Annotated in this window: 106 protein-coding genes and 2 pseudogenes (2 of these 108 only partly in view); 51 read left to right on the top strand and 57 right to left on the bottom strand. The window is 66.5% G+C overall.

The window, feature by feature from the left end; all coding sequences use genetic code 11:
- The 3 genes from DTA22_RS17110 to DTA22_RS17100 form a co-directional block, all read right to left on the bottom strand.
- A protein-coding gene (locus DTA22_RS17110) for an MFS transporter (protein WP_112300212.1) crosses the window boundary here: on the bottom strand, positions 1–1,215 show its 5' portion. Its footprint begins 30 nt before the window's first position; 1,215 of the gene's 1,245 nt are visible here — the first part of the coding sequence; its start codon is at positions 1,213–1,215; its stop codon lies beyond the left edge, outside the window.
- An 89-nt stretch (positions 1,216–1,304) separates the two neighbouring features.
- Positions 1,305–2,288 carry an alpha/beta fold hydrolase gene (locus DTA22_RS17105; protein ID WP_112300211.1) on the bottom strand — a complete coding sequence of 328 codons (984 nt, stop codon included), beginning with the start codon at positions 2,286–2,288 and terminating at the stop codon, positions 1,305–1,307.
- Positions 2,275–3,315: an amidohydrolase family protein gene (locus DTA22_RS17100; protein ID WP_255309489.1), complete on the bottom strand. Its 1,041-nt coding sequence runs from the start codon at positions 3,313–3,315 to the stop codon at positions 2,275–2,277. The genes DTA22_RS17105 and DTA22_RS17100 overlap by 14 nt, the downstream gene beginning before the upstream one ends.
- Before the next feature lie 220 nt (positions 3,316–3,535).
- Between DTA22_RS17100 and DTA22_RS17095 the strand changes: the two genes are divergently transcribed.
- Together DTA22_RS17095 and DTA22_RS17090 are read left to right on the top strand one after the other, a co-directional pair.
- Positions 3,536–4,342 (top strand): IclR family transcriptional regulator, encoded by an 807-nt coding sequence (locus tag DTA22_RS17095; RefSeq protein ID WP_245973413.1) that lies wholly within the window; start codon positions 3,536–3,538, stop codon positions 4,340–4,342.
- 119 nt (positions 4,343–4,461) lie between these two features.
- Positions 4,462–5,523 (top strand): DODA-type extradiol aromatic ring-opening family dioxygenase, encoded by a 1,062-nt coding sequence (locus tag DTA22_RS17090; RefSeq protein WP_112300209.1) that lies wholly within the window; start codon positions 4,462–4,464, stop codon positions 5,521–5,523.
- Between the two features lie 73 nt (positions 5,524–5,596).
- Here DTA22_RS17090 and DTA22_RS17085 read toward each other — a convergent pair whose 3' ends face one another.
- The 4 genes from DTA22_RS17085 to DTA22_RS17070 form a co-directional block, all read right to left on the bottom strand.
- Entirely contained in the window at positions 5,597–6,394 is a 798-nt protein-coding gene (locus DTA22_RS17085) for an SDR family NAD(P)-dependent oxidoreductase (protein WP_112300208.1), read from the bottom strand.
- Between the two features lie 28 nt (positions 6,395–6,422).
- Positions 6,423–7,577 carry an acyl-CoA dehydrogenase family protein gene (locus DTA22_RS17080; protein WP_112300207.1) on the bottom strand — a complete coding sequence of 385 codons (1,155 nt, stop codon included), beginning with the start codon at positions 7,575–7,577 and terminating at the stop codon, positions 6,423–6,425.
- 212 nt (positions 7,578–7,789) lie between these two features.
- The gene (locus DTA22_RS17075) at positions 7,790–8,320 is read right to left on the bottom strand and encodes a MarR family winged helix-turn-helix transcriptional regulator (protein ID WP_112300206.1); all 531 of its coding nucleotides are present in this window, start codon (positions 8,318–8,320) and stop codon (positions 7,790–7,792) included.
- Between the two features lie 55 nt (positions 8,321–8,375).
- Entirely contained in the window at positions 8,376–9,356 is a 981-nt protein-coding gene (locus tag DTA22_RS17070; protein WP_112300205.1) for a quinone oxidoreductase family protein, read from the bottom strand.
- Between the two features lie 268 nt (positions 9,357–9,624).
- On the opposite strand from DTA22_RS17070, the gene DTA22_RS17065 reads away from it, so the two are divergent.
- Both DTA22_RS17065 and DTA22_RS37035 read left to right on the top strand, forming a co-directional pair.
- Positions 9,625–10,764, top strand: coding sequence for a LuxR C-terminal-related transcriptional regulator (locus tag DTA22_RS17065; protein WP_037231319.1), 1,140 nt, complete (start codon positions 9,625–9,627; stop codon positions 10,762–10,764).
- A 178-nt stretch (positions 10,765–10,942) separates the two neighbouring features.
- The gene (locus DTA22_RS37035) at positions 10,943–11,962 is read left to right on the top strand and encodes a helix-turn-helix transcriptional regulator (RefSeq protein ID WP_281272528.1); all 1,020 of its coding nucleotides are present in this window, start codon (positions 10,943–10,945) and stop codon (positions 11,960–11,962) included.
- A 1-nt stretch (position 11,963) separates the two neighbouring features.
- Here the strand turns inward: DTA22_RS37035 and DTA22_RS17055 are convergent, their stop codons facing one another.
- From DTA22_RS17055 to DTA22_RS16985, 15 genes are all read right to left on the bottom strand, one after another.
- Positions 11,964–12,284, bottom strand: coding sequence for a 2Fe-2S iron-sulfur cluster-binding protein (locus DTA22_RS17055; RefSeq protein WP_009475486.1), 321 nt, complete (start codon positions 12,282–12,284; stop codon positions 11,964–11,966).
- Between the two features lie 193 nt (positions 12,285–12,477).
- The gene (locus tag DTA22_RS17050) at positions 12,478–14,145 is read right to left on the bottom strand and encodes an AMP-binding protein (RefSeq protein WP_112300203.1); all 1,668 of its coding nucleotides are present in this window, start codon (positions 14,143–14,145) and stop codon (positions 12,478–12,480) included.
- Between the two features lie 202 nt (positions 14,146–14,347).
- Positions 14,348–15,793, bottom strand: a complete 1,446-nt coding sequence (locus tag DTA22_RS17045) for an aldehyde dehydrogenase (protein WP_009475484.1) — start codon at positions 15,791–15,793, stop codon at positions 14,348–14,350.
- Positions 15,794–15,858: 65 nt separating this feature from the next.
- Positions 15,859–16,896, bottom strand: a complete 1,038-nt coding sequence (locus DTA22_RS17040) for an ABC transporter ATP-binding protein (RefSeq protein ID WP_112300202.1) — start codon at positions 16,894–16,896, stop codon at positions 15,859–15,861.
- A 56-nt stretch (positions 16,897–16,952) separates the two neighbouring features.
- On the bottom strand, positions 16,953–17,483 hold the full coding sequence (locus DTA22_RS17035; protein ID WP_009475482.1) for a hypothetical protein: 531 nt from the start codon (positions 17,481–17,483) through the stop codon (positions 16,953–16,955).
- The gene (locus DTA22_RS17030) at positions 17,480–18,061 is read right to left on the bottom strand and encodes a hypothetical protein (protein WP_112300201.1); all 582 of its coding nucleotides are present in this window, start codon (positions 18,059–18,061) and stop codon (positions 17,480–17,482) included. The genes DTA22_RS17035 and DTA22_RS17030 overlap by 4 nt, the downstream gene beginning before the upstream one ends.
- Positions 18,037–19,521, bottom strand: a complete 1,485-nt coding sequence (locus tag DTA22_RS17025) for an MCE family protein (RefSeq protein WP_112300200.1) — start codon at positions 19,519–19,521, stop codon at positions 18,037–18,039. Before DTA22_RS17025 ends, DTA22_RS17030 begins: the two co-directional genes overlap by 25 nt.
- Positions 19,521–20,660 carry an MCE family protein gene (locus DTA22_RS17020; protein WP_112300199.1) on the bottom strand — a complete coding sequence of 380 codons (1,140 nt, stop codon included), beginning with the start codon at positions 20,658–20,660 and terminating at the stop codon, positions 19,521–19,523. Before DTA22_RS17020 ends, DTA22_RS17025 begins: the two co-directional genes overlap by 1 nt.
- Positions 20,657–21,871: an MCE family protein gene (locus DTA22_RS17015; RefSeq protein WP_112300198.1), complete on the bottom strand. Its 1,215-nt coding sequence runs from the start codon at positions 21,869–21,871 to the stop codon at positions 20,657–20,659. Before DTA22_RS17015 ends, DTA22_RS17020 begins: the two co-directional genes overlap by 4 nt.
- Positions 21,871–22,872: an MCE family protein gene (locus DTA22_RS17010; protein WP_037231341.1), complete on the bottom strand. Its 1,002-nt coding sequence runs from the start codon at positions 22,870–22,872 to the stop codon at positions 21,871–21,873. Before DTA22_RS17010 ends, DTA22_RS17015 begins: the two co-directional genes overlap by 1 nt.
- Positions 22,872–23,879 (bottom strand): MCE family protein, encoded by a 1,008-nt coding sequence (locus DTA22_RS17005; RefSeq protein ID WP_112300197.1) that lies wholly within the window; start codon positions 23,877–23,879, stop codon positions 22,872–22,874. Before DTA22_RS17005 ends, DTA22_RS17010 begins: the two co-directional genes overlap by 1 nt.
- Positions 23,879–25,042, bottom strand: a complete 1,164-nt coding sequence (locus DTA22_RS17000; protein WP_112300196.1) for an MCE family protein — start codon at positions 25,040–25,042, stop codon at positions 23,879–23,881. Before DTA22_RS17000 ends, DTA22_RS17005 begins: the two co-directional genes overlap by 1 nt.
- Before the next feature lies 1 nt (position 25,043).
- Positions 25,044–25,820, bottom strand: coding sequence for an MlaE family ABC transporter permease (locus DTA22_RS16995; RefSeq protein WP_037231384.1), 777 nt, complete (start codon positions 25,818–25,820; stop codon positions 25,044–25,046).
- A 141-nt stretch (positions 25,821–25,961) separates the two neighbouring features.
- The gene (locus DTA22_RS16990; protein WP_112300194.1) at positions 25,962–26,756 is read right to left on the bottom strand and encodes an MlaE family ABC transporter permease; all 795 of its coding nucleotides are present in this window, start codon (positions 26,754–26,756) and stop codon (positions 25,962–25,964) included.
- 55 nt (positions 26,757–26,811) lie between these two features.
- The gene (locus DTA22_RS16985) at positions 26,812–27,915 is read right to left on the bottom strand and encodes an NAD(P)-dependent alcohol dehydrogenase (protein ID WP_112300193.1); all 1,104 of its coding nucleotides are present in this window, start codon (positions 27,913–27,915) and stop codon (positions 26,812–26,814) included.
- A 307-nt stretch (positions 27,916–28,222) separates the two neighbouring features.
- Between DTA22_RS16985 and DTA22_RS16980 the strand changes: the two are divergent.
- Positions 28,223–29,580, top strand: a pseudogene (locus DTA22_RS16980) (C40 family peptidase).
- Between the two features lie 75 nt (positions 29,581–29,655).
- On the opposite strand, the gene DTA22_RS16975 reads toward DTA22_RS16980, so the two are convergent.
- From DTA22_RS16975 to DTA22_RS16960, 4 genes are all read right to left on the bottom strand, one after another.
- Positions 29,656–30,084 (bottom strand): DUF2834 domain-containing protein, encoded by a 429-nt coding sequence (locus tag DTA22_RS16975; protein ID WP_043779306.1) that lies wholly within the window; start codon positions 30,082–30,084, stop codon positions 29,656–29,658.
- A 1-nt stretch (position 30,085) separates the two neighbouring features.
- Positions 30,086–30,403, bottom strand: coding sequence for a 2Fe-2S iron-sulfur cluster-binding protein (locus DTA22_RS16970; RefSeq protein ID WP_037231397.1), 318 nt, complete (start codon positions 30,401–30,403; stop codon positions 30,086–30,088).
- A 68-nt stretch (positions 30,404–30,471) separates the two neighbouring features.
- A complete protein-coding gene (locus DTA22_RS16965; protein ID WP_112300192.1) occupies positions 30,472–31,794 on the bottom strand; it encodes a cytochrome P450 in 1,323 nt (440 codons plus the stop codon).
- Between the two features lie 395 nt (positions 31,795–32,189).
- The gene (locus DTA22_RS16960) at positions 32,190–32,651 is read right to left on the bottom strand and encodes a transposase (protein ID WP_112300191.1); all 462 of its coding nucleotides are present in this window, start codon (positions 32,649–32,651) and stop codon (positions 32,190–32,192) included.
- Positions 32,652–32,898: 247 nt separating this feature from the next.
- On the opposite strand from DTA22_RS16960, the gene DTA22_RS36785 reads away from it, so the two are divergent.
- The gene (locus DTA22_RS36785) at positions 32,899–33,033 is read left to right on the top strand and encodes a hypothetical protein (RefSeq protein ID WP_255309480.1); all 135 of its coding nucleotides are present in this window, start codon (positions 32,899–32,901) and stop codon (positions 33,031–33,033) included.
- Between the two features lie 203 nt (positions 33,034–33,236).
- On the opposite strand, the gene DTA22_RS16955 is transcribed toward DTA22_RS36785, so the two are convergent.
- Positions 33,237–33,908, bottom strand: a complete 672-nt coding sequence (locus DTA22_RS16955; protein WP_112300190.1) for a winged helix-turn-helix transcriptional regulator — start codon at positions 33,906–33,908, stop codon at positions 33,237–33,239.
- Between the two features lie 52 nt (positions 33,909–33,960).
- Between DTA22_RS16955 and DTA22_RS16950 the strand changes: the two genes are divergently transcribed.
- Positions 33,961–35,532 (top strand): MFS transporter, encoded by a 1,572-nt coding sequence (locus DTA22_RS16950; RefSeq protein ID WP_112300189.1) that lies wholly within the window; start codon positions 33,961–33,963, stop codon positions 35,530–35,532.
- Between the two features lie 109 nt (positions 35,533–35,641).
- Positions 35,642–36,547, top strand: coding sequence for an alpha/beta fold hydrolase (locus DTA22_RS16945; RefSeq protein ID WP_112300188.1), 906 nt, complete (start codon positions 35,642–35,644; stop codon positions 36,545–36,547).
- A gap of 408 nt (positions 36,548–36,955) precedes the next feature.
- Here the strand turns inward: DTA22_RS16945 and DTA22_RS36780 are convergent, their stop codons facing one another.
- The gene (locus DTA22_RS36780; protein WP_235214661.1) at positions 36,956–37,252 is read right to left on the bottom strand and encodes a lipase family protein; all 297 of its coding nucleotides are present in this window, start codon (positions 37,250–37,252) and stop codon (positions 36,956–36,958) included.
- Between the two features lie 651 nt (positions 37,253–37,903).
- Here DTA22_RS36780 and DTA22_RS16935 point away from each other — a divergent pair.
- A complete protein-coding gene (locus tag DTA22_RS16935; protein WP_174484669.1) occupies positions 37,904–38,092 on the top strand; it encodes a hypothetical protein in 189 nt (62 codons plus the stop codon).
- A 760-nt stretch (positions 38,093–38,852) separates the two neighbouring features.
- On the opposite strand, the gene DTA22_RS36300 is transcribed toward DTA22_RS16935, so the two are convergent.
- Together DTA22_RS36300 and DTA22_RS16930 are read right to left on the bottom strand one after the other, a co-directional pair.
- Positions 38,853–39,155 carry a hypothetical protein gene (locus DTA22_RS36300; protein WP_156046581.1) on the bottom strand — a complete coding sequence of 101 codons (303 nt, stop codon included), beginning with the start codon at positions 39,153–39,155 and terminating at the stop codon, positions 38,853–38,855.
- 157 nt (positions 39,156–39,312) lie between these two features.
- Positions 39,313–40,422, bottom strand: coding sequence for a hypothetical protein (locus DTA22_RS16930; RefSeq protein ID WP_037231406.1), 1,110 nt, complete (start codon positions 40,420–40,422; stop codon positions 39,313–39,315).
- 390 nt (positions 40,423–40,812) lie between these two features.
- Between DTA22_RS16930 and DTA22_RS16925 the strand changes: the two genes are divergently transcribed.
- The 3 genes and pseudogenes from DTA22_RS16925 to DTA22_RS16915 form a co-directional block, all read left to right on the top strand.
- Entirely contained in the window at positions 40,813–41,439 is a 627-nt protein-coding gene (locus tag DTA22_RS16925; RefSeq protein WP_037231408.1) for a hypothetical protein, read from the top strand.
- Positions 41,440–42,084 carry an RES family NAD+ phosphorylase gene (locus DTA22_RS16920; protein ID WP_052033079.1) on the top strand — a complete coding sequence of 215 codons (645 nt, stop codon included), beginning with the start codon at positions 41,440–41,442 and terminating at the stop codon, positions 42,082–42,084.
- 125 nt (positions 42,085–42,209) lie between these two features.
- Positions 42,210–42,403: pseudogene (locus tag DTA22_RS16915) on the top strand (hypothetical protein); the annotation flags it as partial.
- A gap of 559 nt (positions 42,404–42,962) precedes the next feature.
- Here DTA22_RS16915 and DTA22_RS16910 read toward each other — a convergent pair.
- Together DTA22_RS16910 and DTA22_RS16905 are read right to left on the bottom strand one after the other, a co-directional pair.
- On the bottom strand, positions 42,963–44,372 hold the full coding sequence (locus tag DTA22_RS16910) for an FAD-binding oxidoreductase (RefSeq protein ID WP_112300187.1): 1,410 nt from the start codon (positions 44,370–44,372) through the stop codon (positions 42,963–42,965).
- Between the two features lie 9 nt (positions 44,373–44,381).
- Positions 44,382–45,578, bottom strand: coding sequence for a L,D-transpeptidase (locus DTA22_RS16905; protein ID WP_112300186.1), 1,197 nt, complete (start codon positions 45,576–45,578; stop codon positions 44,382–44,384).
- Positions 45,579–45,833: 255 nt separating this feature from the next.
- Between DTA22_RS16905 and DTA22_RS16900 the strand changes: the two genes are divergently transcribed.
- Positions 45,834–46,286, top strand: coding sequence for a MarR family winged helix-turn-helix transcriptional regulator (locus tag DTA22_RS16900; RefSeq protein WP_037226211.1), 453 nt, complete (start codon positions 45,834–45,836; stop codon positions 46,284–46,286).
- Complete coding sequence (locus DTA22_RS16895) at positions 46,283–47,707, top strand: MFS transporter (protein ID WP_112300185.1); 1,425 nt, start codon at positions 46,283–46,285, stop codon at positions 47,705–47,707. The genes DTA22_RS16900 and DTA22_RS16895 overlap by 4 nt, the downstream gene beginning before the upstream one ends.
- Before the next feature lie 8 nt (positions 47,708–47,715).
- Here DTA22_RS16895 and DTA22_RS16890 read toward each other — a convergent pair whose 3' ends face one another.
- Positions 47,716–48,294: a TetR/AcrR family transcriptional regulator gene (locus DTA22_RS16890; protein WP_037226206.1), complete on the bottom strand. Its 579-nt coding sequence runs from the start codon at positions 48,292–48,294 to the stop codon at positions 47,716–47,718.
- 68 nt (positions 48,295–48,362) lie between these two features.
- On the opposite strand from DTA22_RS16890, the gene DTA22_RS16885 reads away from it, so the two are divergent.
- On the top strand, positions 48,363–48,833 hold the full coding sequence (locus DTA22_RS16885) for a group II truncated hemoglobin (RefSeq protein WP_009475460.1): 471 nt from the start codon (positions 48,363–48,365) through the stop codon (positions 48,831–48,833).
- Here the strand turns inward: DTA22_RS16885 and DTA22_RS16880 are convergent.
- Complete coding sequence (locus DTA22_RS16880; protein WP_112300184.1) at positions 48,821–49,948, bottom strand: nitric oxide synthase oxygenase; 1,128 nt, start codon at positions 49,946–49,948, stop codon at positions 48,821–48,823. The two genes, DTA22_RS16885 and DTA22_RS16880, sit on opposite strands and share 13 nt — an antisense overlap.
- A 141-nt stretch (positions 49,949–50,089) precedes the next feature.
- On the opposite strand from DTA22_RS16880, the gene DTA22_RS16875 reads away from it, so the two are divergent.
- The 10 genes from DTA22_RS16875 to DTA22_RS16830 all read left to right on the top strand — a co-directional run bounded on the left by DTA22_RS16875 (position 50,090) and on the right by DTA22_RS16830 (position 61,109).
- Positions 50,090–51,064: an MsnO8 family LLM class oxidoreductase gene (locus DTA22_RS16875; protein ID WP_112300183.1), complete on the top strand. Its 975-nt coding sequence runs from the start codon at positions 50,090–50,092 to the stop codon at positions 51,062–51,064.
- Between the two features lie 111 nt (positions 51,065–51,175).
- Positions 51,176–52,192, top strand: a complete 1,017-nt coding sequence (locus DTA22_RS16870) for a LacI family DNA-binding transcriptional regulator (protein ID WP_112300182.1) — start codon at positions 51,176–51,178, stop codon at positions 52,190–52,192.
- On the top strand, positions 52,193–53,197 hold the full coding sequence (locus DTA22_RS16865; protein ID WP_112300181.1) for a 2-hydroxyacid dehydrogenase: 1,005 nt from the start codon (positions 52,193–52,195) through the stop codon (positions 53,195–53,197).
- Positions 53,194–54,411 (top strand): D-mannonate dehydratase ManD, encoded by a 1,218-nt coding sequence (manD, locus tag DTA22_RS16860; RefSeq protein WP_112300180.1) that lies wholly within the window; start codon positions 53,194–53,196, stop codon positions 54,409–54,411. Before DTA22_RS16865 ends, manD begins: the two co-directional genes overlap by 4 nt.
- A gap of 5 nt (positions 54,412–54,416) precedes the next feature.
- The gene (locus DTA22_RS16855; RefSeq protein ID WP_112300179.1) at positions 54,417–55,946 is read left to right on the top strand and encodes a mannitol dehydrogenase family protein; all 1,530 of its coding nucleotides are present in this window, start codon (positions 54,417–54,419) and stop codon (positions 55,944–55,946) included.
- Between the two features lie 50 nt (positions 55,947–55,996).
- Entirely contained in the window at positions 55,997–57,376 is a 1,380-nt protein-coding gene (locus tag DTA22_RS16850; protein ID WP_112300178.1) for an MFS transporter, read from the top strand.
- On the top strand, positions 57,373–57,987 hold the full coding sequence (locus DTA22_RS16845) for a bifunctional 4-hydroxy-2-oxoglutarate aldolase/2-dehydro-3-deoxy-phosphogluconate aldolase (RefSeq protein WP_037226187.1): 615 nt from the start codon (positions 57,373–57,375) through the stop codon (positions 57,985–57,987). Before DTA22_RS16850 ends, DTA22_RS16845 begins: the two co-directional genes overlap by 4 nt.
- Positions 57,987–58,925: a sugar kinase gene (locus DTA22_RS16840; RefSeq protein ID WP_112300177.1), complete on the top strand. Its 939-nt coding sequence runs from the start codon at positions 57,987–57,989 to the stop codon at positions 58,923–58,925. The genes DTA22_RS16845 and DTA22_RS16840 overlap by 1 nt, the downstream gene beginning before the upstream one ends.
- 35 nt (positions 58,926–58,960) lie before the next feature.
- Entirely contained in the window at positions 58,961–60,031 is a 1,071-nt protein-coding gene (locus tag DTA22_RS16835) for an L-idonate 5-dehydrogenase (RefSeq protein WP_174233810.1), read from the top strand.
- Positions 60,032–60,119: 88 nt separating this feature from the next.
- Positions 60,120–61,109, top strand: coding sequence for an MDR family oxidoreductase (locus DTA22_RS16830; protein WP_112300175.1), 990 nt, complete (start codon positions 60,120–60,122; stop codon positions 61,107–61,109).
- Between the two features lie 32 nt (positions 61,110–61,141).
- Here DTA22_RS16830 and DTA22_RS16825 read toward each other — a convergent pair whose 3' ends face one another.
- From DTA22_RS16825 to DTA22_RS16810, 4 genes are read right to left on the bottom strand one after another with little or no spacing between them, the layout of a single operon-like run.
- Entirely contained in the window at positions 61,142–64,363 is a 3,222-nt protein-coding gene (locus tag DTA22_RS16825) for an acetyl-CoA carboxylase family protein (protein ID WP_112300174.1), read from the bottom strand.
- Complete coding sequence (locus tag DTA22_RS16820; RefSeq protein WP_112300173.1) at positions 64,360–66,069, bottom strand: AMP-binding protein; 1,710 nt, start codon at positions 66,067–66,069, stop codon at positions 64,360–64,362. The genes DTA22_RS16825 and DTA22_RS16820 overlap by 4 nt, the downstream gene beginning before the upstream one ends.
- Before the next feature lie 33 nt (positions 66,070–66,102).
- Complete coding sequence (locus DTA22_RS16815; RefSeq protein ID WP_112300172.1) at positions 66,103–66,729, bottom strand: TetR/AcrR family transcriptional regulator; 627 nt, start codon at positions 66,727–66,729, stop codon at positions 66,103–66,105.
- 26 nt (positions 66,730–66,755) lie between these two features.
- On the bottom strand, positions 66,756–67,994 hold the full coding sequence (locus DTA22_RS16810; protein WP_112300171.1) for a cytochrome P450: 1,239 nt from the start codon (positions 67,992–67,994) through the stop codon (positions 66,756–66,758).
- A gap of 251 nt (positions 67,995–68,245) precedes the next feature.
- Between DTA22_RS16810 and DTA22_RS16805 the strand changes: the two genes are divergently transcribed.
- Complete coding sequence (locus DTA22_RS16805; RefSeq protein WP_112300390.1) at positions 68,246–68,806, top strand: TetR/AcrR family transcriptional regulator; 561 nt, start codon at positions 68,246–68,248, stop codon at positions 68,804–68,806.
- On the opposite strand, the gene DTA22_RS16800 is transcribed toward DTA22_RS16805, so the two are convergent.
- Positions 68,784–69,323, bottom strand: a complete 540-nt coding sequence (locus tag DTA22_RS16800) for a nitroreductase family deazaflavin-dependent oxidoreductase (RefSeq protein ID WP_112300170.1) — start codon at positions 69,321–69,323, stop codon at positions 68,784–68,786. The genes DTA22_RS16805 and DTA22_RS16800 overlap by 23 nt on opposite strands.
- A 183-nt stretch (positions 69,324–69,506) precedes the next feature.
- On the opposite strand from DTA22_RS16800, the gene DTA22_RS16795 reads away from it, so the two are divergent.
- A complete protein-coding gene (locus tag DTA22_RS16795) occupies positions 69,507–69,974 on the top strand; it encodes a DUF6069 family protein (protein WP_112300169.1) in 468 nt (155 codons plus the stop codon).
- Positions 69,975–70,056: 82 nt separating this feature from the next.
- Here DTA22_RS16795 and DTA22_RS16790 read toward each other — a convergent pair whose 3' ends face one another.
- Together DTA22_RS16790 and DTA22_RS16785 are read right to left on the bottom strand one after the other, a co-directional pair.
- Positions 70,057–70,668, bottom strand: a complete 612-nt coding sequence (locus DTA22_RS16790; protein ID WP_112300168.1) for a TetR/AcrR family transcriptional regulator — start codon at positions 70,666–70,668, stop codon at positions 70,057–70,059.
- 131 nt (positions 70,669–70,799) lie between these two features.
- The gene (locus tag DTA22_RS16785) at positions 70,800–71,750 is read right to left on the bottom strand and encodes a hypothetical protein (RefSeq protein ID WP_112300167.1); all 951 of its coding nucleotides are present in this window, start codon (positions 71,748–71,750) and stop codon (positions 70,800–70,802) included.
- A 140-nt stretch (positions 71,751–71,890) separates the two neighbouring features.
- Between DTA22_RS16785 and DTA22_RS16780 the strand changes: the two genes are divergently transcribed.
- From DTA22_RS16780 to DTA22_RS16750, 7 genes are all read left to right on the top strand, one after another.
- Positions 71,891–73,042: an acyl-CoA dehydrogenase family protein gene (locus DTA22_RS16780; protein WP_112300166.1), complete on the top strand. Its 1,152-nt coding sequence runs from the start codon at positions 71,891–71,893 to the stop codon at positions 73,040–73,042.
- Between the two features lie 124 nt (positions 73,043–73,166).
- Positions 73,167–73,961, top strand: a complete 795-nt coding sequence (locus DTA22_RS16775; protein WP_037226164.1) for an enoyl-CoA hydratase-related protein — start codon at positions 73,167–73,169, stop codon at positions 73,959–73,961.
- Between the two features lie 29 nt (positions 73,962–73,990).
- Positions 73,991–74,725: an SDR family NAD(P)-dependent oxidoreductase gene (locus DTA22_RS16770; protein ID WP_037226161.1), complete on the top strand. Its 735-nt coding sequence runs from the start codon at positions 73,991–73,993 to the stop codon at positions 74,723–74,725.
- Positions 74,726–74,749: 24 nt separating this feature from the next.
- Entirely contained in the window at positions 74,750–76,429 is a 1,680-nt protein-coding gene (locus tag DTA22_RS16765; RefSeq protein ID WP_112300165.1) for a class I adenylate-forming enzyme family protein, read from the top strand.
- Between the two features lie 11 nt (positions 76,430–76,440).
- Entirely contained in the window at positions 76,441–77,583 is a 1,143-nt protein-coding gene (locus DTA22_RS16760; RefSeq protein WP_112300164.1) for an acyl-CoA dehydrogenase family protein, read from the top strand.
- Positions 77,584–77,672: 89 nt separating this feature from the next.
- Complete coding sequence (locus tag DTA22_RS16755; RefSeq protein WP_112300163.1) at positions 77,673–78,335, top strand: TetR/AcrR family transcriptional regulator; 663 nt, start codon at positions 77,673–77,675, stop codon at positions 78,333–78,335.
- 19 nt (positions 78,336–78,354) lie between these two features.
- Positions 78,355–78,954: a hypothetical protein gene (locus tag DTA22_RS16750; RefSeq protein ID WP_112300162.1), complete on the top strand. Its 600-nt coding sequence runs from the start codon at positions 78,355–78,357 to the stop codon at positions 78,952–78,954.
- Here the strand turns inward: DTA22_RS16750 and DTA22_RS16745 are convergent.
- A complete protein-coding gene (locus DTA22_RS16745) occupies positions 78,951–79,184 on the bottom strand; it encodes a hypothetical protein (RefSeq protein WP_005250954.1) in 234 nt (77 codons plus the stop codon). The genes DTA22_RS16750 and DTA22_RS16745 overlap by 4 nt on opposite strands.
- A gap of 256 nt (positions 79,185–79,440) precedes the next feature.
- Between DTA22_RS16745 and DTA22_RS16740 the strand changes: the two genes are divergently transcribed.
- Entirely contained in the window at positions 79,441–80,982 is a 1,542-nt protein-coding gene (locus tag DTA22_RS16740; RefSeq protein WP_112300161.1) for a sensor histidine kinase, read from the top strand.
- Positions 80,983–81,059: 77 nt separating this feature from the next.
- A complete protein-coding gene (locus DTA22_RS16735; protein ID WP_037226145.1) occupies positions 81,060–81,494 on the top strand; it encodes a LytR/AlgR family response regulator transcription factor in 435 nt (144 codons plus the stop codon).
- On the opposite strand, the gene DTA22_RS37060 is transcribed toward DTA22_RS16735, so the two are convergent.
- Complete coding sequence (locus tag DTA22_RS37060) at positions 81,472–83,103, bottom strand: protein kinase domain-containing protein (protein ID WP_081792179.1); 1,632 nt, start codon at positions 83,101–83,103, stop codon at positions 81,472–81,474. The two genes, DTA22_RS16735 and DTA22_RS37060, sit on opposite strands and share 23 nt — an antisense overlap.
- Positions 83,104–83,155: 52 nt before the next feature.
- On the opposite strand from DTA22_RS37060, the gene DTA22_RS36765 reads away from it, so the two are divergent.
- Positions 83,156–83,722 (top strand): hypothetical protein, encoded by a 567-nt coding sequence (locus DTA22_RS36765; RefSeq protein WP_245973415.1) that lies wholly within the window; start codon positions 83,156–83,158, stop codon positions 83,720–83,722.
- 360 nt (positions 83,723–84,082) lie between these two features.
- On the opposite strand, the gene DTA22_RS16720 is transcribed toward DTA22_RS36765, so the two are convergent.
- Positions 84,083–84,649, bottom strand: a complete 567-nt coding sequence (locus tag DTA22_RS16720; RefSeq protein WP_037226140.1) for a peptide deformylase — start codon at positions 84,647–84,649, stop codon at positions 84,083–84,085.
- 46 nt (positions 84,650–84,695) lie between these two features.
- On the opposite strand from DTA22_RS16720, the gene DTA22_RS16715 reads away from it, so the two are divergent.
- Positions 84,696–85,238 carry a PadR family transcriptional regulator gene (locus DTA22_RS16715; RefSeq protein ID WP_037226138.1) on the top strand — a complete coding sequence of 181 codons (543 nt, stop codon included), beginning with the start codon at positions 84,696–84,698 and terminating at the stop codon, positions 85,236–85,238.
- A gap of 29 nt (positions 85,239–85,267) precedes the next feature.
- Here DTA22_RS16715 and DTA22_RS16710 read toward each other — a convergent pair whose 3' ends face one another.
- Together DTA22_RS16710 and DTA22_RS16705 are read right to left on the bottom strand one after the other, a co-directional pair.
- Positions 85,268–85,573 (bottom strand): WhiB family transcriptional regulator, encoded by a 306-nt coding sequence (locus DTA22_RS16710; RefSeq protein ID WP_037226136.1) that lies wholly within the window; start codon positions 85,571–85,573, stop codon positions 85,268–85,270.
- A 244-nt stretch (positions 85,574–85,817) separates the two neighbouring features.
- Positions 85,818–86,675 carry an SGNH/GDSL hydrolase family protein gene (locus tag DTA22_RS16705; protein ID WP_037226135.1) on the bottom strand — a complete coding sequence of 286 codons (858 nt, stop codon included), beginning with the start codon at positions 86,673–86,675 and terminating at the stop codon, positions 85,818–85,820.
- 223 nt (positions 86,676–86,898) lie between these two features.
- On the opposite strand from DTA22_RS16705, the gene DTA22_RS16700 reads away from it, so the two are divergent.
- Together DTA22_RS16700 and DTA22_RS16695 are read left to right on the top strand one after the other, a co-directional pair.
- Positions 86,899–88,257, top strand: a complete 1,359-nt coding sequence (locus DTA22_RS16700) for an LLM class flavin-dependent oxidoreductase (protein WP_112300159.1) — start codon at positions 86,899–86,901, stop codon at positions 88,255–88,257.
- A 107-nt stretch (positions 88,258–88,364) separates the two neighbouring features.
- Entirely contained in the window at positions 88,365–89,195 is an 831-nt protein-coding gene (locus tag DTA22_RS16695) for an SDR family oxidoreductase (protein ID WP_235214665.1), read from the top strand.
- 2 nt (positions 89,196–89,197) lie between these two features.
- Here the strand turns inward: DTA22_RS16695 and DTA22_RS16690 are convergent, their stop codons facing one another.
- Both DTA22_RS16690 and DTA22_RS16685 read right to left on the bottom strand, forming a co-directional pair.
- Complete coding sequence (locus DTA22_RS16690; RefSeq protein WP_112300388.1) at positions 89,198–89,953, bottom strand: IclR family transcriptional regulator; 756 nt, start codon at positions 89,951–89,953, stop codon at positions 89,198–89,200.
- The gene (locus tag DTA22_RS16685; protein WP_174233820.1) at positions 89,950–91,404 is read right to left on the bottom strand and encodes an APC family permease; all 1,455 of its coding nucleotides are present in this window, start codon (positions 91,402–91,404) and stop codon (positions 89,950–89,952) included. The genes DTA22_RS16690 and DTA22_RS16685 overlap by 4 nt, the downstream gene beginning before the upstream one ends.
- A gap of 422 nt (positions 91,405–91,826) precedes the next feature.
- Between DTA22_RS16685 and DTA22_RS16680 the strand changes: the two genes are divergently transcribed.
- The 4 genes from DTA22_RS16680 (at position 91,827) to DTA22_RS16665 (ending at position 97,396) form a co-directional block, all read left to right on the top strand.
- Positions 91,827–93,332, top strand: a complete 1,506-nt coding sequence (locus tag DTA22_RS16680; RefSeq protein ID WP_112300387.1) for an aldehyde dehydrogenase family protein — start codon at positions 91,827–91,829, stop codon at positions 93,330–93,332.
- A 169-nt stretch (positions 93,333–93,501) separates the two neighbouring features.
- Positions 93,502–94,992: an APC family permease gene (locus DTA22_RS16675; RefSeq protein WP_037226128.1), complete on the top strand. Its 1,491-nt coding sequence runs from the start codon at positions 93,502–93,504 to the stop codon at positions 94,990–94,992.
- Entirely contained in the window at positions 94,989–96,935 is a 1,947-nt protein-coding gene (locus DTA22_RS16670; protein WP_112300157.1) for a primary-amine oxidase, read from the top strand. The genes DTA22_RS16675 and DTA22_RS16670 overlap by 4 nt, the downstream gene beginning before the upstream one ends.
- A gap of 5 nt (positions 96,936–96,940) precedes the next feature.
- A complete protein-coding gene (locus DTA22_RS16665) occupies positions 96,941–97,396 on the top strand; it encodes a hypothetical protein (RefSeq protein WP_112300156.1) in 456 nt (151 codons plus the stop codon).
- A gap of 9 nt (positions 97,397–97,405) precedes the next feature.
- On the opposite strand, the gene DTA22_RS16660 is transcribed toward DTA22_RS16665, so the two are convergent.
- Positions 97,406–98,296 carry an alpha/beta fold hydrolase gene (locus DTA22_RS16660; protein WP_112300155.1) on the bottom strand — a complete coding sequence of 297 codons (891 nt, stop codon included), beginning with the start codon at positions 98,294–98,296 and terminating at the stop codon, positions 97,406–97,408.
- An 80-nt stretch (positions 98,297–98,376) separates the two neighbouring features.
- Complete coding sequence (locus DTA22_RS16655; RefSeq protein WP_112300154.1) at positions 98,377–99,288, bottom strand: amidohydrolase family protein; 912 nt, start codon at positions 99,286–99,288, stop codon at positions 98,377–98,379.
- Positions 99,289–99,365: 77 nt separating this feature from the next.
- On the opposite strand from DTA22_RS16655, the gene DTA22_RS16650 reads away from it, so the two are divergent.
- A complete protein-coding gene (locus DTA22_RS16650) occupies positions 99,366–100,163 on the top strand; it encodes an alpha/beta fold hydrolase (RefSeq protein ID WP_112300153.1) in 798 nt (265 codons plus the stop codon).
- Positions 100,164–100,261: 98 nt separating this feature from the next.
- Here DTA22_RS16650 and DTA22_RS16645 read toward each other — a convergent pair whose 3' ends face one another.
- A complete protein-coding gene (locus tag DTA22_RS16645) occupies positions 100,262–100,939 on the bottom strand; it encodes a GntR family transcriptional regulator (RefSeq protein WP_037226111.1) in 678 nt (225 codons plus the stop codon).
- Positions 100,940–101,154: 215 nt separating this feature from the next.
- Between DTA22_RS16645 and DTA22_RS16640 the strand changes: the two genes are divergently transcribed.
- Entirely contained in the window at positions 101,155–102,933 is a 1,779-nt protein-coding gene (locus DTA22_RS16640; RefSeq protein ID WP_235214666.1) for a CocE/NonD family hydrolase, read from the top strand.
- A gap of 37 nt (positions 102,934–102,970) precedes the next feature.
- On the opposite strand, the gene DTA22_RS16635 is transcribed toward DTA22_RS16640, so the two are convergent.
- A complete protein-coding gene (locus DTA22_RS16635) occupies positions 102,971–105,325 on the bottom strand; it encodes an arylsulfatase (protein WP_112300151.1) in 2,355 nt (784 codons plus the stop codon).
- 223 nt (positions 105,326–105,548) lie between these two features.
- On the opposite strand from DTA22_RS16635, the gene DTA22_RS16630 reads away from it, so the two are divergent.
- Both DTA22_RS16630 and DTA22_RS16625 read left to right on the top strand, forming a co-directional pair.
- The gene (locus DTA22_RS16630; protein ID WP_112300150.1) at positions 105,549–106,688 is read left to right on the top strand and encodes a serine hydrolase domain-containing protein; all 1,140 of its coding nucleotides are present in this window, start codon (positions 105,549–105,551) and stop codon (positions 106,686–106,688) included.
- Between the two features lie 11 nt (positions 106,689–106,699).
- Positions 106,700–107,116: a tRNA-specific adenosine deaminase gene (locus DTA22_RS16625; RefSeq protein WP_081792173.1), complete on the top strand. Its 417-nt coding sequence runs from the start codon at positions 106,700–106,702 to the stop codon at positions 107,114–107,116.
- Here the strand turns inward: DTA22_RS16625 and DTA22_RS16620 are convergent, their stop codons facing one another.
- From DTA22_RS16620 to DTA22_RS16600, 5 genes are all read right to left on the bottom strand, one after another.
- A complete protein-coding gene (locus tag DTA22_RS16620) occupies positions 107,117–108,025 on the bottom strand; it encodes an ABC transporter substrate-binding protein (protein WP_112300149.1) in 909 nt (302 codons plus the stop codon). It lies immediately after the preceding gene.
- Between the two features lie 11 nt (positions 108,026–108,036).
- Positions 108,037–108,792, bottom strand: coding sequence for an ABC transporter permease (locus DTA22_RS16615; protein ID WP_037226101.1), 756 nt, complete (start codon positions 108,790–108,792; stop codon positions 108,037–108,039).
- Entirely contained in the window at positions 108,789–109,439 is a 651-nt protein-coding gene (locus DTA22_RS16610; RefSeq protein WP_005250988.1) for an ABC transporter permease, read from the bottom strand. The genes DTA22_RS16615 and DTA22_RS16610 overlap by 4 nt, the downstream gene beginning before the upstream one ends.
- On the bottom strand, positions 109,436–110,551 hold the full coding sequence (locus tag DTA22_RS16605) for an ABC transporter ATP-binding protein (RefSeq protein WP_037226100.1): 1,116 nt from the start codon (positions 110,549–110,551) through the stop codon (positions 109,436–109,438). The genes DTA22_RS16610 and DTA22_RS16605 overlap by 4 nt, the downstream gene beginning before the upstream one ends.
- 65 nt (positions 110,552–110,616) lie before the next feature.
- Positions 110,617–112,113, bottom strand: a complete 1,497-nt coding sequence (locus DTA22_RS16600; RefSeq protein ID WP_037226098.1) for an aromatic amino acid ammonia-lyase — start codon at positions 112,111–112,113, stop codon at positions 110,617–110,619.
- Positions 112,114–112,369: 256 nt separating this feature from the next.
- On the opposite strand from DTA22_RS16600, the gene DTA22_RS16595 reads away from it, so the two are divergent.
- The 3 genes in view from DTA22_RS16595 to DTA22_RS16585 are tightly spaced (at most 4 nt apart) and all read left to right on the top strand, a layout consistent with a single transcriptional unit that may run on beyond the window.
- A complete protein-coding gene (locus tag DTA22_RS16595) occupies positions 112,370–113,455 on the top strand; it encodes an S-(hydroxymethyl)mycothiol dehydrogenase (protein ID WP_037226097.1) in 1,086 nt (361 codons plus the stop codon).
- Positions 113,452–114,084, top strand: a complete 633-nt coding sequence (locus DTA22_RS16590; protein ID WP_037226096.1) for an MBL fold metallo-hydrolase — start codon at positions 113,452–113,454, stop codon at positions 114,082–114,084. Before DTA22_RS16595 ends, DTA22_RS16590 begins: the two co-directional genes overlap by 4 nt.
- Positions 114,085–114,088: 4 nt before the next feature.
- A protein-coding gene (locus DTA22_RS16585; protein WP_112300148.1) for an FdhF/YdeP family oxidoreductase crosses the window boundary here: on the top strand, positions 114,089–115,079 show its 5' portion. It continues 1,316 nt past the right edge of the window; only the first 991 of its 2,307 coding nucleotides appear in the window; its start codon is at positions 114,089–114,091; the stop codon falls past the right edge of the window.

Here is a 115,079-nt window from a genome sequence, read left to right as displayed (position 1 = left end):
CAGTACGGCCGCTCCTCCAGCGTTGGTTACGACAGCCGCCGCGGCCACACACAACAATGTCGCCGCCGTGCCGATCGCGAACGAACTGTGCAGCCAAGCGATCGCGGTCGGCAATCCGAACCCCAGGTAGCCGAGGCAGTAGACCCGCCCGGTCATGGTCCCCAACCTGCCGGGCGGAGCCAATCGCTCACAGTCGCGCAGGCAACCGACCAACGTCAACCCGTAGCCGATCCCCAGCACTGATGCGGCGACCACGGCCAGCCAGAGCGCCTCGGTTGCGGCGGCGCCGGCGGCCGCGAGCGTGCCGGTTACAACGAGTGCCACTCCTGTCGTCCGCGCCGGACCCGTTCGCCGTTCGGCGGTCCCGACCAGCCGCTGCGCGAGGAAGCCCAAACCCAGACTGAGGAGACATAGCAGTCCGGAGAAAGCAGTGGCGAAGCCGTTCAGTTGGGGCGCGACGATGGACGGGAGGACCGCGTAGGCGATACCCAGCGCGCCGAAGATCCACGGAGCCGCGGGGATCACCAGGAGATGAAATGCGCCGGGGAGTGGTGTTCGCGCCGGCGCCCTGCCCGGCGGTACCGCCGGTGTGCGTGCTGTCTTCGGTGTGAATCGCACGACCAGCACCGCACCGGCAGCGCAGAGGATCACGTGCAGGGCATAAGGCGCAGTGGTCGGCGCGGGTGCCCACTGGGCGAGGGCGCCCGCGGCGCCGGCGCCCACGGCGAATCCGCTGGTCAGACTCATCGCCGACGCTCGTGGAGCGCGGCCGGGTGTGTTCGTCAGCGAGTCGAGCGCCAGCCCGCCGACCACCATCCCGATGCCCAGTGCCACGCCGGTCGACATTCGCCCGGCGAACATCAGAACGGGGTTGTGCGACCCAGCCGCGACCAGGATCGAACCCAGTGCGCTCGCGGGCACGGCGAGGACCAGGGGAGCCCGGGGGCCCCACCGCTCGGCGAGTCGATGGGCGAGCAGAAGCGAAGGTATCAAGCCGATCACATACGCGAACAGCAGCGTGTTTACGGCGAGTTCGCTGTACCCGCGCTCCGCCCGGTACATGGTCAGCAACGGCGTGAACTGATTACCTCCCCACGCCACCACGAACATTGCCGCGCAGACTGAAAGCCAGGTCCGGTCACGACGACCGGGTTCCCGCGCCTCCGTCGTGGGGGTTGGTGACTTTCCGGTCGAAGCAGTGTGCGGCACAGACATCGAACACGTCCTAGGTTTCGCGAGGGGGTGAAACGGCCGAAAGGCCGACACCGAATCCTGAGATTCGGAGCCGGCCGTCGGTGGAGAAGTCAGGCAGGGACCAGGGAGCGATCGATCAACGGCAGTTCGGGGCGACGGTCGGAGACGCCGGCGGCATCGGCGAGATCTCCGGAGACCTTGCCGTCCCGGAAGAACTCCAGGAAGACCGGGTTGAACAGATCGGGCCGGTCGGTCTGACCCTGGTGGCCGCACTCGTCGGGGTAGAAGAACTGGACATTGGGCAGGTGGTCTTCCTGGACGTATCCCCACTCGACCGGAGTCAGGATGTCCTGGCGGCCGTACAGGTAGAGCCCCGGAGTGCTCAACCGGTCCAGACGCCCCTTGGTGGCCAGACGGGCGGCGCGATTCTCGTCTGTCCAGTCGGTGATCCGGCGGTATTGCAACAGAGTGGGCCAGAACTTCGCGTGCGCGTCCATCCGGTCCCTCGCCGAGAGGTAACGCATGTCGATCAGATCCTCACTGATCGCCTCGCCGCGGTGGATGATCGCCTCCATCATCGTGCGCATTCCCTCGCGTGTGCCGTCGTAGGCGGTGAGACGGAACTCGCCCGCCGGCGGTGTCAAATGTTCCGGGACCACGTCGCCGACGTCTCCCGCGATCAGGATGAAGCTCTTGACCTTGTCCGGGTGTGCGACGGTGTAGTTGACCGTGTTCATGCAACCCATGGAATTGCCCGCGAGGTGGAACTCGTCGAGGCACAGCGCGGTGGCGAACTGGTCGATGAAGTCGACGAAGGACTCCATGCCGTCCGGCCAGTACTCCTCCCGCGTGTCCGACAGGCCGAAGCCCGGCATGTCGGGGCAGTAGACGCGAAAACCGTTCTCGCCGAGGTAAGGAGCCATGAAGCGCCATCCCGCGAGACCCGACGACCCGGGTAGGCCGCCGTGGAGCAGGATCACGGCGGGGCCGGACGTGCCGGCAGTCATGTAATGCGCGCGAGCGCCGTTCGCCAGTCGGACCCACCGGCTGGCGAGCCCGGGAACGTCGACGAGATTTTCATCAGTGAGTGCCATAGTGATCTTCCTTTATCGGTGAGAAGTGATCGGTGACGAGCGCGCCCGAGGACAGTCCGAGGAATTCGAGTGCGTTGTCGCGCAGGATTCTCGGTACCGTTCCGGGCGGCAGGTACTGTGCCGCAGAGTCCAAGTCCGCCAGTCCACCTTCGGGTTCACCCGGGATGAATGGGTGATCGCTACCGAGCAGCACCCTGTTCGAGCCGAAGCGGTGCACCAATGCCGGCAGGTGGGCCGCATCGAACACCAAGGTGTCTGCATACAGCCGCGATACGAGGTGGTCCAGCTCCTCGGGGAGGTGGGTGGCGGCAATCTGCGCGCCGAGGCGCAGTCGCGGGTACGCCCAGGGGAAGGTGCCGCACCCGTGGACCATCGCGATGCGCAGTCCTCGATGGCGGTCCAGAACCCCGCCGAAGACGAGCGCGGTGGCCGCCAACGCGGTGTCCGACGGCATCCCCAGTCCGAAGTCGTAGGTGAATCCGGAACGGCGCACCGCGCCGCCGCCGCCGTCGACGGGATGGACGAGCACCGCGAGTCCGAGGCTGTCGGCGGCGTCGAAGAAGTACGCCAGCGCCGGGTCGTCCAACTCCGTCCCATTGATTCGCGTGCCGATCTCGACGCCGCGAAGACCCAAAACCTCGGAAAGGTAACGTAGTTCGGCCAGGCAGCCGGGAGGTGACCCGAGGGGGACGGTTCCGATGCCGATGAGTCTGCCGTTACTTTCTGCCACCGCGCCGGCGACGGACTCGTTGATCCACCGGCAGTACGCGGCGAACGGTGCGGCCGGGGCACCGTACGCCAGTGTGACCGGAACGGGAGAGATCGCCTGCACCCCGATACCGGCACGATCCATGTCCTCCAGACGCGCCCGTACGTCCCAGAGTGGGCGCCGGACGACGCGGAAGTTGTCGGACCCGCGAACCAGCCTTCCCTCTGCCGGAGAGTCGACCACCAATCGAGGTGCTCGCGAAAAACCTGCGATGACCTCGGCAGGAGGAGCGCCCGGGGGGAAGTAGTGCGCATGCACATCGATGGTGCCGGGTGGAACCACGAGGTCTCCTTTCGTGCGCAACCTGTTGTTCGAGGGAACGTTAGGTGGTCACCCGAGACGGCGGCGGCCGCTGTTCCGGGGGCTGGAACCGGGCGGTGAAACCCGTACCCTGAATGCCGGCACGTTGTGACCGCCGTTACAGTGGGTTTCCCCGTGGGTCGGCGGAGCGGAGGGTGCGGAGGCCCGGATGGTGCACATGGCAGAAGACAAGCAAGACGTCGGTGGCGCGGAGAGTACGCCTCCCTCCATCCTGGCGAAAGCGTTCTTGGTCATCGGAGCGTTCAACGAGCGTGATCGGGTGCTGACACTGACTCAGATCAGCAGGAAGACGGGTCTGCCCAAGTCGACGGTCCACCGTTTGCTGCAGCGTTTGGGTGAGCTGGATGTGATCGAGGAACACGGTGCGGGGTACAGGCTCGGTATCCGCCTGCTGCAGTTGGTTTCTTCTATGCCGGTGGACGGAATGCGCGAGGTCGCGTTGCCGCACTTGGCCCAGTTGCAGGCGTGGTCGAAGGAATCGGTGCATTTCGGCGTTCTCCGGGGCAACGAGGTCGTCGTGCTGCAGGCGCTCTTCGCCGTGGATCACGCGCGGCCAATCGGGGAGGTGGGCACCCGGATCCCCGCGCACCTGTCCGCGATGGGCCGGGCGATGATGGCGTACCTGCGTGAAGACGAGCTCACCGAACTGCTGTCCGGCCCCCTCGTCGGAATCACGCCGAAGTCCATCACGGACCCGGCCCGGATTCACGAAGAATTGAAGCAGGTGCGGGTATCGGGAGTTGCCGTCCAGAAGGATGGTGTGGTTCTCGGCCTGGGCAACATCGCTGCGCCCGTCCTGATCAAAGGCCGGCCGATGGGTGCTGTCGCCGTTCAATTCGACTCGTCGAAGCAGGTTTCGGAGTCGGTGATCAACGCCGTGAAGCTGACTGCGCACCGCATTTGTAGTGACACCACCCAGATGCTCGCCCAGGGTAGGGGAGATCTGTTTCCGTTCGACGACTGATCACCGCGTTCCGGGCACTGGAACTTGCTGTGCGTGGAGCACGCGCACGTCACACGATGGGGAGCGATACGCCCGGCGCGTGTGACGGTGCCGAGGCGCCACCTCAGAAAGGACGGCCAATGGGAGACTTCCTCGCTCTCGGCATGACGCACTACCCGCTGTTGGCGGGAACCGACGAGCACATGGCAGGTCTGCTTCGATGGACCCTCACCGATCCGGATATCCCGGCGGAGGAGAAGGACCCGGCACATTGGCCGGACCGGATGCGCCGCGAATGGTCGGACGACGGCGGAACGGCCGCCGCAACCGCACATCGCGCGGAACTGGTGTCGAATCTGACTCGGGTGCGTGAAGCCGTCGACGAGTTCGCCCCCGACGTCGTCGTGGTGTGGGGTGACGACCAGTACGAGAACTTCCGCGAGGAGGTGGTGCCCCCGTTCTGCGTGCTCGCCTACGGCGACCTCGAGGTGCCCGCGTTCGAGGTGATGAACGAGAGGGGCAGCCCGAACTACTGGGGCAAGCCTGACGACTTCGAGATCGTGATGCGCGGCGACGTGTCCGGAGCCAGGCAACTCACGGACGGCCTGATCGAGCGCGGATTCGACATGGCGTACTCGTACAAGAAACGCGCCGGCGCGCATTTTCCGCACGCCATCCTCAACACGCAGTTATTCCTCGACTACGAGAACGCCGGTGCGGAGATGGCGTACCCCTTCATCCCGATAACCGTCAATTGCTATGGGCAGCACGCCATCGCGCGAAAGGGCGGATTGGCCAGATTCGCCGATATCGAGTCGGAGGTGCTCGACCCGGCGGGCCCGACACCGGCGCGGTGTTTCCAAGTGGGTCGCGCGGTCGCGCAGCACTTCCGCGACCGCGACCTCAGGGTGGCGTTCGTCGCCTCCTCCAGCTGGTCCCACGCCTTCCTGGCGGACAAGCTGTGGCATATGCGCCCCGACACCGAGGCCGACATGCGCATCTACAAGGCGTTGCTCGAAGACGACTTCGCGCTGATGCGCAACTACACCAGCGCAGAAGTCGTCGACGCCGGCCAGCACGAGATCCTCAACTGGTTCTGCATGCTCGGTGCGGTCGAGGAACTCGGCCTGCGGCGGGAATGGTCGGACCTCGTGGTGACCGACGTCTTCAACTCCAACAAGGCATTTGCGGTCTACGCATAGCCGGGTGCGACGGTCGTGGCCGGTGGTTCGAGAACCACCGGCCACTGTCATGTTCCGTGCAGGGAGTGGAGGGTCACGCCGCCGAAATTCCCCCGTTCACGCTGATCGCCTGTCCGGTCAGGCGGCGCGCCGCCGGCGATGCGAGGAAGACGGCCAGTGCGGCAATATCGTCGGATTCGGGAACGCCGAGATGCGCCTGCTGAGCGGCCTTGGCGAACAGCTTTGCGCTGAATCCGTCGGAGGTGATCCGTTCGGTCGACGCGGTCCCGTTGACGAGTGAGGGCGTCAGGACGTTGGCGCGAATCCCGCTTCGCTTGGCTTCGATGGCGAGGGTGCGAGTGAACATGATGATTGCAGCCTTTGCGGCCCCGATCACCGATTCGCCCGGCGTCGCGGTCTTGCCCGCATCCGAGGCGACGTTGATGATCACGCCACCCTTCCGCGCTGTCATGTGAGGGACGATCTCGCTCGCAAGATACATGCACGGCAACGCAAGTTGGTTGAATGTCCTAGCGATGTCGTCGGTGGGGATGTTCGCGAAGAGTTCCGGCCGAACGTCGGCGGCCGTCGTGGAGACGAGAATGTCCACGCCGTCGAGGATCCGCTCGGCCTCGGACGCGATGTGAGCGGCGCCGTCGACGGTGGTCGCGTCGGCGGACAGGAAGATCACGTCGCATGCCGAGTTGACGGATGAGATGTGCTCCCGAGCAGCCTCTCCGCGTTCAGCTCCGCGTCCGACGATCAGGATGCGCGGTGCCCCGGCCTGCGCCAGTCCCACAGCCGTCGCGAGGCCGATGCCGGCCGTGCCGCCCACGATCAGTCCACTGCTGTCCTTCAGTTCCTTCGGGGGCGAGATTTCGTGCGTACCCATTCGTGTACTCCGTTCGGGGGTGATGTTGTCAGAGGGATACTGTGCCGCGCGCGAAAAGGTCCTTCGCGATGATCCGCTTCTGGATCTCTGCAGTGCCGTCCGCGACGAGGTAGGCGGTGACGTCGCGGTAGCGTTGCTGCAGGGGAGATTCCGTGGAGTAGCCGAGGTTGCCGTGGACTCGCATCGCGAACTCGATCGCGTTCTTGGCCACGACGGGCGGCCACCACTTGCTCATCGACGCCAGCGCAGTGTGCGGCTGGGCCGTTTCCCGGAGCCACAGCGCACGGTAGCAGATCCAGCGCGCACCCTCCAGATATGTTGCGTGTTCGGAGAATTGGAACGCCAGACCCTGATGTTCGGAGAGTGGCTGCCCGAACGTCTCCCGCTGCTTGGCGTATGCGGCGGCTTCCTCCAGGCTTTGCTTTGCCGCCCCGAGGCACATCAGACCGAGGGCGGCACGGCTGAAGTCGAAGTGGTCCATGACCGAGTGGAAGCCCCTGCCGAGTTCACCGACAAGGTGGGATTCGGGAATCAAGACATCCGACAGATGAAAGCTTCCCCAGCCCAGCGGCAGACAGCCCATGCCGGGCATGTGGCTGACGGTGACGCCTTCCGCGTCGAGTGGCACGACGAAGCAACTGACGCCCCGAGCGCGACTCGATCCGGGCTCGCGCGCATAGACGAGGGCCGCGGTGGCATTCATCGCCCAGGAGATCGCTGTCTTCTCACCGCTCAGGCGCCACCCGCCGTCGACCGCCGTTGCGGTGGTGGTCAGTGCACCTGCGTCGGACCCCGACCCGGGTTCGGTCAGGGCGATGGCGATGGTCTGCTCACCGCGGATGAGGGGAGGAAGATAACGCTCCTGAATCTCGTCCCGGCACAGCGCCAGTTGGGAGGCGACGAGGCCGATCTGGACGGGGGCCGACGCCATGTTCACGTCGCCGTAGGCCAGGGTTTCGGTGGCGAGTCCGAGCAGAACGGGATCCTCGGTGCCGGTTCCGCCGTACTGCTCGGGCAGGCCGATGCCCAGCAGACCGAGGTCGCCGATTTTCTTCATGATGTCGAAGGGGAATTCGGTCGACGCCGCGCGGTCGCGATAACCCGGGAGGAGGACACGATCACTGAACGCTGCCAGCGTCTTCCGGAACTCTTCCTGTTCGTCGGTGAATGCAAATGAAACCATCGGAGGCGCTCCTGTGCGTTGCTTGGCTCGGGACGGGGAAGACGAAGCGCGGCGCGCAGTGAGTAGCCGGACGGTCCGTTCCGTGCCCGTAAGAAGTATTCTAGGTTTGAATAGTAGGTCGCCAAAGCATCTGGGGCAAGAGGTGTGCACCAAGTAGTTGCACTCCGCCACGGAAAGCGTGGTCCGAAGCCCAGCCGAAAGAGGGGCTGGGCTCAGTTCCCGGTTTCGACGTCGCCGACGGCGCGACGGACGAGTTGCAGTTGCTCGACCAGGGATTCGAGCGTCTCGGTGTCGACCGACGCCAGGCCGAAACGAACCCCGGCGAGAAGATCATTCGCTTCCTCGACCACGGTCATGCCTGCCGGGGTCAGCGTGGCGAGAACGGTTCGGCGGTCCGTGGTGTGCGCGCGGCGTTCGACGAGGCCGGCCTTCACGAGTTGATCGACCGCCATCGAGACCGTGGTGGGGTGGACCATGAGGTATTTGCTCAACTTGCCGAGCGTCCGAGTTTGTTCGTCGGACAGTTGTAGCGAAGTGAGAATGAGGTATGCGTTGCGCGACAAGCGAAGTGAGCGAAGCTCCCGGTCCATGGCGCGGACGACCCATTGATGGGTGCGCAGCAACGCCATGGTTGTGGCGAACTCCAGTTCGGCCGAATCCCGCGACTCCGCCCATTCGGTGCGCATCCAGTCGACCACATCACCGCGATCGTCGTCGGCGGGAGCCGGCGGTTCACTCGCCACTGGGCGTCCTCTCCTCGTCACCGAACCACGTTGCGGTCGATGATAGACACCGCTCTCAGCCGTGGGACAGAACGACCTTGCCGAATCCGCTTCCCTGCTCGAGATGCTTGTGCGCGGCCGCCGCCTCCGCGAGCGGGAGCACGGCACTGATGGGGACCGGAGGGACGTCCTTCGCGTCGAGCAGCGTCAGAAGTCCGGCGAAATCCTGTGGGCTGCCCATCGTGGTTCCGATCAGTTCGTACTGGCCGAAGTAGAACGGCCGGACGTCGAGGCTGGCGAGATCGCTGCGCGACGCCCCCAGCACGACCAGCCGGCCACCCGGTCGCAGCGCTGCGATGGACTGCTCCCACGTCCCGACGGAGTCGAGGACGAGATCGAACCCCTGCCCCTCCGGGGACAGCGCTCGCGCGGCGTCCGGCCACTCGGGGTCGGTGTAAAGGACGCCGTTGGCGGCGCCGAGCTCCTGGGCCTGCGTGATCTTGGAGGCAGAAGAGGACGTGACGGTGACGTTGGCGCCGATCGCGGAAGCGAGCATTACTGCCATCGTCGCGACGCCACCGCCGGCGCCCAGGACGAGGAGATTCTCACCGGCGCGGAGGCGTCCGCGGGTGAAGAGGGCGCGGTAGGTCGTGAGTCCGACCAGGGGCAGGGCAGCCGACTGTTCCCAATTGAGGCCACGAGGCTTCGGGGCGACGCAGTTTTCCGGGACGCGGACCAGCTCGGCGTAAGTGCCGCGCTGGTGGTCGCCGAGGATCTCCCACTGCGCACCGGGGGCCGCCTCGCGGTCGCCCCACCACAGCGACGGGAGGACGAGGACCTCCTCGCCCGTGTCCGTGCGGATACCCGCGCCGTCGGCGCCGAGGACATGGGGCAGTGGGGACGAGTACTTGCCCCGGCGAACGAGAACGTCGTGCCAATTGAGCGCGGCGGCCTTCAGTCGGACAGTGACCCAGCCCGGGCTCGCAACCGGATCGGGAATCGATTCCAACCTCAAGACGTCCGGCTCCCCGAACTCTCGTAAAACCACGGCGTCCACAGAATTCCTTTCGGTCGTACCTTTTTAATGGTAACATTGTTGCAGCAAAGAGCGCTGCTTGGCCGGGCAGGCGCACGGTGTCTGGTGCCAGCTCTGGAACGCGCACCCTCCCAACGCTATTGGTCACTCCATGCTATGTGCGGCGCGTCTTGCCCTCAGTGCGCGAATCGTGTTTAGTGATGGCAGTCACATATACTGGGTTGTCGGATGAGGAACGTCTGCCTTGCGACGCAATCCGCGTCGTGAGGCAACTGGACTACGGAGCGTGATGAGTCGGACAGCGCAGTCGGTCGCAGTGCGGGACGAGGGCCTCGTTCAGCACGCGCACGAGTATGTAGAACTGGCAGCGAAGATCCTCGGGCCGGGTTTCCGTGCTTGCAGCTTCAATGATGCCTATGTCGCACTCGCCGCTGCCCGACACCAACTCGGGGACGCGCTGACCGAAGGACGCCTGCCCGAGGCTGACATCGAGGAGGCGTGCTTCCTCCTGGTCCGGATCGAAGAACACCAGGAGCGGTGCGCCGAGAGCGCGGCCATCAGCCGTGCCGCCGAGTTGCGTGCCGTCCACGACGCCGCGGCCGGGCTACGGGATCTCGCATCCGATGACATCGTTCAGGCGGCACCATTGGCGATCTGTTCTGCGCTCCCGTTCGCGCGCGCCATGATCTCGGCGATCAGTGGATCACTGTGGCGACCGCAGAGACTCCACGTGCAGCCCGAATTCGACGGGTCACCGATGGATTTCTCGTACTTCGTTGATTCCGCGGAATTTTCGTTGTCGGAGGCGCGGCTGGAGACGGAACTCGTCCGCAGGCGAGTGCCCGCCCTCGTTCCAGCGCCGGCAGACGACGACCGGACGTTCAAAGAGATCGTGGCTGTGTCACGCTGCTCCAGCTATGTTGCCGCGCCCATAGTTTCCAAGGGCAGAGTGATAGGCCTCGTACATGCTGATCGTCCTGGCGTGCGGGACTCGCTCGACCCGGACGACCGCGACCGATTGGACGCGTTCGCAACGTTCTTCGCTCTCGTGTACGAGCAAGCGGTACTGCGGGAACGAATCTGCGCGCAGCGGACGCGACTCGCAGCCTCCTTCGACGCCACCGATTCGATGCTCGAACGCATGCAGAAGACGGAACTGGGCCTGCGTCCCCCGCCGGACGTGCGGTCCTCCGTCCCTCGACGCATCGTCGACGAGACCAGCGCGGTGGAGGTGAACGCGGTCTTGACGTTCCGCGAGCGCGAGATCCTCTCCCATATCGCGACCGGAGCCACCAACAATCAGATTGCGCAGACACTCGTGATTTCCGAGGGAACCGTGAAGTCACACGTCAAGCACATCCTCAAGAAGCTGCGGGTGCCTACGCGGGCCGCGGCGGCGGTGCTCTATTCCCACCAGAACCGACGATGACGGGCACGCCATCGTGAACAATGGCCAATCACCGGCACAGAACTCGGCACGGTCGCGAGCCGAGGCCGAAGGTCTGAAGACGGCCACATCGCTTCTCGGCCGCTTGCGTAAGGAATTCGGTTTCGGGCCAGAGTCCCCGACTGAGACGCGGAAGGCGTCACCGGGCCTCGTGCTCGCCATGCTGGACGAGGCGACCGAAGCAGGACTCCGTGGACTGTCGTCGATCCCAGCGGACAAGAAGGTGTCCTTCGGGCGGCTCCTCGTCGAGATCCGAGAGGTCCGCCTCCGTCTGCACGCAACGCCGTCCTCGTCTGGTGTTGTCGGTGCCGCCGACTTCGCAGGCGCCGTTCGACGTCTTCGCGGTGCCGAAACGGTGGCCGGGTTGTCCAGGAGTGTGTGCTCCGAGGCCGCCGCGATGACCGGCCTCGGCCGGGTGCTGCTGTCCGAGGTTCACGATAACGCGTGGACCATCGTGGAGACGCAGTTCGAGAAGGGCTCTGCGCCGGACGTGACTGCACTGGCGTCGACAGCGATAGCGCCGGGGTCGCCGGAGGAAGAGGCAGTCCAGAAACGCGCTGCAGTCCTCGTACTGCCGAATCCGCAGCTTTCGACGGGGAACTCCACGGCCGTCCCAGGTGTCCCGTTATTTGGTGCCGGCGGGTACGTCCTGGCCCCGATTGCGGTCTCCACGGGGGTAATCGGCCTGATTCACGCGTGTCGCGCCGACGAGCGAAAGCCGAGCGTCGCCGAGCGAGACCTTCTCGATGCTTTCGCGGGTAGCTTCGGGACGCTCTTCGAACGGGCCCTCGTCTCCGAACGGCTCAGCGAGCAGAAACGGTTGATCCTCGAACGCCTGCAAGAGGAAAGTCGTGAGGCGGAGGGACTGTCGAACGCCGAAGTCGCTTTCGGAAAGCCGAGTGGCGCCGGTGCGGCGGCGTGGTCGCCGGTGCCACTGCCTTCCGATTGCCGCGCACCGGGCCTCGAGGAACTCACCAGGCGCGAGCGCGAAGTCTTCCAGCTCTTGGCGGCGGGAAAATCCAACACGGAAATTGCGGATGAACTCGTGATCAGCGTGTTCACCGTGAAATCGCATGTCAAGAAGATCCTGCGGAAGCTGGGGGCGATGAACCGGTCGGAGGCGATCTACCGGTACCTCGAGATGACCGACTCCGACGCCTCGTCCCGCCGCACCACCTGAGTCAGCCGTTGGTGTCCGGTACGACGACTCGGACACCGTCACACTGCCCGTTGACGATCAACTGGCACGACAGGCGTGAATGTGACTGCACCCCTTCGAGGTATTCGAGCAGATCGCGCTCCTCGTCGGTGGCCTCGTCGAACAGGCCCGTGGAGTCTTCATCGAGAATGACGTGACACGTTGCGCACGAGCAACTTCCCCCGCATTCGGCGATGATCCCCGGAAGGTTGTTGCGGACCGAGCCGTCCATGATGCTGTGGCCGGTCGGGACGTCGATCGTCGACTCACTTCCGTCGGGCAGCACGTAGGTGATCTTGCTCATTTCGATTCCTTTCGAGGTCTCTCGTGTGATCCAAGTCTCTCCTGCGCCGCCCGGTGACACGTCACCTCGACGAGAGATCTTCCTACGCCCTTGGGGTGAGATTGCTTCGTCGGGAATCGGGGTAACGAAACGGGGCTGGCGCAACCTCGTTGCGACAGCCCCTGCTCGTGGTATCCGGCAGTGCCGGAAAGTGTTACGCGTTGCCGGTCAGTTCGGCCGCCTGCTTGCGAAGCAAGAACTTCTGAATCTTTCCGGTGGCGGTGGTGGGAAGCTGATCGACGACGACCACCTTCTCTGGAATCTTCTGCATCATGGCCTTCCGCTCGTTTCGGAGGAAATCGGCCAGCTCGTCCAAGGTCGGCGCCGGACCGTTCACCTCGATGAAGGCGCACACCTTTTCTCCGAGGCGGGGATCCGGCATGGACACCGCGGCCGCGCCCGTGATGCGCGGATGTGCCAGCAGGTGTTCTTCCACCTCACGCGCGGAGATATTCATACCGCCGCGGATGATCAGGTCCTTGATCCGTCCGGTGACCCGCAGATAGCCCTCTGCGTCGACGCGCCCCAGATCACCCGAGGCGAGGAAGCCTCGACTGTCGACCGATGCCGCCGTCCGTTCGGAGTCGCGCCAGTAGCCGAGGAAGATCCCCGGACCCCCATAGAACATCTGGCCTTCCTCGCCGGCGGGTACGACGGCACCCTCCTCGTCGCGGATCTCGAGATAGACCCCGTCGAAGGCCCGTCCGTCGGAGGAAAGCACCTTCTCGATGGGGTCGTCCGCGCGTACAGCGGTCACCAGAAGTCCCTCACTGCTGCCGTACACGGGGAGGAGGAGACATGCGGGGAGTGCCTTCTTCCACGCCCTCAGGAGTGCTTCTGGGATCGGTGCGCCTGCACTGACCCACATCCGCATCGAGCTGACATCGTGGTCGGCGCCCGACTCGATGGCCCCGAGCGCCATTTGAAGGAACGGTGTCGCCGCCATGCTGATCGTCGTCTTGAACTGCGCGATGCGGCGTAGGCCCTCGCCCGGTTCCCACACGTCGAGAAGATGAATGCCGCTTCCGAGGATCAGGGGTGCCGCAACACCCACGGCAAGTCCGGTCGCATGCGTGACGGGGGAGGGCATGAACATCACGTCAGCGGGGTTCAGGCCCATCACGTCTCCACCCAATCCGTGGACGGTGAACGAGAGCGTGTTGAAAGTGTGCTGGCAGCCCTTCGGCCGCGACTCGGTTCCCGAGGTGTAGATGATGGCGTGGGCCGCATCGGCGGACGGCGGCGGCCCGAGTTCGTCGTCACCGGGGACGTGGTCGCCGGCGGTGAGTGAATCGAACGCGATCTCATCTGCCCTCGCAGCTCCGCGTACGACGACGACATGCTCGAGTCCGGGAACCTCGGGCCGGACCTCGGCCAGCATGTCGGTGTACCGGAATTTCCGGAATTCTTCTGTGACGAAAGAGATCTTGGCGCCGGAGTGTTCGAGTACGTACCGGACCTCGTCGTGCCGGTACACCGGCATCGTCGGAACGAGTACCGCGCCGATCCTGGCGAGCGCCACGTAGATGACGACGAATTCGTTCCAGTTCGGCAACTGGACCTGGACGCGGTCGCCGCTGTCGACGCCGAGCTTCTTCAGCGATGCCGCGAGGCGGTAGGCCTGCGCCCGCAGCTCGCCTCGGGTGAGTGATCCGTAGCCGTCGGTGACGGCCACGAAGTCCGGGTCGATTATCGCCCAGCGATCCACGTGCTCGGCCAGGCTCTCGTCGCGCCAATAGCCGTTCGATCGGAACGCCTCGAGGGTGCTCGCACTGTAGCGGTCCTCGGGGAGAATGGCTCCCGCGTGTTCCATGACATCCATGCGCGGATCCTTGCTTTCAGGTGCCTCTCCTCGACAGGAGACAGGCCGGAGTGATTGGTCTAACCATAATGTCGACCGGGGTGGGAAAAAAGGTATGAAACGGACGTCTTCTCCTCCTCCGGGATGAGGGAAATACCCCGTCGGGATGAGTGCTCCGTGGAGGGTGCGGGTACGGCGCGTGTGCCGCACCCGCACCCGGGTGTCACAGGTAGATCGACTTCTGCACGAGGTAGGCGGAGAGTGCTTCCGGGCCCAATTCACGGCCGAGGCCGCTGGCTTTGACACCACCGAAGGGTGCCGTGGGATCGGGAAGGTAGCCGTTGATCCCGATCGTTCCCGTCTGGACGCGCCGGGCGACGGCGACCCCGTGGTCGTGATCGGCCGTGAAGACGGTGCCACCGAGCCCGAAGTCGCTGTCGTTCGCGATGCGGACCGCCTCCTCGTCGTCGCGGTACGAGATGATCGAGAGCACCGGGCCGAAGATCTCCTCCTGGGCGATGGTGTAGTTGTTGTCCACGTCAGCGAAGATGGTCGGCTCGACGAACCATCCCTTTTCGAGGCCCTCGGGGCGTCCGCCGCCGACTGTGATGCGGGCGCCGTCGCCCTTGCCCTTCGCGATGTAGGACTCCACGCGGTCGCGTTGCCGGGCGCTCGCCATGGGGCCGATCATCGTGGCGGGGTCGAGGGAACTTCCCACGGTCAGCGACCCGGCCAGAGCGCTGAACGTGTCGACCACTTCCTGGTAACGCGACTGCGGTGCGAGCACGCGGGTGCCGAGGTAGCAGACCTGCCCGTTGTTCAACATGGTCGCGCCGAACAACTGCTCCCCGACGGTGGCGAGATCCAGGTTCGCGTCGTCGAGGATGATGGCCGCCGACTTGCCACCCAGTTCCAGTGTGACCGGCCGGAGCAGGCGACCGCAGGCCTCGGCGATGTTGCGGCCGGCAGCAGACGACCCGGTGAACGCCACCTTGTCGATGCCGGGGTGCGAGACCAGGTACGCGCCCAGTTCGCGGCCGCCGGGAACGATGTTGATCACGCCGGCCGGAAGGTCCGCCTCTTCGATCGCCTCGGCGAGGACGTAGCTGTCGAGCACTGTTTCGGGGGACGGCTTGATGACGATCGTGCACCCGGCAGCGAGGGCCGGCGCATACTTGAATGCGGCGAGCGCCTGCGGGAAGTTCCACGGAACGATAGCGCCGACCACACCGATCGGGGCCTTGGTCACGAGGGTCGACCCGCCCAGCAGGCCCGGACGCGTTTCCTCGAATCCGTCGTTCTCGATCAGGCCCGCGTAATAGCGGAGCAGGATCTGAGGGAAGACCGCTTCCAGCTTCTCCGCGACGGCGACGGGCATGCCGTTCTGCGAGCTCACAGCCTGGACCATCTGGGGTGCGCGCTTGTCGAGCGCATCAGCGAGGCGCTTCAGTGCCGCCGCTCGCCGCGACGGCTCCCACTGCGACCAGCCGGTGGGATCGTCGAAGGCCTGGCGCGCCGCATCGACAGCGGCGTCCATATCGGCCTCGGCGCCGTCGGGGGCGTGACCGACGACCTGCTCGTCGTTGGGTGACACGACCGTGATCACGTCACTGGAAGTGGGCGCGTGCCACTCGCCTCCTATGAAGAATGCGTTGTTGTTCGTCGTCATGACGGGTTCCTCTCGTTGATCTGAGTTGTGTTGCTCTTCTTGCCGAGTCGTTCGCTGACGATGGATTACACGGATTCGAGGGGTTCCTCGTACAGCGGGAATTCCTCGGTGTCGTACGTCCCGAAGCCCTCCTCGAAGCTTTCCTGGATGGCGATCTGGGCGCTGTCGGGCAGGGTGTGCATGATCTCGCGGACGCGTTCCTGGCGGCGGGCGACCGCCTGCCGGAACGGCATTCCGGGCGTCGCCTTCATCTGTGGGACGATGCCCTCGACGTCGTCGACCCCGCCGGCGTGGTGGCCGGCGTCGACCATGGCCTGTTCGGCCGCCATGGTGGCCTCGTCCTTCTCCTCGGACATGCCGATCGGGCCGATCATGGTGCCGCCCAGGAACTGCTTGACCACCGGTTCGTCCGAGGTGAGCAGAACCTCTCGCGGGCCGAACATCACCAGTTTCCGGCGGAAGAGCATACCGATGTTGTCGGGAACCGTGCGGGCGAGATTGATGTTGTGCGAGACGATCAGGATCGTCGCGTCGATCTCGGCATTGATGTCGATCAGTGTCTGGGAGATGTAGGTGGTGCGGACAGGATCGAGACCGGAGTCGGGCTCGTCGACGAGGATGATCTGCGGGTCGAGGACCAGGGCGCGGGCGAGGCCGGCCCGTTTGCGCATACCACCCGAGATCTCCCCGGGCAGTTTGTCCTCCGCCCCGAGCAGACCGACGAGTTCCATCTTCTCCATCACGATCTTGCGCACGTCGGATTCGGACTTCTTCGTGTGCTCCCGCAACGGGAATGCCACGTTGTCGAACAGGTTCATCGACCCGAACAACGCACCGTCCTGGAACAGCACCCCGAACAACTTCCGGATCTCGTACAACTCCTTCGACGAGCACTCGAGAATGTTGGTGCCGTCGATCACGATCGACCCCTGCTCCGGACGGAGCAGACCGATCAGAGATTTCAGGAACACCGACTTACCCGTACCGGACGGCCCGAGCAACGCACTGACCTCACCGGCCGGAAGGGTCAGCGTGACGTCCTGCCAGATCTTCTGCGAGCCGAACGACTTGGTCAGACCTTCGACCGATACCTCGACACCCACGACTACCTCCTACTATTGCGAAAACATCGACTGATCCCCATGTTTCGGGGAACTGGTCAGACGGGGATCATTTCCGTCATGACCCACGTACCCTCCTGTTCGGTCATGCCGACGCGGACGCGGCTTCCGTCCAATTTCGGGGCGGCACTGTCGGTGCTGGTGGTCGACTGGTTGACGAAGAACAGCAGCGTCACTGCGTGTTCCGACGCGGAGACGACGGAGGATTCGACGACGGTCGCCGAGGTCACGACCTGGCGTTGTTTCGCCGACGGGATGATGACCTCCTTGCCGACGCTGTCGAACTGGCCGCGCAGGTCTCCGCCGAGACTGGGAAGGATGTCGGCGAAGTGGGCGTCGATGGTGTTGAAGTCGTAGGAGAGTACGTCGGCGACCAGTTGGGTGGCGCGGTCGCGCGCCTGCCCCTCCGCGGTGTCGATCTGGCGGCGATCGTGTACCTGGAGAGCGATGGCGACGGTCGCCGCGACGAGCCCACCGGCGAGGAGCACGGCGAGGTATCGGGTGGCCCGCCGCCGCGCGAAGGACCAGGATGCGACTGCTTCGGGTATCCGGGCGAGTGTGTTTCTCATGCTACGAACTCCACATCTGAGACGAGCCAGTTGCCGTCCACCGAATCGAGAGAGACCTTCATGCGATAGACGCGGATCTCGCCGTTGGGCGCCTCGGTGTTCTTCACTGTGGACGTCACGGCGGCGAGGACGACGGCATGCTCGTCGTCGGACGTGACCAGGCCGGCTTCCTTGACTTCGCCGGTCGACTCCACCTGGCCCTGGTTCAGCACGTCACCGAAGCTGCCGGACGCACTGGTGAACTGCTCCCGGAACGGCCCGGTGGTGCCGTCGGCGACGCGCTGAATGTCCTCGTCCACACTCTGATGCCTCAGCGTGACCAGATTGACGACCACTTGGCGGGCCGTCTCCAGTATCTGCTCGTCTCGTGACTGTGCTGCTTGCTCCGCTCGCAGGTTCGTCCACGAGACGCCGCCGACGACAAGGGCGGCGAGGGCGACGAGTGCGATTGCCGCCATCGTCGCGATGAACCCTCGGGTACTTTGACGCACCTCGGAGTCGGCTGTCGCGGCCGTGGCATCTTTTCCGGTGTGATCGAGGTCCGGTTCGACCTCTACCGGAGCAGTAGGGCCTGCCATGTCAATTCCTCCTCTAGCTTTGGTGCAGAAACGCTGGCGATCGAATACAGATCGCCGTTCGGTGCCCGGAAGTTCCCGGTGATCGGGTCATACGGGACGCTGGTGGTGCCGTCGGGAACAATCGCCTGCGGGGGCGTCCACGAAGCCGGTGCGACGGTCAGGGGTTCGGGAACTTCGGGAGCCGGCCGGTTCGCGATCGGTCCCGTGTCCGGTGCTCCGGTGTCGGTCGACGGGGGAGAATACGGTTGTCCGGGCCGTGCCAGAATTTCCGGCCAGGTGGACGGCAGGCCGCCGGGGCAGTTCGCGATCTCGGCGGTGCGCACCGCGGGATTCGTGGCGCACGGGATATTCCGTGCGCCACGTGCGACCCGCGGATCTGCCTGCGGGAGCTTGCAGTAGGAATTTTCCGGCGCCGGAGCCGAGCTGACGTCGCTGGGGTCGCGGCGCTGGGTTTCCTGGTAACCCTCGGTGCAGGGGAGCGGGTTCGCGGAGTTGCCGAGTTTGACGTCCAGGGCGCCCTGACCGTACACCCGGTCGTCAGTTTGGACTCCGCGGTGCATGTAGTTGATCGACGCGGACACCGCCGGATAGATCACCAGGATCTGCTGTATCCCGGGGATGTTGACCCGTGCCACCTCACCCACGGTCTGGAGATTCGCCAGCAGCAGCGGAACGGTGGGGCGGACGTCGTCGAGGGTGCCGCTGACCGTGTCGAAGAACTGGGAACCGTTGTCGAGGACACCGTGAACCTGCGCGTCGCTCATCACCAACTGCTCGGAGAACGAGGACAGATCACGGGAGAAGCTCGCGATGTCGGCGCGGGAGTCGGCACCGGCCTCGAGGACGGGTTCGGCGTCATCGAGCAGTGTTCTGGTGGAACCGATCTTGGCCTGCGCGAGTTCGATCAGCGGGCGCGAGGAGTCGATGAGCCGCGACAGGGCCGGTCCCGCCCCGTTGAAGGCGGTGTAGGCCTCGTCGACCGTGACCCGGAGATCATCCTTGGGCAGCTCCGACAGGAGCACGTTCACCTTGTCGACGACCTCGGAGGCGGGCACCGGGATCTCGGTGTTCTGCTCGGTGATCACGTCGCCGTCCTCGAGGAAGGGGCCCTCCGAGGACGCAGGAACGATGTCCAGATACTGCTCGCCGATGGCCGAGACGCTGCGGACGAATGCCTGGCTGTTCGCCGGAACAGCGAAGTCCGAATCGAGCTGCAGTTCCGCGGACGCCCGATCAGGGCGGACGTCGATCGACTTCACGACGCCGACGTCGACGCCGCGATACGTCACCAGGGAGTTCACATAGAGTCCTCCGGCGCGGTCGAACTCCGCCGTGATCGTGTACATGCCGATCCCGGTGACCCTCTTCAGCCCGAGATAGTTGACCGCAGCGTTGCCGACCGCGAGAACTGCCACCACGCTGAAGACGATGAGCTGGAAGCGAACGAGTTTCGATCTCATCAGCGCGGTGCTCCGTTCTTCGGTGCGGACGTTGCGGGTCCGCCGGATGTCGTTGCACCGCTGGGTGCCAGCAGCGGATTCACCGCTTGGCGAGCCGGGTTCAGTCCCGCCAGCTCGTCGAGAGGGATGCTGCCGAGAACCTTGCCGCCTACCGTCTCGGCGCTGACGTCGAGCGTGAGGAAGAGATTCATGTAGTCACCCTTGATGGCGCGCTGAGTGGTGGTCACCGGGAACGGGACCGTCGCCGCGATCTTGAGTGCTTCCGGAAGGTGATCGCCGGCCGCGGCGAGCTGCGAGAGCACCGGCTGCAGCGACCGCAGATTCGCGTCGAGATCCTCGCGGCTGCTCTCGAGCACCTTCGTGGCGACCTCGCCGAACCGTCCCACGTCGTTCAGCATGGTCGTGAGTTGCTTCTGCTGCTCGTCCAGGATCTGCATCGCCGGCTGGATCGAGGTGATGCCTCGGTCGATCGTCTGATTCTGGCTGGCGAGTTCCGCGCCCAGGCGGTCGAGCCCGTCGATCGCGCGGACGATGTCGTCGCGCTGCTGGTCGACTCCGCCGACGAACTCTTCGAGGTTGCCGAAGAGGCTGCGCAACGATTCCTCGCGGCCACCCAGAACACGATTGAGTTCGGAGGTCACGGTGCGGATCTGTTGCAAACCACTGCCGTTGAGTACGAGGGCCAGCGCAGAGAGCACCTCCTCGGTGGACGGGTACTGACTGGTGCGGTCGAGGGGGATCACGTCGCCGTCGGCGAGTGCGCCGACCGCGTCGACACCGGGCGGCACCGTCAGCTCGAGGTACTGGGAGCCGAGCACGCTGGTTTGCGCGAGCTTGGCGCTGACGTTCGCCGGGATCTCGGCCTCGGGATCGATTTCGAGTGTCAGTTTGGCGCCCCAGTTGTCACCCGTGATGTGGCTGATGTTCCCCACGATGACGTTGTTGGCCTTCACCGGCGAGTTTCCCACCAGATTTTGGATGTCCGCCAGTTCGACCGTCACCTCGTGTGCGTCACCTCCGACCACGTTGCCGGGCAGTCCGATCGAATTGATTCCGTCGAATCGGCACCCGGCCGCCGCGGCCACGACGCCGACGAGCATGGTCGCGGTGAGCGCCGACCTCCGAATTGAGTTCGTCATCGTGGTCCCTCCGGAAGAATGAGGTTCTGGAGACTCGTGGTGATGGAGGAAACGGGATCACTCGGGCCGGGGGATCCCGGAACGCCCGCCGGCGGAGTCGGATTGGCGACCGGTGCCGACGTTGCCTGTTGCACGGCCGCATTGGCCAGGGGTGCGGCGAAAGCTCGTGCAGCAGTCGCGCATTCATTCGCAGGTGCGTCGACCGTGGTCAAGAGCGCGCAGATGAGCGAGCGCGGGTCCGGCATCTCGGGCACGGCGAGGGCACCCGTGAGTGAGTTGGCGTCGGGATCGTAGATGTTGTAGAAGTCCGACAGCGCCGTCGGTCCGGCGTGCAGGATCGACATCAGGGTGTCCTGCCGGTCGACGAGCAACCGGGTGATGGTTTCGAGCTGCCCGGTATTCTCGACCAGTGCCCCACGGTTGTCTTCGACGAACTTCGTGACTTCCTGGAACGTGGTCAGCATGCTGCTGAGCAGTGCGTCGAGTTCGGTCCGGTTCGCGTTGAGCAGTCCCGACACGTTGGCCAGTTCACCGCTGAACGCCCGGATCTGCTGGTCGCTCGCGGCGAGGGCGGTGGTGAACTTCTGCAGGTTCTCGACGGTGCCGAACAGATCCTCGCCGCTCGCGTTCAGTGTGGTGGCGGCGTCCGAGAGGTGGGTGAGGGAATCGTGCAGCGCGCTGCCCGTTCCGTCCAGCGTGTGGGCGGTGCTGCTCACGAAGCGATTGAGGGAACCGTCCGGGTGCTCCGGGGTGCGGCCCGCATCCTCGCTGAGCTTGACCACCTGCTTCTTGATCTCGTCGAACTCGACCGGCACGGCGGTCCGGTCGAGGGGGATCTCGTCACCGTCCGACAGGGTCGGTCCACCCGAGTACGCCGGTGCGAGCTGAATGTAGCGGCCGGTCACCAGGGTCGGGGCGACGACCGCAGCCTTCGCGTCGGCGGGGACGTCGTACTCGTTGTCGTAGTCGAACTCCACCCGGACGCGTTCGCCGTCCGGTTCGATCGTCGTGATGCGGCCGACCTCGACGCCGAGAATCATCACCCGGTCTCCGACGTACATGCCGGTGGTGTTCCGGAAGTAGGCCGTGACGTGGTTGACGGAGTGGTTTTCGATCCAGGCGGCCGTCAGCAACCCGACGAGGGCCACGGCGATCATCACGGCGAACAGCCTTGCCGGCAGTTCCCGTGCCATTTCGCGTACCGATGCCATCAGCGCGGCCCCCCGAAACTTCCCGGAAGCTGCCCGGACAGATTGGCCGGGACGATGTTGTGCAGCAGCACCCCGAAGAACGGTCCGCTGCCCACCGCCTCACCGACCTGCCTCGCGAACCGTTCGAGGCCGGTGAGCGATGCGTTGATGTTGTCGTAATTGCTGTTCAATGTGGCCACCAGAGTCTTCATCTGATCGAGAGTGGGTCCGAGTGTTGCCGCGTTGTCGCGGGACAGCCCGGTGAGCGCGTCGGCCACCTGACGGGACTGCACGAGGACGCGATGGATGGTGTCCGCCCGGTTGTTCAGCGCGGCGAAGAGCGACTGGCCTTGGCCGAACAGCGCGGAAACCTGGCCGTCCCGATCCGCGAGGATCTTGGACACGTCGGCCGCACCCGCGAGCAACCGACGCAGTTCCTCGTCCCGGCTCGATACCGTCGCGGACAGGCGGGACAGGCCGTCGAGAGAGGACCGCAGGTCCGGCGGAAGCTCGTCTTCGACCGAAGAGACCTGCTCGAGTGCGCCGGACAGGTTGACGGTGTCGGTCTCGGACACCTTGTCGGTGACTTCCTCGAGCGCCCGCGTGATGTCGTATCCCGAGCTGGTCTGTGCCAGGGGGATGGTCGCGTTGTCGGCGAGTTCGCCGTGACGCCCGGGAGTGATCTCCACGTACCGCCGACCGAGAGCAGTTTCAACCTTGATCGCTGCCGTGGTGTCGTCACCGAGCCCGACCGCGCCACTGTCGACGTCGAACTCGACGTCGACCTTTCCGTCGCTGATCGAAAGCTTCTTCACCTCACCGACTTTCACTCCGGCAATTTGTGTCGTGTCACCGACGGCGAGGCCGCTGGCATCAGCGAACTCGGCATGGTAGGTGGTGGCCCCGCTGATACCGGGGATGGACTTGAAATTGAGCGCAAGGAACAGGACCCCGATCAGGACCGCTGTTCCGATCAGGCCCATGCGGAACGCATCCCGCTCGAGGAAGGATTTCTGAGCCATTACTGGCACCTTTCTGCGGGAGCCTTGAACATCGGTGTGACTCCGCCGGGACCGGGCCCGGACGCGTACTTGATCGCGAGACCACAGACGAAGAAGTTCACGAAACTGCCGTAGCCCGCGACGCGGCTGATGAGGCGGTAGTTCTCGGGCAATGTGGAGAGCACCATGTTCAGGGTGTCGGTGTTGGCGTTGAGGTTGCCCGCGAGATCACCCAATGCGACGACGTCCTGCGCGATCGCCGGCCGGTTCTGGTCGAGCACACTCGAGAGACTGTCGGTGACGTGGTCGATGTTCACCAGGGAGTTGGTGATCAGATCACGGTCACCGTCGAGGCCCGCGACCAGCCGCTGAAGCTGATCGATGAGCGTCGAAAACTGGTCACCGCGATCGTTCACGGTCCCGACGACGGTGTTGAAGTTGCTCACCACTTGACCGATCGCCTGATCCCGGTCCGCCAGCGTGTTGCTCAAGGACCCGATCTGACTCACCAGACGCCCGATGCTCGCCTCCTGGCCGTTGAGTACCTCGATCAGGGAGGCGGACAGTTGATTGGTCTGATCCGGGTCGAGCCCCTGCAGGAGGGGCCGGAACCCGTTGACCACCTGGTCGAGGTCGAGTGCCGGGGTGGTCTGCTGGAGTGGAATCGGGCCGTCGAGCGCACCGATGGCACCCGGTCCGTTCGACAACTCCACGTAACGGTCACCGATCAGGTTCTTGTACTTGATCCGTGCCGTGGTCCCCTCCGTCAGAGGGCGCTCGGTGGACAGGGAGAACGACACCACCGCGGTGCCGTCCGCTGCCAACTCCACCCCTTTCACCTTGCCCATCGGCACACCGCCGACCTTGACGTCCTCGCCGTTGCCCAGTCCGGACGCGTTGGCGAAGACGGCCTGATACGTGTTGGTGCTGCCGAAGCGCATGTTGCCCACCACCGTCGCCACACCGAATCCGGTCAACGAGGTGACCAGGACGAAGATCAGCAACTTGATTCCGGGTGCCTTGGTCATCAGCGCCCACCTCCGAACATGAACTGCGCGAACGGATTGCCGATCAGGTCTTCGACACCACGCGCGGGCTGATATGCCTTGCTGCCGTCGTCGAAATCGGTGTGCCCGGGTGCCTGCGCGAGGTCGTAACACCGCGGTGCGCCGTCCGCACCGTTCTTCGGCGCGTTCTCCGGGTACGTGTACGGCGGATCGCCCATCAACAGGGTGCCGAGGATGTTCAGCCCGGCCTGATCACTACCACCGACGGTGCGTTCGAGATACTTGTTGGTCTGGTCCATGCTGGCGAGGAAACACGGATAGATCGGCGCATTCTGCGCGAGCAGTGCCGTAGTCGGTTCCAGCGCATCCAACGACTTCTCCAACGGGTCACCGGAGGCCTCGAAGAAACTTCGTCCGCTGTTGCCGAAGCTGCTGAAACTGAGCAGGAACGCGCTGAACTGGTCCTCCTTCTCGGTCACCGTGTCACCGGTGGTGCTGACATGGTCGACGGTCCGAAGGAGGTCCGGAGCGGCGTCGGCGAGGACGTCGGAGACCTCGGCACCCTTGACCAGATCGCGCTGCAACGTGGGAAGACTGCCGTTGAACTCGGACAGGTACGTGTCGAGCTCGACCATCATGTCACCGAGTTGGTCGCCGCGGCCCTGCAGCGACGTGGACAACGCACTCAACGTCGCGTTGACCTTCTGCGGTTCCACGGTGCGCAGCACCGTCACCAGCGAGTCGAGGAGGTCGTTCACCTCGGTGGCCACGCCGGTGCCCCGGACTACCGAGCCCGCCGACACAGTGGTCGCCGAGGGATGTTCCGGCTGCACGAGTGTGACGAACTTGCGGCCGAACAACGTGGTCGGATCGATCACGGCAGTGATGTTCTCCGGTATCGCCGACGTCCGGCTCTCGTCGATGTCCATGGTGATCTGGGCCTGGTCGTCCACCAGCTGCACCTTCGAGACCCGGCCGACGACGACGTCTCTCATCTTGATATCGGATCCAGGTTCGAGCATGAGACCCGACCGCGCCGAATACAACGTCACCGGGACGGTCGAGGCGAACGATCCGCGATAGACGCCGACGGATACCGCCGTCGCGATCGCGAACAGCGTCACCAGACACACACCCAGGAGCACATACACCAGGCGGCTTCGCTCTTCGATATGGCCACCCATGTCAGCCCGCCACTTTCACGGCGCCGGCGGAGCCACCGTAGACGGCGATTCCGATGAGCAGGTCGATGACCATGATCGCGATCAAGGAGGTGCGCACGGCCCGCCCGACCGCGACGCCGACTCCCGCCGGCCCGCCCTTCGCGTTGTAACCGTGGTAGCAGTGCACACACATCACCACCACCGACATCGCGAGGACCTTCACCATCGACCACGCGACGTCGCTGGGCACGAGGAATACGTTGAAGTAGTGCTGGTACGTTCCGCTCGCCTCGCCGAGGTATTCGGTGACGAGCTGGGTGGCGACGTATCCGACGAACAACGCCACCGCATACAGCGGAATCACCGCGATGATCCCGGCCATCACCCGGGTCGTCACCAGGTAGGGGAGCGACGGAATGGACATGGTCTCCATGGCATCGATCTCCTCGCTCACGCGCATCGCGCCGAGTTGTGCGGTGAAACCCGCACCGACCGTCGCCGTCAGCGCAATACCTGCGATGACCGGAATGGCCTCCCGGGTATTGAAGAACGCCGAGATGAATCCGGACAGCGCGCCGATCCCGATGCGCCCCATCGAGGTAGCACCCTGCTGGCCCACTTCGTATCCGACGGCGGTGGTGAGCAGGGAGATGACGACGAGAGTTCCTCCGATGACCGCGAGGGCGCCGGTGCCCATGCTGACCTCGGCGAGTAGCCGGAGCGTTTCCTTCCGGTACCGCCGGAAAGTGCGTGGAATCGCGGTGACGGCATGGCTGTAGAAGTGGAGCTGTCGCCCCATCTCCTCCATGTGGCCGATCGGTGCATCGACCACGCTGAGCGCGACCGTGGCAACCCTGGGTCTCGCGCCGGTGGCCCGAGTAGCTTTCGACACAGAATTCTCCCGTTGACAGCCGTCTTCGCGGCTTGAGGTGGAGCGCTGTCAGTGCAGCGCGAGAGTCGTGATAACCGAGTTGGCGAGGAAAAGCAGCAGAAAGCTGAACACGACGGTCTGATTCACTGCGTCTCCGACGCCCTTGGGTCCGCCCTTCGCGTTGAGTCCCAAATGGCACGCGACGAGGCCTGCTAGCAGGCCGAACACCACCGCCTTCACCTCGCTGACGAGGAAGTCGGGCAGTTTGGTCAGGATCGAGATCGCCGTGACGTACTGGCCCGGCGACGCACCCTGCATGTAGACGGTCGCGATATATCCGCCCACCAGGCCGACCGCCGAAACGAGGCCGTTCAGGAACATCCCGATCAAAGTCGACGCCAGCACCCTCGGCACAACCAGGCGTTGAATCGGATCGATCCCCAGCACCTTCATCGCGTCGATCTCTTCACGAATCGTCCGTGAACCCAGGTCGGCGCAGATCGCGGTCGAGCCGGCACCTGCCACGACGAGAACCGTGACAACCGGGCCGATTTCCCGAATGATCGCGACGCCGGCGCCGGCGCCACTGAGGTCGACCGCACCGATCTCGGCCAGCAGGATGTTGATCTGATAGACGAACATCATGCAGAAGGGAATCGCCATCAGCAGCGCCGGCATGATCGACACACCGGCGATGAACCACGCCTGCTGAACGAACTCGCGAGCGTGGAAGGGGCGCTTGAACATGCATCGGAACGTCTCCATCGACGTCGCGTAGAACGCGCCGACCGCCGTCGGCGCGACCTGGACGGCCTTCCGGACAGCACTCGCCTTCGGCGGGCGTGCTTTCAGATCTACAGACATCGAACAGCCTTTCTCACTGTTTCCGGAGCATCCGACGGGCAAACAGGGTTGGTCATCACTCGTGGACGAGGACGACCTTCACCGCCTCACCTCGATGTTGCACGGCCACAGCCTCGTTGATCTGGGAGAAAGGCATCGTCGTGATCAACTTGTCGAACGGGAACTTGCCCTGACGGTGGAGATCGAGAAGGTGAGGAATGAACGTGTCGGGGTCGGCATCTCCCTCGACGATCCCGCGAATCGTGTGACCGAACAGCTGCGTCGGCATCATGCCGATCGGGAGTGTGGCGGTCGGGTCGGCGGGGACCCCGATGAGGCCGAGGGAGCCCCGGACACCCAGTGCCTGCAAGATCTGGTCCAGCACGGGAAGTAGGGCGGTCGTATCGATGGCATAGTCGGCGCCGTCGGGAACGATTGCCCGGATCTGCTCGGAGAGTGCACCGTTGGCCGGATCGACCACGTGGGTAGCGCCGAGGGAGAGCGCGAGCTCGCGCCGCGACTCGTGAGGCTCGACGACGATGATCGTGCCGACCTCGCGGACCACGGCAGCGAGCACTGCCGCCAGGCCGACCGAACCGGCTCCGACGACGACCAGTGACGACCCCGGAGCGACGTCGAGCGAGTTCAACACCGCGCCCGCGCCGGTCTGGATTCCACAGCCGAGCGGACCGACGAGTTCGAGAGGGGCGTCGTCCGCGACCTTCACGACATTGCGCTCGTGAGCGATGGCATGTGTCGCGAGGGAGGACTGGCCGAAGAAGTTGCCGCCGAGCGTGGTGTCTCCCGAGGTGAGTGCCGAACTGCCGTCCGGGCGCCCGCCCCCGAAGTTGAATGCCATGAAATTGTGGCAGTAGGCAGGCTCGCCCTTGCCACAGTGGGCGCACTGGCCACAACTGTTGAAGCTGAGGGCGACCCTGTCGCCCTCAGCAACCTTGGTGACCCCCGATCCGACTCCCACGACCGTGCCGCTGCCTTCGTGGCCGACGACGCCCGGGAGGGGGAACGGGAGATGCCCCTCTTTGACGGCCAGGTCGGTGTGGCAGAGACCGACGCCGGCGATCTCGACGAGGACTTCGTGTTCCGTGGGTTCGCTCAGAGACACGGTCTCGATGGCGAAGTCTCCCGAGACTTCGTTGATTACGGCGGCGCTGATCTGCACGATTGCTCCTAGATTCAGGTTGTTTCGGCGTTCACCCGTAGGCGGGCATCACTTCCGTACGGGTGATGTTAGGTAGGTCACAAGGGTGAAAAACAGGGGTGAAGGGCAAGTTCGCTCCAATCTCCCCCTTCACTCCCCCGGTGGGGGGAGGTGGGAAATCGGGGCCACATCGTGGGATGGCCGACCGTCGCTCCGATGAAGTACCCGAACCACCCTCTGGTGCGACGCGGTGACGAAGGCGAGCGCGAGAGACTCGAGTCACATCTCAGGGGTTTTTTGGCCTGGCTCACACTTCAGGAGGAAACGAATGTCTGTTGATCCTTCGGCGATCATCGTCGGGGTAGCCGCGGCAATCGGGGGCATCGTGCATGGAACGGATCTGCCAGAGCCCGCGCAAGGCATTGCGACGCAACAGGTTCAGTCGATCGTAGAGGCCGCACCGGGGTTCGACGCGCAGATCGACCAGGCCATTGCGAATCTGCCCCCAGAAGTTCAGGACCCGGCTCGTCGAGCTGTCGACGCCGCGGCCGTTGCCGTTGCGGACGCGGTAGCACCATATCTACCTCCCGCGCCGGTGCCGGCACCCCCGCAGGATCCGTTGCCTCCCAGAGATCCCCGACCTGAGGGCAACGTGAGTCCACAGTCCTCCGGGCCGGTCGCTACGGAGCCGTATTCCCCGTCATGGTGGCCGTCACCGACGGCGAACGATGCACTTGCGCAGGGAGAGAGTGATGGTGTGCTGTCGCAATGGGTGCCGTCGGTGCTCGATCCCTCCGCAGCGACGTCGTCGGCTATCGGTTCGATCGCCGTGTTCGTTCCGTGGTTCCAGAAGGCGGGCGCCATCTGCGACGGCGTGAAGGCGCCCGTTCTTGCCGCGCTGTACTCCGCGGAGAACGGCTTTCGCTATGGTGTCACTGCTCCGGTGTCGCCGTCCGGCGCTCGCGGTCCGGGCCAGTTCATGCCGGCCACCTGGGCAAGGTACGGCAAGGACGCCGACGGCGACGGGAAGGCCGACATCCTCGACGTCGCAGACTCGGTGATGGCCTCGGGCCACCTTCTCTGCGACATGTACGAGCAGATCGAGCAGTGGAAATCGCAGGGAGAGGTGGTCGGCGACACGCTCGACCTCACGATCGCGGGGTACAACGCGGGCGTCGGCGCCGTTCGACTGCATCGCGGTATGCCCTCGGGTGAAGCAGATTACGAGAATCAGACGAAGCCCTACGTTGCGAAGATCCGCGCTTCCGAGTCGCGATATGCCTCGCTTCTCGGGATCTTCGGAGGCGGGGCGGACGGCATCGGCGGCAAGATCGTCGAAGCCGCCGTCCGGTATCTCGGTCTCCCGTACGTGTGGGGCGGCGGTAACGTGAATGGCCCTTCGGCAGGCGGGTTCGACTGCTCCGGTCTGACGTCCTATGCCGTCCACGCGGCCACGTCCGGGTTTCCCTTCCCCGCACCTCCGAGACGCAGTGGAATGTCGGTGTGGAGGTTCCGCTCGCGGATGCGATGCCGGGAGATCTGCTGTTTGGGAACTGGGGCCCGGCCGGCCCCGGGCATGTCGCGATCTACGTCGGGAACGGGCAGATGGTCCACGCCCCGACGACCGGCGACGTGGTTCGCGTCGCACCGGTCTTCGAGGGGATGAAGGCTCGTCGGGTGGTGTGAACGGCACCTCGGAACGCGAAGTGCGCCAGGACCTCGGTCCTGGCGCACTTCGCGTGTTGTGTACCTGCCGGCCGGCTACATGCTTTGCGCGGCGCTGGATTCGCGGCCGTCCGACGGCGGCACCGGTTGTCCGGGAGCGCGGCTCGCCAGGAACCGCTCACGAACAATGAGATAGAACGGAAAGGCCATCGACACGCCGATGTAGGACAGCAGAACGAAGACCACGCCCCATTTGCGGCCCATCCCGATCCGCACGGTGTCGGTGAGAACCCACACGATGAAGACCGCCCACGCGATCAACATGTCGATGCTCAGGAAGGCCGCCGTGCCGCCCGGTTCGATGCCGTCACCGAAGAACTCGACCGGGTTCAAGATGTTGCCGCCGTCGCCGATCCAGTCGAACGCGAACGGCCACGTCAGGAGTAGCGCCGCGATCCCGGCGACGAGGTAGCAGGCATGCCGGACGTTCATCGCCGTGCTGCGGTGTAGTTGCGTCGTCACCATGTCACCTGCTGTCTGCGACTCGGACGTGGATCTCGGCATCGCAGTCACCGACGACGAGCTGGCAGGACAAGCGGGAATCGTCGTCCGCCGCATCCAGATATGCGATCAGGTCCGTCTCCTCGTCGGTTGGTTCGGCGAAGAAGTGGGTGTACTCCTTCGGGAGATGAACGTGGCAGGTCGCGCACGCGCAACTGCCGGCGCATTCGGCAACGATGCCGGGGAGATTGTTTCGGAGCGACGCATTCATGAGCGTCTCGCCGAGTTGGACGTCGACCTGCTCGGTCGTCCCGTCGGGCAGATGGTAGGTAACTTTCGTCATGATGTGGTGGCGCTTTCTCGCGGGAAGGCGTTGCGCCGAAGCGGTTCTCGCCTCGGCGCACCACCGGGTCAGGCGAACGTCAGGTGGACGGGCAGGCGCCGGAGTCCGCCGACGAAGTTCGTCTGGATCATCTTGGGGTCACCGGTCACCTCGATGCGCCGGAGTGTGGGCAGCAGCTCCTCGAGCATGACCTTCATCTCGAGCTTGGCGAGATGCTGTCCGATGCACATGTGCGGGCCGTAGCCGAAGGCGATCTGCTTGTTCGGGCGTCGATCGATGTCGAAGGTGTCCGGATTGTCGAAGACTTCGGCATCCCGGTTGCCCGACTGGAACAGCAGCATCAGGCGGTCGCCGGCCTTGATGGTGCGTCCGCGGAGTTCGTAGTCGCTGAGAGCGACGCGGGTGAACTGCTTCACCGGCGACACGATCCGCAGTGCCTCGTTCACGAGGTGTGGAACCAGGCTGAGGTCGCCCTGGACACGCTCGAGGATGTCGGGACGTGCAGCCAGCTGTTGCAGGCATCCCGCGAGGGTGCTGGCCGTGGTGTCGTGGCCGGCGGTGGCGATGGCCACGAACCATCCGTAGGCGAAGGTCTTGGGGAAGTACTCCCCGCTCGCGTCCTTCGCGACGGCGATGAGGGTGGCCAGATCGTCGCGCGGTTCGGCGCGCCTGCTCTCGACGAGAACATCGAAATACGCGTAGAAGTCCGCGATTGCCGCCGCCCACTGCTGTGCCGCGGCGTCGGGAGAAAGGGTTTCGATGTCGTCGCGCTTCGCGTCCGGGTCGGCGACTCCGAAGAGGTCCTGCGTCAGCGCCATCATGCGTGGTTCGTCTTCCACGGGAACACCGAAGAGTGACATGATGACGTGCAGCGGGAAGAAAACCGCGAACTCGTGCACGGCATCCAGGTCTTGCTTTCCGGACACGAGGCGCGCGACGGATTCCCGCGCGGTCTCGCGAATGCGGTCTTCCCACTTCTTGAGGTTCGCCGGGCGGAACCAGTCGAACGCAACGTCCTTGATCGTGGTGTGTTCCGGCGGGTCGAGGTAGGGCAGCGCGTCGAGGATGCGGAGACTGCCACCGGTGAGTGTCTTCGTGAACTCGTCACCGGCCTGATTGGTGAGAATCGGGTTGTGCGAGCCCTTGTTCTCGCCACCACCCGCACTGAAGATCTCTGGCTGTCGCTCGATCTCCATCAGGTCGGCGTGCTTGCTGACCAGCCAGAGGGGGTCGTACCCCTCTACCCGTGCCTGCCCGAGGGGCTGGTTCTCGCGGAGCCACCGGTACGCCTCGTAGAGTTTTGCGTCGTCGCTGTGTCCCTCGGGGAGGACGATCTTCCTGCCTATCTCGTCGGGAACTGTTGTGGTGTCGGCGGATTCGACTGTCGTCATGATCAACCTTCTCTCTGGGGTGGGCTGAAGAGAGCCGGACGCATGAGGGTCACCCCCTACGTACTCATGCTCTGTGACTCGAGTCTCATGGATGGTCGCGATGGGTGCGTCACCCGGATGAGGTGTTTTGATCCCGCTTCGGAGGGGTTGAGCGGTGCTGAGTGCGCGCGGGGCGGCCTTGACTGCTTTGGTCGGATAATATCTATACTTAGACCGAATTGAGTGGCAGAATACTGTCCATGGCGCGGACGAGGCGATGGTCGTTCTTCCTGGCAGCGGTCGTAACCGCGATGGGCCTGAGTCTTAGAAAGTGTTCTGAAAGTGTCACGCCGCGCGGGTCGACTGCCAGGGGCGTCGCCCGCGTGCTGGCGCGAGTCGTCGGGTCATCAATCCGATCATTGCCCAGTGATCATCGCCTCCGAGTGCGCCGGGAGGCGTTCGTAGTCGTGGTCAAGTCGACGGCAACGCACGATCCACGCCAGTGTCCGTTCGACTAGCCAACGGTGTGGCAGCACACTGAATCCGACCTTCCCCTTGGGTTTCCGCACGATATCGAGCGTCATCCGGCAATGCTCCGCGACCCACGCGACGAGGCGTCCGGCGTAGCCGCCGTCTGCCCACACCAACACCATCGACGGCATCACTGTCTTCGCCCGGGACAACGCCAGGCGCCCGCCGTCGCGGTCTTGTACGCTCGCCGCGGTCACCAGCACGACCACCAACAGGCCCAGCGAGTCCGTGACCACGTGTCGCTTCCGGCCGTTGACCCGTTTCCCGCCGTCCCATCCGCGGGTGTCCGTGCCGACCGTGTCGGCGCCCTTGACGGCCTGCGCGTCGACCATTCCTGCCGACGCCATCGGATCCCGGCCGCTCCGGGGAGAAGGCGTTGTACCGATCCGCCTCTTCCCGGCGATACGCAGCGCAGGAGGTGATCGTGATGCTGGACATGCCGTACTACTTCCCCCAGCTCATGCCCGTCATCGACGCACTGGTCGCGGCAGTGCGGTGGCGGCAGGCGCTTCCATTCACGGTGTAGTGATCCCGCCGTACGGGTTGGGACGAGCTGGATGGTGTGGACCCTTGGTTGGTGCCCATAGTTCGCTGGTGGAGTTCCTGGCACTGAATCCAGTACCTGCCGCGCCCGAGAGCGCCGAGACGCAGATGGTCGACGAGGATCAGCCCGCCGCCGCCGCCGGCGACGGACGGGCGGTGACGGGCGTGTGGTTGTCGCGATTCTGAAATCGGCGTCGAGTTCAGCAGAATTGGGCATTGACCACCTGCCATGACGGAGTTCGTCAGCGTGAGCATCTATGGCGAGGACGCGGTGATCGCGTCGGTGATCTGCCCGGCCTGCTGAGCGGTCAGGTCGCGGACGAGGCCAAACCGGGTTGTGTTCGTCGCGGCGGTCGTGCCGCTTGACTTCCCGGACCCGCGTCGATCCGTCAGATGCTCTCTCTCGGCCGGGCGGTCAGTGCCGATGAGGTCAGCGCGAAGAAGCGTCGGAGCGCGTCGGCGTCGCCGGTGGCGTGGGCGTGCGGGCCTTCGGTGCGGTCGCCGGAGAGTGTGCGGAACACCTCCTCGGATGAACCCGCCACGATCACCTCGGCCGGCTCGCCGGCGCTCGTGACCGACGCGCGAACTCCCGTCGGGTCGGAGACGAGCAGCAGACTGTCGCCGTCGGCATCGATGCGTACCGTCACCGCGGGAACCCCTGAGTCCTCCTGCGTCGCGGCCGGCTCCGGAAACAACGCCATGATCGCGAATACCAGCCACCGTCCTCTGCTGTGGTCCTCGCCGGTACCCGCCGACATCAGGGGCACGCCCCACCGCGCGAGTTCGACCAGGGGGCGTTGCAGTCCTCGGCCCCATTCGGTCAGGGAATAGACACGCGCGGACACCGGCGCGGGCGCATCGGTCGCCGCGACAACTCCCGCCTCTTCCAGGGCTCGCAGCCGACTCGCCAGCAGGTTCGTGGCGATCCCGGGCAGCGCCTTGTGCAAATCCGAATACCTGCTAGGCCCGACCAGCAGTTCGCGGACCACCAGCATCGTCCACCGATCACCGACCACATCCAGCGCCCGCGAGAGCGAGCAGAATTCCCCGTACGACTTCACACACCCATCTTACACTTGACATTTTCTTCGTCATGCTTGAAATAATAAAGTCGTGAACTCAATCATCCAAGAGCGACGCCAGACGTCGCGCTCGGCGGTCCTGCTCGTATTGTGCGCGGCGACTCTGGCGATCAGCCTCGCCACGACCGCGATCAATGTGGCCCTACCCTCACTCGCACTGGATTTCCAGGCGACCAACCGGGAACTGCAGTGGATCGTCGATGCCTACAACCTGCTCTTCGCCACCTTCGTTTTGGCGTTCGGTAGCCTCAGCGACCGCTACGGACGTAAGGGCGCCCTGCTTCTGGGGCTGACGATCTTCGGCGGCGGAGCTGTCGGAGCGTCGTTCGCCGAGAGTTCGGGACAGTTGATCGCCTGGCAGGCGGTGATGGGGCTCGGCGCAGCATTCGTCTACCCGACGACACTGTCGATCCTGTCCAACGTCTTCACCGAACGCGCAGAGAAGGCCAAGGCCATCGGAATCTGGGGGGCCACAACAGGAGTGGGTGTGGCGTGCGGGCCGATCCTGGGCGGCTGGTTGCTCGAGCACTTCTGGTGGGGGAGCGTCTTCCTCGCGCTCGCCACCGCAGCCGTCATCGCGATCGCGGTGTCGGCGGGAGTGGTGACTACCTCCCGTGACCCCAGCACACCGCCCCTCGACGCCGGTGGCCTGGTCCTGTCGGTGCTCGCAGTCGGAACTCTGGTCTACACCGTCATCGAAGCGCCGGAACACGGCTGGGCCAGCGCCGCGACCCTGGGAGGATTCGCCGTCGCCGCGGCACTGTTGTTCGCTCTCGTTATGTGGGAGCGCAAGCAAATCGACCCGATGATCGACGTCACGCTGTTCACCAACCTGCGTTTCACCGCTGCCAGCGCCGCGGTGACCTTCGCCTACTTCGCGTTGTTCGGCTTCATCTTCCTCATCTCCCAATACTTCCAGCTCGTGCGCGGGTTCGGCCCGTTCGACACAGGATTGAAATTCATTCCGGTCGCGGCGTCGATCGCGGTAGGGTCCGTCCTCGGCACCATCCTGGCGGTGAAACTGGGCAACAAGCTGATCGTCACCGTCGGGCTCGTCCTGTTCGCCTCGGCGTTTCTCTGGATCTCCACGCTGAGTGAATCGACGAGCTACACCGAGATCGCCTTGCAGATGGTCCCACTGGGTCTCGGCCTGGGACTCACTTCGGCCCCGGCGACCGAAGCGATCATGGGGGCCGTGCCGCTGGAGAAAGCGGGTATCGGATCGGGGATGAACGACGCCACCAGGGAGGTCGGCGGAACGCTCGGAGTCGCGATCATCGGCAGCGTCTACGCCTCCCTGTACGCCTCGTCTCTGGCAGCATCCGACGCGGCGCAGGCCCTCCCTGAAGAGGTGAAATCTGTTGCCGGGGAGTCTATCGGCGCCGCGGTATATGCCTCCGAGCAGCTCCGCGGAGGCGGCGACGAGATCACAGCGCAGGCGGTGTCACACGCTGCGAACAGTGCCTTCCTCGACGGCCTGACGGCCGGATCGTATGTCGCCGCGGGAGTGACCGCGCTCGGTGCCATCGTCGCAGTGTTGTTCCTGCCGTCGCGACCGAAGGAAGAGTCGACGGTGCGGCTTGTCGAGGCCTCGCGGCGATGATGGCGTGCAGCGGGCCGATGCTGCGTCGTCGAGACTTACCGCGACGACAGCGCAACCATCACATGCTAGCTTGAGAATATCAAGTAATCCTGGAGTGGGGAGTTCACCAATGGTCGCCGACGATCCCAGACCCAGCATCGCCATCGCGGGCACGACGAGTCATTTCCTGGACTCGTCACCCGACGACGGCCCGCTCGCCGGCCGATTGCGTTATCTCATGGGTGGTTCCGGGTCTCCGGTTCTGCTGTTGCACACGGTTCGTACGCAGGCGGAACACTTCCACCGCCTCATCCCGTTTCTACTTCGGCACCACACGGTCTACGCACTGGATCTGCCGGGGATGGGTCACTCGGACATCGTGCCGGGGGCGTCCTACGACGAACCTGCGATGCGTGCCGGCGTGAGACGGCTGCTCATGCACCTGGACCTGCGCGAGGTGACGGTGGTGGGGGAGTCGATGGGAGCGGTCCTTGCCCTCACCACCGCGGCGGAGTCTGCGGGGCGAGTTCGGCGAGTCGTCGCGATCAATCCCTACGACTACGCGGGCGGGATTCTTCGTTCCGGTGTACTTGCGCGCGGCATCATCTCGGCCATCCTCGCGCCGGTCATCGGCCCTCGGTTCGCGACGGTCGAACCGAAACCCGTCATGCGTGCAATTCTGCGAGGTGGTCTCGTCGACGACTCCGCTCTGACGAACGAATATCTGGACGAGCTCCTCGCGGTGGGGAAGCGGCCCGGTTATGCCTCGGTGGCCCGTGCCGTGTACGGCGCTCTGCCGAGTCTGGTCGCTGCCAGGTCCGTGTATCCACGGGTGACGGTTCCCGTGAATCTGGTCTACGGGGAACACGATTGGTCCAGTGCGTCCGACCGCGACGCGAACAACCGTGCGCTGCCCGGTGCCGAGTTCGTACAGATACCGGATGCCGGGCATTTTCTTTCCCTCGAGAAGCCTGCTGTCATTGCCGCGCTGCTGGATCGGTCAGCAGTTGGGGAGGATCACGAGACGGGTAGGTGAACCGTCCGGGGTCGAATGAAGGCCTCGCTCAGGCCACCTCGAGGACCAAGGCGCACCGCCTCCTTCGCGAGACGATCGATCTACCCCCGAACTCGAGCCAGACGTGGCTGGCGGGAGATCGCTGAGCACGAGGCAAACGAAGGAACGCTCGCCGCGACGGAGGACGCCTACGCCGCACCGAATCGGGCTACGCGATCGGTGTCTGCGCTGAATTGGGAGCCCAGCCCGCTGTGATCACAGTGAGAGCGGCTTTGAGATAGCGGGGCTTCCTGTGTCGAAGGTCCGAGACGATCTCCGGACCACGCCGACACGCGCCGACACACGCCCGGAATTCGTCACCGACTTCGGTTGGCCTCATCCGCCCACTCCGTCATACCGAGCCGGCTTCTGTTGACGATCGGCAAGTGGTCAATGGTTGAACCTGTCGATGAGCCATCCGACCGCGGTCGGATTGTCGAGGAGCAGCCCGGCCGAATGCCCTGCAACCCCGGCTTGCGGGAGCAGTGGGGGCGTGTCGAGTTTTGCGACGGTCACGTCGGCACCCGCTGCACGCCAGGCGTTCGCCATTTCGTAGGTGTCCGCGGCAGGGGTGACGTCGTCGCTGACGTTCTGGGCGACGAGTACGGGTGCGGCAGGAGCGCTTCGGCCCAGGTCGAAGCTGTCGAGGACAGCCTTGATCGCGGGATCGGCCTCGAGTTCGTCCACGATCGGGCGACCGCTGACCGACAGCGAGCTGGTGGACTGAACGCATGGAGCACGGCGGTGTCATTGCATTCGGTCGCGGTGCGGTGCAGGAAATCGATGCCGGCGGGGTTGAGCATCGACGTGACCGTCGTCGTGAATTCCGGGTGACTCGGCGCTGGTCCGGTTCGACCACGAGCGCAAAACAGATCCGCCCCGCCGCCGAGCACGTGAACCTGCTGATGGAGTGCGACCTGGACCCGTGGGGCCCTGGACAGGTGGTCCACCGAGAATCCGCTGATCGGGGACCAGCGGCCAGTGGACCGACTCAGCGCGCACGCGCTGACCGAGGCAGAGGTGGAGCTGATGGTGGCGGCCGAGCAGAGGGGGGATGGAGTGATCCCGGGGCACAGTGCTGCAACGGCCGGCCCGCAGACCAGGCTTATTCTCGCGGGCACCGCACTGCACCGGATCTCGAGTACCGGGTCCGGGCACCCGCCGAACTCGTTCAAAGCCAGCGGCATCCGAGCGCCCGGTCACCCACTGCCCGGGTGGTTTGATCTGATCGACGAACTCCCACGGCGGTTACCTGTACGTCGCATCGTCCCTTGCGGGAGCCGTCACCGGCATCCCGCGCGACATGCACATCCCGCGATCGGGGACCATGCGCCGGAAATGGCTCGCCGACAAGGCACACACCCGGAGGGTGTGGATCGGTACGTCATGGCGGCGTCCCTGCTGGACGGCGACCTCCGATCGCTGAACCTGTCGGGGACCTTGGTGGGCTGTGACCGCGGCGCCTACCCCTGGTCCCGCACCACCTGCCATCAGATCCTCGACGTCAACCCCGGTGCCGACGGGTGAACTATCACTGCCGCTGCAATCCCGCCGAACTCGCCCTGATGCTGCTGAACCGCTGAACCCTCGACTCGACCGCACTCACCATCGCCGAATCCCACGACGTGCTGACCGACCCGGACACCTTCGACGAGGTGGGCGAGGTCCTCGACGAGGTCCACCACCTGAACTATGTGGGTGCGGGCAGCGCCCGACTTCCGTAGCCCGGGCCTGGAACCGGACACGCACGGTTGGATCCGTATCCCGCTCCACGACGCAGTATTCGCAACCCGTAATGGGATCGGATATCAATTGGGAGGCGTTATCAGGTGTTGCCTCCTCTTGGTCTCCTTGTGGCCGTGATAGTGGGCTCAAGCACTTTCCCGCCGTTTCTCTGTTCCGGGGTGCGTTTCGCGTCATGGCAGTCCCGAGATCTCGGTGCAATGCCCGAAGGTTTCAGTCCCGTCGATTTCTCATCGGCGGAACTAATTGCGGTGCAATCACATTCGGATGTCAGCGTCGGAAGAGAATGCCTGGCCGGGTTGGCCACAGCCATGGTGGCCGGGGCCGGTTGCGGGATCGTCTTGTGGCTGTCCGGGTGGCGGGTGGTGCGGGACGAGACGAGCGAGGACGAACGCCGCCGTCGGCGCACCTTCCTGCTCGGCCGGACCGTCGCCGCGGCCCTGGCTGGCGTCACCGTGGGGCTGCTGCGGATGCTGGGGCTGATCTATGCCGCGTTCACAGCCACCGTGAGCATCGCCGTGGAATGGGCTTCGGTGCTGGTGCTCTACGCCGGCAGCGTGGTCCTGACATACGGGTACGCGCTGCTGGGTGTGTGGTGGGTGTTGGCCGGGTCGGGTGATGATCGGCGTGCCGCGACCGCGCGGACGCTAGCGGTGTTGCTGCCGGTCGGTGCGCTGACGGCGACGGCCGCCGGTGTGGGCGCTGCCGGGCTGTTCGGGTATTCCACCGTCCCTGCGACGTTCGTATGCGTCATCGCGGTGGTGGCCGCCGTCCTGACGGCAACGGCGGCGCTGGCTCGGGTGCTGGCCCGGGCCCGGGGGAGGCCGACGGCGCCCGGTGGCCTCACCCCGGCTCGCCCCGAGTCGTGGCGTCCTCGACCGGCGCTGTGTTGTGGCGGATTCGCTGCAGCGGCAGTCCTTCCTGTCGACAGCTTTTTCGTCGCGATCGTCCCGCTCGAGGGCGCGCTCACCATTTACATCCGCACCGGTGTTGTTGGTGTGGTGTCAGGGTTGTGTGAGCTCTGGTGGGATGTGTGTCCACAGGGTGCGGTATCGGTGGGGTGTGCGGGCTTTGCGGGTGGCGCGGATCCAGTCGTGGGTGTTCTGCGGTGGCCGGCGGAATCGCATCGATCGTGGTGGGGTGGTCGTGGGGGTTCTGGTGTGCCAGCACAGGGCGGCGAGCAGCAGGGTCGCGGCTCCGGTAGTGATGGGTACGGTGGGGTTCGGTGACAGCAACGCGGTCGCCGTGACGAGTCCGGTGCCGACCAGCAGTGTCGCGATGGCTGCCAGAACGCAATGGAGTTTGACTCGTGCTGCGCTGCCGGTGCGGAGTTCATCGACGTAGGCGTCCCGCCAGTAGCGGGTGTTGTGGGTGGTTGCGGTGTGCCACTGGACGAGCTGGTCGTACCGTGCGCGGTAGTCCTCGTGTGCGCCGGTGGCCTGCGTCTTCGCTGCGTGCAGTTGGGTGTGCACGGTGGGTGCGGGTGTGATCTTTCTTTGTGCGGCAGTGGTTTTGTATAGGTGCCCGGCAAGTTGTGTGCCGAAGGCCGACGGTGTGGTGAGGTGTTCGGCGATCTGGTGGCGGTTCATCGACACCACGACCGGGTCGAGGGTGGGGACACCGACTCGTACCTTGCCGAGCATCGCCTCGATGTCGGTGACGGCTTTGGAGCGGTTGGAGGAGTTGACGGTGATGTGGCGGAGCTTGTCCGGCCACTTCAGGCTGATGGGGATGCCTTTAGTGAACAGGGACTTGGGGAAGCCGAGGCTCTCGAGCCTGTCTCGATGTGCGTTCTCGGCGACGGTCACGGGCCCTGGGTCTGTGCGTTCGGGGTAGACCTGGTTGGCGCGCAGTTGCAGAGCGCGGGTGTAGGAACTGACGGTCAAAATTCCTGCGATGGTGACTCCGGCGCCGTTGGTGATGTGGTCGCCGAAGCGGCGTCCCACACGGTGTTTGAGGAATGCGCCTACTGCGGCGGCGACATCGTTGCTGAAGTACACGGGTATGCAGTCGACGGCGCGGCCGTGTGGGGCGGCGAGGTCCATCTGCCAGCCGCCACCGGAGAGTCGTCGGACCCAGCGGCACTCCCCGGTGATGACGATCTGCATGTCCACGCTCTGATCGAGGTGGGTCTGGACGTACTTGCTGGTTTCTGCGACGGTCAGACGGCGTCCGCGGCGTCCCGCCCATTGCGCTACTGCTGTATCCGCCCCGATGAACCCTTCCTCCCCGCATGTGCCTTACTTGCCGCCCTGACGTGTGTGGTCGGGGCAGCGCACGACAGCCTGGCACATGGTCCCGACACCGCACGAAGCCCCGCATGTGCGCCGCGGGCGGACGGGCCGAGCTGACCGGTTCTTCAGCGGCAGGTGGCATACCCCCGGCAGGAGGTCATCAGGTGAGTCGCCGGCACCAGCCCGTCACGGGTGCGGTAGCGGCCCCTCTCGTTTCGCGCTATCATGAATTTGTGTGTGATAATAGATGAAAGTAAGGGGTTGGGCGTGATGAACGAGGCCACCGATGCCAGCACCGAAGCCCGCTACCTACGCGGCGATCTCGGCTTCGAGGAGGCGCTACGAGAGGTGACCGGCACCGACGTCGGCCGGAAGTTCTTTGCCCAGATCCTGCACAGCCTCTCCGACCGGAACCCGGCGGCACCGCCGCTGTCCGACCACGACGCAGCCCTGCTCGATCAGGCCGGGTTCGTCGACGACCCGGCCGCGGCGACGACCGCACGGGTGGACCGCGGCATTCGGATGCAGGAACTGGTCCGCCACTCCCTGTCGATCGCGGAGGCCGCGGACCGTCTCGGGGTGACCGCGGCCCGGATCCGGCAACGCCTCGGCGAGGGCACCCTGTGGGCGTTCGCGTCGGGCCGGAACCGGTTGCTCCCGCCCGCTCAGTTCACCGATACCGGTGCGGTGCCGCACCTCGACCAGGTGATGCCGTTGTTGGCGAAAGACCTGCACCCGCTGACCGTGCAGGCGTTGCTGACCCTCCCGCAACCGTCCCTGACCGTGGAGGGCCGGCCAGTGTCGATCGTGGCCTGGTTGACCGGCAGCGCCGGAACCGCCGCCGACATCGAACAGGTCCACGACGTGATCATCGCCGCCGAATGGGAATCGGCATAGATGGGGTCGATGCTGCCCGCACCACCGACCATCGCCGACCTTCGTGATGCCGGCGTGCGCGGCGAGGAAGTGATCGACTGGCAACCGGCCGAGGTGGTGTGGCGGGTGCATCGCACCACCGGCACCCATGTGCTGCCCTGGAACGGACTGCGCACGTTCGGGCCGATCCTGCGGTTCGACCACCACCCGCCCCCGCGCGCCGAGCATCCCGATTACGGCATCTGGTACGGCGCCTCCAGTCCCCGCGGCGGGCTGGCCGAGGCGTTTCAGAGCGCCCGGGTGATCGACCGCCACCGCGGCGATCCGTATCTGACCGGGCTGCGATTCACCCGGCCGCTGAGACTGCTCGATGTGTCCGGCATCGGCGAGGGGACGTGGGCGACACGGGTCGGCGGCAACCACGCCCTCGACTCCGCCGCGCACGGCCGAACCCAGCACTGGGCCCGCAACATTCACCGCGCCCATGACGATCTCGACGGGATCGTCTACCGCGGCCGGTTCGCCGGCAGTGTCTGCATCGCGATCACCGAACGCGCCGCCGACGCGTTCCCCGTGCTGCCGGCGTTGTCGCTGCCGTTGTCGCATCCCGGGTTGTCCGGGCCGATCGACGGCGCGGCCTATCAGCTCGGCTACACCATCACCTGACGCTGCGACACACGCGAGGGCGAATCGGTTGGGATCGCGGCACATGGCGTCCCGGCACCGGGGCCGCGATGCTGACGCTCGTTGCGCGGCGAGTAGGAGCTCCCACCGCCAAAACGCGAGTTCCAAGAGCAGCCGTCTCCCGGTACCGGTCCGGGGAAACGAACGAGTTGCGTGTCGACGCCAGCAGGAAACTCAAACTCGTGAAGGCCCAGGAATCATGAAACGCGCCGGAGTGTTGCGCCCGGACGGAACACCGAAAAGAGCGGTAATCCGGGTCAAGGGTGGTGTCATGGTCCGCAACGGTGCCGACGAGGGCTACGTCGTAGGCCTCGAGAATTTCCATGATGTCCCTGTCAGACTTCTTCATGCGTCCCTCCGGTGGGAGTCGCTCAAGGTGGTCGAAGACCTCGAGCAAAACCCCGGAGGGGCGTCGTTGTCAGGACCGACACACCGCCGGCCCTATGCCCATCGTCAGGGCGATCAGCTGTCCGTCAGCAGGGACGAACGTGTCCGCCTACAGGGAGGTTGGCATGTCCGCTAGCAGTCTGCGTGTCGAAGACGGTCGGATGGCGGTGGTTCCGCGAGGCTGGCGGGGTGATGCCACAACCTCTACCTGATCGTGCTGTCGCCTCGCAGCGGTCGGGACGAGAACACCTCTCTACAGCTATCATGCGGAGGGGGCGAGTTGGTCCCCGTCCCGGTCCAGACGAGTTCGTCCGTCAGGCATGTGCTGCGGGGGATGCGGTGCAGGTGGTTCGTCCCCCCGACGGAAATCGCACCGCCACTTGATCTCCGGTGCACTGGATGCGGTCGATTTTCCTCGCGGCCCGTTTCGCCGGTGTGGCTCCCGTTGACGATTGCGTGTGACACCCGGAATCTCAGAGCGGATAGTGCGTCAGCACTCCCATCGGATCGTGCCTCTGCCGCAGTTCTCGCAGTCGGCGAAGGTTCCCGCCGTAGGCCGCGTCGATCTCGGCGCCGGTCTCGGGAAAGCCCGGCCGGACCTCGACGCTGTAGACGCCGATCGTGTGGGGTGCGAGCGCGTCGAGGGTGCCGCCCGCCCACGACAAGCAGGCGGCACCGTCGTAGGGGTCGGACCAGATGGCGTTGAGCGGAATGTTCCACTCGCCGCTCCGGCCCCAAAACGCGGTGTCGCCGTCACCGACGTCGGCGAGGGCTCCGCCGGTGTGCTGGAAGTCGATACGACATTCGCGCGTCGGCGCCCCGCGGATCTGGGTGGCCAACGCCTCCGCGAGTGGGGAGTCGAGGGTCGGTCCGGTGAAGACCGCCTTGCCGAAGAACGACCCCCGGCGCTCGCCCGGTCCGGGCAGCCGGATCGGTTCCGGTTCTGCGCCGCCCGGTCCGGGTGGTGCGAATTCGGGTAACCCGGTGAGGTAGGTGCCGGACAACTCCGACCGGTACAGGACGCTGCCCGACACGTCGGCGACCGCGGTGGCAGCCGCCCGGGCGCGGTCGATGTCGGATTCGTCCCCGCTCGCACACGCGGTGTACACGAAGAGGACGGGTTCGTCGGGAGACAGTGCGCTGTAGCCGAGTACCGCGCCCATCGTCGTGTCCCGCGGAAGCGTCGGGGCGACACGGAAGTAGGTGGCGAGCGCCTCGAGTCCGAGCACCATGCGGTCGACCCACACCGGACCCACCGGGTGTGTCCGCAGCACCGCCGACGTCACGACGCCGAAGCACGGTGCGCAACCCCGGACCGCCCACCACAGATCCGCCTCGTCGCCGGTGCTGGCATCGGACAGGTGGACGACCTCGCCGGACGGAAGCACGAGTTCGACCTCGGCGAGCTGATCGAGCGTCAATCCCAGACTGCGCGTGAGGTATCCGACGCCGCCGCGGGTGACGAGTCCGAACCCGGCGTGGCCCACGATCCCCACCGGTACCACCCGGCCGGTGGGTGCGAGCGCGTCCAGCATGGTTCCCACGGTGGCACCGCCGGCGACGACCACCCGGTCGTCGTCGGGTCGGGCCGTGTTCAGGTGCGCCGACAGGTCGAGCATGACGGCATCGTCGGCGACGCAGTTGGAACTCAGCCCACCGCCGCGGACGGTGACGGTGCCGCCCGTCCGATGCGCGACCCTCATGACGGTGGAGACCTCCTCCACGGACACCGGTTGGACGACGCAGGACGGCCGGCGTCTCGCGGCATCGGGAAAGAACACTCTGCCCAGTGCGGTGCGGTAGTCGTCGGTGTCCGGCAGATGAACCCGGTGCGGGAGAACCGCCTTCAACTGCGCGACACATTCCGCGGATGGTGAACTCACGAGCGCCTCCTATCCGGTTGCGTTACCTGCCTGCCACTGATCCCACGGGACCTCCCAGTCCCCGTACGTGTCCCACACGGGCAGGAGCGGTCCGCCCGAGTTGGTGATTTCGACGACGTCGCCGATACCGAAATGGTCGAACATCCACTGCGCGTTGGCGGGTGCCAGGTTCACGCAGCCGTGGGAGACGTTGCTGCTGCCCTGGTCGCCCACCGACCACGGCGCCGAGTGGACGAACTCGCCGTCGTTGGAGATCCGCAGATTGAGATCGACCTTTTCGCGGTAGTAGTCGGGGTCGCCGGCGCAGACCCCGTACGTGCAGGAGTCCATGATGATGCTCTGCTGCTTGTCGGAGATCACGTGCGGACCCTCGTGCGAGGGGTGGTCGGGGGTGCCGAGACTCATCGGCATCGCGTTCTCCTGGACGCCGTTGTGGAACACGGTGAGCATCTTGCTCGCCCCGTCCGCCTTGGCCACCCACGAGTCGTGCACGGTGTAGTCGGCGGAGTTGTTCTCGGCGCCGAAGGTCCCGTCGCCCAGATCGACGCCGTACACGTCGGCCTCGATGTGGATCTTGGTGCCGGGCGCCCAGTATCCCGCCGCTCGGTAGTGCGCGTTCTGGTCGTCGGTCCAATACCAGGCGCCGGGCTGCGGCGGTGTCGTCGTCACCTGCAGTCGCTGCTGCACCTCGGCCTTGTTCACGACCGGTGCGGTGAATTGGAAGACCATCGGCTGGCCGACGCCGATCCCGGTGTCCGCGACGACCTCGGGTGCCGGGACGACGTTCGCGTACGCGGTGGTGCCGGGCGTCAACGTCGTGACGGTGAAGGTCTGCTCGACCGGGGCGCCGTCGGGGTTGACCGCGTCCGCGACGACTGTGTACGTGGAGCCGTAGCCCAGCGGTTGGCTGCTCGTCCAGTTCGTGCCGTCGGGTGTGAGGTTTCCGGCGACCGGTGTGTTCTGCTCCGCGGGATTCGTGACGGTCACGGCCGTGAGCCGGCCGCCCGTCGCGGTGACCACGATCGGGGTGGTCGGGTTGATCGGCGCCCCGTCGGCGGCGGGGACGGCAATCGAGGCGGGCGCGGACTGGGAGGTGGTCGGGGGTTCCGAGGTGCCGGTGTCTCCGATGGTGCATGCCGTGGCCAGGAACGTCAGGGCCACCACCGCGACAATGCCGGCTGTCCGTGTGCGAAGAGTCACGACCACCTTCTTTCGGATCTGGATCAGCGCTCGCCGTCCTCATACTGCCAGCGATCGCCTCGGAGGTTCCTGTGAGACACCCGCCCCGCTCGCCCTACCTGCAGGAATTCGAGCGCGTGGCGCCTCCCCTCGGTGCATTAGACAGCAGTGCTGATGAAAATTAGTGTCCGTTTCGTCGATATCAGGACGATTACGTCCATTGAAGACCGGAAATAAAACAGCTAGACTGGCTAATGAACCTGACTGTGAGAGGGAGGCCCCATGGACCGCAAGGTCGATCAGCTCCGCGAGGACGTCGTTCTGTTCAACCGACGTATCCGGACCCAGCGAGCAGGGCACCTGCTCACCCCCTCTCAGCTCCAGGCCCTTGCGCATCTCGACCGGGAAGGTCCGATGAGCGCACGCGCTCTCGCCGATCTCGAGCAGGTGGCGCCGCAGTCCATCGCGCGGACCGTCTCGATACTCGAGGAGTCTGGCATGGTTACCCGGACCGTGGATCCCCAGGACGCGCGAGCGAGCATCGTCGCGATCACCGCGCTGGGGTTGCAGACGCTCGTCGACGACCGGTCGCGGCGTAGCGAGTGGCTGACGGCCGCGCTGGCCGCCGAATGCACCGACGCCGAACGTGACCTCCTCTTCATCGCCGGACGGCTACTCCGCCGGCTCGCCGGAACTCCCGAACCGGCGCCGCAGGAGTCACTGATGAACTCGTGAGCGCGACCGTCGCCGATACCGGCCTCGCCCAGAAGTCCCCGTCCGTCCCGTTCCGGGTGAGCGGTTCCGTCGCCACGGGAAGCATCCTCCAGCCGCTGAACTCGTCGATGATCGCGGTGGCGATCGTCGGCATCGCCGCCCAGTTCGGCTCCTCGTCCGGGATCACGTGGGTGATCTCGGGGCTCTACATCGCCACGGCCGTCACCGCCCCGATGGCAGGTAAGCTCGGCGCGCTGCTCGGAGCCCGGAAGGTCTACCTCGGGGGCCTCGCCCTGGTAGCGCTGGGCTCGATCGCCGGTCTGCTCGCACCCAGCGTCGGCTGGCTCATCTTTTCCCGCATCCTCGTCGGAATCGGAACCGCGACACAGTATCCCAATGCGATGACGATGATTCGCGGGTACGCGGAGCGACATGGCGCGCAACCGCGCACCGCGATCACGACCCTCGCGATCTGCAGCCAGGCGGTCGTGGCACTGGGCCCGACGCTCGGCGGACTGCTCGTCGGGGCGTTCGGCTGGCAGTCGATCATGTGGATCAACCTCCCGATCGTCGCGTTCAGCGCGGTCGCGGTCACGAAATTCGCGAAGGTCGGCTTCGTCGGCGGCATCTCGGTCAGCGGCCGGCAACTGCTGCACGCGCTCGACGTGGCCGGGGTCGTACTGTTCCTCGGGCTCGTCTCGTCGACGATGCTGTTCCTGCTGTCGCTCACCACCGACCCCGTGTGGTGGCTGATCCCCGTGTGGGTGCTGGTGCTGGCCCTGTTCGTCCAATGGGAACGGCGGGCGGACGAACCGTTCATCGACGTTCGGGCCCTGGCCCGGAACCGTGCGCTGAGCGCCACACTCGCCCGCACCCTCCTCACCTACACCGCGTTCTACTGTGTCTTCTTCGGCATCCCGCAATGGTTGCAGTACTCCCGCGGAATGAGCGCCACCGAGGCGGGTCTGACGATGCTGCCCGTCGCCGTCGTCGGTATCGGCTCCACCTTGTTCGCGTCACGGACGTATCGGCGGTACGGGGTGCGCCGAACGCTCACCGTCGGGACATGTGCGCTCCTGGTGGGCGGGCTGCTCCTGGCGTCGGTGGAGAGCAGTACGGCCCCGATCGTCGTGCTTCTCCTGGTGGCCGCGGTGCTGGGAATTCCCAATGGATTCAACAATATCGGCAATCAGAATCTGATCAGCTCGGTCACGTCCGTGGAGGAAGTGGGCACGGCGATCGGGATGTACCGCACCGTGCAGTACATCGGAGCGAACCTGTCCGCCGTCGTGCTGCAGACCACCGCCGGTCATGTGATCGGCGACGACGGACTGCACCGCACGGGCTGGTTCATCGCCGTCGCGGGTGTCCTCCTCCTCATCGGTGTCCTGATGTCACGGAACATGGGGGACCGGCGGTCGACGAACGCGTCGACGGCGTAGCAACCGCGTCAGGCCGGCGGCGTCCCGCCGACGGCCCGCCAGATCAATGTCGCGGTCCGGGCCGGCCAATCGGCGGGTGGGCGATCACCGGCCAACGCCCGGCCGTACCAACTGCCGGTGGCCATCGTGACGGCGACGTCGAGATCGGCGTCGCCGTCGATCAGCTTCAGTTCGGCGGCGCGGTCCAGGATGGCGCGGATTCGGCGCCGGCGCGGCGCCACCACCCGGGCGCGGTACTGCGCGCGGACGTCGGCGTCCGTCGTGTCCTGCAGCATCGTGCCGACCAGCGACAACCGGCCGCTCCGCGACACCCCGCGCTGGAAGTCGGTCAGCTCGCGCACCAGATCCCCGAAGGGATCGGCCGAGGCCCGCCCCGACCGTTCGTCGGACAACTGCGCCACGACGGCGGCGGCGAGCTCCGACTTCGACGCCCACCGCCGGTACAGCGCCTGCCGGGTGGTGCCGGCCTCCGCGGCGATCGCGGCGATCGACATCGCGTCGTATCCGGCCCGGGACAATTGCCTGCCCGCCACTTTCAGCACGCGAGTGTCGATGTCGGTGTCGCGGCTGCGCCCGGTCACAGTCATGCTCGATCCTCGTTTCAATCCAATGCTGGTGTGTATCGTAATGGAGAAGACGGAGATGAGGAGCTCCCATGGGTGATCAGGAAACACCGTCCCTGTACGAATGGGCGGGCGGTGAGCAGTCGTTCCGGCGGCTGATCGACGCCTTCTACGACCGGGTGGAGCGCGACGACCTGCTGTCCCCGATGTTCCCCGGCGGAGTGCACGAGGAGCATCGCCGCAACGTGACGCTGTGGTGGTGCGAGGTGTTCGGCGGTCCACCCGGCTACACCGACCGACTCGGTGGCTACGAACGGATGTTGCGACACCACATCGGTCTGGACATCAGCCGGGAGCAGCGGCACCGCTTCGCCGCGACGATGAGTCTTGCCGCCGACGACGCCGGGCTGCCGTCCGACCCCGAATTCCGCTCGGCCTTCATGGCATACGTCGAGTGGGGCACCAGGCTCGCGTTACAGAACTCGAGCCCTGGCGCCGAGGTGGTCGAGCACGCACCCGTACCGCACTGGGGGTGGGGCGTGGCCCCGCCCTACCGCGGCTGACCGGAGATCGGGCAACCCGAGCTGGCGGCCGGGAGAAAGTTCGGGCGGATGTCCATGTCGGGTGCGTCGTAGAGCCGGTGGAACGTGGGGGTGAGTGCCGCCGACATCGGCGGGTTGATCCACGACCAGTCGGTCGGGCACTTCCGGCCGAGTGACTCTTCGCGTTCGACGTGGCTGACGAACTGCTTGGCAACGGTGTGATGATCGACCATGTGCACGCCGGCCTGCCGGTAACTGTGGATCACGGCGCGGTTCAGTTCGACCAGTGCGCGGTCGCGCCACAGCGTCCGCTCCGATGTCGTGTCCAGGCACAGCCGTTCGGCGATCGCGGGCAGCATGTCGTACCGATCCTCGTCGCTGAGGTTGCGGGCCCCGACCTCCGTGCTCACGTACCACCCGCTGAACGGGGCGAGCGGGTAGGTCAGCCCGCCGACCGAGAAGCTCATGTTCGACACGGCGGGAACGGCATGCCACTTGAGACCGAGATCGGCGAACCAGGCGTAGTCCGGGTGCTCGATCTCGACCTCGAGCACCAGCTCGGATGGAATCTCGTACCAGCGCAGCGTCTCGTCGGGTGTGCTGACCAGCAGCGGCAGCACGTCGAACGGCGTGCCTGCGCCCCGCCACCCCATCTTCGTCACCGCCTCGGTGATTGCGACCTGGGCGGGGTCCCCGGTCACCGTCCCGTCCGCGTGGCGGTAGCCCGCGTACCGGATCAGTTGCGGGCTGACGATCTTGTACTCGCGTCCGTCCGCCAGCGGTAGGGGACCGACCGTGATGACCGAGCGCAGGGCGCCGCCGTTCGTCGCGACCCGCAGGTGCTCCCAGCACGCCTCCGCAATCTCGTCCGCGGTGGTGACGTGCCGGGCATCGATCAGCTTCAGCGTGCGCCAGTGCTTGCGACCGACGCACCGGGCGTGGTTGCGCCAGGCCAGCTGCGAGCCGACTTCCAGTTCCTCCACGGTGTGCTCGTAGCGGCCCGTCTCCGCCAGCGACTCCAGTGCGTCCGCGAGGCGGGCCGTGGGCAGGTGGGCCAGCTCGGGCTCGCTGAAGAACTCTGCGCACTCCCGCATCTGCGCTGCGGACCGCGACGTGACGTCCAGCGAGTACGACATAGTCCCTGTGCTGCTCACCATTGACCTCCCGGCGATCGTGGATCCTGCGGCGGTCAGTATGTCAGCGAAGCGGGCACACTCGTCCACCGAGTGCGGGCGGGGTGTGGAAATACCGTCGGCCGGCGGACCGTTGCCTCGGGGGTGAAGCTCTCGATTCTGGACCGGTCCCGCACGCGACGGGGTGTGCCCGACTCGGCCGCGCTGACCGGGACGATCGAGCGGGCGGTGCGTGCCGAGCAGCTGGGTTTCCATCGGTTCTGGGTGGCCGAGCATCATGCCGTGCCGGGCATCGCGAGTGGGTCGCCGCCCGTGCTGCTCGCTGCCCTCGGCGCCCGCACCGACCGGATCCGGCTGGGCTCGGGGGGTGTGATGCTGCCGAATCACCAGCCTCTCGTGGTGGCCGAGCAGTTCCTGATGCTCGAGGCGATGTACCCGGGCCGGATCGATCTGGGGGTCGGACGGTCGCTGGGGTTCACGAAGCCGGTGCGCGAGGCGCTGCGCCGTGACCGCGACGCCCCCGACACGTTCGCCGACGACCTCGACGAGGTGCGGAGCTATCTCGAGGGCAAGGGCGCCGTGACGGCCCGTCCCCAGGTGACGAGTCCGCCGCCGATATTCGTTCTCGCCACCCGGCGGGGGCTCGATTTCGCTGCGAAGGCCGGTCTGCCGGTGGTGGTCGGTGGGCCGGTCCTCGGCGGGTCGGGCACCCGCGTCCCGGAACTCGACCGGTACCGCGACAGCTTCGTCCCGTCCGCCGGAAATCGGTCCCCGTACGTGATGATCTCGCTCGAGGTGATGATCGCCGAGGACGAAGACCGGGCGCGTGAGCTGCTGCTTCCGGAGGCGTGGGCGCTGGCGCAGTCGAGTCGGACCGGCGAGTTCCCGCCGCTCGAATCGGTCGCGGACATCCGGGGTCAGGCGTGGACTTCGCGGTTGCGCGAACAGGTCGACGCCTCGATCGCGACGTCGATCCACGGCACCGCCGAGGAGGTCACGGTCGCGCTCGACGCGCTGGCCGCGCGCACCGGCGCGGACGAACTCCTGGCCTCGACGTCGACGTTCGACCGGGCGGCGCTGTTCGAATCCGACCGGCTGTTGTCGCTCCTGGACGTGTGAACGCGCACGACGCCCATGTTGCCGCAAGCCTTGCGCAAGTATTGACAATCTTGCGCAAGACGGTGGATAGTGTGTGTCGGCAGTCACAACGAACAGCGAGGCGGTAGCACCGTGGCACCCACCTTGACCGAGGTCGCACAACGCGCAGGGGTATCCCTGTCCACCGCGTCGCGGGCGTTCAGTGCCCCGGACCGGATCGGACCGGACACGCTCGCGCGGATCATCGCGGTCGCCGACGAGATCGGCTACCGGGCGGCGTCACCGACGCGCACCGACGTGGTGCGCCCCACCGCCACCACCGTCGCGGTCGTGGTGCCCGACATCGGGCACACGGTGTTCGCGAGCTTCGTGAAGGCGGCGCAGGCTCAGGGGTGGCACCGGCGCCAGACGGTGCTCCTCACCGACACCGACGGCAGCGCCGACCGTGAGCGTGAGGTTCTCGGCGAGTTGCAGGGACGCGTCGACTCGCTCGTGGTCTGCGCTCCGCGGCTGCCCGCATCGGACATCGTGCAGCTCGCCGGCGACACCCCCTTGGTGCTCGTCAACCGCTCGTCACCCGAATGCGATTGCATCGTGGCGGACTCCGAGGACGGAATTCGTCAGGCCGTCGACTACCTCGTCGCCCTCGGGCACGAGCACCTCGCCTACGTCCAGGGCTCGCCGCAGTCCTGGTCGAACCAGCGTCGCGTCGCCGCGGTCGAGGAACTCTGCAAGGCCCGGGATGTGCAGCTGAGCCTGCTCGGCTGGCAGCAGGAAACCCTCGCCGGCGGTCATGCCGCAGCCGCGAGCGTGATCGCGACGGGCGCGAGCGCCGTGATCACGCACAACGATCCGATGGCCATCGGAGTGATGAACGGCGTCCGCGCAATGGGCTTCTCGGTGCCGGCGGACCTGAGCGTCGTCGGCATCGACGACTCGCCGCTGGCCGAACTCGCCAGCCCCGCGCTCACGAGCATCAACGTGCCGATGGCACGAGCCGGCGTGCTGAGTCTGGACCTGGTGTTCCAGCGTGCGAACGAGCCGGACTCCGATATCCGAGAAATCCACCTCCCCACTCAACTGGTCGTCCGTGCTTCGGCCGGACCGGCGCACGATCGGGTGTTTCGCCCCGGAAAAGAGAGCCGCTAGATGAAAATCGTTGTTGCCGATCGCAACCTGATTCCGCACCGATCCCGGCTCGAGGCCACGGTTCCGTCCGATTCGCGGCTGTCCTGGCACGACGGCTTCGACGAAGCGGCCCTGGCCGAGGATCTTCGCGACGCCGACGTCTACGTCGGGGGAAAGTTCACATCGTCCCTGGCGTCGTCTGCAGAGCGGCTGCGCCTCGTCCACGTCGCCGGTGCAGGAACGGACAACATCGCCTTCGACGCCCTGGCACCGGATGTGCTGGTGGCGAACACCTTCCACCACGAGAAGTCGATCGCCGAGTACGTCGTGGCGACCGCGGTGATGCTCCGGCGCGGTTTCGTGGCTCAGGACAAGGCGCTCCGGCAAGGGGTCTGGGCGACGTCGGTCTACGACGACCTTCTCACACAGTCGAATTCGCTGCAGGACGCGAAAGTGGGTTTCGTGGGGTTCGGCCACATCGGCCACGCCACGTGGAATCTGTTCCGAGCATTCGGCGCGACAGGAGCGGCCGTGACCGGCCGTGGCAACGTCGACGCGCCGAGTGCGGGATTGGACTGGGCGGCGGACGTTTCCCAGCTCGGGCGTCTCCTCGTCGAATCCGATGTCGTCGTCGTGTCCGCACCGCTCGACGACCGGACGCGGGGCATGATCGGCGCCGACGAACTGCGCGCACTCGGCAGCGACGGTGTGCTGGTCAATGTGGGCCGCGGACCTCTCGTCCAGGAGCAGGCACTGTTCGACGCACTGTCCTCGTCGACCATCGCGGCTGCGGCCATCGACGTCTGGTACGACTATCCCGGACCCGACGGTCGCGGGACGCCCAGCGCTCTGCCGTTCTCCGAACTCCCCAACATCCTGATGACACCGCACTCTTCCGGGGTGTCACGACAGACTTTCGTCGGCCGCGTCGACGACATCGCCGACAACATCACTCGACTCGCTCGCGGCGAGCAACTGCGCAACGTCGTCGCTCCCGCCGTCGGCTCGAAAGGATCACGAGCATGACCGACAAGATCATTTCCGCGGACGTACTGGTCTGCAGCCCCACCCGCAACTTCGTCACCCTGAAGATCACCACGGCCGACGGCGTCGTCGGTTACGGTGACGCCACGCTCAACGGCCGTGAACTGTCCGTCGCGTCGTACCTCCGGGACCATGTCGCTCCCTTGCTGATCGGACGCGACCCGGCGCGGATCGAGGACACCTGGCAATACCTCTACCGCGGCGTGTACTGGCGGCGCGGGCCGGTCACGATGGCCGCGATCGGCGCCGTCGACGTCGCCCTCTGGGACATCAAGGGCAAGACCCTCGGCCAGCCCGTCTACCAGTTGCTCGGCGGTGCCGTCCGCGACCGGGTGCTCTCCTACACCCACGCGACCGGGTGGGACGCGCCCGCGCTGCTCGACTCCGTCGACGCGAAGCGTGAGAAGGGCTTTCAGGCGATTCGAGTGCAGTCCGGGGTTCCCGGCCTGGATTCGGTGTACGGCGTTCACCAGGGCGCCGCCGGATACGAGCCCGCGAGCCGCGGCGCCCTCCCGGTCGAAGAAGTGTGGGACACGGACGCGTATCTCAACCATGCCCCCCGGATCCTCGAGGCCGTTCGCGAACACGTCGGTCCCGAACTCAAATTGCTGCACGACGCCCACCATCGGCTCACCCCGCAGCAGGCCGCGCGGCTGGGGAAGTCGGTCGAGCACGTGGACCTGTTCTGGCTCGAGGACGTCACGCCGGCCGAGAACCAGGATGCGCTGCGTCTGGTGCGCAACCACACCACGACACCCCTGGCGATCGGCGAGGTCTTCAATACGGTCTGGGACTGCCAGCACCTGATCACCGAGCAGTTGATCGACTTCATCCGCGTGGCCATCGTCCACGCAGGCGGAATCAGCCACGTCCGCAAGATCTTCGCGCTCGCCGAGGTGTACCAGGTTCGCGGCGGACCGCACGGCCCGTCGGACGTCTCACCGATCTCCCTGGGCGCGAGCCTGCACCTCGGGCTCGCGACGCCGAACTTCGGAATCCAGGAGTACATGGGTTACGACCCGCTCGTCAGCGAGGTCTTCCCCCACGCGTGGTCGTTCTCGGACGGTCACCTCACCCCCGGCGACGTTCCGGGTATCGGAGTGAACATGAACGAGGAACTCGCGGAAAAGTATCCGTACGAGCAGGCGTATCTCCCGGTTGCCCGGCGCCGCGACGGCTCCATGACGGATTGGTGACGGGCATGTCCGAACCGACACTCTCTCGCCGACACGTTCCTTCTGCGGCATTGATCCATCGGCGGGTGCCGGAAGGCACCGGGATCGTGCACCTGGGACTGGGCAACTTCCACCGCGCGCACCAGGCGGTGTACACCGCGCTCGCGATGGAACGCGAACCCGGACCGTGGGGCATTCTCGGTGTGGCGAGCCGTTCGCGCGCCGTCGCCGATGCGATGAACGCGCAGGACCTCCTGTACAGCGTCGTCGAGATCTCGCCGGAGGGTTCTCGTGTGAGCGTCCCGGGTTCGCACACCGGAACCCTGGTGGCAGAACAGGACCCGGAGTCCGTCGTCCGCGCCATCGCGGACCCGGCGACGAAAATCGTCACGATCACGGTGACCGAACACGGGTACACGGTCTCACCCGAGACCAATTCCCTCGACCTCGACTCCGACGCCGTGCGCCGCGACCTCGCCGAGGTGCGGACGCCCCGCACCACGATCGGGCAGATCGCCCGCGGACTGGCCCTGCGGGCGAGCACACACGCCGCCCCGATCACGATCCTCAGCTGCGACAACCTGCTGTCCAACGGGCGTCAGACCGAGAGGCTCGTACGCGAGTTCGTCGGGACCTTCGCGCCGCCGCTCCGCGACGACATGCTGTCCTGGATGACCTCGTCCGTGACGTTCCCCAACTCGATGGTGGACCGGATCGTGCCGTCCGGTGCGGACCGCTACAACGAGGCGGCACTGGCACACCTCGGCGTGCGGGACACGATCGCCGTCCCCGCCGAGCCGTTCACGATGTGGGTCATGGAGGAGCGGTTCGCCGCCGGCCGTCCCGTCTGGGAGCACGGCGGCGCGCTGTTCACCGACGACGTCGAGCCCTACGAGCTGATGAAGGTCCGACTGCTCAACGGAACGCATTCGCTCATCGCCTACCTCGGCGCTCTCGACGGGCGCGCCACCATCCCCGAGTCCGTGGCGCAACCGTTCGTCGAGGACGCCGCGCGGCGGATCCTGTGCGACGAGTACCTGCCGACGGTCACCGTTCCCGAATCGGTGGACACGGACGACTACATCCGGCAACTGTTCTCGCGGTGGTCCAATACCGCTCTGGGGCACCGTACCTCGCAGGTCGGCTCCGACGGATCGGTCAAGCTGGCGCAGCGCATCCCGATCCCCGCACTCGAACATCTCGGCCGCGGTACCGTCCCGCAGTACCTGTCTCTCACGGTCGCGGCATACCTCTGCTGCATTGCCCCACTGCCCGGGTTCGATCCCGGCCCCCACGCACGATCCATGACCGACCCCGCTCGACCGCGCCTGGCAGGAATGGCCGACAACGCCGCTTCCACTACCGAATTCGTTCGCTCCGTCTTCGTCGACGGTGGTCTGTTTCCCAGCACTCTCGCTTCGCACACCGAGTTCGTCTCGCGGATCGCCGACTTCGTCGACATCATCGTCCGCCACGGGCCGGCAGTCGCCGCCGCCGAAGCATCCGACCCGGACCTCGGGACGATCACGTCGCTGCAGTCCAGAGCGACCATCTGACTCCCTCACCCCTGCCCGGACAATTCCGGGAACCACCAATGGAGGAATCCATGGACACTACACTCGACCCCACGGTGAACCCGCAAACTCCCGGCCGCGCAGGCGGCACACCTCAGGCAGACCCGTCCGCGGTCCGCCGGGCGGCGTGGGCGGGACTCATCGGCACCACGCTCGAACAGTACGACTTCGTCATCTACGGGACCGCCTCGGCGCTGATCTTCAACACACTGTTCTTTCCGAACATCTCGCCCGCGGCGGGCATCCTCGCGAGCTTCAGCGCCTACGCCGTCGGGTTTCTCGCCCGGCCGCTCGGCGGCTTGTTCTTCTCGCGTTACGGAGAACGTCTCGGCCGCAAGTGGGTGCTCGTCGCGACGCTGATGCTGATGGGTGGCGCAACACTGGGTATCGGCCTGCTGCCCACCTACAGTCAGGTCGGGCTGCTCGCACCCGCCCTCCTCGTCGCCTGCCGGTTCTTCCAGGGCTTCGGCGCGGGAGCCGAACAGTCCGGCGGTGCAACCCTTCTGACGGAGACGGCGCAGATAGGCAGGCGAGGTCGGCTCGCAGCTCTGGTGATGACCGGGGCCGCGCTGGGCACTGCTCTCGGCGCAGTCGCGTGGATCGCCGCGCAGCTCCTGCCGGAAGAGCAGCTCATGTCCTGGGGTTGGCGTCTGGTCTTCATCAGCAGTCTGCTCGTCACCGTCGCCGCGTTCGTCATCCGCCGCAAGCTGACCGAGAGCCCGGTGTTCCAGGAACTCAAGGAGCAGCACCAGGTTCCGAAGACACCCGTCAAGGAGATCTTCGCGAACGGCAAGAAGCCGCTGTTCATCGTCATGTTCATGACGATCGGCATCAGCGCGCAGTCGTACACCTACCAGGTGTTCATGGCGTCGTACCTCAAGAACGACGTGCACGTCGACCCCACCTTCATTCCCAAGGTGCTCCTGGTCGGCGCCATCTGCGGCGGCATCGCCGCCTACGGGTTCGGCCGTCTCTCCGACCGGGTGGGCCGCAAGCCGGTGTACATCTCGATCGTGATCGCTCTCATCATCCTGCCCGTCCCGACCTTCCTGGCCCTGAACACCGGCTCACACCTGCTGATCACGATGGCGATGATCGTCGGCTTCATCCTGGCCTGCCAGGGCGCCGTCGGCGTCACCATGAGCTACTTCCCGGAGATCTTCGGCTCCCGCTACCGCTACGCCGGCGTCACTCTCGGCCGTGAATTCGCCTCGATCTTCGGGGGCGGCGTCGCACCGCTGATCTGTGCGGCCCTCGTCACGGCCTTCTCCGGCTCGTGGGTCCCCGTGGCCGTCTACATGATCGTGATGGCCGTGACCGTTCTGATCGCCTCGGCGATGGCACCGGAAACCCGGGACCGCGACCTCACGCTGGCCGCCAATGCCACCGACCGTGAGGTGACGGCGGCATGACCTCCTCCGTCATCGCGGTGCTGCGCGCCGCGCACGCCGACCGGTACGCCCCCGTCGTCAACGTCCTCGCCGAGAACGGCGTGCGCGCCGTCGAGCTGACGATGAGCACGCCGGGCACCCTCGAGTCCCTGAGCAGCATCCGGCGCGACGCACCCGACGGCGTCGAGATCGGGGTCGGGACGGTCACCACCGTCGACCAGGCCCGCGCCGCCCTCGATGTGGGAGCCGACTTCCTCGTGACGCCGACGACCAACCTCGAGGTCATCGCCACGGCCGTCCGTGCCGGAATCCCCATCTATCCGGGCGGATTCACCCCGACCGAACTGTGGAACGGATGGAACGCCGGTGCGACTGCCGTGAAACTGTTCCCGGCATCGGTAGTCGGACCGGAGTACATCGGGCACCTGCGCGGACCCTTCCCCGACATCCAGGTCGTCCCTTCGGGTGGGGTGAGCATCGAGGACGTCCCCGCGTGGGTCGCCGCCGGAGCGGCGGCGGTCAGCCTCGGCGGCCCGCTGATCGGTGACGCACTCCGCGGCGGCGACCTCGGTCAGCTGGCCGAACGATGCCGGCGCCTCGGCGACGTCGTCGCCGAACTGGAGGTCGTGTGATGACGGTGCTGACATTCGGCGAGACGATGGCCCTCACCCGGGCTGTGGACACCGGTGCACTCGCCCACACATCGACGCTCCACCTGGGAATCGGCGGCGCCGAATCGAACTTCGCGATCGCCTTGCGGCGACTCGGCGTCGACGTCACCTGGATCGGTCGCGTCGGCCAGGACAGCCTGGGCGACCTGATCGAACGGGAACTCCGGGCCGAGGGAATCACCGCCGACGTCATCCGCGATCCGGATGCTCCGACCGGACTGATGGTGAAGGAGCGGCGAACCGCCACTGCCACCCGCGTCTGGTACTACCGGACCGGCAGCGCGGGGTCGCGGCTCACGACGTCGGACATCGCGGACGCCCGCCTCGAGTCGGCGTCCCTGCTGCACGTCACCGGTATCACCCCAGCCTTGTCCGACTCTGCCAGGAAGACCACCTTGCATTGCGTCGAACGGGCACGCGCACTGGGTATTCCGGTGTCGTTCGATCTCAACTATCGCCGCGCGCTGTGGTCGCCGGACGAAGCGGGCGCCGTCTTCCGTGAGCTGATCGCGTTGTCGGACATCGTCTTCGCAGGTGAGGACGAGGCCGCGATCGCAGTGGGCGAGGGCACCCCCGCCGAACTCGTCGCCCGTGTCCGCGACCTCGGACCACGCGAGAGCATCCTGAAGCTGGGCGACCAGGGATGCCTGGCGATGGTCGACGGAGAGACGTACTCCCTCCCCGCGGTGCCGGTGAGCGTGGTCGACTCCGTCGGGGCGGGAGACGGTTTCGTCGCCGGCTACCTCGCGGAACGCCTGGCCGGGAAGGCACCCGCCGACCGCCTGAAAACCGCTGTGACGGTGGGGGCATTCGCATGCACCGTGTCCGGCGACTGGGAGGGCATGCCGCGACGGGACGAACTCGGACTCCTCACCACCACGGAACCCGTCACCAGATGACGAGCTCCGACCTCCGACAGAACTGGATTTCACCGATGAACACCAGCTCGACCACCGCCTCCGAAGCCACCGAGGTCCCGACGCACGCGCAAGCAGTCGTCGCCCACGGTGCGCAGGACCTGCGCGTGGAGGAGGTGCCGATCGCCGCGCCGAAGGCCGACGAAGCGGTGATCCGCATCGCCTACGGCGGGATCTGCGGATCCGACCTCCACTACTGGCAGCACGGCGCCGCCGGCGAATCGATCCTTCGCGCACCGATGCGGCTCGGACACGAGGCATCGGGCACCGTCCTGATCGGCGCGACGGACGGAAGCGGTCCCGGCGCAGGCACCCCCGTCACCATCCATCCCGCGACCCCCGGCGGCGACAGCGCGAAGTACCCGGCCGATCGCCCCAATATTTCCCCCGGATGCACATACCTGGGCAGTGCGGCGCATTTCCCGCACGCGGACGGGTTGTTCGTCAGCCACGTCGCCGTCCCGACGCGCATGCTCCGGGTTCTTCCCGACGGCCTCGACCTTCGTCTCGCCTCACTGGCCGAGCCGGCGAGCGTCGCGTGGCACGCGGTCGCGCGAGCAGGGGACGTGAAGGGCAGGTCGGTCCTCGTCATCGGTGCCGGACCCATCGGCGCGCTCGTGGTGGCGGTACTGAAGCGAGCGGGCGCCGGGAAGATCACGGCGGTGGACATGCACGAGTACCCGCTGAGGATCGCGCGCGCCGTGGGTGCGGACGATACCCTCACCGCAACCGATGCCGACGCAGTCGCGGCCGTGGCAGCGGACGTCACCATCGAATGCTCGGGCAACCATCGCGGTCTGGCATCGGCGATACACGGAACGGCCCGCGGCGGCCGGGTCGTGATGGTCGGATTGCTTCCGTCCGGTGATCAGCCGGTACCCGTGTCGATTGCAATCACCCGGGAACTGGACCTGGTCGGCTCGTTCCGGTTCAACGACGAGATCGACGAGGTGGTGGCCGCCCTCGCCGACGGCTCGCTGGTGGTCGATCCGATCGTCACGGCCGAGTACGACGTCGCCGATGCGCTCACCGCCTTCGCGGCGGCCAGGGATGCGTCGTCGTCGAGCAAGGTGCTCCTCAGGTTCTGATCCGGGGAACTTCGCCCCGGCCTCGTCTGCGGGGCACGGCTGTCGCATGATGGTCTCGACGCACCCCCGAGGTCAGGAGAGCAAGCTGATGAAGGAATTCACCGCCTGGATCGCTCGCGAGAACGAGGGCGCCATCGGCCTCTCCCAGGAGACGGTCGGCGAGTCGTTCCTCCCGCAGGGCGAGGTGACGATCCAGGTCGAATACTCCAGCGTGAACTTCAAGGACGCGCTGGCGCTCACGCCGAAGGGTGGAGTGGTCCGCGAGTACCCCATCGTGCCCGGCATCGATGTGGCAGGCACCGTCGTCGAATCGCAGTCCCCGGAGTTCTCCGTCGGCGACACGGTCGTCGCGCACGGCTACGACATCGGCACCGCCCGGCACGGCGGGTACGCGCAGTTCGCCCGCGTTCCGGCCGACTGGGTGGTGAAACTCGACGGCATGTCCACCCGCACCGCCGCCGCGATCGGGACCGCCGGCTTCACGGCCGCGATGAGCGTGGAGGCACTGCTGTCCCGTGGAGTCGCGCCGGGCAACGGTCCGGTGCTCGTGACCGGTGCCAGTGGCGGCGTCGGCACCGTCGCCGTCGACCTGCTGTCGGCGGCGGGCTTCGAGGTGGTCGCGTCGAGCGGAAAGCCGGAGAAGGCGGAACTGCTCACCGAACTGGGCGCGAGCACGGTGATCGGACGACTCCCGGAGCCCGACACGAAACCGCGTCCGCTCGGCAAGGCCCAGTGGGCCGCCGCGGTCGACTGCGTCGGCGGCGCCACCCTCGCACACGTGCTCAGCACCATCGAGTACGGCGGCGCGGTCGCGGCGAGCGGGCTGACCGGCGGACCGAAGTTGGAGACCACGGTCCTGCCGTTCATCCTGCGTGGTGTCAGCCTGCTCGGGATCGATTCGGTGCAGTACCCGATCGACCAGCGGCGCCGGCTGTGGGGCCGTCTCGCGTCCGACCTCGCGCCGTCCCGGCTCGAGTCGATCACCCACGACGTTCCGATCGCGGACGTCGTCTCGGTGATCGACCGGGTGCGAGCCGGCACTTACTCGGGCCGGGCCGTCGTGGCTGTCGCCCCGTGAGTACTTATTAACGTCCGGCGGTTAACAAGTACTCACGGGCGCCGGAGGCGCACGATCCAGGCACGGGAGTCGGCCGGGTCGATCACGTCGTCCAGTTCGAAGATCGTCGCCGCGTTGAGGGCCTTCCCGTGCTGGTAGGCGGCGTCGACGAGGTGCGCGAACGCGGTGTCGCGCTCGGCGGGGTCGTCGATGGCCTTGAGTTCCTTCCGGAAGCCGAGCCGCACCGCGCCTTCCAGTCCCATGGCCCCGATCTCGCCGGTCGGCCACGCGACCGTGAACTCGGACGCGTGGAAGGAGCCGCCCGCCATGGCCATCGCGCCGAGGCCGTACCCCTTGCGCAGGATGATGGTCCCGTACGGCACGGTCATCCGCGCGCCCGCGACGAACAGTTTCCCGAACCGGCGAACCGTGGCCTCCTTCTCCGAGTCGGGTCCGACCATGAATCCCGGTGTGTCACACAGTGAGACGACGGGCAGACCGAACGATTCGCACAGCTCCAGGAAGCGGGCCATCTTGTCCGCCGCGACCGCGTCGATCGCGCCGCCGAGGTGGTGGCTGCTGTTCGCGACGAGACCGTACGGGGCTCCCTCGACCCGGATCAGCGCGGTGACGATGCCGACGCCGTGGTCGCGGCGTAGTTCGAGGACCGAGCCGACATCGGCGATGGATTCCACGGCACTGCGCACGTCGTAGGCGCGCAACCGGTTCTCCGGGACGACGTGGCGTGCCAGCCGTTCGTCGGGGGCCTCCCAGTCGGGGAGCGCGCCCTGGAAGTACGAGAGGTACTTCTTCGCCAATTCGACCGCGTGCGCCTCGTCCCGGGCGAGCAGGTCGATGACGCCGTTGCGCCGCTGCACGTCGACGGGCCCGATGTCCTCCGGCCGGTACACGCCCAGCCCGCCGCCCTCCACCATCGCCGGGCCGCCCATGCCGATGTTCGCGTCGGGGGTGGCGATGAGGACGTCGCAGACTCCGGCCAGGGCGGCGTTGCCCGCGAAGCAGCGACCGGACACGACCGACACCAGCGGGACCTTCCCGTTCAGCGCCGCCAGCGACCGGAAGGTGTTCAGGTCCAGGCCCGCTGCCGGGCCGGCGTCGGTGTCGCCGGGCCGTCCGCCGCCACCCTCGGCGAACAGGACGACCGGAACCTGCTTGCGGCCGGCGAGTTCGATCACCCGGTCCGTTTTCGCGTGGTTGCGCATGCCCTGGGTTCCGGCGAGCACCGTGTAGTCGTACGACAGGACTACCGCCTGGGCGTCGCGCGGGCCGAACACGTCACCGTTGACGGTGGCGAGTCCGGCGACGAGACCGTCGGCGGGGGTGTTCTCGATCAGATCCTGCTCGGAGCGGCGGCTGCGCTGCGCGGCCAGGACCAAGGGTCCGTATTCGACGAAGCTGCCGGGGTCGACCAGATCGTCGATGTTGGCGCGTGCGCTGCGTCTCCCGAGTTTCGTGCGCTTCGCGATTGCGGCGGGCCGGGCGGCGTCGAGGGTCACGTCGTGCCGCTGCCGGATCTCTGCCAGATCCGCGCGCTCACGATCCAGATCGGTTGCGCTGTCGACGACGTCGCCTGCCTCTGATCCGGTGCGGCGGATCACGACCAACGGGTCACCGGCGTTGACGGTCTGCCCGGGCGACACCAGATTCCGCTCGACCACCGCGCCCGTGGGGGCGGCGATCACGTGCTGCATCTTCATGGCCTCGAGCACGACGAGTTGGGCACCCGACTCCACGGTCGCCCCTTCTCCGGTCGACTCCACGACCGTCCCGGCCATGTGGGCGCGCAACACGTCCTCGCCGGCCCGCAACTCGAGTGCCTCCGACGCCACCTCCGCCGGCTGGTGCACGTACGCGGCGTCGACGAGCGTACTCATCCGCTCGGCGAGATGGTCGGTGCCGACGACGCCGTCGGCGAAGCCGGGATCGGCCAGAATCGCCCGGAGGAAGCCGATATTGGTGGGAACGCCCTCGACGACGAACTCGGCGAGCGCCGCGTCCGTCTTGCGCACCGCGGCCGAGAACGACGGGCCCCGCGAATGCACGATCACCTTCGCGAGCAGCGAGTCGTACCGCGGGCTCGGCGACAGCCCGGGCCGGCCGTAGGTGTCCACCCGCACACCCGGTCCCGTGGGCGGCGAGAAGACCGACAGGGTGCCCGCTGCGGGGACGGCCTGACCGTCGGGGCGCATCGTTTCCATGTTCACGCGCGCCTGGACGGCGATCCCGCGCGCGACGGCGGGGACGCCCGACGTGTCGAGCCCCACGGCGCTGATCCCGTCCGGCAGCACAAGGTCCCCGAAATCAGCTCCCCGCGCGATGTCGATCTGCACGGCGACGAGGTCGATACCCGTCACCTCCTCGGTGACCGTGTGTTCCACCTGGATTCGGGGATTGACCTCCAGGAACACGAAGCCTTCCCGGGACACCAGGAATTCGACGGTGGCGAGTCCCCGGTATCCGACACTGGCGCACAGCCGGGCCGCGGCCTCGTGCAGGTCGCTGCGCAGTCCGGGATCGAGCCCCTGCGCGGGGGCGATCTCGACGAGTTTCTGGTGGCGACGCTGCACGCTGCAGTCGCGGTCACCGACGGCCAGGGCCCTCGTCGCGCCCGCCTGCTGCGCCGCCACCACCTGCACCTCGACGTGCCGGGCGCCGTCGAGCAGTGCCTCGGCGAACAGTGCGGGGTTGCCGAATCCGAGTTGCGCCTCGGACGCGCAGAGCCGGTAGGCCTCGTCGATCCGGTCTGCGCTGCGGACGGCACGGATGCCGCGACCGCCGCCGCCCGCGAGCGCCTTGATCATGATGCCGCCCGGGTGTTCCGCGAAGAACGTGCGGACGCCGTCGAGGTCGGTGGGACCGGTGGTCGCGGCGAGCACCGGTACCTTCGCGGCGACCGCGGCCTCGCGTGCGGACGACTTGTCGCCGAAGATGTCGAGCACCTCGGGGCTCGGTCCCACGAAGGTCAGCCCGGCCTCGGCGCACGCACGTGCGAAGTCGGCGTTCTCGCTGAGGAAGCCGTACCCGGGATGCACTGCCGTGGCACCGAACTCCGCGGCCGCGTCGAGGATGGCCCGAGTGTCCAGGTAGGCGGACGGGCCGGAACCGTGGAGTGCGACCGCTTCGGTCGCGGCGCGCACGTGGGGGCTGTCCGCGTCGTCCTCCGCGTAGACGGCGACGGTGCCGACCGACATCTCCTCGGCGGTGCGAATGATGCGCAGCGCGATCTCGCCACGATTGGCGACCAGCAGGGTCACTTGTACTCCTCGGCCAGAGCGAACAGGTCGGCCTTGCGGACCTTCCCGGTCGCCGTCATGGGTAGGGCGTCGAGGACCTCGACGGTGGGGACCTTGTATGTGGCCATGTTCCGGGCCGCCCACTCCCGCAGTTCCTCTGCGGAAACCTGGCGGTCGGGCAGGAGCTGGACGAAGGCGAACGGCACCTGACCCTTGCCCGGATCGGGCTTCGGGACGACCGCGGCCGACTGGATGTCGGGATGCAGCAGGAGCAGTGCCTCCACCTCGGAGGGGAACACGCTCATTCCGTTGGTCTTGATCATTTCCTTGTTGCGCGCCAGATAGTGCAGTGCGCCTTTGCCGTTCAGCTTGCCGACATCGCCGGTCTGGAGCCAGCCGTCGCGGAGCGCGGCGGCGGTGGCATCGGGTTTGCCGTAGTAACCGGTGAGCAGCGACGGACTGCGGACGATGATCTGTCCGGGTTGCCCCACCGGCACGGGCGCACCGGCCTCGTCGACGATCAGCACGTCGGTGCCCGGAACCGGGAGTCCGCAGAACACGGGTTGGCTGAGCAGGTTTTCGTCGCCGGTCTGGAAACCGAGCGTGATGGTGTCGGCGGTGTGCGTCTCCGTCATACCGTAGCTCGCTTCCCGCAGCACGTGACCGGTGGCGTCGCGCCAGCGCCCGCGAATCGCGGGGTCGAGTTTGAGCACGAACGACACGGCCATCGCGTTGTCGAGGGTGGAGAAGTCTCTGTCGCGGAAGCCGGGCAGGTCCATCAGTTCCACAAAGTTGTCGACCGTCCCCACCATCGACGTCACCCCACGACTTTCGACGAGCGTCGCCGCGGCGTCCGGGTCCCAGCGGTTGAGGAGCACGACGGTGCCGCCGTTGATCAGCGGATACAGGATGCCGAAGTCCTCGCCGGCGATCCAGAAGATGGGCAGGAATCCGAGGACCACCGGGGGAGCCTCGCCCACCTGCCTGCCGCCTGCCAGCGTCGCGGTGGCGGCGGTGTAGACCATGTGCGCCTGCGTGTGTTCGCAGCCCTTCGGCATCCCGGTGGTGCCCCCGGTGTAGTTCAGTGCCGCCAGCGCGTCGGGATCCATCGGAATCGGCTTGGCGCGTCGGGTGTTCATGATCTCCGCCCAGTCGGTGACTGCGGAGGCGTGGGGGAACGGTGGTGCCACGCTGGGTTCGTCCGGCAGCATGTCCGACAGCGCCGTGACCGCGACGTGCCGCAGCGCCGTCTGGTCGCGCACGGATTCGACCATGTCCGCGAAAGAATCCTGGGTCAGCAGGATCTCCACACCGGCGTCCACGAGTTCGTATGCGAGTTCGTGCTCCCGGAACAACGGGTTGATCGGGACGTGGACGGCGCCGATCTTCAGGATCCCGAGCATGGCGACATGGAACTGCGGACAGTTGGTGAGATGGACGCCGACGCGGTCGCCGGCGGCCGCGCCCCGCTTCCGGAGCCAGCCGGCGAAGCGGTCGGACAGTTCGTCGAGTTCGGTGTACGTGATGGCACGGCCGTAGAAGTCGATCGCGACGGTCTGCGGTCGCTCCGATGCCCAGTGCCGCAGGTAGTCGATCACGGTGCGGCCCTCGATCGGGTACTCGACCGTCCGCGGTACCTGCGGTGGCCACGCGGCGTCCTGGAGTTCGCGTATCTCGGCGAGGGCCGATTCCAGTGCCGTGGGGTCGCTCGAAGGCGAAGTGGGCATACCGAACTCCCGATTCTGTGCGGATTGTCGTTGCTAGGCGAAGCCGATGAGTCTTTCGGAGATGGCGGTCAGGTCGGCGGTGTACCGGCGTTGTTCACGGGCCGTCGCGTCCACCAGCCGGGCGGCGCCCGCGAGCTGGGCGTCGGCGAGGGTCTGCGCGATGCGGGCGGGCGGCGCGCACGGTGTGACGTCGCACGAGGCGTTGATGCGCTCGATGAACCGGGTGTAGCGGCGGATGAGCCGGGTCTGCACGGTGGTCCAGCTTCGGCCGACCTCGGGGTCGAGCCGGGCGCGGTGCCTGATCAGTTCGAGGACGCGCCCGTTGGTGTATACGGCTTCCACGAACGCTTTCGTGGTGGTGCGCAGCACCTCTCGCAGGTCCTCGCTGGCCGGTCCTTCCACGTGCTGGGCCTCGAGGAACTCCTCGCACACGTCGGCGGCGACGGCGTGGAACACCTCGTCCTTCGACGAGAAGTAGGCGTAGAACGTTGCCCGCGACACTTCGGCCCGGGTGGTGATCACTTCGACGGTCGTCCGGTCGTAGCCGAGTTCGGCGAAGCAGGCGCTCGCGGCGCACAGGAGTTCGCGGCGGCGGGGACCGTCGTTGTCCTTCCGCGCCGACCGCGCCCGCTCCTGAGCCTCACTTGTGGTCACGGTCACAGTATGTGTTGATGTTGACGTCAATGTCAATCAGGGCGTGTCGCCTGCCCGATCCGGAGCGGGAGTGCGCTGTGACGGCGCACGAACAGGCTGGGGACCCAACTGGGCTCGGCGTCGGCGGCGAGGGAGAAATTGTCGGTGCGCGCGAGCAGTGCGGTGGTGGCCGCGAGGGCCTCCATGCGGGCCAGCGCCGATCCGACGCAGAAGTGGACGCCCTTGCCGAACGCGAGATGGGAACGGATGTGCGGCCGGTCGAGCACTATCTCGTCCGGACGCTCGAACACGGCCGGATCCCGGTTGGCCGCGCCCCACAGCAGGAGCAGGTGCTTGCCGGCGGGCAGATCGACGCCCCCGAGCGTGGTGTCCGCGACGACATGACGGTGGTGGCCGCGGAACGGCGACTCGAGACGGAGCGCCTCGTCGAGGAACGCGTCGACGAGTGCGGGTTGCTGCCGGAGCCGGGTCTGCAGTCCGGGGCGGGTGGCGAGGAGGCGGGCCGCGTTGGCGATCAGCCCCGCGGTCGATTCGCCGCCGGCGCCGACCAGCTGGACCAGAACGAGTGTCGCCACGTCCTCGGAGAGTTCGCCGGCACTGCATGCGTGCGCGAGGACCCCCAGGAGGTCGTCGCGGGGGTTCGTCCTCGCCCGCACGAGTTCGGCCCGCAGGTAGGTAGCCAATTCGGCCGCGGAGGCGACGAGGGGACCGAGTCGATCCGCGGCGACGACCCCGCCGAGCATCTCCGTGCTGTCGTAAGCCCACGTGAGTAGCTGCGGTACGTCCGACTCGGGCAGGCCGATGAGTTGCGCGACCATCGCGAGCGGCAGCCGGTCGGCCATCGCGGACGCCCAGTCGATCTGCCCGTCGCGCAGTCCCTCGTTCCACAGAGTGCCGACGAGCGAGTGCACGGTCGGGGTCAGCGCGCGGATGCGGCGGCCGAGCGCGGGCAGGACGAGCTTGCGATGGTGCAGGTGAGTCGGGTCGTCGGCGGTGGCCAGCACGTGCACGGCCTGACCGCCGCCGTCCAGGTCGAACGTCGCGGGCGGTCCCGACGGTTGCTGCACCAGCACGCCGGTGAGGTTCGACGAGAAGACGTCGGTGCGGTTCGCCGCCTCGGTCACGAGATCCCACGTGGACACCAGAAAGAAGTCGGTGCCGGCGATGTGGTGGACGGGGGAGTGCTCGCGGAGTGTCCGATAGAGCTCGTTCGGTTCGTCGAGATGGACGGGATCGAAGATGTCGATTCCGCGGGTCGGCGAGTGGGCCATCGAGCAACTCCTTGTTGACAAGAACCTGTTATGGATCACCACAGTTCGCGTCGGAGGAGGGTGCTGTCAAGGGTGGCCGGAAGACTGAGACATCGCTGTTCAACGGCAATTTTGCCGGTGTTTCAGCGCGAGTGGATCCGGATCCATCGTCGCTGATCACGGACCCAAACAAGAAAACATGTTCTAGAATCTCTCGTGTATTCGTCTCACGCTGAGACAAAATGGCAACGAGGTCTCGAACGGTGGAGCGGGTGGAACACGCGGATTGGTTGACCGGCGGCAGCCGGCGGGTGCTCGCCGTCGAGAGGATTCACGCCGCCGCGGCCGACCTCATCCGCGAACGCGGAATCGACGGGGTGGATGTCGACCAGGTCGCGGCGCGTGCCGGGTGCTCACGCGCCACGCTCTACCGGTATGTCGGGGGCAAGCGGGCACTCGTCGACGCCGTGATGTCACGCGCCGCCGACACCGTGGCCGAACGCATCGAGCAGACGCTGGAACCGTTCGAGACGTCCGAGCGGATCGTCGAGGCAATTCTCGCTGCGGTGGTGGAGATCCGCGCGGAGCCGACGCTGGCGCGGTGGTTCACCGGGGCACGGTCGAGAAGTACGGACGAGTACCTGGCCCGCGCACCCGAACTCGGCCGGGTGGCGATCTCACTGACCCGCATCGCGCCCGACGAGGAGGCTGCGGGATGGATCGTGCGTGTCGTCCTGGCTCTGTTGACCTGGCCGTTGCCCGACGCGACCGCGGAGCGTCGCGCCGTCGAACGCTTCGTGGAGCCCGTCTTCAGGATTCGCGAGTCGTCGTAGCCGATCCGGTGGGCTCCAGTACGAAGAGCCGGAAGTCGCGTCCTCCGGACCGTCGATGCTCCATGAGGTAGCCGGGCCAGTAGTCGACCACCAGCTTCCAGAGGTTCTCGCGTTCGTCGCCGGTGGCCATGTGCACGCGCATCCGGGACTCGTGTGCCCCGGCCTTGACGAGTGCTTCGTCGGCGGCACGCAGGTTCGCCGACCACGCCGGGTGCTCGGGACGTCCCCAGTTGGAACCGGTCACGATGTATCCGTCGCCGTAGGGAATGCAGAGCAGGGCCGTCGTCCGCGGGGTGCCGCTCTTGCGGCCTGGGACCGTCACCTGCAGAGACTGCAGTCCGCCGATGCCGACGAGGCTCACCCGGTTGCCGGTCCAGGCGCGCAGGTGCGACTCCAGCCAGATGATCACCGGTGCCATGCGCATCATCCACTCGCGGGTGCCGAGCCAGCGCGCGAGAATGCGGAGTGGGTTGCGGAGCCGCCGCGATCGGGGTGGCGTCGTGGGGGCTGCGTTCATAGCCGCCATCATCCCTCAGGTTGCCGATCGGGGCCGACCGCGATGAGTTTTCGGTTCCTCTCGGGTCTACCTGTCAGGTCTCACCGAAAAGACCTCGATTTCAGGCCTTGACCCAAACAATGGTTGAGGTTGCAGGATCGGTCAGTAGCAATTCGAAGTCCACTCGACAGGGGAGTAACGAACATGTCCAGCACTGGAACCACCACTTCTGCAACCACGACCTCACGCCTCAACCCTGCGACGCTCGAACTGAGCCGCCCCTGGGCGATCGCCGCGACAGCGATCGGCGCGCTCGTCCCCAACCTGGTGATCTGGTTGCTGGGATTGGCGGCCGGCGGTTCCTTCGAGATGACGGACGCCGGTAAGACCAGCAGTGTGGCGCCCGGCGGTGTCGTCATGCTGACGGTCGTTCCGATACTGCTCGGGATGACACTGGCCGCGCTGATCTCGCTGAAATGGGTAGCCGTCATCCGGCCGGCCGAAGTGATCGGCGCCCTGCTGCCGCTCGCGACGATCGCCCTCACCATTCAGGCCGACTTCGACACCGCCAGCACCATCGCGCTTTCGGTCATGCACGTGGTGATCGCCGTGGCGGTCGTCGCGGGCCTGGAAGCGATGCGGCGACCCCTGCTTCGCGCCGCGAACGTCTAGGGGGTGCTGTTCGCCGGCGCATGAGCCTCGATGGTGAGTGCGATGACGCCGGTCGCGAGGAAGGCGTGCGACGGCACGGTGGTCAGGTGCGGCGCAGCCCGTCGAACGTCAGCTCGACGACGGCGTCCGCCAGGTCGGCGACCGTCCCGCCGGTGCGCGGGCGGTACCACTCGATCAGCGAGTTGACCGTGCCGAACACGAGCCGGCTGGTGAGCGCGGGATCGATGCCGGGCCGCAGGTCTCCCTCTTCCGCCGCCGCGACGACGAGGTCGCTGACGAACGCGTCGAACTCGCGGCGGCGGGCGAGCGCGCGACGCTCCACCGCGGTGTTGCCCCGAACGCGCAGCAGGAGCGTCACGTAGGGAAGCTCGGCGGCGAGTACCTCGACACTGCGGCGGACGAGGTAATCGAGACGGTCGATGTACCGGCCACTCGTCGCCTTCTCCTCGGTGGTGACCGCGAAGAGGGCGTTGAGCGCACGCGACAGTGCCAGTTCGAGCAGCTCCGACTTCCCGGACACGTGGTGATAGATCGACGACTTCGTGATTCCCAGGCGCTGGGCCAGCACCTCCATGCTGGTGCCGTCGTAGCCCTTGTCGTTGAACACCTTCACGGCGACAGCGAGCAGTGAGTCGAGGTCGTAGCCGGGACGTCCGGGCGATCCGGTCTTCCGTGCGGGGCGTGCCGTAGTCATGCGCGCAATCCTTCCAGGTGCAGAACTCCACCGCATCGGTGCGCCGACATACACGGAGCCGACCGAAGGTTCGGTTGAGGCGAGAATACCGCGACGGACGCGTCGGCGGTGAACCACGTATGACGTCCGAATCAGGCGCCGGTGGCCTGGGTCCGGCCCTCCTTGCGGGCCTTCGCCAACCCCCGCCGGGCCAGAAAACCGTTGGCGAGGAGCAGGAGGGTCTTGTTCGGCGGCGCCGCGAACCCGGTCTGGGTATGGGGTGCGTACAGCGCCTCGGTGCCCGTGACCTCGATCCAGCCGGAGTTCTGACGCGACTCGAGTCCGACGAGCTGGGCGCGATAGGCGTGGGCGAGCAGCCCTGCGCGGCGGCCGCCCTGCGGCACTCCTGCGGGCACCGTCAGGCGCACGCCCTCGCTGCTCGCAGAACTCACGTCGACCGGTACGACGGCCGGATATCCGTCCGCCTGACGGTAGGCGAGCAGCCGGTGCGACAGCTTCGCCGCGCGCTCCCCGGTCTTGGCCGCATCCACGCGGGGGCCGATGCCCTTCTTCGGCGGGGTCTGGGGTTCCGCGTCCACCGCGGGTAACGGTGCGCCGAACACCTCGGGCGGGCCGGTCAGGTGCAGGTCGGGCCAGGCGATGACACGTGTCACCGTGACCGTCACCGGTACCCGGTCGGAGTAGTACGCGCTGAGCCACCGGTCCCAGAACACGCCTCGGCGTGGCTCGCCCGCGTAGGGGACCGAGCGTCGGCCGATCTCGTCGAGCAGTTCCGGGTCGGGGGTGGGATCGAACGTCGCGTCTCCCTGCACGAGCACATAGCGCTGATTGGTGGAGTCGCCGATCCCGTGCTCGCGGGCGTGGTAGGCGAGCGCCACCCGGGGTTCATCCTTGATGCGATCGAGCTTGCGGCCGAACCCCAGCGAGGTGGTGAAGCCGACTGTCCCCCGCTCGCGGTCGCGCAGCCCGAGGGGCGCCACCGCCGTCACCACGGCCCCACCTGCGGGCGTGATGTACGCGAACCCGCAGGTCAGATCGCCGCCGATGACGTCATCTACCTCGTCCGACCAGGTGACCGGCATGAGTCGAGCCTACTCAGCCGATGCGGAACCGGGCCAGTGCCCGGGGTTGACGACACCTTGGTGTGAATATAGCTTCACTTCAAGTGAGTAATCACTCACAAATTGTGATCGTGCATTCATCACGGCATCGAGGAGCATCCATGGACCTGACACTGACCGAGGAGCAGAAGGAGTTCCGGCAGCTGGCCCGCGACTTCTTGAACAAGGAGGTCGTCCCGCACCGCGCCGCGTGGGACCGCGCCGAATCGGTGGACACCGCGATCGTCGAGAAACTGGCCGACATCGGCTTCTTCGGCATGACGATTCCGGAGGAGTACGGCGGGCTCGGCGGCGACTACGTCACGTACTGCCTCGGCATGGAGGAACTCGGCCGGGCGGACTCCGCGGTCCGGGGCATCGTGTCGGTGTCGATGGGGCTCGTGGGCAAGGTGATCCTGTCGCACGGCACCGAGGACCAGAAGCACGAATGGCTTCCCCGCATCGCGTCCGGCGAGGCGCTCGCCTGTTTCGGGCTCACCGAGCCCGACAACGGTTCCGACCCCGGCAACCTGAAGACCAAGGCGGTACGCAGCGGCGACGACTACGTCATCAACGGTTCCAAGATCTTCATCACCAACGGCACGTGGGCGAAGTTGTGCCTGGTGTTCGCGCGCACCGGAGGTCCGGGGCCCAAGGGGGTTTCGGCCTTTCTCGTTCCGACGGACACTCCGGGATTCGAATCGCGCGAGATCCACGGGAAGCTCGGATTGCGCGGGCAGGCGACGGCCGAATTGTCCTTCACGGACGTGCGCGTACCGGCGGGTTGCCTGCTCGGATCCGAGGGGCAGGGTTTCTCCATCGCGATGCACTCACTGGACAAGGGGCGCGTCTCGGTGGGTGCGGGTTGCGTCGGAATCATCCAGGGCTGCCTCGAGGCCGCCGTCGACTACTCCCGCGAGCGCACGCAGTTCGACCGTCCGCTCGCCTCGTTCCAACTCGTGCAGGACCTGATCGCCGACATGTCGGTCGACGCCGACGCCGGGAGGTTGCTCACCTGGCGGGCGGCCGACCTGATCGAGCGCGGTGAACCCTTCGGGACGGCCGCGTCGAAGGCGAAGTACTTCTGCAGTGAGGCCGCGGTTCGCGCCGCCAACAATGCAATACAGATCTTCGGTGGCTACGGGTACGTCGACGAATATCCCGTCGCGAAGTACATGCGCGACGCGCGTGTGATGACGCTGTACGAGGGCACGAGCCAGATTCAGAAGCTGCTGATCGGCCGGGCGGAGACCGGGGTCAGCGCCTTCCTCTAGCGCCACCGGGCGCCGAGTGACCCTTGACACAACCTCCAATGTGAATATACGTTCATTCCCATAGAATCACTGTTCATAATTCTTGAACACACCCTCATTGCAGACTCCAGAGAGAGGAATTACCGTGACCGATTACGAAGACATCACCTACGAGGTCGACGGCCCGGCTGCGGTCGTGACGATCAACCGTCCCGCGCGCTACAACGCCTTTCGTGGCAAGACCGTCGAGGAGCTGATCAAGGCCTTCCGCTCGGCGTGGGCCGACGACGCGGTGCAGGCGATCATCCTCACCGGTGCGGGGGAAAAGGCGTTCTGCACCGGCGGCGACGTCAAGCAGCGCGCCGAGACGGGCGACTACGGCCCGACCGAGAGTGGAATGTTCGAGATCGGCAACCTGCACAAGCTGATCCGCGACGTCCCCAAGCCTGTCATTGCCGCCGTGAACGGCATCGCGGTCGGCGGCGGCCACGTCCTCCACGTTCTCTGCGACCTCACCATCGCGTCCGAGACCGCGAAGTTCGGCCAGGCGGGTCCGCGTGTCGGTTCCTTCGACGCGGGCTTCGGGTCCGCGTTCCTGGCCCGAGTGGTCGGCGAGAAGCGCGCCCGGGAGATCTGGTACCTCTGCCGCCAGTACGACGCGGTCACCGCCGAACGCTGGGGACTGGTCAACTGGGTGGTCCCCGCCGACCGTCTGCTCGACGAGGCCAAGGCCGTTGCCGCCGAGATCGCCGAGAAGAGCCCCACCACATTGCGATTCCTGAAGCAGTCGTTCAACGCCGACACCGATCACCAGGCCGGACTGAGCAACCTCGCGATGTCGGCGCTGGACCTGTTCACGCACTCGCCCGAGGGACTCGAGGGGGCGGCGGCGTTCGCGGAGAAGCGCAAGCCCGATTTCAGCAAGTACGTGAACGCCTGAGTCCGACAGCACGGAAAGTGGGAAAAACCATGAGCAACACCATCGCAGTGGTCACCGGCGCAGGCTCCGGCATCGGCCGCGCCATCGCCCTCGCCCTCGCCGAGCAGGGCGACACGGTGGTCGTCGCCGACCTCGACCTGCAGGCCGCGGAGAAGACGGCAGCCGAACGGCCCGACCGGCTCTTCCCGATGACCGTCGACGTCGCCGACCGGGCGCAGGTCGACGCCCTGCGTGACCGGGTAACCGCCGAGGTCGGCGTCGCGAACGTGCTCGTCAACGCGGCGGGATGGGACCGCACCGACCAGTTCCTCAACGCCACTACAGAATTCGCCGAGAAGGTCGTCGCCATCAACTACCTCGGGCCCGTGCACATGTGCAGTGCGTTCCTCCCCGGCATGGTGGAGGCGGGGAACGGCGGGCGCGTCGTCAACCTCGCGAGCGATGCCGGCCGTGTCGGCAGTGCGGGGGAGAGCATCTACGCCGGTGCGAAGGGCGGCGTGATCGCGCTGTCGAAGTCGCTCGCCCGGGAGATGGCCCGGTACCGGATCAACGTCAACTGCGTGTGCCCCGGCCCGACCGACACTCCGCTGTTCCAGGCGCAGGCCGAGAAGCTCAAAGAGGCTCTGGTGAAGGCTATTCCGTTCCGGCGGCTCGCGCGCCCGGAGGAAGTGGCGGCGCCGGTCCTGTTCTTCGCGTCCGAATCCGCATCGTTCATCACGGGCCAGGTGATCAGCGTCAGCGGTGGCCTCACCATGGCCGGCTGACCGGCACCGGACGGAGGACTCATCATGATGTACACACACGATGCCCACGCCTATCGTCAGTACTTCGAGCACGATTTCACCTATCTGAACGGCTTCCGGCGCAACACCCACCGGTATGCCGATCGACTCGCGATGCAGTCCCCGTCGACCGGCGAGAGCTGGACGTACGCCGAACTCGGCGATCGCGTCGACCGGCTCGCCACCGGGCTTGCCCGCGCCGGAGTCGCACCGGGCGATGTCGTCGCCTACCAGTTGTTCAACGGTCCCGAGTTCGCCCAGCTGTACCTCGCCGGGCAGGCCTGCGGTGCGGTCGGCTCGCCGATGAACTTCCGGCTCGCGTCCGGGGAGACGGCGGTCATCCTCGACGCGAACCGCCCCACGGTGTTCGTCTACGACACCGAGATCAGTGACATGGTGCGGGACGCGTTGGCACGTTCCACGTACAAGCCCGCCCTCGTCGTCGCCGTCGGGCCGGGAGAACCGCTGCCGAGCAATGGCTTCGAGGTAATCCGGTTCGACGAACTCGTGGCCGAGTCGGCGTCGCCGCCGGAGGTGACGCGCACGGTGTGGGACGAGACCACCCGGCTGTTCACGTCCGGAACCACCGGCATGCCCAAAGGTGTTCCGCTGAACAGCATGATCGAGATCTTCAGCGCCCACGACGTGATCATGCACTTCCCGCTGACCGCGGAAGACAAGACCCTGAACATGACGCCGTGGTTCCACCGCGGCGGACTGTACTGCGCCGGACCGAATCCCACGTTCTATCTCGGCGCCTCGCTGGTGGCGCAGCGCAGCTTCGACGCCGAGGTCACCCTCGACCACGTCGAGGAATTCGGGCTGACGTTCCTGATCGGTGCCCCGACCAACCTGGCGATGCTCGCTCGCGCACAGGAGGCGAAGCCCCGTGACCTGTCCACCCTCAACGGCATCGTGACGATGGGCGCGCCCCTCGAACGGCAGGCGGCACTGCATTACCAGAAGGTGCTGAATCCCCGCATCTTCAACGGGTACGGCAGCACCGAAGGATTCTGGAATACGTTCCTCCGGCCGACCGATCTGCCGGAGATGGCCGGGACCGCCGGGCGGGCCTGCATCGACGACGACGTCGCCGTGGTCAGGCTGTTCGACGACCGCCTCGCCGACGCGCACGAGACGGTCGCCAAGGACGGAACCGAGATCGGTGAGGTCATCGTCCGCTCACCGAAAGGCGCCAACGCCTATTTCGATGCCCCGGAGCAGGAGAAACGGAAGTTCCGGAACGGCTGGCTCCACATCGGCGACCTGGCCACCTGGGACGACAAGGAGTTCGTGACGATCGTCGGCCGCAAGGACGACATGCTCCTGTCCGGCGGCGAGAACGTGCACCCGGTGCAGATCGAGGAAGCACTGGGCGGGCACCCGTCGGTCACGGATTCGCTGGTGGTCGGGGTTCCCGACGACAAGTGGGGGCAGATCGTCGTCGCGTACGTCGTCACCACCGCACCGGTCCCGTCCGCGGACGATCTGGACGACTTCTGCCGCAGACACCCGATGCTGTCGCAGTTCAAGCGCCCCCGGGCCTACCGTTTCGTGGAGTCACTCCCCGTGTCGGCGACGGGAAAGAAGTTGCACTACAAGGCCACCGACACCGCGCGCCGGGAGTTCGAGAGCGGGGCGTTCGTCGTTCCGAGTGCCCGCGGATCCCGCACCATCAGCTCGTAAAGGACACCGTCATGACCATCGAATTCGAGTCCGAGCACCACCAGTTCCGAGACAGTGTCCGCAGCTTCGTGCGCGAGCGGATCGTCCCGCGGCACGAGCAGTGGGAGAGCGAAAGCTGCCTGGACCCGACACTGTTCACGGACGCGGGTAAGCAGGGGCTGCTCGGCTTCCCGGTTCCCGAAGCCTACGGCGGCCCCGGCGTCGAGGACTTCCGCTACAACGCGATCGTCGTCGACGAGGTCAATCGGGCGGGTGCCGCTGCCGCGGGCATCGCATTCTCTCTGCAGAACGACGTCGTGCTGCCGTACCTCACGGACATGACGACCGAGGAGCAGAAGGCACGCTGGCTTCCCGGAACCGTCACCGGTGAGACGATTCTCGGCATCGCGATGACGGAACCGGGCACCGGGAGCGACCTCACCGGCATCCGCACCACGGCAGTGCGCGACGGCGACCACTACGTGGTGAACGGCAGCAAGACGTTCATCTCCAACGGCCAGAACGGCACGCTCTTCGTCGTCGCCGTGCGTACGTCGGCAGACAAGCACAAGGGATTGTCCCTGCTCGTCGTCGAGTCCGACACACCGGGATTCTCCCGTGGCCGAAACCTGGAGAAGATCGGGCTGCACGCCCAGGACACGAGCGAGCTGACGTTCACCGACATGCGCGTGCCGGTGGCCAACCTCCTCGGCGAGGAGGGGCAGGGTTTCTATCAGCTCGTCCACAATCTGCCACAGGAGCGCCTCTCGTTGTCCGTCGGCGCGGTCTCGGCCGCCGAGGGAGTGCTCGAGCAGACGCTGGAGTACGTGAAGGAACGCAGCGCCTTCGGAAGTCCGATCGCCGGTTTCCAGAACACCCAGTTCGTTCTCGCGGAACTGGCCACGGAACTCGATCTGGCCCGGACCTATCTCGACGACTGCATCCGGCAGCACGTCCGCGGCGAGCTGACCCCGGCCCGTGCGGCCCGGCTCAAGTGGTGGACCACCGAACTGCAGGTTCGCGTCGCCGACCGGTGCCTGCAGTTGCACGGCGGGTACGGATACATGCGTGAATACGCGGTGGCGCGCGCGTTCGTGGACGCTCGGATCCAGACGATCTACGGCGGTACCACCGAGATCATGAAGACCATCGTCGCGAAGGATCTCGGTATCTGACGCGGGCCGGACTGCAGTTCCGGCCCCGCGCGGGATACTGTGAATACTCATTCACCGCAGGTTCTGCCAGCAAGGAGAGGTCATCTGTCATGGCGAAGGACACGTCCGCCCTTCCACTCGAGGAAGCCGTCCGCGCCGTCCGCGTCAGCTCGAGGCGACGTCAGGTGCTCGACGCCGCCGTCACTGTGATGCAGCGGACCGGCTTCCACCAGATGTCCATGCAGGCGCTGGCCGACGAGGCCGAGGTGAGTGTCGGGCTGATCTACAAGTACTTCGGCGGCAAGGAAGACATCCTCCTCGCCACGATCGTCGACATCCTCGACGCATTCCGCGATCAGCTCGAGCCCGCGATGGACGCAGCGGGAAACGACCCCGTCGAGCGGCTCGTGGCCGGGTTCCGGCGCTATGTCGAGATCGTCGACGAGAATCTGGATGCCGTCGTGCTGACGTACCGGGAGAGTCGGACACTCGACCAGGACGGGCGTGAGCGGATCAAGGAACTCGAGGTCGCGACGTCCAAGCCGCTCCACGACGCCCTCGACGCCGCGATCGCCGCGGGCATCGCGAGCGATCTCGACGTCGACCTGACGACCTTCGACATGATGATGCTCGCGCACGGGTGGGCGCTCAAGCACTGGCATTTCGCGACCCGCTACACGGTGGACCAATACATCACGGCGCAAACACGATTCATCCTCCGTACCGTGCTGTCGGACCGGAGCACCGCCGCGTACGGGCACCTGACGGAGTGACCGCGCATACGCTGGCCGGATGACCAGATGGCGGTTCGAGGGGGAGATCACGGGCCTGGGCACCGGCGCGGGCGTGCGCATCGTCGTCGGACATTGGTCGCGATCGCCGCTCGGTGAGTTCACCGATGTCATGGTCGAACTCGCCGACGGTCACCGGGTACTGCTCGCCCCGTCGGCCGCGGTCTGCGACTTCGTGACCGCGACGTACGTCTTCGACGAGACCGTGATCACGCCTGTCCGATGCTCGCGGTCCGGTGGCAGCCGGACCGTCGAGGCCGGCGACCTCGACGTGAGTTTCGAGGTCGGCGCCCGCACCGCACTCGGACGCCTGCTGCACCTGATCCCGCGGGGTGTCGCGAGTGCGCCGTGGTTCTGTGTGGTCAGCGACCCGATCGCCCGTGTCGCCCTCCACGGTGTGCGCACCCGTGGCACCGCGGGCAACGGACGTCGCGAGTACTACGGCGCCGTCGATCAGCGGCGGCTGGTGGGAATGTCCGGCTCCTGGCGGGGCCGGGATCTCGGCCCGTTGCGGCCCGTGGATCCGCCCGTCCGATTCGGGTTCGGCTCGACCCCGCGCGCACCGGCCGCCACATCGATCGTCACCACGATCGACGACTAGTCGAAGAGGGTGGGGGCCTCTCCCGGCTGTTCGCGGTCGGCCGGTTCGACCTCGCCTGCGGGGCTCGTCGCCTTGTGCACCACGGACAGGGCCGTTGTCCGGACCGAGAGTCGATGGCCGTCGGGATGCTGCAGCGACGCCATGCCCTTGCTGAGCTCGACCACCAGCCAGGGACCGGCGTGACCGGACGCCTGCACCAGATCACCTACCTGTATCTGTACGGCTACCACCGCTTCCTCCCAAGGTCTACTGCATCGGCCTGTGCCCAGCGTAGCGACATCGGCGGGTGTCAGCCGGGTGACGGGAGCTCGATCGGATGAGACCGGACCGGCACCTCGATATGATGCTCACGAGGTCTGTCCGAGAACTCCACGACTGATCCGAGCATGCACGATGACGCGACAGTGGTCACGGCGGTCAATCGGAGCGCTGTCCCGGCGCGGCGCAGCGTCCCCGTGGGGTGCTTTCGATGCGGACGCGCACCGGATGCCTGCGCGTCTGATATCGCTCCTGGTGCGTCCGACCACCCCGCCGTTGTGGTTGGGGATCGTGGTCGCTGCCACCGTGATTGCGGTGGAAACCGTTGTGGTGCACCAGCTGAACAAGGTCGCGCCGCAGAACGCATTCGGCGCCGTGTTCCTGCTCGGGGTTCTGGTGGTCTCGGCTCGGTGGGGATTCGCGCTGTCGGTGATGACGACTTTGGTGAGCGCCATCGTCTATGTCTACTTTCACCTCCAGGTGGAGGGGACCCTGCTTCCGGCCAAACCCGGCGACTGGGTGGCCGTCGTGGTCTTCCTGCCCGTCGCGCTGGTCGCAAATCTCATGGCAGGGCAGGCCAGATTGCGCACCGCGGAGGCGGTTCTGCGCCGCCGGGAGGCGGAGGCGAGCCGGGACGAGCTCGCGATCCTCGCCGAACACCAAGCCGCACTGCGCCGGGTGGCAACTTTGGCGGCGCGTGGGGTGAGCCCGTCGGAGGTGTTCACGGCGGTGGCCGAAGAACTGGCGCTCTGGCTGCATGTGGTCAATGCCGCGTTGCTTCGCTACGAAGGGGACGGCACCGGGACGTTGGTCGCCGTCCGATATGAGCCCGGGGTCACTCTGCTGCCCGTCACCGGTGACCGGATTTCGACGGCAGGCGACGACGTCGGAGCGATCGTATTACGCACCGGCCGAGGAGCCAGGATCGACAACCACGCACACGTCGGTGGGACAGTCGCCACGCGCATTCGCGCCGAGGGCTTCGGATCGATCGTGGGAGTCCCGATCGTCGTGGACAAACGGGTGTGGGGCGCGGCGATCGTCGGATCGCGGCAGACCGAGCCGCTGCCCGCGGACACCGAAACCCGTCTCGGTGACTTCGCCGACCTGGTCGCGACCGCGATCGCCAACGCGGCGACCCGCGCCGAATTGATCGCCTCGCGGGCCAGGATCGTCGCAGCCGGCGACGAGGCGCGCCGTCGCCTGGAACGTGACCTGCACGACGGGGCCCAGCAGCGGCTGGTGTCGCTGGGACTGGAGGTGCGGATGGCGGAGGCGTCGGTGCCGGCCGAGTGGGTGGACGTGAAGGAGCAGCTGTCGGCGATCGCCTCGGGGCTCACGGGGGTGTCGGAGGATCTGCGGGAACTCTCGCACGGGATCCATCCGGCAATCCTGTCGAAGGGCGGGCTGGGATCGGCCGTGCGGACGCTGGCTCGCCGTTCGGCAGTCCCCGTGTCCCTCGATGTGGCGCTGGATGGCCGGTTCACCGAATCGGTCGAGGTGGCCACCTACTATGTGGTCGCCGAGGCGCTCACCAATGTCGCCAAACACGCCCACGCCTCGGAGGTGGATGTGTCCCTGGGCGCGGCGGACGGCACTGTGCACCTGATGATCGGGGACGACGGTGTCGGCGGTGCCTCGTCCGGTGCGGGCTCCGGGCTCATCGGATTGCAGGACCGTGTCGAGGCACTCGGCGGCCACATGCAGATCACGAGTCCGCCCGGTCACGGGACCACGCTGGACATCACCATCCCGGTCGACGGCGGGTGACCGACGGGGAACGCGCCGCCCGTGACGCGGTATCTTCCTGCTAGCGGGAATGCGTACCGGGGAGTATGGGGTCAACCATGGAAGCCATGGTGTTGCAATTCGGTCGTCTACGGTGCCTGATCGTCGATGACAACCCAGGTTATTCGGATACTGCTCGGCGTTTGCTCGAGCAGCAGGGCATCACGGTCGTCGGCATGGTGTCCACTAGTGCCGACGCGGTCCTGGCGGCGGGGGATTTGCAACCCGATGTCATCCTGGTCGACGTCGAACTCGGTGAAGAGAGTGGATTCGACCTCGCGGAGCGACTCGACGACGAGGCTTTCCCGTCGGCGGTGATCCTGATTTCCACGCACGCCGAGCAGGACCTGGCCGAGGTGATCTCGGGGAGCCCCGCGGTGGGTTTCGTGTCGAAGTCCGAGCTGTCGTCCGACGCAATCCGGGATCTGCTCCGCGCCGGTGACGGAACCGAGGGGAAACCCGTGGCTCCGGTCAGTGGGCCTCGAGGAAGGTGACGACCGCGAGAACTCGCCGGTGATCGTCTCCGGTCTCCGGGAGGTTCAGCTTGGTGAGGATGCTGCGTACGTGTTTCTCGACGGTGCCCTCGGTGACCCACAGTCGGCGGGCGATGCCGGAGTTGGAACGTCCCTCCGCCATGAGGGCCAGTACCTCCCGCTCCCGCGCGCTGAGCGCGGCGAGCGGGTCGTTGCGCCGCCGGACGGAGACCAACTCCTGAACCAGCGCGGGGTCGACGACGGAGGCCCCCGCGGCGATGCGCTGGAGGGTATCGATGAAGTCCTCCACGTCGGTGATGCGGCTCTTGAGCAGATAGCCGATGCCCCGGCCGCTGGCCAGTAGCTCCATCGCGTGTTCGACGTCGGCGTGCGCCGACAGGACCAGGATGCCGACGGCGGGGAATTCCTCGCGGATCGCCCGGGCCGCGTCGAGGCCTTCGGTGGTGTGGGTCGGGGGCATCCGGATATCGACCATCACCAGGTCGGGGGCTCGCGCGCGGACCAGTTCGAGGAGTGTGGTTGCGTCGCCGGCCTGTTCCAGGACGTCGAAGCCGGAGCGGGTGAGCAGGCTCGCCACACCCTCGCGGAGCAGGACGTCGTCCTCGGCCAGGATCACGCGCAGCCGTGTCGTCACCGGGCTGCTGTCGGAGTTCGCCCGTGCCCGCGCCGACTGCGGGTGTTCGCGGGCGTGGTCGTCGCCGTTGTCGGTGGGCACGGCCATGTCGTCGACGGTCAGGCCGTGGCGGCGCTGAATCCGCCGCAATTCCTCCCCGAACTCGGCGGCGGTCGCGGGCCGATCCTCGACGTTGCCCGCCATCGCATGGTTGATGGCGGAGCGGACGTCGGCGGGAACGTCGGACAACGTCGTATCGGGCGGCGTCGCGTCGGTGGTCTGGGGAACCTGGGTGGCCGTCTGGTCGGTGCGGGGGCGTTCGGTGCCCGTGTGCCCGTTGAGCGCGCACAGGAGCGTGGCGCCGAGGCTGTAGAGATCCGAGGCCGGTGTGGGCGTCTCGCCCTGGAGTACCTCGGGCGCGGTGAACGCGGGGGAACCGGAGATGAGGCCGGTGGCGGTCTCGAAGCCACCCGCGATTCGTGCGATACCGAAGTCGGTCAGCTGAGGCTCCCCGTATTCGGTGAGCAGGATGTTCGCGGGTTTGATGTCCCGGTGGAGGGTGGCCCGCCGGTGCGCCGTCTCGAGCGCCCCGGCAATCTTGACCCCGATGTGCAGCGAATCCTGCCAGCTCAGGGGGCCCGCCTCGCGGATCAGCGCGTTGAGGGAGTCCCGCGGGTGGTACTGCATCACGATGTAGGGCACCCCCGATTCGGTGGTGCCGCTCTGGAAGATGCTGACGATATTGGGATGCCCGGACAGTTTGCCCATGGCGTGCTGTTCGCGGAGGAATCGGTCGAGATTGTCCGAGTCGAGTGCGGCGGCAGTGAGCACCTTGACGGCCACAGTGCGCTCGAGTGAGCGCTGCCGGCAGCGATAGACCGCCCCGAAACCGCCACGTCCGACTTCCTGAGCGTCATCGAACCCGGCCGCGGCCAGCTCGACCGCAATCGCCCCGAGCGGATCAGACCGCGTCGCCGGAGGATGGAATTCGGCCATCGTCGACCCCGAGCTTCCCCGTCCGTGAGAAAAAAGCCCGATCACCGTCGAGGTGATCGACTTCGACAATACGTCATCGGCGCCCGGCTCGACACGCCGTGACGCCGGCATGCACACATCGAACAATCATGGAATTGCAGCTACCTGGAAGAGAGAGATTGCGGCTGGTTGCATCCGCAAGCTCCTGCTGGCAGTGGCGACGCCGGGCCCCGATTCCGCGACGATTTACATCAATGGTCGTTCGATCATCAACCCATCACCTGCTCCGCGCAAATCGGCGCAGCACAGAAAGAAAATGAAGGTGAGAACAATGAACAAGTTCGCAATCCGCGCGGCGGTCGCCGTGGCCGCAATCGCACCGCTTATCGCCCTGAGTGCCGGAACTGCTTCCGCCGCAACGGTACCCGATGGAGTGACTACTCCTGCCGCCCGCGTCGTGCCGGATGCGGGTCCCGTGACGGACCTTCCGGATTCGGGTTTCCCCTGGGGCTGGCCGGGAACGACGGGGCCTTTCGGACCCGGACGGCAGGATGTCGGGCCTTTCCATGGGGAGTTCGGCGGCTTCGGAGGTTTCGGGCACTTCGGCCACTTCGGTGGCTTCGGTGGACATGGTTTCTAGCCGCGGACGTCGGTGCCCTCGTCAACGAGAACAGCGTGTTCGAGAACGAGTTCGGAAACACACCCAACTCGATTCCGGCACTGCGATGAGCGATGCGGTGCTCGGCACTGTATTCGGTTTGGCCGCATGGTCGTTCGAGGGCTTCGAGCGCCAGGAGTCCGCTCGCATCGTCCGCCGTGCCGGGCCTGACCCCGAGTACTTCGACCCGTCGCCGAACACCCCACACCCGAGGAGCGTCAGTCATGCCGTACATCACCACGTCCGATGGAACCGAGATCTACTACACCGAGCAGGGCGCGAAGGACGGCACGCTCGAGGTGTATCCGGGAGCTCCGCACGGGATCTATGACGCCATGCCTCTCACCAACCGAACGGATCACGATCCGCTCCGGGTACCCACGCATTGCCGGGGTCGGTCCACTGACGCCGTTTGATCATCTTGCGGGCGGCGCGGTGATTGCGTCCGACGAGACGGTCCAGATAGAGATGCCCGGCAAGGTGATCGGTTTCGTGCTGCAGGCACCGGGCCAGATAGCCGGTGCCTTCGACGGAGATCGGGTTGTTGGCGATGTCCACGCCGACCACTCGCGCCCATTCGGCTCGGCCCGTCGGGTAACGCTCGCCCGGAACGGAGAGGCACCCTTCGAGGTCGTCGGGGTCGGGCATGGTTTCGGGTAGCGGTGAAGTCTCGAGTGTCGGGTTGATGACGTGCCCTCGATGTCGCCGGGTGTCGTCGATCAGGTCGTACACGAAGATCGCCCTCGGGTCTCCGACTTGGTTGGCCGCCAGGCCGGCGCCGTGAGCTGCGGTGTTGGTTTCGTATAGGTCGTCGACGAAGGCGGCGAGTTCGCTGTCGAACGCGGTGACCGTCACCGCTGGTGTGGTCAGTCTGGTGTCTCCGGCAATGAGTATTGGTCGAATGGCCATGCGAAGGAGAGTACTCAAATGTGAGTACTCGGGTAGAACTGACGGCATGAATCCCACGCGGCTGTTCGTCCTCGGCGCTCTCTCCAAGCGGGGACCGATGCACGGTCACCAACTGCGTCGCGACGCGCGTGTGGATCGGGCCGAACTGTGGTCACAGGTGAAGCCCGGGTCGCTCTACGGTGCGTTGCATCGGCTCGAAGGCGAGGGCCTGATCCGGCCGTTGCGGACAGAGCAGGACGGTGCGCTGCCCGCCAGAACTGTGTACGAGATCACGGCGGAAGGAATCAGGGAACTTCGAGCGCTCCGCGATGAGGCGTTCACCGAGTTCGAACTCAAACCGGACCCCGTCGACCTCGCCCTGGCCGTCAGTGCAGATCTGGACCGAGACGTACTTCGCGGCTACGTCGAAGACCGTATCGCGGTCCTCGCGGCACGCGAGCTGCAGTTCGATCACCAGCTCGATCGCCGATGGCCCGACCAGAGCACCGCCGACGATCTCATCGTCGCCCACGCCAAGATGCGCATCCAGACCGAGATCGCGTGGCACAAGAAAGTCCTCGCCGATATCGACAAGCTGGAGGCACGGTGATCCGGTACCGAGTTGTTCGGCGGAACTGATCAGCGGCGCTCGCCGGAACGGAGTCGGCGGGCGTGCCGTCGGCGGTCGGCTTCGGTCATCCCGCCCCAGATTCCGTACGGTTCGTCCTCTGTCAGGGCGTGGTCGCGACACTGGGCGAGCACAGGGCAGTCCTGGCAGATCTGCTGGGCGTTCGCTTCGCGACGGGCGCGGGCATGACCGCGCTCGCCGTCGGGGGAGAAGAACACCGATGATGCGACCCCGCGGCATGAGGCCAGCTCGCGCCAGTCCTCGGCATCGGGTGCGGCCACGGGGGCCGGTGTTCGTGACGTTTCTGCCAACAGCACTGCGGTCCTTCCGTTCCCGGCTCGTGGACAGATCCACGTGTCGGGAAACAGATATCGATGTACTTCGTGTGAGCGTCGGTATCGGTTACTGGTGGTTTCCAGTAACAAACCGGACGGCCCGTTTCAAAGGTATACCGGACGACCTCACGCCTGCGCCACCGGGTCGGATATCCAGCCGGGGGTCGGCAAGTAGCTCAGTGCTGACCTGGGCTGGAGTGGCGCCAGTCGGTTTCCACGAAGCGGATCATGGACGGGTGGCAACGACGAGCGACGCCATCGCCCTCAGTCCTTCGTGGGTGGGGTGCAGGGGCATCGTGAACGATTGGGGGACGAGGCCTTCGAACCACCGTCGATCGGATCCGGCACACGCATCGTGCCCTACTGCGGCCGCGGCCACGTCGACGAAGTAGGCGCCGTTCGTGCGTGCCGCGTCGGCGAGAACGTTGTTCATTCTCACGAAGAATTGCACGACGAAGGCGGCGTCGGCGTCGCTCGTGGGGATGTACGGCCAGCAACCGCGGTCGCCGAAGATGCCCCCGTGCCCCACCACGAGCACCGTTGCGGCGGGGGACTTCCCGGTGATCGCAGCCAGGGTGGCGGACACCTTCGGGCCGAGCACGGTGAGAGCGTCGTTCATGCGCCGGGCAGTGGTGGCGTCGGAACGACAGTTCGCGTCGAGTCCCGGGACGAGCGTGTAGCAGGGTTCCACCAACGACGACCACGCGATGTCGTTTCCCCCGATGCTGACGGTGACGAGCGTCGTGTCCGGCTGGAGTGCGCCGATCTGCGGTGGCTGCGGCCCGGTGATGGTGAATTGTGGTGTATCCGTGATATTTTCGGTCTTCGCCCCGGCGCACGCCCGGCTGACGTAGGATGCCGCGCCCAGGGTGTCGGCGACGATCTGCGGGTACGCGTCGGAGGTGCGGAAGCACCCGTCTCGAATCGACAGCGGGTCGTGAGGCGACCCGGTGGCCCGCGAATCGCCCAACGCGACGTACCGGATGGCGGAATCGGGCGCGGCGTCGGCCATGGCGACATGCGACCACGGGAGCGCGAGCGCCACTACGCACCCGGCGAGGACCGCCGACAGAGCCGACCTCACGGGAACGCTTCGAGGACGACCGGATCGTGGGGGACCGGCGGGTTTTTCGTCATCACTCATCATATTGCGGTGCACCGGATATCGACCTGACTTCGACGGACTCGGCTCCATGCGAGTCTGCGAATGTCGCGGACTTCGCGTCACGCTGAGTCCAATCGGTGACATCCATCGCCGCGTTGTTGAAGGCTGAACTAAGACTTCCGACCGATCAAGGAGCCACACCATGTCTCGTGAACTGCACCTCGCCGGCTTCCTCATCGCCTCGCACGTCACCCACTCCCACGCCGCGTGGCGGCATCCGGCGTCGGAGACCGACTACCTCGGACCCGACTACTACCGGCGCGTGGCGCAGACACTCGAACGCGGAAAGTTCGACTTCCTGTTCTTCGCCGATCTCCTCGCCACACCCGTTCGGTACGGTAACGACATCCGTGTTCCGCTGAGCAGCGGAACGCAGGCGTCGGCGACCATCGACCCCTCGCTGGTGGCGGCGGGCCTGGCCAATGTGACCGAGAAGATCGGTCTGGCGATCACCAAGTCCACCACCTACTTCCACCCGTACGAGGTGGCGCGGATCTTCGCCACCCTCGACCACCTGTCCCGGGGCCGGGCGGGCTGGAACGTCGTCACCTCGCTCAATCAGGCGGAGGCCCAGAACTTCGGCATCGAGAACCACCTCGGTCACGACGAGCGGTACGACCGCGCCCAGGAATTCCTCGAGGTCGCATTCAAGCTCTGGGGCAGCTGGGATCGCGACGCCCTGGTGCAGGACAAGGCGTCGGGTGTGTTCGCCGATCCCGACAAGGTGCGCACCGTCGACCACGAGGGCGAGTGGTTCAAGACGCGCGGACCGTTGACGGTGCCGCACTCACCGCAGAGCCGTCCCGTGATCATCCAGGCCGGGTCCTCCTCGGTCGGTAAGGACTTCGCCGCCCGCTGGGCCGAGGCGATCTTCGAGATCGACCCGACCAGTGAGGGCCGTAAGGCCTACTACGACGACGTGAAGTCGCGTGCATCGAACTTCGGCCGAAACCCCGACGACATCAAAATCTTCCCGTCCTTCGTGCCGTTCGTGGGTGAGACCGAGTCGATCGCGCGGGAGAAGCAGGCGTTCCACAACGAACTCGCCGACCCCGTCTCCGGCCTGATCACGCTGTCGGTGCACACCGATCACGACTTCTCGCAGTACGACCTCGACGCACCGATCGAGGATGTCGTCGTGCCGGGCACCCAGGGACTGTTCGACGTCGCGCGCCGGCTCAGCGTCGAGGACGACCTCACGTTGCGCGACATCGGCAAGCTCTACGCCCAGGGTGTGCTGCTGCCGCAGTTCGTCGGGACGGCGTCGCAGATCGCCGATCAGATCGAGGAAGGATTCCTCGGCGGGGAGGCGGACGGGTACATCCTGTCCGCGGCCCAGGCACCGGGAACGTTCGACGACTTCGTCGACCTCGTCGTCCCCGAGCTGCAGCGGCGTGGACTCTTCCGCACCGACTACACCGGAAGCACCCTGCGTGACCACCTCGGTCTCGGCGGCGCGAGCCTCACTCCCGCACCGCGCGGAGTGGCCGTCGGCGCCTGACGTCGGCTGGTCGAGCGATACCTCCAGGAGGGAATTCGGGCTACCGACGTAACTCGGATACTGCTAGTCTCCGAAATAGGGGCATCTTCAGCGGTCGGAACTATCCCGTGATCGACCTCGACGACGCTGTCGTCGTCGTGACCGGAGGAGGACGGGGCATCGGGCGCGCCACCGCCGAACTGTTCGCGGCCAGGGGCGCGACCGTGTGCATCGGTGACCTCGATCGTGCGGTCGCCGACGAGGCCGCGGCCGCGATCGGCGCCCGCGCGTACACGGTGGACGTCGCGTCCGCGGAGTCGTGGCGGCGGTTCGTCGACGCGGTGCTGGCGGACTGCGACCGCATCGACGTGCTGGTCAACAACGCCGGCGTCATGCCGCTCGGTGGGTTCCTCGAGGAACCCGACTCGACCAGCCGGATGACGATGAACGTCAACGTGTGGGGTCCGCTGCACGGGATGCGAACGGTGTTGCCCGGCATGATCGAGCGCGGGCGTGGTCACATCGTCAACGTCGCATCCATGGCTGGCAAACTGCCCGTGCCCGGGATGGCCGTCTACAACGCCAGCAAGTTCGGAGCGGTGGGGCTCTCCGCCGCCGTCCGGGCCGAGTTCGCTCCCGCCGGAGTCAGCGTGAGCACCATTCTTCCCAGCGCGGTGCGCACCGGGCTGTCGTCCGGTGTGCCGCTGGACGGCGGGATGCCGACCGTCGACCCCGAGGACGTGGCGGACGCCATCGTCCGAACGCTCGACCATCGTCGCGCCGAAACCGCCGTGCCCCGCTACCTCGCCGGATGGGATCTGATCGACGCCGTGGTCCCCGAGCGTCTCCTCGATCTCGGCCGCCGTCTGATCGACGACCGGCGGGCGCTCACTGCCGTCGACCCCGCCGGGCGGGCCGACTACGACCGCCGGCTCGCCCGCCAGTCGCAGACGCCGTAGCGCTAGGCCATCAGCGGGGCCAGCCGTTCCGCGTGCTCGCGCAGTGACGGGACGTGGCGCAGCATGAGGTGTTCGTGATCGACATGTCCCGACAGTGCGAGACTGCCGACGAGGGCCCCCGTTCCGGACCGGACGGGGACGGCGACGCAAGCCGACGCGTCCCGGAGTTCCGCGAGTTGGGTGGCGAAGCCCTGGCTTCGGATCAGGTCCAGATTCGCGAGCAGTTCGCTCCTCGCGACGATCGTGCGGGCCGTCAGCGCCCGTGGCTCCCACCGGGGAAGCACGGATTCGAGTTCCGACTTCTCCGCGAGAAGGAGCTTGCCGACGGCGCACGCGTAGAGGTGCTGGTTGAGGAACGACTCGTCCTCCGGCGGCGGGTATTCGGGGTCGGCGTCGGCCGTGCGGACGGCGACGTTGGTGTAGAAGAACAGGTGGACCCCGAAGCGCACCGACAGTCGCAGTTCGGCGAGAACCTCACGCGCCGCCGCACATACTGTGGGCACGACGGCGGCGTCGACGAGGATCCCGATCTTCTGGCCCAGCGCGAACCCGGACAGGTCGGGGAGCCGCACCACATAGCCTTCGCCCACGAGGATGTTGAGCAGTCGGTACGTGGTCGCCGACGGCATCGACAGGCGGGTCGCGATGTCTTTCGCTGTGACACCCGAGCCGGCCCGGGCGACCTCCTCGAGCACCCGCAGCGCGCTGGTGACGGCCTTCGGCTGCCGCCCCGACAGGGCTCTGTCGTCGGCACTCACCGGCGGACCTCCCACGGTCGGTAACGGCCGAGCAGGTCTTCGGCCACGGCCTCGTCGTACACACCCATCCGTTCTCCGATTCCGGGGGATCTCCTGGCGCGGATCGCGAAGACCGCGGCGCCGACAATCATCAGGAGCACGTAGACCGCCGTCGCCGCGCCCGCGACATACGTGCGGGAGAACGCCGCCCACCCGACCAGTGCGACCATCGCCGTCGCCGTCAGCACTCCGATGATCAGGGGAAGCCGAGTCAGTTCGCCGATCCGCCGAAGGAACGCCGGCGTCGCGACGCACAGCAGGACGTACGCCAGGACGTAGCCGTGCGCGGACACGGCGAGGAGTCCGATCAGGACGTCGCGGCTCGAACCGCTGACGAACAGATAGACGACGGGCACCGCGACGACGACCGGCATCGCGGCCGTCAGCGCCACGTGCGGGGTGTGGAACCGGTGGTGCGTCCGGCCGAACACACTCGGAACCACCCCTTCGCGGCCCATCGCGAACAGGGTGCGCGACAACGCCGTCGTCGATCCGAGGACACACGCGAACCAGGAGGCGGTGATGCCGAGTTCCATGACGATCGACAACGCCGACGAACCGGCGCCCGACGTGTCGGGCAAGGTGAGGACGATCGGCAGCGAGTCGACTCCCTGCCGCACCGGCTCCGGCAACTGCAGGGCGGCCGCGAACACGTACAGAACCCCCAGGGCGATCGGGGTCCACCGGATCGCGCGCGGGACGGCGACGAACGGGTTGCGGGCTTCCCGCGCCACCGTGCCCGCGCTCTCGAATCCGACGAACGACGTGATCGCGAGCAATACGGCGAACCCGACCGCGGACCCCGATTTCGCGCCGCCCGCGGACGGGGTGGCGCCCTCGCGGACCGATTGCACGAATGCGACCACCAGCGCGGCGGAGGCCGCCACGATGGCGAAGACCTCGATGGCGAGCATGATCCGCGCCGACAATTGCACTCCCCGGACCATGAGCAGAAGAGCGAGCAGTCCGACGATCGCCGCGAGGACCGCGATGAGAGGCGTCCCCGCCGGAAGCCCGACTCGCCCGAGCAGCGCGGCGAGGTAACTCGCGGCACCGAGCGTGCTCGCCATGGCCGCGGCGGCGTAGCCGACGAGCAGCGACCAGCCCCCGCCGAAACCGGGTACCGGGCCGAGGCCCTTCACGATGTAGCTGTAGAGACCACTGACGGCCACCATCCGGGTGGCGAACTGCCCGATGCAGTAGCCGACCGCCGTCATCAGAATCGCCGCCGCGACGAATACCGCGATGGTCGCCCGGCCCGCATCGGGTATGACGAGAGCAGGCAGCGTGACCATCACGGCCGAAGGTGCGACCGCGGAAACGGACTGCCCCAGCACCTGGACGAAACTCAGACGCGCCCGCTCGAGACCGGCGACCGGTGATCTACTTCTGATTCTCGGTGTACCGGACACCACGCACCTGCTCTCCACACTTTCCGGCCGGCCCCGCGCGAGTGATCAACCCGGGGCTGCATGAGTTGCACGCTAGCGCAGGAGACGAGCGCGATGCGCCGATCGGAATTAATTTTCGATCACCTCGAATGAGAATGGCCGGAGAATTCGTTCCCAATTTCGGAGCCTTCGCCTGCGCGCACCGCGGATCAGCTGCACCGACCCGAAAAGCCGGAATGAGAATCGGCGCCGCCGCGGCCGGAGAAGTCGAATGAGAATGCCGCAGTCGCTGATTCCCATCCGGATTTAGTAGTGACCGGCGACACATCCGGGGTTTATCGTGGGTTCAGGCCGCAGCACGACGAGGCGAAAACTACCGCCAAAAGTGTTCTGCAGAAGCCGGATTCATTCACAGATTCATTCACTCCATCGAAGAGGACATGATGACTGCAGTCGTTCACACCCCAGCCGGACTCGACCCCCGGGTCGTCGACTTCGTTTCATCGCCGAAGCGCATGTTCGTCGACGGCCGATGGGTGGACTCGGCGTCGGGCAGGACGTTCGAGACGGTCGATCCCGCCACCGGACAGGTGATCACGACAGTGCCGCACGCCGGCATCGAAGACGTGGACAGGGCGGTAGCGGCGGCCCGGCGGGCCTTCGAGTCCGGGCCGTGGCGCTCGCTCACCCCCGCGGAACGTCAGCGGATCCTCTGGAAGATCGGCGAGGGGATTCTGGCCCGGGCCGACCAGTTCGCGCAGCTCGAGTCGATCGACAACGGCAAGTCCGTGGCCGTCGCGAAGGCTGTCGACGTGACGTGGGCGGCGGAGATCTTCTTCTACTACGCCGGCTGGGCCACCAAGATCGAAGGCCGCACCATTCCCGTGTCGGTGCCGTGGGCGCCCGGAGCCCGCTTCCACGCCTTCACCACCCGTGAACCGGTCGGTGTGTGCGCCCAGATCATCCCGTGGAACTTCCCGCTGGTGATGGCCGCGTTCAAGGTGGCGCCCGCGCTGACCTGCTCGAACACCATGATCCTCAAGCCTGCGGAGCAGACCCCGCTCACCGCGCTGCTCCTCGCCGAGGTGGTTGCCGAGGCCGGCGTCCCCGACGGCGTGTTCAACGTGCTCACCGGCTTCGGTGACATCGGCGCGGCGCTGTCGAGCCACGACGACGTCGACAAGGTCGCGTTCACCGGTTCGACCGAGGTCGGAAAGAAGATCGTCAATGCCGCGTCGGGGAACCTGAAGAAGGTGTCCCTCGAACTCGGTGGCAAGAGCCCGCAGGTGATCTTCTCCGACGCCGACCTCGAGGCGGCGATCCCGGGCGTGGCAGGCGGGTTCCTGTTCAACCACGGCCAGGCCTGCACCGCCGGAACGCGCCTGCTCGTCGAAGACCGGATCTTCAACGAATTCACATCCGGTGTAGCCGATTTCGCGAAGGCGCAGAAGATCGGTCCCGGACTCGACCCCACCAACGACATCGGCCCGCTGATCTCCCAGGAGCAGTTGGGCAAGGTCACCGGATACATCGACGCCGGACTCGCCGACGGTGCCCGCGCCCTCTCCGGGGGGCAGCGGCACGGCGACACCGGCTTCTACGTCGAGCCCACCCTGCTGGTCGACGTGAACCGGAACTTCAGCGTGTACCAGGAGGAGATCTTCGGGCCCGTCGCGGTGGCGGTGCCGTTCAACCGGGAGGAAGGCGTCCGCGCGGCCGCCAACGACACCCCGTACGGCCTCGCCGCCAGCGTATGGACACGGGACGTGTCCCGCGCCCACGAGGTGGCCGCCGAGATCAAGGCGGGCACGGTGTGGGTGAATTGCCACAATGCGTTCGACACGGCGCTTCCGTTCGGCGGCTACAAGCAGTCCGGGTGGGGACGGGAACTCGGTGAAGGCGCCATCGCCGAATACACCCAGAGCAAGTCCGTCAACATCGCACTCTAGATTCCTCGACCGGACCCGAATGAGAATCGTCCTGCGTGCGTTCTCATTTGCTGTCGACGGACTGTGACGCTGCGGCAACTGCGCCGACAACCCGCAGTCGCATGCTCGTTCCAGAGCTCACCGCGGAGCCTCCACGCAGACCCTCTCCTCGTGAAAGTCGAAGGAAGCCATGACAACCAACGCCCCCACGCACTCGAGTGCGGTCAGCGACGTCGGCCCTCGCAGACTGGCAGGCACCCTCGGTCCGGGTGCCATCGTGTTCATGGTCGTCGCAGCGGCGGCCCCGTTGACCGTGATCGCCGGAACCGTGCCCCTGGGCATCGCAGCGGGCAACGGCGCCGCCTATCCCGCGTCGTACATCGTCTGCACGGTGGTGCTGCTGTTCTTCGCCGTCGGATTCACGGCGATGGCCAAGCACCTCCCCGGCGCCGGCGCGTTCTACACCTACATCACGCAGGGCCTGGGCCGGCATGCCGGTCTCGGCTCCGCATTCCTCGCGCTGTTGTCCTACACCGCGGTCCAGGGCGCGGTGTACGGATACATCGGAGCCGCAGTCAACGATTTCGTCACCGCTCACGGTGGCCCCGAACTTCCCTGGTACGTGTGGGCCCTGGCCGTGACGGCCGTGGTCGCGATCCTCGGATACCGGCACATCGACCTGTCCGGCAAGGTGCTCGGCGTACTGCTCGTCTGCGAGGTCGGGATCGTCCTCGTCATCGACGCCGCCGTCATCGTCCGGGGCGGCGGCGACGAGGGATTCTCGACGGCGGCGTTCCACCCCGCCGAGTTCTTCTCCGGAGCACCCGGCATCGCACTGATCTTCGCCATCGCCGGGTACATCGGATTCGAGGCCACCGCCGTCTTCCGTGACGAGGCCCGCGACCCGGGCCGCACCATCCCCCGGGCCACCTACCTGGCGTTGCTGGTCATCGGCGGTTTCTACGCACTGTCGAGCTGGGCGATGGTCAGTGCGTGGGGCGACGAGGGCGCCGTGGCCATCGCGACCGAGAATCCGGAAGGGATGATCACCGAGACCGCCACCCGCTACGTGGGCGCGATCGCCGGCGACCTCGTCCAGATCTTTCTGATCACGAGCCTGTTCGCGGCCCTGCTGTCCTTCCACAACGTGCTGTCCCGGTACATCTTCTCCCTCGGGAACAGCGCTGCCCTGCCCGCGGGATGCGGCCGCTCGCACGCCAAGCACGCGTCGCCGTACATCGCGTCGGTCGTGCAGACGGCGTCCGCTCTCGTCCTGATCGTCGCGTCCGCCGTTGCCGGACTCGACCCGGTGACCGAGGTGTTCGCCTGGTTCGCCGGCGTGTCCTCGGTCGGCATCGTCGCACTGATGACTCTGACCTCCGTGGCCGTCCTCGTCTACTTCGGCAGGACGCGAGTGGACCGGCGGGTGTGGAACACCGTCATCGCACCCCTGCTCGGCCTCGTCGGCCTGGCCGGGCTCCTGATCATGACCGTCGCCAACCTTCCCCTTCTCGTCGGCGGGTCGAGCACTCTCGCCGCCGTCATCGGGGTCCTGCTCGTCGGAACCTTCGCCGGCGGAGCAGCCGTCGCCGTTCTCCGACCCCACGCCGCACGCCACGACACCGCCCTACCGCAGCACGACACGAACGACACCATCATCGACAAGGAGATCGCACGATGAGTACCGCCACCACCGAGACCCCGGCCACCGTCGGTTCCGCCGCCCCGGATCATCCGCTCACTCCATTGTCTGCGGACGAGATCCGTTCGGCGAAGACACTCCTCACCGACGAGGGGCTGATCGGCGAGAACGTGCGCTTCGTCTTCGTTGCGCTCGCCGAGCCGCACAAGTCGACGGTCCTTGCGTTCACCGCGGGCGATCCGATCGAGCGACGCGCCCGGATCCTGCTGCTCGACCGATCCACCGGCATCGGCACCGACCTCGTCGTGTCGGTGACGGAGAACCGTGTGATCAGCGCGACCACCGTCGATTCCGCCACCGACGGCCACGTGCCGATCCTCGACGAGGAGTTCGAGGACATCGAGGCGTTCCTGCTCGGCAGCTCCGACTGGCTCGCAGCGATGGCCGAGCGCGGCATCGAACCGTCGAAGGTCCGGGCGGTTCCCCTGTCGGCGGGCGTGTTCGGTCACGAGGACGAGGTCGGGCACCGCATCGTCCGCGTCCTCGCCTTCCACCAGGAGGACAAGGCGGATCTGCCGTGGGCGCACCCCATCGACGGGGTCGTCGCCTACGTCGATCTCACCGAGCGTCGCGTCGTCAAGGTGGTCGACGAGATCGAGCTTCCCGTCCCCGCCGAGCGCGGCGAATGGAACGCCGAACCGCACGCCACACCCACCCGCACGGACCTCAAGCCGATCGAGATCACTCAGCCCGAGGGTGCCAGCTTCTCCGTCGACGGCAACGAGATCACTTGGGCCGACTGGAAGTTCCGCTTCGGTTTCGATGTGCGCGAAGGTCTGACGCTGCACCAGCTCTCGTTCGACGACGGGGGAGTCGAACGTCCCGTGATCTATCGTGCCTCGATCGCCGAGATGGTGGTTCCCTACGCCGATCCGTCCCCGGTTCGCTACTGGCAGAACTACTTCGACCAGGGTGAGTACCTGTTCGGCCGGTACACCAACTCGCTCGAACTCGGATGCGACTGCCTCGGTGAGATCCAGTACTTCGACGTCACGATCGCCGACGAGTCCGGTGACCCGCGCGTCATGAAGAACGCGATCTGCCTCCACGAGGAGGATTACGGCGTCCTGTGGAAGCACACGGACATGTTCAACGGAATGACCGAGACCCGCCGCTCGCGCCGCCTCGTCATCTCGTTCTTCCTCACCATCGGCAACTACGACTACGGCTTCTACTGGTACCTCTACCTCGACGGCACCATCGAACTCGAGGCGAAGGCCACCGGAATCGTCTTCACGTCCGCCTACCGCGGTGCCGAGGGATTCTCCACCCAGATGGCACCCGGGCTCGGCGCCCCGTTCCACCAGCACCTCTTCTCCGCCAGGCTCGACATGGCCGTCGACGGCAACGTGAACACCGTCGAGGAAGTGGATGCCGTTCCCGTCCCGATGGGTCCGGAGAACCCGTGGGGCAATGCCTTCCGCTGCCAGAAGACCAAGTTGACCACCGAATCAGAGGGGCAACGCACCGCCGACAACCTCAAGGCCCGGGTCTGGCACATCACCAATCCCACCAAGCAGAACCGGCTGGGGCAGGACGTCGGGTACGCGCTGCACCCCGAAGGTCAGCCGGTGCTCCTGGCGGACCCGTCCAGTTCGATCGCCTCCCGCGCCGCGTTCGCGACCAAGCACCTGTGGGTCACGCAATACGACGAGTCCGAGCGTTATCCCGCAGGCGACTTCGTCAACCAGCATCCGGGCCAGGCTGGTCTGCCGACGTTCGTGGCGGGCAACCGGGACATCGAGGGCGAAGACCTGGTGCTGTGGCACACGTTCGGGCTGACGCACTTCCCCCGGCCCGAGGACTGGCCGGTCATGCCGGTCGACTATGCCGGGTTCAAGCTCAAGCCGGTCGGATTCTTCGACCGCAACCCCGCGCTCGACGTGCCGGCGAGCACCGCGAAGCACTGCTGCGAAGGCTAGAAGTCGTGTCCGCCGTCTTTTCTCCGGCCGCCCACCGCACCAGTCATTGGTTGCGGCGGGCGGCCGCGGCCCTCGCGGTGGCCGCGGCAGGGCTTCACGCCGCGTCGCTCGGTGAGCATGCGACGTCGTCGCCGATGCTCGGACTGGTGACCATCGCGATGATCTTCGGATGCCTGTACTGCGCGCGGCACCTGTGGATGCGTGGATCGCACCGGGATTGGGGTCTCGTCGCGCTGATGAACGTCGGCATGATCGCGTTGCACGTCACCGTGATGAGTCCCGGTTCCGGTGGCGGCGGCCACCACGGGCACGCGATGCACGCAGCGGCGTCTGCCCCGATGGGTCATTCGATGTCGGCTCCGATGGCGGCGGCACTCGCGACGGCCGCACTGGAAGCGGTCGTCGCCGTGACGGTGCTGTTCTACAAGACTCGGTTCGGCGACCGAGAAGTCCTGGACTGACGGAGAATGTCAGTGTTGCACTGGCGCAAGATCGTTCGCCACCAGTGCGAGAATGTCGTTCGCGTGACTGACGGCAATGAAATGACCACCGCCGCTGATCGGGTGCCAGACGGCGCCCGGGGTCTTGTCCGCTACTGTCTTGTTGATGATCTCAGGCACCAGGGTGTCGGCGCTGCCCTGCCAGAAGTGTACGGGGCGCGTCACTGTCGTCATGTCGAACGGCCAGGCCTTGTAGAGCATCGTGGCGTCGACGACGAGTCCGTCCGCACCATGTCGAAAGCATTCGCGCCCTGCCCTCAGGAACGCGTCGAGGACCTTCTCGTCGGCCAGCACCTCCCGATCCGCGGTGCACGCCGACTGCGTGATCGCCTTCGCGTAGCGATCCGCGAAGTGGGTGGCACTGATACCGAGCACGTCGTACATCAGTGTGAAACCGGGGTGGAAGTGAAGTGCCAGGCGGCCGCCCAGCGCGTCGACGCTGCTGAGATACTTCGCGGCCCAGTTCGATCCGAACGTTCCGTAATTGCCACCGGCGATGCACACGACATTGACGAGACGCGCGGGGTCCAGATACGCGGCGGCCGCCAGGGCCCACGGTCCACCCTCGGACCAGCCGGTCACCGCGAATCGCTGTGCGCCGAAGGAGTCGGCCAGCAGCAGGAGGTCATCGGTCCAGCCTTCGAAGGTGCGGCCCGGCTGAAGATCGGACCCGCCCATGCCCGGCCTGTCCGCGCACACGAATCTCAGGCCATTGGCCTTCGCATGCGAATCGAACAGCTCGGCCTCCAGGCGGCTCGAGGGTCCTCCGTGGTTGTGCAGGACGAGCGGTCCGCCCGGGTCACCGGCTTCGAGATACGTGATGGTCCGGTCGCCGACCCGGATACTGCCCTCGCGCGTCACGTGGACTCCTCACAGCGTTGGCCGGACGCCGAAAGTGGATTGGCGGCGTCGAAACTGCAGGTACTCCGATCTCCCTCATACTAAGCGTCACCGGCGGGCAGGCGGTACACCCGACGTGCGGTTTCGCCGAAGAAGAGCGATTGTTCTGTCGACGGCACGTCGCCGAGTGCTGCCTGGACGGTGGACACCATGGTTTCGGTATCCCACAGCAGGTGGTCGATCGGATAATGCGAGGCGAACATGCACCGCCCGGCACCGAAGATGCTGATGGCCGTCCGTACCCACCGACTGATCGCTTCCGGGGATGTTCCGAAAATGAGGGCGATTCCCTGCAACTTGAGGACGACATTCGGAAACTGACTCACTGCCGTGAGGCGTTCCTCCCAACGGGTGAAGCCCTCGGCAGTGAGGTCGACCGGCCACCCGGCCGCCTCCAACACGAAGGTGGTGTCGGGAAACGCGGTGATGAGGTCGTGCGTGGCGGGTAGCTGCTCGTCGTAGACGAGCAGATCCCATACCAGCCCGGCATCGGCGACCTGCTCGAATCCACGCAGCCACGCCGGGTCCGACAGGTAGTCGCCGCGCGCACCCAGGCGCTTGATCGGGTCGGCCGCCCAGTACAGCGGCTGACGCACAGCCCGGACAACCGGAAGATCCCGGTATCGCGCGAGAACGCCTGCCAGATCGACCGAATCGAGCTGCACGGCCGCGATGAAGGCGTTCGGAACTCCGAAGCGGTCGGCGCAGTGCTGAACCCAGATAGCCTCCGCGACACCGTCTGCGGCGCCGAACTCGCACGCGACCGAGGCCGTGACGGGCATCCCCTCGACCTGTGCCCGATAGTCGCTCGGCAGGTACCGGTGCGCAGCGTCATAGTAGTTCGGCAGCAGGGCGGTGAGCGCGGGCGGGCGACTGTCGATCCACGGGTACTCGAGTTCGGGCAGGTTGATGAAGTGATGATGAGCATCGACAATGTCCACCTCACGCAGCATATTTCAGTTGTCGACGGGGAATCGGGCAATTGGTCGAGCGCGGCTCGTGTGGTCGCGTGGATCGATAAGGTGTCGACATGGAGCGCCGGATCAACGAAGCCCTGGTCCATTACATCGAGCGCGGCACCGGCGTGCCGCTCGTGGCACTGCACGGCGCCGGCGTGGATCACCGGGAGGTCGAGGCGGCGATCGAAGCCATCGTTCCGGGCACGGGATACCGACGGATCTACCCGGACCTGCCGGGGATGGGCCTCTCGACAACCGACGGCCTGACCTGCAACGACGATGTGGTGTCGCTGCTCGGTGACTTCATCCACAGCTTGGGCGCGGGCCCGGTGATGCTGGTGGGACATTCCTACGGCGCCTACCTGGCCCGTGGGGTGGCCGCACAGCGACCGGACACGGTGCTCGGCCTGGCGTTGTTGTGTCCGGTCACCGAGCGGTCACGACACGTGCCCGACCACGGCGTGGTTCGCCAGGACGCCGATGCCTACGACGAACTCGAACGCGCGCAGTGGGCGGGATTCGACGAGTACTTCGTCGTGCGCACGGCGGCCACCGCTCGCCGCTACCGCGACCATGTCGTGCCGGGTACGACGCTCGTCGACGAGGACGCCCTCGGGCGCATCTTCGCCGGGTGGACGGTCGACGTCGCGTCGAGCGCGTTCTCGGGGCCGACCTTGATCGTGGCGGGCCGCCGCGATTCGGTCGTCGGGTACGCCGACGTGGCCGAATTGCTCGAGCGCTACCCGCACGCCACCCTGGCGGTCGTCGAGGATGTCGGCCATGCGCTCATGCACGAGCGGCCCGAACTGCTCGCCGCGTTGTTCGGCGACTGGTTGGATCGGCTCGATCACTCATCGCGGCAGAACTGACACTCGCGGACGTCGGCTGCGTCGGCGGTGAGCGCGGCGATGACTTCCTCGTCGGGTACCGCTTACGAGAATAGCCGCGAAAGTCGTTGTTGCCGAGGCTAACCCGCGTCCTCTTGGGCGGCGAGCTGCACCCTGATCCGCGACGTCGCATTGATCAACGACTCGTTGTTGACGGCGGCCGCAGCGTCGGCGTCGCCCTTGCGGGCGGCCTCGACGAGACGTTCCTGGTACCTCCACAACGAGTCGTCTTCCGGCGTGTCCAGGGTGCCCTGGGCACCGACGATCTTGTAGGCACGGCAGTGCTGCCACAGGTTACGGATGGAATCGACGAGCACGGGGTTCGCTGCTGCTTCGTAGAGAATGGTCAACAGCGCCTCGTCGTGGTCGAGAAGCGCCACCACCCGCCGTTCGGCGATGGCGGCCAGCATGAGCTCGTACTCGGTCTGCATCCGGTCGACGTCCGCTGAGCTGATCTGCTGGGCGCCCAATCGTGCGGCCTCCACCTCGAGCAGCCGGCGCACATCGTAGACATGCACCAGTTCGGCCAGGGTCAGGCCTTTCACAACCGCGCCCTTGTGGGGGACACGCTCGGCCAGACCGGCTTCCTCCAGACGCCGGATCGCCTCGCGCACCGGCATCACGCTGGTGCCGACCTGCGCGGCAATGTCGCGAATGCGCAGGCGGGAGCCGGCAGGCAGATCACCGTTCATGATCGCCTCGTGCATCGTCTCGTAGACCTGATCGGTCAACAGGGACGTTTCGGCGCGCTTGGTCATGACCACAGCTCAAATATAAACCGCACGAGGGGCGCAGCCGGGTGCCGGACGACCTGCGCGAGTCTGCGAGCCGCGCCCCACACCGGTGCCGCGACACACCGGCAGCCTGAGTTGGTCGTGCGTCCAGAGCGTTTACGCTCGTCGCAGGTGCTCGGGGCGGAGTGACGGACGGCGGGTGGGCTGTGAAACACAGGGCGCGTAGATCAACGCTGGCGGTGGTGACGGCGGCCGCCGCGGTACTGACACCGATCGCGGCGTCGGGGCCGGCGACAGCCGATCCGGCCGGGTTCACCAAGACCACGCTCCACTTCCAGGTTCTCGTCGGGCCGAACCGGGACGAGCCGTGCGACGTGATCGGCGACGTGTACAAGCCCGACTCGGCGTCGGCGTCGAATCGGGTGCCCGCCGTCCTCACCACCAACGGCTTCGGCGGTTCCAAGAACGATCAGGCCGGTATCGCCTCGTTCCTCGCGTCCCGCGGCTACGCGGTGCTCGCGTATTCCGGGCTGGGCTTCGGCGGTTCCGGCTGCAAGATTCACATGGACAACCCCGATTACGACGGGCGCGCGGCCAGTGAACTGGTGAGCTTCCTCGGCGGACGCGACGGGATGGCGTTCGTCGATCCCGCGCACACCGTTCCCGTCCCCGGTCTCGACTACGTGGTGCAGGACGCGACCGCTCACCACGGCGCCGCCGAGGCGCACGACCCGCGGGTCGGCATGGTCGGCGGCTCCTACGGCGGGGCCGTGCAGTTCGCCGCGGTCTCGGTGGACCCCCGGATCGACACGATCATCCCGATGATCACGTGGAACGACCTCAGTTACTCGCTCGCACCCAATGGCACCGACCAGACGACCGGGGTCAGCACGTCGGTTCCCGGAGCGTCGAAGGTGGTGTGGTCGCTCATGTTCGGGGCCATCGGCGTGACCAACCCCCGGGTCGAGGGCTACACGCAGGACCCTGTGCGGGCATTTGGTTGCCCCAATTTCGCCGACCCCGCCTGCGCCGCACTGGCGCAGGCCGCGGTGCAGGGCTACCCGGACCCGGGGTCCGTAGACTTCCTGCGCCAGTCGTCCGTGGTGTCGTACGCGGACCGGGTGAAGATTCCGGTGTTGATCATGCAGGGCCAGCAGGACACCCTGTTCGACCTCAACGAGTCGAAGGCCACGTTCGAGACCCTGCAGGCGCAGGGCAACGACGTGAAGATGATCTGGCACAGCTGGGGGCACTCCGATCTCACTCCCGCCGAGGGCGAGATCAGCATGAAGGATCCGAACCCCGACACCCAGTACGAGACGGGCCGGATGGTCGATTGGTTCGACCACTACCTGAAGGACAGCGCGGTCGACACCGGACCGGTATTCAGCTATTTCCGGAACTGGGTCGACTACACCGGCAACGCCGCGCCCGCGTACGCCGAATCCACGGATGTCTCGGTGGGCCACGACTATTCGCTCTACCTCTCCGGCAACGGTGCGCTGACCGACCGCCTCGACGGCATCGTTCCCGGCGCGCAGACGCTGAACACGCTGCCCGGCGGTCTCCCCACCGACCGGGAAGCGCCGGACACCCGGCCGGAGAACCAGGTCTCGCAGGGTTTGATCCCCGGCACCCAGGCCGAATGGTCGTCCGGCATCCTCGACGCCCCGGTGGACGTGGTCGGAGCCCCGACGCTCGACGTCCGCGTCACGGCCGCACCCGCGGTCGCCGGTGTCGAGGACTCGGTCGTGGTCTTCGCGAAGCTGTACGACGTGGCTCCCGACGGCACCGAAACGCTGATCAACGGGCAGGTCGCTCCGGTGCGCATCGTGGCACCCGGTGAGCCCGTCCAGGTCACGATGCCGGCCATCGTCCACCGCTTCGACGAGGGGCACCGCGTTCGCCTCGTGGTGGCCGGGGGAGACCCGAGCTTCCGCGGAAGTCTGGTGCCGCACCAGGTCACCATCGCCTCGGGTGATCCGGGACAGGCGCTGGTGCTGCCCGTGACCGGCTGAGGTGGAGCGCATCACTGCGCGTCCCGCGCCGCCGGAATCACTCGCGCATGAGCATCAGGGCGGCCTCCCGCTCGAGATCGAGATACGGTTCGCCGCTGACGTCGACCGCGACCCGATTGATCGTGCCACCGGTGAAGCGGTGAGGTGATTCGCCGGGGTAGTCCTCGGTGATCGGCTCGCCCGGGTGTCGACCGACGTACAGCCCCGCACCCGCGATCGCGAACGCCCCCATCTGGGTTTTGATCCGGCCTTCCCCCACCTTTCGATCCGCGTGGAAGAGAGACAGGATTCCCTCGGTAGACGTGGGCTCCTGCCCGTCCTTGTCGAACGAGGCGGACAGGATCAGGTCCGTTCCGGTGGGGATGTCCTCGGAGCCGACGATCATCTGTTCTTCGCTGCCCACGAAGTTGTTGACGTAATGCAGCCGGTTGTCCTTCACGTACAGCGCGTGGCCCCCGAAGCGGGAACCGATCGCGAAGAGGACGCCCTCGGCTCCCGGTGCCGGGATGTCGACGAGCGCACCGATCACGAACGATCGGCCGCGGGTACTGACTGCTTGCCATTCCGACACGGCGGCGACGTCCGGGTAATACACATATCGGTTTCGGGCCGCTGTCAGTTGAGGACGGGGTGTGCCCATGATCTCGACGGCCGATCGATCGTCCAGAGGGAACGCTCCGTTCGCACCCGCTTCTGCGAACCAGATGTTCACCAACTCCCGCAGCTTGCCGGGATGCTCCGCTGCCAGGTTGTGCACTTCGGCGCGGTCCACGTCGGTGTGGTAGAGCTCCCATTCGTCGTCGTTGAAGTGCCCCCAGCCTGCGATGGTCGGATGCGTCGTGACGGCCTTCCATCCTTCGTGCCAAATCGACCGCGAGCCGAGCATCGAGTAGAACTGAGACTTCCGCTCCGACGGCGCGGACTTGTCGTCGATGCTGCTCCGCATACTGACGCCGTCGAACGGGCTCTGGACGTGACCCTTGATGGTCTCGGGAGCATCGACCCCGAGCAGGTCGAGGACCGTCGGTACGAGGTCGATCGCGTGATGGTACTGGTCCCGGATCTCGTTCCGCGCCTTGGTTCCCGCCGGCCACGAGATGATGCAAGGGTCGGCAGTCCCGCCGTTGAACTCGTAGCGCTTCCACATCTTGAACGGGGTGTTGAACGCCATCGCCCAGCCGTTGGGGTAGTGGTTGTATGTCTTGGGCCCGCCGAGATCGTCGAGTTTCGCGAGGTTCTCCGCGAGGTCGTCCGGGATGCCGTTGGCGAACTTCATCTCGTTGACGGAGCCGTTCGGGCCACCCTCCCCGCTCGCGCCGTTGTCGGAGACGACCACGATGACCGTGTTCTCCATCTGATCGTTCTGCTCGAGATAATCGAGCAGACGCCCGATGTGATGGTCGGCATGGGCCAGGAAGCCTGCGTAGACCTCGGCCATCCGCGCAAAGAGGCGTTTTTCGTCGTCGTTCAGCGTGTCCCACGGTCGGGTGAAATCGAGTTCCGGGAACGGTTCGCCTTCGGGTCCCGATCGCGTCTCGGGGGTGCCGATCGGATTGATCGGCGGAAGTTCGGTGTCCGCCGCGACGATGCCCAACTCCTTCTGCCGGGCGAGTGTCTGTTCACGGATCGCGTCGTAGCCCATGTCGAACTTGCCCGCGAACTTCTCGATCCATTCCTTCGGGGCGTGATGCGGGGCATGGCACGCGCCGGGCGCGTAGTAGAGGAAGAACGGTTTGTCCGGCGCGATCACCTTGGCGTCCTTGATGAACTCGAGCGCCTTGTCCGTGATGTCCTCGGTGAGGTGGTAGCCCGCCTCCGGTGTCCGCGGCTGGTCGACGGGGTGGTTGTCGTAGACCAGATCCGGATACCACTGGTTGGTCTCCGCGCCGAGGAAGCCGTACCAGCGTTCGAAGCCTCGCCCGCTCGGCCAGTTCCGGCGGGTGGCGGCCAGGTTCATCTCATCGGTCGGGCACAGGTGCCATTTGCCCACCATGTACGTGTTCCAGCCGCGCTCGGCGAGTATCTCCGAGAGCATGCCGTTCTCCGGTGGGATGGTGCCACTCGCGTTGGGGAATCCGATCGCAGCCTCGGTGATGCAGGCCATGCTGTTGCGCGTGTGGTTGCGTCCCGTCAGCAGGCAGGAACGCGTGGGCGAGCACAGCGCGGTGGTGTGCCACTGGGTGTAGCGAACACCGTTGGCGGCGATCCGGTCGATGTTCGGCGTTTCGATCGGCCCGCCGTAACAGCGCATCGCGGAGAAGCCGACGTCGTCGAGGACGACATAGACGACGTTGGGTGCATCGGCGGGAGCCTGGGGTGGCTCGAACGGGGCCCAATCCGGAACCGAGTCCCGGATGTCGACGTTGACGACACCCCGAAATGGCTTGCCCATGGCATGTCTCCTCACCGGTAGTCCTGGGTTCAGCGTCGGCCGCCGCGCCGTCGCGAACCTCACCCGACACGGGTGAACCCGGTGAGCCCCGGCTGCGGCGGGACCTCGCGAGGATGGACATCGAAGTGATTGACATCACAGGAGGCCCTGGCCCACACTGGAACCCTCAATTGAACCCGATGTCAAGATCAATATTGCGTCGGCTGGTGGAGAGGAACCGCAGGTGACCAAGCTCGGAGGAGTGTGCGACAAGCGCTTCACGGCGTTGCAGGAGGCACTGAAGGACAATCTCGATTCCGGTGAGGAACTCGGCGCGTCGATCGTCGTCACCCTCGACGGAGAGCCGGTGGTCGACATGTGGGGCGGATGGTCCGACACCGATCACGCCACCGAATGGGAGCGCGACACCATCACCAACGTGTGGTCGTGCACCAAGACGGTCACCGCGCTCGCCGCACTGATGCTCGTCGATCGCGGACTGCTGGACGTGTACGCGCCCGTCGCAAAGTACTGGCCGGAATTCGCCGCGGCAGGCAAGGAGCGCGTTGAGGTCCGCCATCTGCTTTCGCACACGTCGGGTGTCTCGGGGTGGGATCAGCCGATCACGGTCGAGGATACGTTCGACCTCGCCGAGTCCACAAAACGACTTGCGGCCCAGGCGCCGTGGTGGGAGCCGGGCACGGCGTCCGGATACCACGCGCTGAACTACGGCCATCTGATCGGTGAGGTCGTCCGCCGAATCGACGGGCGCACACTCGGCCGTTTCGTCGCGGAGGAGATCGCCGGGCCGCTGGGGGCGGACTTCCACATCGGATTGGACCCATCGGAGTTCGGCCGCGTGTCGAACGTGGTCCCGCCGCCGCCGTTGCCGATCGACCTGGCCTCCCTCGACCCGTCCAGCGTCATCGTCAGGACGTTCACCGGCCCCGGACCGGACGCGTCCGCGTCCTGGTCCGACGAGTGGCGCACGGCGGAGAACGGCGCGGCCGGTGGTCAGGGCAACGCCCGGTCGCTCGCCCGGATCCAGTCCGTCGTGGCCTGCGGGGGAGAACTCGACGGTGTCCGCCTGCTGTCGCCGGACACCATCTCCCTGATCTTCGAGGAACAGTCCAACGGTGTGGATCTGGCTCTGGGGCAACCGATTCGATTCGGCATCGGGTACGGTCTGCCGACGCCCGTGTCCGTGCCGTTCGTCCCCGAGGGGCGCATCTGCTTCTGGGGTGGCTGGGGCGGCTCGCAGGTCGTCGTCGACACCGAACGACGAATGACCATGACGTACGTGATGAACAAGATGGGGCCGGGACTACTCGGTTCCGACCGGACCGCCCAATATGCGACGGCGACGTTCGATGCGCTGAGCTGACGCGCCCGTCCGTGGCACCATGCAGAGAGTTACGGGCGGGAGCGACTTCGGAGGCGGGCATGGTGAACGACGAGGATCGCAACCGGGTCGCCGGCGGCGACGCGACCCGCCACCCCGAGTTCGAGCTCGCCCGGTGGGCCGCGGAGAACATGCCGCCCGAGGAACGCGCGAGAGCCACCGTCTTCACGTCGGGCGAACACTGCCCGATGTGTTCCGCCGCGCACGGCTGGGTGGGGCTCGGACGCATCGTCTACGTCAGTTCTGCCGCGCAGACGGCGCAGTGGCTCGCCGAACTGGGTGTCCCGCCGGCACCCGTTCGGCCGATCCCCGTCCAGGACATCGCGCCCGATGTCGAGGTGGAGGGTCCGATTCCCGAACTCGAGGAGGCGATCCACGCACTGCACCGGCAATTTCACGCCGGGGCATGATCAGGACGCCAGGCCCTTGTCCTGCAGCCATTCCCGGGCGATGTCGCCCATGTCCTCGAGGTCGGCCACCCGCTGATTCATCTCGATGAGATCCTCGGTCGTCAATGCGGCCGACACGTCGGCCAGGACGCCGCGGACGTCGTCGCCTGCCTTGTTCTCGTTGATGATCGGGGTGATGTTCTCCGCCAGGAACAGGTGCTTGGTGTCCTCGAGCGCCACGAGGTTCTCCGAACGCATCGCCGGGTCGGTGCTGAACACGTCCGCCACTTCGATCTGACCGCTGAGCAGGGCGTTGAGCGTGAGGGGGCCGCCCGCGTCCAGTGCCAGGAACTCCTTGAACGTCAGGCCGTACTTGTCCCGCAGGCCTGCGACGCCGTTCTCCCGGGTCTTCCACTCGGGCGGGCCGCCGAGGGTCAGCTCGTCGGCGTGGGGCACGAGGTCCTCGATCGTCTCCAGCGAGTACTCGTCCGCGGTCTCCTGCCGCACCGCGAGAACGTCCTTGTCCTCGGCGGGGGACGGTTCCAGTGCGACGAGTCCGGCGGGCAGCTTGGCCTTGATCTCCGCGGTCACCTCGTCCGACGCGGTCGCGGTGGTGGCGCTGTCGAGATATTGGAGCAACGCACCCGAGTATTCGGGCAGCAGGTCGATGGAGCCGTCCCGGATGGCCGGGACATACACCTCCCGGCTTCCGATGTTGAGCTTCTCGGTGACGTCGATGCCGTTCGCGCGCAGCGCCTCCGCGTAGATCGTCGCGATCAGCTGGCTTTCGGGGAAATCCGCGGAGCCGACGACGATGGCGCCGTCACTGCTTCCGCCGTCATCGGACGCCAACGGGTCCTTGCCGATCCCGCATGCCGTCAACGACATCAGGGTGGCGCCGGTCAGCGCGACGATCAATGCCTTCTTCATGATGATGTCCTTCAGATCAGCGAGGGTTCGGGAGCGGATGTAGGTCGGGCCGCGACGGCGGTGTCGTCGGCACCGGATCGCTGCTTCGCGCCGCTCCGGACGCGTCGCGTCAGACCGGGTGAGACGACCCGAACCGTGAGGAATCCGATCGCCAGGTCGAATGCGAGCGCGAGGAGGGACACCAGGACCGCTCCAGCGGCCATCTGCGCGTAGTCGCTCTGCGCCTTGCCGTCGATGAGGAGACGTCCCAGTCCGCCCAGCGAGATGTAGGCGGCGACGGTCGCCGTCGAGACAATCTGCAGCACGGCGCTGCGCACACCCGACAGCATCAGCGGCAGTGCGCACGGCATCTCCACCTCGGTGAGGATGCGCATCGACCGGAACCCCATGCCCCGCGCAGCGTCCACGGCGGCCGGGTCGACCGAGCGAATGCCCGCGTACGTGTTGGTGAGAATCGGCGGGATGGCCAGCAGCACCAGCACGATCAGGCTGGGAATCAGATAGGCCAGCTTGGTCGTGAACGACGGCGCGATGACCAGCACCAGCAGGATCAGCAAACCGATCGTCGGAAGGGCGCGCAGTGAGTTGGCCAGGCCCGCGACGACGACCGCTCCGCGGCCGGTGTGCCCGATGTACAGACCGAGCGGAACCGCGATCAGCGCCGCCGCGAACAGGGCGAGGAACGTGTACATCAGGTGCTGCAGGAGGAGAGCGGGAATGCCCTCGGGCCCGGTCCAATGAGCACCGTCGAGCAGAAAGTCGATCATGATGCGACCACCTTCGGGGTCCACGGCGTGAGTAACCGATTGGCGAGCACGATGAGCAGGTCGAGAACCAGCGCCAGCAGCAGGCACAGCGCGATACCGGTGATGATGGGTGTGTAGAAACGCAACTGGAAGCCCTGGGTGAACAGTGAACCGATCTGCGGGATCCCGAGCAGCGCGGCGAGAGAAACGAGGCTGACGTTCGACACGACAGCGACGCGCAGTCCGGCGCAGATGACGGGAACACCCACCGGCAGCTGCACTTTCAGCAGGGTCTGGTACGGCCGGTAGCCCATTGCCGTGGCGGCGAGCACCGTCTCCTGCGGCACCGAATCCAGGGCGTCGGCGATGACGCGGACGAGCAGGGCGACGGTGTAGATCGTCAGCGCGACGACGATGTTCATCGGATCGAGGATCTTCGTTCCGAGGATCGGCGGGAGCAGGACGAACAGCGCCAGCGACGGGATCGTGTAGAGCAGGCCTGCGGTCCCCACCACGTAGGGGTTGATCCGGCGACTGCGATGCGCCAGCCAGCCGATCGGCAACGCGACGATCACACCGACGACGAGCGGCACGAGCGAGAGCAGGATGTGCCAGCCGACCAGTTCGGCGATGCGGTCGGACTGGCGGCCGAGCCATTCGATGTTCATCGGGCCATCGCCTCCGCGGCCACGAGATCCGCCGACTCGATCGCCGCCACCGCCGCGTGTGCCGTCACGGTCCCCACGAGCACGCCGTCGCCGTCGACGACGACACCGCGCTTGCTGGGCGCGGACAGGGCGGCGTCGAGCAGCGCCCGCATCGTCCCGTGCGCATCGGCGACCGTCCCGCTGAGATTCACGTCGCCCGGGCGGATACGGTCGACGACCTTCGCCGGTTGCACCCAGCCGATCGGCTTGTTCGCCGAGTCGACGACGAGTAACCAGTCGTCCGTGGTCCGAGTGCGGGCGTCGGACGCCGAATCACCGAGACGGGCAACGGGTTCGGCAACCGTCTCCACGCGGCCGCCGAGGTTCGAGAAACCCAGCGAACGGTAGCCGCGGTCGCGTCCGACGAAGTCGGCGACGAACTCGTCGGCGGGTTCGGTCAGCAACTCCAGCGGCGTCGCCGCCTGCGCCAGGATTCCGCCGGTCCGCAACACGACGACCTGGTCGCCGAGTTTGAGGGCCTCGTCGATGTCGTGCGTTACGATGATGATCGTCTTGCCGATGTCCTTCTGCAGCCTCAGGAATTCGTCCTGGAGCTGGCTCCGGACCACCGGGTCGACAGCGCTGAACGGTTCGTCCATCAGCATGAAGGCCGGGTCCGCGGCGAGGGCGCGCGCGACCCCCACTCGCTGCTGCTGGCCACCCGAGAGCTGCCAGGGGTACCGGTCCGCGAAGTTCGCCGCGAGACCGACCGTCTCGAGCAGCTCCATCGCCCGGGTTCGCGCTTCCTTCTTCGTCTTTCCCAGCAATTTCGGCATCGTCGCGACGTTGTCCACGATGGTGCGATGCGGGAACAGTCCGGCGTGCTGGATGACGTATCCGATGCGCCTGCGCAACAGTGCCGGATCCATGTCCGCCGTGGATTCGCCGTCGAGGGAGATGGTTCCGGACGTCGGTTCGATCAGCCTGTTGATCATGCGAAGCGACGTCGTCTTGCCGCACCCCGACGGGCCGACGAGTGCGGTGATCTTCCCGCTCGGGCACTCGAGGTCGAGTTCGTTCACCGCTGTCGTGCCGTCCGGGTACGCCTTGGTGACTTTGTCGAATGTGATCATTCGCGAGCTACTTTCGTGTAATCCGAGTGGTGACACACTCGGAAGTTCGGTGTCGTGGGACTGCTTTACCGAGTTGCGTCTTTCTCCGGATTCGGCATCTGTTCCAGAAACTTCACCGCTGCTTTCAGGTCGTCGCTCAGAGGACGGTCGGTCGTCCGCGGGTCCAGGCACCTGCGCGCCCGGTCCAGGTACGCGCCGAGTTCGGTGCTCGTGTCGGGTTCGTGGTTCTGCTGGCCGAGGGCGCGCACCGCCGAGATCAGTTCGCACGCGAGCACGATGCGAGACTGGGCGAGGATGTCGGTGAGCTGAGTGGCGGCCTGCGATGCGAAGCTCGCGTGGTCCTCGGTTCCGCGGGAGATCACGGTGTGTCCGAGAGACCCCGGTGCCGCGGCCATCCGGATCTCGGCGATGGCCGCGGACGTCGTGTACTCCAGCAGCATGGTGCCGCTGCTGCCCGCCGGACCGTCGGCCAGGAACGGCCGGAGACCGGTGACCACCGGATCCGAGAGATTGGCAAGCCTGCACTGCGACAACAGCGCTGCGCTCGACAGCGCGAGTTTCGCCTCGTCCACCGCGAGGGCGATCGGCATTCCGTGGAAGTTCCCGTTGTGGTACACGGCGTCGTCCTCGACGGAGATGAGGGGGTTCTCGGAGGACGAGTTCATCTCGATCGCGAGCGTCCCCCGCAACCTCTGCAGCGCCTGCCAGGTCGCCCCGAGGATCTGCGGCAGGGCGCGGAATCCGTACGAATCCTGCACGCGGGCAGCCTGTACGTGCTGGCCCGCGAGGAGTTCCCGGACGCGGCCGGCCACCTCCTCCTGACCGAGGTGCCTGCGGGCTGCCTGCACCCGCGCCGCGAACGGCTCGACGGAACTGCGCGTCGCCAGCAGCGACAGCACGCCGACGATCAGTGAGTGCTCCAGCCAGTTCGCCACGCTGTCGGTGGCCGTCGCCGCGAGCGCGACCGTCATCGCGTTCGTCGAGATCAGCGGGAGTGCGTCACCCTGGTGTGCGGTCCACCGGGTGACGAGCCGACCGTCCCGCAGCGGTGCCTCGCCCATCAACCCGAGCGCGATCTCGGAGAACGCGCTGAGATCGCCGGTGCCGATCGCCCCGCGAGCGTGCACGGTGGGCTGTTCGTCCGCCGCGACGGCATCGATCAACGCGGTCACGATGTCGGGGTGCAGACCGGATCCGCCGTTGAGAATTTGGTTGACGCGAATGATCATGGCAGCTCGGACGACGTGATCCGGCAGCGAGGGGCCCGAGCCCGTGGCGTGGCTGCGGAGAAGTCGAAGGTCCTGGTCGACACCGTCGGAGACGGAGGTGTCCCGGTTGCCCCCGACGCCCGTGGTGCGTCCGTAGATGGGCTGCCGTTCGGCGATGCGCACCGCGGTCTCCCACGAACGGCGTGCGTGGTCGAGCGCTGCGGGGTCGGGTTCGACCACGACGGGCTCCCGGGCGAGCGCCGTGAGCTGATCGACGGTGAGCTGGGCACCGTCGAGTACCACCGGAAGGGGCGGGTGCGGTTCCTCGGTCGAGCTGGAATCTCTCCGGGTCATCAGAACTCCGTGATCGATGTGGTGTGCCTCACTCTTCGAGATGTATAGTCCTGTATATACCGGAGCGTGTCAACCGTCAGTTTCCTGTCATGACCTCTGTCGCGATACCGCAGCGAGGGGCTGGCATTCCGGCTAGGTCAACCTCTCACTTCGATCAGTCCCTCCGTGATCTTCGGGAACGTAGGGTCTCGGGAGAGGTGCATATATGGCCATGCATCGATCCCGCTATGACTGATCGACCGAAGGAATGAGTCCAATGCCGCAGCAGGTACGAGGCGTCATCGCCCGCTCCAAGGGTGCCCCCGTCGAGATCGCGACCGTCAACATTCCGGACCCCGGTCCCGGAGAGGTGGTAGTCGACATCGCGGCATGCGGTGTGTGCCACACGGACCTCACCTACCGCGACGGCGGGATCAACGACGAGTTCCCGTTCCTGCTCGGCCACGAGGCTTCCGGCATCGTCGAGAGTGTCGGCGAGGGCGTCACCTCTGTGGCGGTCGGCGACTTCGTCGTCCTGAACTGGCGCGCCGTCTGCGGTCAGTGCCGCGCCTGTAAGCGCGGCCGCCCGCAGTACTGCTTCGACACGCACAACGCTGCGCAGAAGATGACGCTCGAGGACGGCACCGAACTCACGCCCGCGCTGGGGATCGGCGCGTTCGCCGACAAGACGCTCGTCCATGCCGGGCAGTGCACCAAGGTGGATGCCTCCGCGGACCCGGCAGTCGTCGGGCTGCTCGGCTGCGGCGTGATGGCCGGCCTCGGTGCCGCCGTGAACACCGGCAACGTCTCCCGCGGAGACACCGTCGCCGTCATCGGCTGCGGTGGTGTCGGCGACGCCGCGATCATGGGCGCCCGCCTCGCGGGCGCCGTGAAGATCATCGCGATCGACCGGGACGACAAGAAACTCGAATGGGCGAAGGACCTGGGCGCGACGCACACGATCAACGGCGGCCAGGTGGACGCCGTCGAGGCCGTACAGGAACTCACCGGCGGTTTCGGCGCCGACGTCGTGATCGATGCGGTCGGCCGCCCGGAGACGTGGAAGCAGGCGTTCTACGCCCGCGACCTCGCCGGCACCGTCGTGCTGGTCGGTGTCCCGACCCCCGACATGACCCTCGAGATGCCGCTGATCGACTTCTTCTCCCGCGGCGGATCCCTGAAGTCGTCGTGGTACGGCGACTGCCTGCCCGAGCGTGACTTCCCGATGCTCGTCGACCTGTACCAGCAGGGCCGGCTGCCGCTGGAGAAGTTCGTCACCGAACGCATCAAGATCGACGAGGTGGAAGCGGCGTTCCACAGCATGCACGCCGGCGAGGTGCTGCGTTCGGTGGTCGTCCTGTGAGCGGGCAGCTGCGGATCGAGCGGGTCGTCACCGAGGGAACCTTCGCCCTCGACGGCGGAGAGTGGAACGTCGACAACAACATCTGGCTGATCGGTGACGACACCGACGTCGTGATCGTCGACGCCGCCCACGCCGCGCAGCCGATCATCGACGCGGTGGGGGACCGGCACGTGAACGCCGTGATCTGCACGCACGGTCACAACGACCACGTCACCGTCGCCCCCGAACTCGCTGAGCGTCTGCATGCACCGGTGCTGCTCCACCCGGGCGACGACGTGCTGTGGAAGATGAGCCACCCCGACTCGAAGTACTGGAATCTCGAGGACGAGCAGCGGATCGCCATCGCGGGCACCGAGCTCCAGGTGATCCACTCACCGGGCCACTCGCCGGGGTCGGTGTGCCTGTACCTGCCCGAGGCCGGGGCGCTGTTCTCCGGCGACACCCTGTTCTCGGGTGGCCCCGGCGCCACGGGCCGTTCGTACTCGGATTTCCCGACCATCATCGGGTCGATCCGCGACCGGCTGTTCGCTCTTCCCGAGGACACGCTCGTCCACACCGGTCACGGTGACGGAACCACGATCGGCACCGAGGCCCCGCACCTCGCCGAATGGATTGCACGAGGAAACTGACTCCATGACCGACACCACCGACAGGTACACCTTCGACGAGGACGATGTCGTCGTCACGCACGAGAAATCCTATGCGGCAGGTGTTCCTGCGGTGTTGGTGTCGTTGCGTCGTGGGATCGAACAGATGGGCCCGGTGCGCACGGCCCGGACGTTGATGAAGTTGAACCAGCGGGAGGGGTTCGACTGTCCGGGGTGTGCGTGGCCGGAGACTCCGGGGCACCGCAAGCATGCGGAGTTCTGTGAGAACGGGGCGAAGGCGGTGGCGGAGGAGGCGACAACCCGCACGGTCGGCCCGGAGTTCTTCGCCGCGCATTCGGTGTCGGATCTGCTGGGTCGTACCGAGTTCTGGTTGGGGCAGCAGGGCCGGCTGACGCATCCGATGGTGTTGTTGCCGGGATCGTCGCATTACGAGCCGATCGGCTGGGACGCGGCGTTCGCGATGATCGCCGGCGAGTTGCGGGCGTTGGCGTCGCCGCACGAGGCGGTGTTCTACACGTCCGGGCGCACGTCGAACGAGGCGGCGTTCGTATACCAGTTGATGATCCGGGCGTTCGGGACGAACAACCTGCCGGACTGCTCGAACATGTGCCACGAATCGTCCGGCAGTGCGCTGGTGGAGACGATCGGGATCGGGAAGGGGTCGGTGTCGGTTCCCGACCTCGAGAACGCCGACCTGATCCTGATCGCCGGGCAGAACCCGGGCACCAACCACCCGCGGATGCTCTCGACCCTGGAGAAGGCGAAGGGCAACGGGGCGAAGGTGATCGCGATCAACCCGCTGCCGGAGGCCGGGCTGATGCGGTTCAAGGACCCGCAGAAGGTGCACGGCGTGGTCGGCGACGGTGTGCAGATCGCGGACGAGTTCCTGCAGATCCGGATCGGCGGCGACCAGGCCCTGTTCCAGGGGCTGGGCCGGTTGCTGCTCGAGGCGGAGGACCGCAATCCCGGGACGGTGCTGGACCGGGAGTTCATCGACCGGCACACCGCGGGCTTCG

Origin of the sequence: Rhodococcus wratislaviensis, assembly GCF_900455735.1 — a bacterium.
Lineage (GTDB): Bacteria > Actinomycetota > Actinomycetes > Mycobacteriales > Mycobacteriaceae > Rhodococcus_F > Rhodococcus_F wratislaviensis.
Note: the sequence above shows the minus strand (reverse complement) of the source record. Positions and strands in the feature narration are given on the sequence as shown.

What these genes read in the sequence shown, in the direction of transcription:
- DTA22_RS17065 (WP_037231319.1), top strand. Translation starts at nt 9,625, where the DNA reads ATGAGTCGGACAGCGCAGTCGGTCGCAGTGCGGGACGAGGGCCTCGTT.
- DTA22_RS17000 (WP_112300196.1), bottom strand. Translation starts at nt 25,042, where the DNA reads ATGGGTGGCCATATCGAAGAGCGAAGCCGCCTGGTGTATGTGCTCCTG.
- DTA22_RS16960 (WP_112300191.1), bottom strand. Translation starts at nt 32,651, where the DNA reads ATGGCGTCGGCAGGAATGGTCGACGCGCAGGCCGTCAAGGGCGCCGAC.
- DTA22_RS16770 (WP_037226161.1), top strand. Translation starts at nt 73,991, where the DNA reads ATGAGCAACACCATCGCAGTGGTCACCGGCGCAGGCTCCGGCATCGGC.
- DTA22_RS17015 (WP_112300198.1), bottom strand. Translation starts at nt 21,871, where the DNA reads ATGGCATCGGTACGCGAAATGGCACGGGAACTGCCGGCAAGGCTGTTC.
- DTA22_RS16945 (WP_112300188.1), top strand. Translation starts at nt 35,642, where the DNA reads ATGGTCGCCGACGATCCCAGACCCAGCATCGCCATCGCGGGCACGACG.
- DTA22_RS16835 (WP_174233810.1), top strand. Translation starts at nt 58,961, where the DNA reads ATGAACACCAGCTCGACCACCGCCTCCGAAGCCACCGAGGTCCCGACG.
- manD (WP_112300180.1), top strand. Translation starts at nt 53,194, where the DNA reads ATGACCGACAAGATCATTTCCGCGGACGTACTGGTCTGCAGCCCCACC.
- DTA22_RS16780 (WP_112300166.1), top strand. Translation starts at nt 71,891, where the DNA reads ATGGACCTGACACTGACCGAGGAGCAGAAGGAGTTCCGGCAGCTGGCC.
- DTA22_RS37060 (WP_081792179.1), bottom strand. Translation starts at nt 83,103, where the DNA reads ATGGCCGAATTCCATCCTCCGGCGACGCGGTCTGATCCGCTCGGGGCG.
- DTA22_RS16790 (WP_112300168.1), bottom strand. Translation starts at nt 70,668, where the DNA reads ATGACTACGGCACGCCCCGCACGGAAGACCGGATCGCCCGGACGTCCC.
- DTA22_RS16750 (WP_112300162.1), top strand. Translation starts at nt 78,355, where the DNA reads ATGACCAGATGGCGGTTCGAGGGGGAGATCACGGGCCTGGGCACCGGC.
- DTA22_RS16605 (WP_037226100.1), bottom strand. Translation starts at nt 110,551, where the DNA reads ATGATCACATTCGACAAAGTCACCAAGGCGTACCCGGACGGCACGACA.
- DTA22_RS16970 (WP_037231397.1), bottom strand. Translation starts at nt 30,403, where the DNA reads ATGACGAAAGTTACCTACCATCTGCCCGACGGGACGACCGAGCAGGTC.
- DTA22_RS16865 (WP_112300181.1), top strand. Translation starts at nt 52,193, where the DNA reads ATGAAAATCGTTGTTGCCGATCGCAACCTGATTCCGCACCGATCCCGG.
- DTA22_RS17010 (WP_037231341.1), bottom strand. Translation starts at nt 22,872, where the DNA reads ATGGCTCAGAAATCCTTCCTCGAGCGGGATGCGTTCCGCATGGGCCTG.
- DTA22_RS16715 (WP_037226138.1), top strand. Translation starts at nt 84,696, where the DNA reads ATGAATCCCACGCGGCTGTTCGTCCTCGGCGCTCTCTCCAAGCGGGGA.
- DTA22_RS16855 (WP_112300179.1), top strand. Translation starts at nt 54,417, where the DNA reads ATGTCCGAACCGACACTCTCTCGCCGACACGTTCCTTCTGCGGCATTG.
- DTA22_RS17080 (WP_112300207.1), bottom strand. Translation starts at nt 7,577, where the DNA reads ATGGTTTCATTTGCATTCACCGACGAACAGGAAGAGTTCCGGAAGACG.
- DTA22_RS16795 (WP_112300169.1), top strand. Translation starts at nt 69,507, where the DNA reads ATGTCCAGCACTGGAACCACCACTTCTGCAACCACGACCTCACGCCTC.
- DTA22_RS17045 (WP_009475484.1), bottom strand. Translation starts at nt 15,793, where the DNA reads ATGACGACGAACAACAACGCATTCTTCATAGGAGGCGAGTGGCACGCG.
- DTA22_RS16885 (WP_009475460.1), top strand. Translation starts at nt 48,363, where the DNA reads ATGGGTGATCAGGAAACACCGTCCCTGTACGAATGGGCGGGCGGTGAG.
- DTA22_RS17050 (WP_112300203.1), bottom strand. Translation starts at nt 14,145, where the DNA reads ATGGATGTCATGGAACACGCGGGAGCCATTCTCCCCGAGGACCGCTAC.
- DTA22_RS16845 (WP_037226187.1), top strand. Translation starts at nt 57,373, where the DNA reads ATGACCTCCTCCGTCATCGCGGTGCTGCGCGCCGCGCACGCCGACCGG.
- DTA22_RS16680 (WP_112300387.1), top strand. Translation starts at nt 91,827, where the DNA reads ATGACTGCAGTCGTTCACACCCCAGCCGGACTCGACCCCCGGGTCGTC.
- DTA22_RS16610 (WP_005250988.1), bottom strand. Translation starts at nt 109,439, where the DNA reads ATGAACATCGAATGGCTCGGCCGCCAGTCCGACCGCATCGCCGAACTG.
- DTA22_RS16755 (WP_112300163.1), top strand. Translation starts at nt 77,673, where the DNA reads ATGGCGAAGGACACGTCCGCCCTTCCACTCGAGGAAGCCGTCCGCGCC.
- DTA22_RS16675 (WP_037226128.1), top strand. Translation starts at nt 93,502, where the DNA reads ATGACAACCAACGCCCCCACGCACTCGAGTGCGGTCAGCGACGTCGGC.
- DTA22_RS17090 (WP_112300209.1), top strand. Translation starts at nt 4,462, where the DNA reads ATGGGAGACTTCCTCGCTCTCGGCATGACGCACTACCCGCTGTTGGCG.
- DTA22_RS16670 (WP_112300157.1), top strand. Translation starts at nt 94,989, where the DNA reads ATGAGTACCGCCACCACCGAGACCCCGGCCACCGTCGGTTCCGCCGCC.
- DTA22_RS17095 (WP_245973413.1), top strand. Translation starts at nt 3,536, where the DNA reads ATGGCAGAAGACAAGCAAGACGTCGGTGGCGCGGAGAGTACGCCTCCC.
- DTA22_RS16920 (WP_052033079.1), top strand. Translation starts at nt 41,440, where the DNA reads ATGGGGTCGATGCTGCCCGCACCACCGACCATCGCCGACCTTCGTGAT.
- DTA22_RS16830 (WP_112300175.1), top strand. Translation starts at nt 60,120, where the DNA reads ATGAAGGAATTCACCGCCTGGATCGCTCGCGAGAACGAGGGCGCCATC.
- DTA22_RS16840 (WP_112300177.1), top strand. Translation starts at nt 57,987, where the DNA reads ATGACGGTGCTGACATTCGGCGAGACGATGGCCCTCACCCGGGCTGTG.
- DTA22_RS16635 (WP_112300151.1), bottom strand. Translation starts at nt 105,325, where the DNA reads ATGGGCAAGCCATTTCGGGGTGTCGTCAACGTCGACATCCGGGACTCG.
- DTA22_RS16990 (WP_112300194.1), bottom strand. Translation starts at nt 26,756, where the DNA reads ATGTCTGTAGATCTGAAAGCACGCCCGCCGAAGGCGAGTGCTGTCCGG.
- DTA22_RS16925 (WP_037231408.1), top strand. Translation starts at nt 40,813, where the DNA reads ATGAACGAGGCCACCGATGCCAGCACCGAAGCCCGCTACCTACGCGGC.
- DTA22_RS16800 (WP_112300170.1), bottom strand. Translation starts at nt 69,323, where the DNA reads ATGAACGCAGCCCCCACGACGCCACCCCGATCGCGGCGGCTCCGCAAC.
- DTA22_RS16810 (WP_112300171.1), bottom strand. Translation starts at nt 67,994, where the DNA reads ATGGCCCACTCGCCGACCCGCGGAATCGACATCTTCGATCCCGTCCAT.
- DTA22_RS16890 (WP_037226206.1), bottom strand. Translation starts at nt 48,294, where the DNA reads ATGACTGTGACCGGGCGCAGCCGCGACACCGACATCGACACTCGCGTG.
- DTA22_RS16595 (WP_037226097.1), top strand. Translation starts at nt 112,370, where the DNA reads ATGCCGCAGCAGGTACGAGGCGTCATCGCCCGCTCCAAGGGTGCCCCC.
- DTA22_RS16735 (WP_037226145.1), top strand. Translation starts at nt 81,060, where the DNA reads ATGGAAGCCATGGTGTTGCAATTCGGTCGTCTACGGTGCCTGATCGTC.
- DTA22_RS17030 (WP_112300201.1), bottom strand. Translation starts at nt 18,061, where the DNA reads ATGGCAGGCCCTACTGCTCCGGTAGAGGTCGAACCGGACCTCGATCAC.
- DTA22_RS37035 (WP_281272528.1), top strand. Translation starts at nt 10,943, where the DNA reads ATGCTGGACGAGGCGACCGAAGCAGGACTCCGTGGACTGTCGTCGATC.
- DTA22_RS17025 (WP_112300200.1), bottom strand. Translation starts at nt 19,521, where the DNA reads ATGAGATCGAAACTCGTTCGCTTCCAGCTCATCGTCTTCAGCGTGGTG.
- DTA22_RS16900 (WP_037226211.1), top strand. Translation starts at nt 45,834, where the DNA reads ATGGACCGCAAGGTCGATCAGCTCCGCGAGGACGTCGTTCTGTTCAAC.
- DTA22_RS16720 (WP_037226140.1), bottom strand. Translation starts at nt 84,649, where the DNA reads ATGGCCATTCGACCAATACTCATTGCCGGAGACACCAGACTGACCACA.
- DTA22_RS16600 (WP_037226098.1), bottom strand. Translation starts at nt 112,113, where the DNA reads ATGACCCGGAGAGATTCCAGCTCGACCGAGGAACCGCACCCGCCCCTT.
- DTA22_RS16820 (WP_112300173.1), bottom strand. Translation starts at nt 66,069, where the DNA reads ATGCCCACTTCGCCTTCGAGCGACCCCACGGCACTGGAATCGGCCCTC.
- DTA22_RS16645 (WP_037226111.1), bottom strand. Translation starts at nt 100,939, where the DNA reads ATGACCAAGCGCGCCGAAACGTCCCTGTTGACCGATCAGGTCTACGAG.
- DTA22_RS17020 (WP_112300199.1), bottom strand. Translation starts at nt 20,660, where the DNA reads ATGACGAACTCAATTCGGAGGTCGGCGCTCACCGCGACCATGCTCGTC.
- DTA22_RS17055 (WP_009475486.1), bottom strand. Translation starts at nt 12,284, where the DNA reads ATGAGCAAGATCACCTACGTGCTGCCCGACGGAAGTGAGTCGACGATC.
- DTA22_RS16935 (WP_174484669.1), top strand. Translation starts at nt 37,904, where the DNA reads ATGGCTCGCCGACAAGGCACACACCCGGAGGGTGTGGATCGGTACGTC.
- DTA22_RS17105 (WP_112300211.1), bottom strand. Translation starts at nt 2,288, where the DNA reads ATGGCACTCACTGATGAAAATCTCGTCGACGTTCCCGGGCTCGCCAGC.
- DTA22_RS17085 (WP_112300208.1), bottom strand. Translation starts at nt 6,394, where the DNA reads ATGGGTACGCACGAAATCTCGCCCCCGAAGGAACTGAAGGACAGCAGT.
- DTA22_RS16650 (WP_112300153.1), top strand. Translation starts at nt 99,366, where the DNA reads ATGGAGCGCCGGATCAACGAAGCCCTGGTCCATTACATCGAGCGCGGC.
- DTA22_RS17005 (WP_112300197.1), bottom strand. Translation starts at nt 23,879, where the DNA reads ATGACCAAGGCACCCGGAATCAAGTTGCTGATCTTCGTCCTGGTCACC.
- DTA22_RS16765 (WP_112300165.1), top strand. Translation starts at nt 74,750, where the DNA reads ATGATGTACACACACGATGCCCACGCCTATCGTCAGTACTTCGAGCAC.
- DTA22_RS16620 (WP_112300149.1), bottom strand. Translation starts at nt 108,025, where the DNA reads ATGAAGAAGGCATTGATCGTCGCGCTGACCGGCGCCACCCTGATGTCG.
- DTA22_RS16615 (WP_037226101.1), bottom strand. Translation starts at nt 108,792, where the DNA reads ATGATCGACTTTCTGCTCGACGGTGCTCATTGGACCGGGCCCGAGGGC.
- DTA22_RS17035 (WP_009475482.1), bottom strand. Translation starts at nt 17,483, where the DNA reads ATGAGAAACACACTCGCCCGGATACCCGAAGCAGTCGCATCCTGGTCC.
- DTA22_RS16995 (WP_037231384.1), bottom strand. Translation starts at nt 25,820, where the DNA reads ATGGGGCGACAGCTCCACTTCTACAGCCATGCCGTCACCGCGATTCCA.
- DTA22_RS16880 (WP_112300184.1), bottom strand. Translation starts at nt 49,948, where the DNA reads ATGTCGTACTCGCTGGACGTCACGTCGCGGTCCGCAGCGCAGATGCGG.
- DTA22_RS16785 (WP_112300167.1), bottom strand. Translation starts at nt 71,750, where the DNA reads ATGCCGGTCACCTGGTCGGACGAGGTAGATGACGTCATCGGCGGCGAT.
- DTA22_RS16700 (WP_112300159.1), top strand. Translation starts at nt 86,899, where the DNA reads ATGTCTCGTGAACTGCACCTCGCCGGCTTCCTCATCGCCTCGCACGTC.
- DTA22_RS16655 (WP_112300154.1), bottom strand. Translation starts at nt 99,288, where the DNA reads ATGCTGCGTGAGGTGGACATTGTCGATGCTCATCATCACTTCATCAAC.
- DTA22_RS16975 (WP_043779306.1), bottom strand. Translation starts at nt 30,084, where the DNA reads ATGGTGACGACGCAACTACACCGCAGCACGGCGATGAACGTCCGGCAT.
- DTA22_RS16965 (WP_112300192.1), bottom strand. Translation starts at nt 31,794, where the DNA reads ATGACGACAGTCGAATCCGCCGACACCACAACAGTTCCCGACGAGATA.
- DTA22_RS16740 (WP_112300161.1), top strand. Translation starts at nt 79,441, where the DNA reads ATGCCTGCGCGTCTGATATCGCTCCTGGTGCGTCCGACCACCCCGCCG.
- DTA22_RS16760 (WP_112300164.1), top strand. Translation starts at nt 76,441, where the DNA reads ATGACCATCGAATTCGAGTCCGAGCACCACCAGTTCCGAGACAGTGTC.
- DTA22_RS16850 (WP_112300178.1), top strand. Translation starts at nt 55,997, where the DNA reads ATGGACACTACACTCGACCCCACGGTGAACCCGCAAACTCCCGGCCGC.